Genomic DNA, 111,943 nt, shown 5'->3' with positions numbered 1-111,943 from the left:
GCGCATCCGGCCAAGCCTGTTGCCAAGGCCCATTTGCGCTTCGGCGCTCATGTCGTACAGCTCCTCGGGTATGGCGTTTGGTTCTGTGTGTGCGGATTCGGGCACGGGGACGATCGGTTGATGTGCGTGACGGCGCCCCCGCGCCCGGCCGTTTCAGCGCGACAAGTGCCTCAGTAGCACTCGTGCTTGCCCTTCTTGACCGACATGCCGAGGCCAGAGAGCTTGAAGGTGCCGGCCGTGGTCGCCCACGCGCGCTGCTTCACATCGGTGAAGCGGACCTTGTCGGCCTGCTGCGCGAACGAGTCCGGGACGTACTTGTCGCCCTTGGCCGGACCCGGGCCCTTCGTCGTACGGTCGATCGAGACACCGATGTCGACATTGGTGAAGGTCGCGTTGGCCTTCAGGTCGTCGGCGTCGATGTAGAGCTTCTTCGCCTCGACCCTCGGGCTGCCCTTGCCACCGGCCTTGAGGACCATCGACACATCGCCGAAGACCGGAACCGGGACGACAACGGACTGGCAGAGGTTGGTGATCTTCGCCGATTCCATGCCGACGACGGCGACCGGGTGGTTACCCGACTTGCCGCTGTCCATCCCGCCGTACTGGACGAATCCCGTACCGTCGAGCTGATCCGCGGTCACCTTGAACTGCTGACCGGACACACTGAACGATGCCGCGAGCGCACCCTGCGAGAGGGCCACGCCTATCGCGGCCGTCGCCGCGACGCTCGGCACCATGACCACGGCGAACCGCTTCCATCTGGTTCCGCCACGAGCCACGGACTCCATGACTTTCCTCCTTCTCGGACGTACATCTCCGGCCCTGACTGGTCCCGTTCGGGCGGCTCAGCCGGGCAGGGATGGGAGAAGTGCTACGTCCTCGGTAGGGAGAGCGCCCGCGTCAAGGGGCGCGCAGCGCGCCTCGATCACCGGCGATCACCCCCGAGCGACAACCACTGGTCGCGCCTGACGCATCACGCACAACCTTGCTTGGACAGGCCCTGCCGGAAATCCGGCGGAGACCCCCCTGTCCCAGACCGGCGACGGTGCCGCCGGCCTGCCCGGTGGGGACCCAGAATTCCCGTCTCCCGATTGGCTTTCGGGCTGCGGGCAATGGACCGAGCGTGGCCGATCGTGGTGCATTCTCGGCGTCCGCACAAGGGGGTTCGTTACTGGCTGGTAACGGCGGGATAACCGACCCGGCACCGCCCGGCATCGACCAACGACAGACGGTGGCCCCAACAGGGGCAAAATATCGGGTGATTGATGGAGAGAAGCGGACAGATCACCGCCCTACTCTTACTCCAAGTAACAGTGGCCGCGTTTGCCAAGATTCGGCAAAACGCGGCCACTGTGACACTGCCTCGGCAGAGTTTTCACTTGCGCACCACGGCCCGTCGCGCATCACCACAGGTCAGCGAACGGGCCGGGGCAATTCCGACAGTTCGCCGGGGTCGGGGCCCAAGGGCCCCCGCCCGGCGGTCAGTCGGCGGTCAGAAGAGCACGCGGGCGAGCGCCGTGCGCGCCGACGTCACCCGCGGGTCGTCGCCGCCGACGACCTCGAAGAGTTCGAGCAGCCGCAGCCGTGCGGCCTCCCGGTCCTCACCGGCGGTGCGCCGGACGGTCTCCACCAGACGTCCGAAGGCGTCCTCGACATGGCCGCCGACCAGGTCCAGGTCGGCCGCGGCGATCTGGGCGGCCGGGTCGCCGGGCTTCTCCGCGGCGTCCTTGCGGACCACGGCGGGGTCCAGGTCCTGCACCCGGCGCAGCAGTTCGGCCTGGGCGAGGCCGAGCTTGGCCTCGGTGTTGCCGGGGTCGTCGCTCAGCACGTTCTTGTACGCCTGGACGGCGCCGCCGAGGTCGCCCGCGTCCAGGGCCTGGACGGCCGCTTCGAGCAGGGCGTCGTAAGGGCCCGCCGGGGCGGCGGGGGCGGCCTGCGGCTCGTCGCCGGAGGCGTTGGGGTCGACGACCAGGCCGGTCAGGCCGAAGCGCTCCTCGCCGACCTGGATCAGCTGGTCCAGGGTCTGGCGGATCTGCGCCTCGGGGGCCGCGCCCTGGAAGAGCGGCAGGGCCTGGCCCGCCACCACCGCGAAGACCGCCGGGATGCCCTGCACCCCGAACTGCTGCATCAGCATCTGGTTCGCGTCGACGTCGATCTTCGCGAGGACGAACCGGCCGTTGTACTCCTGCGTCAGGCGCTCCAGGAGCGGGCTGAGCTGCTTGCACGGCTCGCACCACTCGGCCCAGAAGTCGATGACGACCGGCACCTCGGTGGAGCGCTGCAGGACGTCCCGCTCGAAACCCGCCTCGTCGACGTCGATGACGAGACTCGCGGGAGAGACACCGGCGCCCGCGCCGGGGCCGCCCTGCCGGGCCGCTTCGGCGCGCGCCTGCTCCGCCTTCGCCTTGGCCTCCTGGGCCGCCTTCACCGCGGCGAGGTCGACGACTCCGCTCATGGACATGTTCCGTGGCTGCATGAGTACATCCTCCCCCAAGCCGCGCGCGAACCGTGCCCGCCCGCCCGTCTCCCGCCGCCACCCTTCTACGGATGTCGCTTCGCTCCCTGGCCCGATCGCAGCTCTCCGCCGGATTGCGGTGCCGCGGGCCGAACCGATTCGCCTGTTCCTCCGGACCCCGAGGAGGACCGTGGGTCTCGCGGGGTCCCCACCCCGCGCTGTGGTTGCCGCCCGACGGGCGGTGAGAGTCGCTCGCAGCGGTCTGCCGCCGTACGCGGCTTTCGCTACGGCTCGTAGCGTAACTGCAGGACACGGGGCGCGGCAGCGGGCGTAACGTGATCTGCCTCACTCCGCGCTGGCCACGCTGGTCATACTGGCCGGTATGGTCGCGGGCATGCAGAGCCGCAACACACCGCCGACGCGTGCCGGGGGCCGACCCCGCAGCGCCGAGGCGGACACCGCCATCCTCGAAGCGACCAGGCAGGCGCTGGTCGACCTCGGCTGGACCAGGCTGACCCTGGGCGACGTGGCCACCCGGGCGGGCGTCGCCAAGACCACGCTCTACCGGCGCTGGGCGGGCAAGAGCGAGCTGGTCGTGGACGCGGTGGCCGAGCTGTTCGACGAGCTGGAGCTGCCCGACAGCGGCAGCCTGGCCACGGACATCGAGGGTGTGGTGCTGCAGTTCGCCGCGTTGCTCGGGCGGCCCGAGACCAAGACCGCGCTGATGGCGGTCGTCGCCGAGTCCACCACCGACGAGCCGCTGCGCGAGCGGATCCGCGGGTCCATCGTCGACCGCCAGAAGCGTCTCGTCCTCGCGGGCCGTGCCCGGGCCCAGGACCGCGGCGAGCTCCCCGTCGAACCGGACCCCGCCTCTGCGGCCCGTACCGCCGACCTCATCTTCGACGTGATCGCCGGTGCGGTGGTCCACCGTGCCCTCGTCAGCGCCGAACCGGTCGACGCGGAGTGGGCCCGCCGTTTCACGTGGCTGGTCCTTGGCGGTCTCTCGGCGGTCTCTGGCCGGGGGCCCGAACCAGGAACTCCGGTGCCCGCCCACGACGGGGCCCCGTAGGACGGGTGGGCCGTGGCGGTCGCCGCCGATCGCGCTGCGCGCTCGTCCTCAAACGCCGGACAGGCTTTCTCCCACCCGCCCGCCCAAACCTGCACCAGCTGTGCAGCAGCCCGGCACCTTCAGCCCCGAAACGGCTCACGCCACAGCGCCTCCCGAACCGCCCCGGCACCTTTCAGCCCACCCCGCAACACCTTCCCGGCCCGCCCTGCGGCACCTTCCGGCCCACCCCGGCTGAATTTCAGCCGGTCCGGCGTTTGAGGACGAGGCGCGAAGCGCCGATTCGGCGGAGGACCGTCCCACCCGCACGGGCCCCCCGGGCGGGCGCGGCTAGACCTGGTACGTGTGCGCCGAGAAGAGGGCGAGGTTGTCGGCGACCCAGGCCGAGGTGTGGGAGAGGCCCTCGCGGAGGGGGACCTGGGGCTGCCAGCCGGTGAGTTCGCGGGCGCGGGAGTTGTCGGACACGAGGCGTTCGACCTCGCTGCCCGCGGGGCGCAGGCGGGAGGGGTCGGTGACGACGACGGCGTCCCGGCCGCTCGCGGCGATGAGCTCCTGGGCCAGGTTCCCGATGGATATCTCCCGGCCGACGCCCAGGTTGACCACCTGGCCGACGGCGGCGTCGTGCTCCGCCACGGCGAGGAACCCGCGCGCGGTGTCGGTGACGTAGGTGAAGTCCCGGGTGGGCGTGAGCGAACCGAGCTTGATCTCGCGGGCCCCGGCGTGGAGTTGGGCGAGGATCGTGGGGATGACGGCGCGGGCGGACTGCCGCGGGCCGTAGGTGTTGAAGGGCCGCACGACGGCGACGGGCAGCTCGAAGGCGTGCCAGTGGGACAGCACGGTCATGTCGGCGCCGATCTTCGACGCGGAGTACGGCGACTGCGGCTGGAGGGGGTGGCTCTCGCCGATGGGGACGGTCAGCGCGGTCCCGTACACCTCGCTGGTGGAGGTGTGGACGAGCCGGCGCACGGAGTGCCGACGGCAGGCCTCGGCGATGTTCTCCGTACCGACGACGTTGGTCTGCACGTACGCGCCGGGAGAGTCGTAGGAGTACGGGATCCCGATGAGCGCGGCGAGGTGGAAGACGGTGTCGCAGCCGTCGACGGCGTCCATGACGCGCCCGGCGTCACGCACGTCACCGGCGACCAGCTCGACGCGCGGGTCCCCGGCGAGGTGCGCGAGGTGCCCCTTGTCGCCGTACGGCTTGTAGTGCACGAACGCGCGGACCTTCGCGCCGCGTTCGAGGAGCAGGTCGACGAGCGTGGAGCCGATGAAGCCCTCGGCGCCGGTGACGAGGACGGTGCGGTCACGCCAAGAAAAGGGGGCGGAGGGGGCGGAGGCGTTCGGGGCGAGGGCGTTCATGCGGCGTACTCCAGGTGATCGGTGCGGTGGGTGAGGTGCAGGACCCGCTCGGCGAGCAGGTCGGCGGCGCGGGCGTGCGGCCCGGGATCCGCGGCGCCGCTCATGGCGGCGAGCCGCGCGGGCTCGGCGAGCAGCGGTTCGAGGAGCCCGGCGAGCCGGTCGGCGGTGGTCTCGGCGTCGGGCAGGAGCAGCCCGGCGCCCGCGTCGGAGAGGACCCGCGCGTTGTGGGTCTGGTGGTCGCCGGGGGCGTGCGGGTAGGGCACGAGGACGGCGGGCACGCCGGTGGCGGCGAGCTCGGCGACGGTGGCGGAGCCCGCGCGGCAGACGACGAGGTCGGCGGCGGCGTAGGCGAGGTCCATCCGGTCGAGGTAGGGCACGGCGCTGGCGACCGCATCGCCGCCCTCCTGCGCGAGCCGCCGCCGCGTCTCGTCGAGCGCGGCCGGACCGGTCTTGATCAGCAGGGATACGTCACCGCGCCACCGCCAGCGCGCGGCGAGCCCGAGCGCCGCCTCGGTGAGCCGGGCGGCGCCGAGGCTGCCGCCGTTGAAGAGCACGAGGCGCGCCCCTTCGGGCACTCCGAAGGCGCGCCGGGCCTCGGCGCGCAGCGCGTCCCGGTCGAGGGCGGCGAGGGCGGCGGCGATGGGCATGCCGGTGGTGGTGGCGCGGTCGCCGCCGGGCAGATGGGCGCGGCTGCGGTCGAAGGCGACGGCGATGTGCGGGGTGAGGCGGGCGGCGAAGCGGTTGGCGCGCCCCGGCACGGCGTTGGACTCGTGGATGAGGCTGGGAAGCCCGGCCATGCGGGCGCCGACGATGACGGGGGCACTCGGGTAGCCGCCCATGCCGACGGCGACCTGCGCGCCCTGCTCGCGCAGGATGGCCCGGCACTGGGCGCCGGACTTCACCAGGGCGGCGGGCAGCAGATAGCGGCGGGCGCCGAGGGACGGGTCGAAGGGGATCATGTCGACGGTGTGCAGGCGGTACCCGGCCTCGGGGATGAGCCGGGTCTCCAGGCCGCGCTCGGTGCCCACGAAGGAGATCACCGCGTCCGGCACGGCGCGGCGCAGGGCGTCGGCGAGGGCGAGGCCCGGGTAGATGTGGCCGCCGGTGCCGCCCGCGCCGATCACGACGGACAGCGGCCTGTACGTGTGGGTCGCCGCGGCGCGGGCCGCGGCGGGAGTGACGGGAGTTCTCATGACGCCGGAGCTTCGCGACCCGTCCTAAGAGGGTTTTAAGAGCCGCATTTGGCACCTTTGGTCCATGAGCCGGTTCACGAGCCCCGTCACTCCCGCCCCGGGAGGCCCCGCATGACCCCCTTGGCCTCCGTGCCCTCCGGGCCGCCCACCAAGATCCTCGTCGTCGACGACGACCCGGAGGTGCGTGCCGCCGTCGAGGACGCGCTGACCGTCGAGGGCCACCACGTGCGCGGCGCCGCCGACGGGCACCGGGCCCTGACGGCGGTGGCCCGGTGGGAGCCGGACCTGCTCGTCCTCGACGTGCTGATGCCGGTGCTCGACGGGCTCGCCGTGTGCCGCAGGCTGCGCGCGGCGGGCGACCGGACGCCGGTGCTCGTCCTGACGGCCCTGGACTCGGTGAGCGACCGCGTGGACGGCCTGGACGCGGGGGCCGACGACTATCTGGTCAAGCCCTTCGCGCTGGACGAGCTGGTCGCCCGCGTCCGCGCGCTTCTCCGCCGCGCGGCCCCGGACCCGGCAGGGCCAGGCGGACACGACGACGACGCCCTCGCGTACGGCGATCTGTCTCTCGACGTACGCACCCGCACCGGGGTGCGAGACGGCCGCCGCATCGAGTTCAGCCGCACCGAGGCCACCTTGCTCGAACTGCTCCTGCGCAACGCGGGCCAGGTCCTGCCGCGCGAGCTGATCCACGAGGCCGTGTGGGGCCGCGACTTCGGCCCGGACTCCAACTCCCTCGCCGTGTACGTCGGTTATCTGCGCCGCAAGCTGGAGTCCGGCGGCGAGGCGCGGCTCGTGCACACCGTGCACGGCGTCGGCTACCGGCTGGGCTCGCCGTGACCGGCCGCCGCGCCGACCGCAGGCTGGGGGCGCGCTGGCGGCGGCGCCGTCCGCTGCGTACGAGGCTCGCGGTGGCCGCGTCCGCGGCGGTCGCGCTGGTCGCGGTCTGCGTCTGCGTCGCGTCCTTCTTCGTGATCCGCTACAAGCTGTACCAGCAGCTCGACCAGAACCTCGCCCAGACCGCGACCCTGGTCGCGCAGCAGCACGAGTACGACAAGGACTACGGCGTGCTCACCGGCGAGTGCCGCTTCCTCGGCGCGCCCGCCTGCACGCAGGTCGTCCCCGCGGACCCGGCCGACGACCCGAAGAAGCCGTACCTGCTGCCCGTGGCGCGCTCGACCCGGCAGGTCGCCGCCGGTGAACTGACGCCGTACTACACGAGTTTCACCCTGCCCGACGGCAAGCCGGGGCGGATGCTCACCACCCACTACGGCAAGGGCGCGGCCGTGCAGGTCGCCATGCGGGCCGACATCGCCGAGCGCGGGGTGCGGCAGACCGCCGCGATCCTCGCTGTGGTGGGCGGGGCGGGGGTGCTGCTGTCGGCGGTCGGCGGCTACTGGGTGTCGCGGACGGGCCTCGCGCCCGTCGCGCGCCTCACCGCCACGGCGGAGCGGATCGCGGCGACGCGGGACGCCCGGCACCGCATCGAGCTGCCACCAGGACCGCGCGGCGGACGCGGCGAGGACGAGGTGACGCGGCTCGCCACCGCCTTCAACACCATGCTCGGCGAGCTGGAGGACTCGGTCACGGCGCGCCGCCGCCTCGTCGCCGACGCCTCCCACGAGCTGCGTACGCCGCTGACGTCGCTGCGTACGAACGCGGAGCTCCTCGCCCGCGCCGATCGCCTGACGGCGGAGCAGCGGGACCGCGCTTCGGCCGCGCTCGGCCGTCAGTTGCGTGAAGTCACCGGCATGGTCAACGACTTGATCGAGCTGGCCCGCGACGAGGAGCCGCAGCCGCTCCTGGAGGAGGTACGGGTCGCTCCGCTGGTCGAGCACGTCGTGAACGCGGCGCGCGAGCACTGGCCCGCGATCGTCTTCACCTACGACGCCGCTCCCGGCGCGGCCGACCGCACCCTGCCCGGGGTGCCGTCCCGCCTCTCCCGCCTCGTCACCAACCTCCTGGACAACGCGGCGAAGTTCAGTCCGGCCGGGGCGAGCGTCGAAGTCTCCCTGACCACCACGGGCCTCGCCGTCCGCGACCACGGCCCCGGCATCGCCCCGGAGGACCTCCCCCACGTCTTCGACCGCTTCTACCGCGCCGAGAAGGCCCGCGCCCTGCCCGGCTCCGGCCTCGGCCTGGCCATGGCCCGCCAGATCGCACGGGCCCACGGCGCGGAACTGACGGCGGAACACGCGCCCGGCGGGGGCGCGTTGTTCCGTCTTACGTGGCCTGCCTAGAGCCCGGCCTTCACACCGTCGACGAAGTCGGCGAACGCGGAGGCGGGGACGGTGAGGACGGGGCCGTCGGGGTGCTTGGAGTCGCGGATGGGGACTATGCCGTGTGCGGCTACGAGGTTGACGGCGAGTTCTATGCACTGGCCGCCGTTACCGCTGTAGGAAGACGTGAACCAGAGGGGGGATTCGGTAGTCACGACGTGCCCTTTCGTAGCTCTTGGATCAAGGTCACGGATGCTGCCTGAGACAGCGCTTCGGCCTGTAGTTGATGGTAGGCCGCCAGGATGGGCAATACGAACGTGCTTTCGCGCTCCAGATGACCGCGGTGGGTGGACTCCGCGTACGACATGAGTGAGCGGTCGGGCATCGTGAGCACGGTGACGGGCAGGCTGAACGGTCTGCGCGCTCCCATCGAGAACGGCGCGACCTGCAGCACCGTGTTCGGCAGCTCAGCAAAGTCGAGCAGGCGCGTGAACTGGGCCTCCATGACAGCCGCCGTTCCCATGGGGCGGCGGATGCACCCTTCGTCGAGCACCGCGAAGATCAAAGGCGACGGCGACCGTACGAGAGTGGCCTGCCGTCGGACCAGCAGGTCGACCCGCTCCTCGGCCTGCTCCGAGGTGATCGCTTCCCGCCGCACGGCATCCGCTTCCAGCGCCGCCGCGTACTCAGGGGTCTGGAGCAGCCCAGGCACGACACCCACCTCGTACAACCGGACTTCCGCCGCCCGCCCCTCATGGGCGACGTACTCCGGGAACCCTTCGATCAGCGCCGTGTGCCGCGCAGCTCGGCTCTGCCGCTGGAACCTGTCACCCGTACCGAAAGCCCTGTCAACGCTTGCCGCAAACCGGAGAGTTGGGGAACGGCGGCCAGTTTCCACGGCCGACACATGCGTTCCGGAGCAACCGAGCCGCGCGGCGAGTTCGTCCTGCGTCCACCCCCGCTCATCGCGCAGCGCGCGAAGGCGCTGCCCAAACCGTGCGCCGGGCGATTCCTCCGGGTTCAATTCCTTGCGGTTCAACGACCCATCACCCAACTCTCCAAGCAACATGCGCAAGTTGAAGACAAGCCAACCCTAGGTCACGCTGAAGACCCTTGGTAGTGGAACCGCTACGGAGAGGTATGACCATGCGTGACGCTCCGCCCACGGGCACCCTCGTACGAGACGTGTCCCGCGACCTGATCGGCGAGTTCCGGGGAGAGTGGTGCGGGGTGTGGTCCCTGCGCCCGGCGACTGGCGGGCGGGAGTGGACCGTCGCGCCCGAGCACGTCGAACCGGCCACGCCCGCACAGCAGTTGTGCGCCGGGACGGCGAGGGCGAACGCGCGCAGCCGGGGTGAGCTGCTGTGATCGCATACCGACCCGGGGCGGTGGCCTACGACCGGGCGTACGGGATGCCGGGCACCGTGCGGCAGACGGACGGCGTGTTCGTCCGCCTGGACCGGCCGACGGGCATGACGTGGCGGGTCCACTACCGCCACCTGCGCCCGGCGACGGCCTGGGAGCGGCGCCAACTCCTCGCGCTGGCGCGGCTGCACGCGCAGCGCCTGCGGGGCATCGGCCGGGCGGGGCGGCGGCACGCGTAGGCGCGGCCGCCCCGCGGGGCGCGAGCGGGCTAGAAGCCCGGCGGCTCCACGTACACGCCCCACTCGTCCCGCAGCACCCCGCAGATCTCCCCGAGGGTGGCCTCCGCGCGGACCGCGTCCAGCATGGGGGCGATCATGTTGGAGCCGTCGCGGGCGGCGGCGAGCATCGCGTCGAGGGAGGCCCGGACCCGGGCGTCGTCGCGCCGGTCCTTGCGGTCGGCGAGGACGCGCACCTGCTCGCGCTCCACCTCATGGCTGACGCGGAGGATCTCCAGGTCACCGGTCACGGAGCCGTGGTGGGCGTTGACGCCGACGACCCGCTTGTCGCCCTTCTCCAGGGCCCGCTGGTACTGGAAGGCGGACTCGGCGATCTCGCCGGTGAACCAGCCGTCCTCGATGCCGCGCAGGATGCCGGAGGTGATGGGGCCGATGGGGTGCTGCCCGTCGGGGTGCGCCCGGCGCCCCCGCTCCTTGATCTGCTCGAAGATCTTCTCGGCGTCGGCCTCGATGCGGTCGGTGAGCTGCTCGACGTACCAGGAACCGCCGAGGGGGTCGGCCACATTGGCCACCCCAGTCTCCTCCATGAGGACCTGCTGGGTGCGCAGCGCGATCTCGGCGGCCTGCTCGCTGGGCAGGGCGAGGGTCTCGTCGAGGGCGTTGGTGTGGAGGGAGTTGGTACCGCCGAGGACGGCGGCGAGGGCCTCGACGGCCGTCCGCACGACGTTGTTGTACGGCTGCTGCGCGGTGAGCGAGACCCCGGCCGTCTGGGTGTGGAAGCGGAGCCACTGCGCCTTGTCCGTCTTGGCGCCGTACACCTCCTTCATCCACCGCGCCCAGATCCGGCGGGCGGCCCGGAACTTGGCGATCTCCTCGAAGAAGTCGACGTGGGCGTCGAAGAAGAAGGAGAGGCCGGGGGCGAAGACGTCGACGTCGAGGCCCCGGCTCAGGCCCAGCTCCACGTACCCGAAGCCGTCCGCGAGGGTGTACGCCAGCTCCTGCGCGGCCGTCGCCCCGGCCTCGCGGATGTGGTACCCGGAGACGGAGAGGGGCTTGTAGGCGGGGATGTCGCGGGCGCAGTGCTCCATCAGGTCGCCGATGAGGCGCAGGTGGGGCTCGGGCTCGAAGAGCCACTCCTTCTGCGCGATGTACTCCTTGAAGATGTCGGTCTGGAGCGTGCCGTTCAGGACGCCCGGGTCGACGCCCTGCCGCTCGGCGGCGACCAGGTACATGCAGAAGGCCGGGACGGCGGGGCCACTGATCGTCATCGACGTCGTGACGTCGCCGAGCGGGATGTCCTTGAACAGGACCTCCATGTCGGCGGCGGAGTCGATGGCGACGCCGCAGTGGCCGACCTCGCCGAGGGCGCGCGGGTCGTCGGAGTCGCGCCCCATGAGCGTCGGCATGTCGAAGGCGACGCTCAGACCGCCGCCGCCGGCGGCGAGGATCATCTTGTACCGCTCGTTCGTCTGCTCGGCGTTGCCGAAGCCCGCGAACTGGCGGATCGTCCACGTACGCCCGCGATACCCCGTGGGGTACAGGCCGCGCGTGAACGGATACTCGCCGGGCCATCCGATGCGCTCGAAGCCGTCATAGGTGTCCCCGGGCCGGGGCCCGTAGGCAGGCTCGACCGGGTCTCCGGAGAGCGTCGTGAAATCGGCGTCGCGCTTCTTCGCGGCGTCGTACCGGGCCTGCCAGCGACGGCGGCCCTCTGCGATGGCGTCAGCGTCCATGCCACCAATTTACTTGGACGTCCTAGTAAAAGTCGATGGCCAACCGCCACGGACCAGCCGTGGCGGGGGTGCGGCGCGGGTCCCTCAGGCCTTGGCGAGCGGGGTCGCGGCGTCCGTGAGCAGCGGCTCGACCTCGCGGACGACGTTGCGCTCGACGAAGAAGGCGGCCGTGGGAATGGTGCCGGACACAAGGACCCAGAGCAGCTTGCCGAACGGCCACTTCGCCTTGGAGCCGAGGTCGAAGGCGAAGACCAGGTAGATGATGAAGAGGACGCCGTGGATCTGGGAGACCGCGAGCGTCAGGCCCTCACCCTTGTCGAAGCCGTACTTGGCCACCATGCAGGCGCACAGGATCAACAACATGACGGCGGTGACGTAGGCCATTACCCGATAGCGGGTCAGCACGCTGCGTTTCATGGCTACGAGCGTAGCCCGCTCCCCCACGCGATCTTCAGCTGCCCCTTTTCCCCGACGACGAGGGCCGAAATCCAGCCCGTCCGGCGTTTGGGGACGAGGCCCGAAGGGCTGACAAAGGGGGGACAGGGGCGCAGCCCCATAGGGCTAAACGTCGAAGTCCTGCGCAGCAACCCGCAGGGGCCGCAACATCGCAAAAATGTCCCCGCACTCCTCCGCGTCGTAGACGCCGAGCCCGAAGTCCATCGCCATCAGCTCCCGCGTCGCCTCCTCGACGACCTCGCGCCCCTTCTCCGTGATGGACGCGAGCGTGCCGCGCCCGTCGTTCGGGTTCGGCCGCTTGTCCACGAGCCCGGACCGGACGAGCCGGTCCACCGTGTTCGTGACGGACGTCGGGTGCACCATCAGCCGCTCGCCGATCTTGGACATCGGCAGCTCGCCCGCCTTGGAGAAGGACAGCAGCACCAGGGCCTCGTAGCGCGCGAAGGTCAGTCCGTACGGCTTGACGACCGCGTCGACCTCGGCGAGCAGGATCTGGTGCGCGCGCATGATCGAGGTGATGGCGCCCATCGCGGGCACGGAACCCCAGCGCTGCTTCCAGAGTTCGTCGGCTCTGGCGATGGGATCGAAGGGGAGACTGAGCGGCTTCGGCACAGCGTCGACCTTAGCCGCCGGTCACATACCGGTCAGCCCCAGTCTCAGGATTCGGTAGCGCGTTCGCCTCCTGCCGTCCCGTCGACCGGACCTCGTGGACCAGGAGCAGACAGCACCCGGTGCCGAGCACGCCCGCGCCCGCGACCACCGTGCTGACGGCGAAGAACTCGGCGGCGAGCCCGGCGAGCGCCATGCCGACGCCCTGGAGGGTCATCAGGCCCGCCGTGTGCACGGTCATCGCCCGGCCGCGCAGCTCCGGTGGCACGGCGTCGACGAACCAGCGGTCGAGTCCGAGCGTGTACGCCGCTCCGGCTCCGGCGAGCACGAGGGCGGGCAGCGCCCAGGCGAGGCCGGGGGTGAAGGCGTACGCGAGCAGCGGGAGCAGCGTGGTCGCGGCCAGCGGCAGCACGATGCGGGAGCGGGCGGCGGGGCTGAGCGCGGACCCCGCGTACACCTCGCCCGCGATGGTGCCGACGGGCATCGCGCACATCAGCAGGCCGACCCCGGCGGTGCCGACACCGATCTGCTCGGCGTACGGGGCGGCGAGGGCCTCGGGGGCGACCACGAACATCGGGGGCGCCCAGAGCAGGAGCAGCAGCGCGCGGATCCGCCGGTGCCCGAGCACCTCACGGGCACCCGCGAGCGAGTACCGCAGGAGCGCGGCGTCCCCGCCCCCGCTCCCCCGGCCGCCCCCGCGCGCGGGCCGCCGCCTCGTGCCGGTGCGAAGGAGCAGCGCCGACGCGAGGAACGTCACCAGCGTGATGACGAGCGCCCCGCGCGGAGACACGACGGTGAGCAGCACGCCCCCGAGCCCGAAGCCGACGAGGACGGCGCTCTGCGAGACCATCCGCAGCAGCGAACGCCCGAGCACGAACAGGTCGCCGTCGCCGAGGACGTCGGTGAGCGTCGCCATCCGGGTGCCGTTGAACACCGGCGAGACGGCGGCGATCAGACAGCGCAGCGCGAGCAGTCCGGCGACCGGTGTCGCGGGCAGCGCCATCAGCGCGGCACACCCGGCGCACACCAGGTCGCAGCCGACGAGGACCCGGCGCGGCGGATACCGGTCGGCGACCCCGGCGAACAGCGTCCCGCCCACGAGGTACGGCAGCATCCCCAGCGCGAACGCCAGCGCGCTGAGCAGGGGCGACCCGGTGAGGTCGTACACGAGCACCGTCAGCGCGATCTCGCTGACGACCACCCCGAGCAGCGACAGCGCGTGCGCGACGAACACGACCCGGAACTCGGCGACGGCGAAGACCCGCCCGTACCCGTCTCTCGCCCGCCCCTCGTCCGGCCTCGCACCCGCGTCCGGGACCGGGCACCGCACGGCGGAGGACTCCTCGGCCCGCGCGTCCGCACCTCCGGGACCGGGCTCCGGGCCGACGGAGCCGAAGTCGTCCGCCGAGCCCGGCCCACCCCTGCACCGCCCCGGCGCCGCGCGCGCCACGCCCCTCTCCCCCGTGCCCGCGTCCACGCCCGTCGCCTCAGCCCCGCCTCCGTCGCTCATGCGCTCACCCTGGCGGGGCCCGGCGCCGGTCCCTAAAGTTTCGGCTCCAGCCGAATCTTCGGCGCCGACGGCACACGGGGTCCGACGTCGACGGCGCGAGCGGCACGAGGGGAGGAGGACGGGCCGTGCCCTTCGAGCTGCGGTTCGGGGAGGACGATCTGCTGCGGTGCCGGTTCGCCGTGTCGCCCCTGTGGGAGACGCAGGAGGCGGTGCGGACGCTGAAGCGGCGCGAGCGGCACGCGTACCACCCGGGGTGGCTGCGGCGGATCAAGGAGGCGGGGGCGGGGCTCGACCTGGAGGCCGTGTGGCTGCTGATGCCGTCGTGCGGGCACAGCCCGGACTTCCTCGGGCCGCCGCCGCTCGGCCCGGCGACGGGGTTCGACGAGGAGATCGCGGCGGTGCGGGCGGCCGACCCCGACGCGGCCAGGGACGACATGGCGGGGGCCCTCGCGGAGACGCCGGGGGCGACGGCGAGCCCGCTCGGGCGACGGCTCCTGGACGACCCGGCGCGGGCGGTGCGGGAGCTGGCGGACGCCCTGGAGGGCGCCTGGCACGCGCTGGTCGAGCCGTACTGGCCCCGCCTCCGCGCCCTGCTCGAAGCCGACGTGGCGTACCACTCCCGGCGCCTCGCGGAGGTCGGCCTCGGCGCCCTGCTTCCCGAGCTCGACCGCCGCCTCGCCTGGGACTCCGGGACGCTGACGGCGCAGTGGCGCGGGCGGCACGTGCGGGACCTGGACGGGCGCGGCCTGGTCCTGATGCCCAGCGTCTTCAGCTGGCCGGACGTGATCAGCGGCTACGACCCGCCCTGGCAGCCGACCCTGGTGTACCCGGCCCGGGGTCTCGCCGGACTGTGGAGCGCCCCGGCCGACCACGCCCCGGACGCCCTCGCCCGCCTCCTCGGCCGCAACCGCGCGGCCGTCCTCACCGCCCTCGCCGAACCCGCGGGCACCTCGGCCCTCGCCCACCGCCTGGCCCTGGCCCCCTCGTCGGTCTCGGCCCACCTGACGGCGCTGCGGGACGCGGGCCTGCTCACCTCGCGCCGGTACGGGCACCAGGTCCTGTACGAGCGGACCCCGCTCGGGATCGCGCTCGCGGCGGGCGGCTGACGGCCGCGGGCGGGGCGGCCGGGCGCGGGCGGCTGACTGCGGCGGCGCCGCGCGGTGTCGTACACGGGGACGATTGATCCCTTATGTCACGATTGCCGCACGACTCGCCTGCCCGTCACCGTCGACACCGTCGCTCAAGGGGTCTGGATGCACCGGCTGCTCCGTACGTTCACGGCACTCACGGCCGTCGCGGTCCTAGGGCTCGCGGCGGGGTGCTCCTCCGGGTCGGAACCGGGCGGGGAGAAGAAGGACGAGGGGACGCCCGCCGCCCGGCCCGAGGCGGCGCGCTCCGCGCAGCACCGCTTCTGGGTCGACCCGCAGAGCGAGGCGGCGCGGCAGGTCAGACAGTGGCAGCAGGAGGGCCGTACGCAGGACGCCGAGGCGCTGCGCCGGATCGCCGAGCAGCCGATGGCGGTGTGGCCGGCCGGGGACGACCCGGCGCCCGACATCGCGAAGGCCACCGCGGGCGCGGCGGACGAGGGCCGCACGGCGGTACTCGTGGCGTACAACATCCCGCACCGCGACTGCGGCCAGCACTCGGCGGGCGGCGCCCAGGACGCCGCGTACTACCGCCAGTGGCTCGGCGCGTTCGCCGACGCCATCGGGCGGAGCAAGGCACTCGTGGTCCTGGAGCCGGACGCCATCCCGCACATCGTGGACGGCTGCACGCCCGCCCAGTACCACGAGGAGCGCTACGAGCTCCTGTCGGAGGCGATCGAACGCCTCAAGCGGCAGCCGAACGTCAAGGTCTACCTGGACGCGGGCAACCCCGGCTGGATCAACGACGCGCGCAAGCTCACCCTGCCGCTCCAGCGGGCGGGCATCGACCGGGCCGACGGCTTCTCGCTGAACGTCTCCAACTTCCAGGGCGACACGACCGTCAAGGCGTACGGACGTCAGCTCGCCGCCACGGTCGGCGGCAAGCACTTCGTGATGGACAGCAGCCGCAACGGCAAGGGCCCGCTCGCCGGGGACCGCCAGGACGCCTGGTGCAACCCGCCCGGACGCGGCCTCGGCACCCCGCCCACCGACCGCACCGGCGACCCGCTCCTCGACGCCTACCTGTGGATCAAGCGGCCCGGCGACTCCGACGGCCCCTGCCGGGGCGGCCCCGCCGCCGGACAGTGGTGGCCGGACTACGCGCTCGGGCTCGTGCGCAACGCGAAGGCGTAGCCGATCTGATGATCGAGTGGACGGTCTGTGGAGGTCAACTCGCGTACCGGGAAAGGCCTTTGGCCACGCTGGCCAAAGGCACCGGCCACCTGGCAGCCTGAGGGCGCATGGGGCGTGAAGACTTCTCGCAGGCGGGCTACGGCGTACGGTTCGAGTGGGGCACGGCCGGAGCGAAACGCCTCGCGCCCGCCGTCTCCAGTCTGGTGATCGTCGACGTCCTGTCGTTCACGACGTCGGTGTCGGTCGCCGTCGAGTCCGGCTCCCGGGTCTTCCCCTATCCGTGGCGCGACGAGAGCGCGACGGCGTTCGCCCGCCAGATGGACGCCCGGCTCGCGGTGGGCCGCAGGGCCGTCACCGAGGCCAGCCCCTGGTCCCTGTCCCCCGCCGCCCTGCGCCGCGCCCCGCTCGCCCCGCGCCTGGTCCTCCCCTCGCCCAACGGCTCGGCCATCGCGGCGTCGGCGGGCGGCGCCGACATCGCCGCCGGATCGCTGCGCAACGCGACCGCCGTCGGCCGGTGGCTCGCCGACCGGGGCCACGGCACCCCCGAGCACCCCGTCGGCGTGATCGCCTCGGGCGAGCGCTGGCCCGACGGCACGCTGCGGCCCGCCCTGGAGGACCTGCTCGGCGCGGGGGCCGTGATCACCGCGCTGCGGGACCGCGGCGGCACGGCGCTCTCCCCGGAGGCCGCGTCGGCCGCTTCGGCGTTCGTGGCGGCGGTGGACGTGGGGGACGCGGTGGCGTCCTGCTCCTCGGGCCGGGAGCTGGCCGACGGCGGCTACGCGGAGGACGTGGCCATCGCGACGGAGCTGGACGCGTGCACGGTGGTGCCGGTGCTCACGCACGGGGCGTTCGTGGCGGCCAAGTGAAGGGGCGGGGCGGGACACCCGGTCCCACCCCGCCCTCACATCACGGGGGCCGCTACTTCACGTGCACCCACTTCGCCTCCGACGACGCCCCGGCCGCGTCCGTCACGAACAGCATGTACCAGCCGGGCGGCACGAGGGCCGCGTCCTCGCGGGGCACGTCCACCGTCACCGAGCCCGGCCCCTTGGTGAGCCCGAGCGCGATCGAGCGCTGCTCCACGTCCGTGGTGTGCGTGACGGCGCTCGGCCGCATGAGCCGGGCCGAGACCAGCTTCTCCGGGTGCGCGGTGCGGAACGTCGCGCGGCCGTCGGCGGGCAGCACGCCGGGGCCCTCGCCGAGCACGGGCCGGTTCTTGCCGGACTTGTGCAGGGACGGCGGCGTGAAGATCTCCATGCGCTGCTCGAAGTGGCCGAGCTTGGTGTTCTGCTCGTTGTCGAAGAGCGGGTCGGAGCCGAAGGTGGCGACGCGCCCGTCGGGCAGCAGCAGCGCCTCGGAGTGGTAGTTGCGGCCGACCTTCGGGTCGGCGGCGGCACGGAAGGCGCCCCGGCCCGCGTCGCCCTTCGGGTCGTAGAACTGGGCCTTGAGGATGTTGCTCGCGCTGCGGCCGCGGTAGTCGGACGAGCCGTTGGTGGTGAACACCGAGTCGTCCGGCATCAGGACGCTGTTCAGGTAGCGCGTGCCCTGGGGCAGTTCGGGCCCGGTCCTGAAGGCCGGGTTGTCCTGCTTCAGGTCGATGACGGCGGTGCGCTTGGTGGCCTTCTTGGACTCGCCGACCCCGCCGCCGCCGAGGATCATCACCTTCTGGTCCTGGGCGGGCGGGAGCAGCACCGACCCGGACGTCTCGGTCTGGTCGAGGTCGGTGAGTCCTGGCACCTTCTCGAACTTGTTGGTCTTCAGGTCCCACAGGCCGGGCGCGCGGCCCTTCTTGGCGGGCCCGTAACCGGCGTTGGAGGCGGGGTAGAAGAGCTTGCCGCCCTTGGTGAGGAACAGCGCCGGGTAGGTCGGGAAGTAGCGCTTGGGGCCGTCGGTCCACTTCTTCGTCTTCGGGTCGTAGATCTCGTTGTCGCCGGGGTCGATGACGCCGACGTCGTCGAGCCCGGACACGGCGAGCACCCGGCCGTCCTCCAGGCCGACCAGGGTGGGGTACCAGCGGGCCTTGTCCATCGGCTCCACGGCGATGTACTTCTCCGCGACCGGGTCGAACTCGTAGGCCGCCCTGATGCCCTGGAAGTCCTGCTTGTCCATGGTGAGCTTCTCGGCGATGCCGTACGTGTTGTCGGCCTCCTTGCCGGTCAGCCCCTCGATCTCGTACTGCGCGGACTTCTCCGTGACCGCGGGCGCGCCCTCGCGGACGGCCTCCACGAAGACCCGGGCCTCGCTCGCGACGACCTTCGTCTTCCAGGGCTGCATCGCGCCCGACTTGGAGTACGTGATCTCGAAGTCCCGCTCGGCCTTGGGGACCGTCACGTCGAACCGGCTGACGTACTCGACGCCGGACGGCGAGCGGAACTTGGTGCCCTTCTTCAGGACGACGGGCTTGTCCGGGTTCTCGTTCTTGACCCGCATGCCGCCGCCGGCCCGCTCCACCTCGCCGTCGAGGAGTTCGTAGCGCGCGGTGCCGCCCGCGACCAGGAGGCGGCCGTCGGGGAGCTGGGCGTGGCCCGAGCAGAAGAAGTCCTCGGGGGTGTCGATCTTCTTGAAGGTGTTCTTCTCCGGGTCCCACAGGACGGTGTCGAAGGACCCGGCGTCGAACTTCTCCTGCTCGTTCCCCGACCCGGCGACGATCAGGACCTTCCCGGTGTGCAGGAGGGCGGCGTGGATGGCGTTGGTGCGGAACTCCTTGGGAATGCCGACCTGCTGCCACGACCCGTACTTCTTCATGTAGCCGGGCCGGGAGATCTTGTACGCGTGGTACTTCTCCTCGGCGAAGGAGACGGCGGCGGGGGCGTTGAGGCCGATGAGCACGGCGCCCGCGCCCACGCCGAAGACGATCTTCTTGGTGCGCTTGGAGAACTCGGGGGGCCGAAAGGGCATGGCGTCAGTTACCTCCAGTCGTCGTGCCGGTGGCGAAGGCGGGCTCCGGCTCGCCGTCGGCGTCCGCACTGCTTTCCTGCCGCCGCCGGACCGCCGCGGCCTTGCGCGCCCGCTGCTCACGCACCGCGGTGACGGACCAGACCACGACCGGCGCCAGCGAGATGGCCAGGGCGAGCACCGCCCAGGTCCGCATCGCGACGTGCGTGTGGTCGAGCACGAACGACGCGACGAGCGAGCTGGCGAGCACCACCGCCCAGAACAGATGGATGCGGAAGGTGAGCAGCCGGTCGGGGGTGGCCCCGCCGCCCTTGGGGGTGACGACGAAGCGGCACGGGCGGCGCAGCGTGGCGGCGCCGAGGGACTTGGCGTAGATGGGCGCGGACAGCGCGGACATCGCCATCCCGGCCAGGCCGCCGGAGCCCTCGGGTTCGTGCGGCGAGACGTTGTGGCGCCGGTTCCACAGGTAGAGCCCGATCTGCAGGGCCGCGGCGTCGCTGTAGAGCATCAGCCACACGGAGGCGGCGACCTGGGTGCCGGAGGCCCCGAACCACAGGAAGAGCACGCAGCTGAGGATGCCGAGCAGCCAGTTGACGGCCGTCATCGGGTAGTAGACGAGCATCAGCGTGTACGAGAAGAGGCGGCCGGGAGGCATCGTGAACGGCGCCTTCCAGTACTGCTTGATCAGCGTCTCGTAGGTGCCGCGCGACCAGCGCATCTGCTGGGTGAAGAAGTCCGTCCAGGAGGCCGGGCCCTCGCCCACGGCGAGCACGTCCGGGGTGTAGACCGAGCGCCAGTGCCGTCCGGTGACCGGGTTCTTGTGCCGGTGCAGCTCGAAGCCGGTGGCCATGTCCTCGGTGATCGAGTCGTAGAGGCCGCCGACCTGGCGCAGGGCGGCGATGCGCACGACGTTGTTGGTGCCGACGAACATGGGCGCCCGGTAGCGGTTGCCGGCGCGCTGGATCAGGGCGTGGAAGAGGAACTGCTGGGACTCGGCGGCCTTGGTGACGGGTGAGACGTAGTTCCCGTACACCTGCGGGCCCACGACGAAGGCCACGTCCGGATCGCGGAAGAAGCCCATCATCCGCTCCAGGAAGTTCGGCAGCGGTACGTGGTCGGTGTCCACGGAGGCGAAGAAGTCGTAGTCGCCGCCGTGCATGGCCAGCCAGGCGTTGTAGTTGCCGTGCTTGGTGCGGGTCTTGTGGGGGCCCTTCTTGCGGTTCCACTCCGCGACGCCGAGGCGCGTGAAGTGGCGTACGCCCAGCTCCTCGCAGAGCGCCTTCGCCTGGTCGTCGTCGCCCTCGTCGAGCAGCCAGACGTCCAGGGGTCCGGTGTGGTGTATCCGGACGGCGCCCTCCAGGGTGGCGCGCACCATCGTGAGCGGTTCCTTGCCCGGCACGTACGTCGTGAGGAACGCGACGCGGGTGCCCTCCTCGGGCACGACCGGGACGGGGTCGCGGGCGACCATCGTGGCGTGTGCGATGGACACCACGTTGACCAGCATGAACACCTCGATCAGGCCGATCGCGACGAGCATCGTCACGTCCAGGCCGACCAGCCAGCGGTCGCCGCCCTCACGTTCCGTCCAGTGGGTGGGCCAGACGAGGTACACCAGCAGGGCGCCGGTCAGGAGGGGGGCCAGCGTCATCAGCAGGAGGGCGCGTATTCGGTGGGGCTCGCGCGCGAGGAGCGGCCGGTACTGCACCCGGTAACCGGCGTGGACGCCGCCGTTGCCGGCACCGCCCTCCGGCTCGGTGAGCGGTCCGGCGAGCCGGCTGTGGGTGTCGTAGTCGTAGCCCTCCGGCCGCACAGCGCCCTCCAGGTGATCGAACAAGCCGATACCCACACAAAAGTGGAGATTCCTCGGCGTGTCGAACCGGGCGCGTCCGTGCGAGCGGTTTTGCCTGCGGCTCGCTCGGGGACGGGGCTCGCCCCGGGGCCCCTTGCCCGCGCCCCGGCGGCCCGCCTGTGCCCCTTGCTGTCGTCCGGCGTCCGCCCGTCGGCTGTGGCCCGTAGCCCGCCCGCTCCGCGGCGGATCCCTCCCACCCGCCCACCCGTTTCCACCGGTCCGCAGGCCTCGGGCCGCCCGTGCCACCTGGTGCAGTCCGGCGTCCGCCCGCCGCCCGTGGCCCCCGCCGCTCCGCGGCGGACACCTCCCACCCGCCCACCCGTTTCCACCGGTCCGCAGGCCTCGGCCCGCCTGCGCCACTCACGGCCGTTCGGCGTCAGCAGGCCGGCTCCGACCTTCGGCCAAGCCCGTTCCTGACAGCCAGGCGCGCGGGGCCGCTTCCCAGCCCCCCGCTGTGGGCAGCTGGGCCGCCAGGGGCGATGGAGGTCCCCCCTGCTCGAGCGAAGCCGAGAGCTTGGGGGAGGGTGGGCACAGCCCCGGCCGACGGTGCCGTCGCGGTGTGGGCAACGCGTCCGGGCGCCGGTCAGGGGCGCGTCGCGCGGCGCAGGCGGTGGCGGAGGGCCCGCTGGGCCACCGGGCCCAGGTCGTCCAGGGCCGCGGCCAGGGCGGCCAGTTGTTCCAGGGCGTCCAGGGCACGCTCGGCCCCGGCGCGGTCGACGCCTTCGTACAGTTCGATGCCGACGAAGGACGCCGCGACGGCGCGGGCCAGGCCGACGGGGTCGGTGAAGTCGCCGAGGGGGGTCGAGCCGAGGACGCGCACGAGGACCTGCTCGACCTCGGTGACCCACAGGGAGAGGCCCGCGGCCGTCGCGGCGGCGAGCCGCGGCTGCGTCTGCGCCCCGGCGAGCAGCTGGGCGAGCACCGCCACATGCCCCGCCTCCCGCTCCTCCTCGTGCATCTCCCGCCCGAAGGCGAGGAGTTCGGTGAGGGAGGAGATCGCGGCGAGCCGCTCCCGGTAGCGGCCGACCCGCTGCTCCGTGGCGTACCGGCACGCCTCGGAGAGCAGTTCGTCGACGGACCCGAAGTGGTAGAAGACGAGCGCCTGGTTCACCCCGGCGGCCGCCGCCACGCTCCGCGCCGACGTCTTGGCGATCCCCTGCTCGGTGAGCGTCCGCACGGCCCCTTCGAGGAGCTTCTCCCGCGTCCCGGGCCCCGCCTGCGCGCGGCTCACGCGCGCACCTCCTCGCGCACGGGCCGCAGCCCGTCCCGCACCCCGCACTCCCGCACGTCCCGGTACACCGCCGCGAACGACCCCTCGTACCCGAACAGCGGCCCGAAGTACCGGTTCACGACCCGCACCCGGATCCGGAAGCGCCCGGACCGTTCGTCGTAGGACTCGCGCACCTCCGCGTCGCCCCCGATGACGTCGGGCACAGGCACGTCCACCGGGCCCTCGCGGAACCGGTGCGCCCCGGACCGGATGACGAGCGACCCGTCGGGCCGCGCGGAGAAGTGCAGGTCGCTCGCGAGGTGCTGATGGGTGCCCAGGTAGTCGAGCACCCGGTCGCCGCGGGGGCCGAGGACCATCTGGGCGTCGAAGCGCCGGGCCCTGCCGGGCAGTCGGAAGGTACGCACGAAGGTCACCGTCTCACGGCCGAAGGAGTCGGCGTACGGCACGTTCTCGATGGTGAAGGGGATGTTCCGGCCCGCGCGCGGGACGAGGATGTTGCGGGTCGCGCCGACCGCGAGGAACGGCTTCACGAAGCTGCCCCCGTGCCAGATCCGGTCCATCACGCCCTGCCCGATGCACGCCTCACCGCTGTCGAGCCCGACGGAGAAGCGCCGCTGGAGCGCCGGGTGCAGGCGCTCGAAGTCGGCGCCCATCACGGTGCGGAAGATCGACGTCATGCGGGCTGCTCCTCGGAGTCGGCCGGGCGGTCGGCGAGTGCGGTGAGGCGGTCAGCGGGTGCGGTGAGGCGGTCAGCGGGTGCGATGAGGCGGTCGGCGGGTGCGATGAGGTGGTCGGCGGGTGCGATGAGGCGGTCGAGCAGGCGTGGGGCGCGCACGGACGCGGGGGGCGTGCGCAGGCAGCGCCGCGCCGCCGGAGTCGTCGGCAACGGCGGCACGACGCACAGGAGGACGGCGGCGGCGAGCGCGGCCATGAGCGCGAACACCACGCCGACCGCCGGCCCGGCGAGGAGCCCGGCCGCCACGGCCACCGATGCGCGGACGACGACCTCGCAGAGGCCGTGCGCGAGCCCCCGCCGAGGGCTGATCCCGCGCTCGAGCCACAGCCGCAGCCGGTCGAAGGACCAGGCCGTCGCCCAGCCCATCAGCGGCCGCAGCGCGAAGCGGTCGGCGAGCGCCCCCGCCCGCCCCCACCGCGGCCGGTAGTCGTAGCCGGTGAGGAAGCGGACGCCGTCGTCCGTCGGTACGTAGCGCCAGTAGCCGCTGCCCTCGGCGAGCAGCGACAGCGGGTGCGGCGAGGCGAAGCGGAGCGCCGAGGTCCGGGTCCCGTCCGGGCGGCGCTTCTCGCCGGCGCTGACGCCGGTCCCGGTGATCGTGAGGAAGGGCAGGACCCGCGTCGCGTACCGGAAGCGCTGTGGCGCCCCGGGCTCGTCGGGCAGGTGGTCGATCTCCGTGAAGCGCAGGTCCCAGCGCTGGTGGGACGCGGGCTCCTGCGTGCGCTCCCACAGCGCGTCGAGGTCGGCGCGGATCAGCGCCTCGACGTACAGACTCGGCGGACTCCCGTAGCCCATCACAAACCCCCAGGCAGACCCCTGTTTGAGCGACTGCTCAAATCGTATGGGCGGCAATCTACAGCGAGTTTGAGCAGTCGCTCAAGTACGGGTCCGGCGGCTCGCCGGGGGGGGAGGCACCACTCCGCGCGGGCATGCGAAAAGCCCCCGCCGGGTCTCCCTGGCGGGGGCTTGAACGGCGGCCGGAGCGGCCGCGGCGATCACGCGGACAGGTGGCGCTCCACCGTCTCGACCTTGGAGGTCATCCCGTCCGTCACGCCCGGACGGATGTCGGCCTTGAGGACGACGGAGACGCGCGGCGCCCGTGCCTCGACGGCGGCGACGGCGCGCTTGACGACGTCCATCACCTCGTCCCACTCGCCCTCGATCGACGTGAACATCGCGTCGGTCCGGTTGGGCAGACCGGACTCGCGGACGACGCGGACGGCGTCGGCGACGTACTCGCCCACGTCCTCGCCGACGCCGAGCGGCGTCACGGAGAAGGCGACGATCATGCGTTCACGACCCCTTCGCGGCGGGCGCGCGAGGCCATGACCGCGGCCTCGGCCTCACGCTTCAGCTTGCGGTCGGCGAAGAAGCCGCCGGCGGGCAGCACGGAGAGGACGAAGTAGAGGATGCCCGTCTTGGCGTCCCACTTGGTGCGGTTCCAGGCGTCGAGCCAGAACAGGACGTACAGGATGAAGAGCAGGCCGTGGATCATGCCCATCGCCGGGACGGCGTTGAAGTCCGTGGTCCGCTTCAGCACCGAGCAGACGATGAGCAGCAGGAAGGACACGGCCTCGGGAATGGAGACCAGGCGGAGGCGGCGGAGTGCGGAGGCGGTCTTGATGTCCACGGGTCACCTTCGGGGCGGGGGCGGCGTCGATCTTGTGAACGGATGCACAAGCGCCCCCATTGTGGCATCAGGGACTCCTCGGGGAGTTTCCGGGGTCCGGTCAGGGTCGGTGACCCTGTCGCCGGGGACCGCGCTGCGGATACCTTCGCCTTCGTGGCTACGTTCCGATTGCAGGGCAGCAGAATGCTCGCCGTCGACATGACCGGCGACGCCGTCAAGGCAAAGAACGGCTCGATGGTCGCCTACGACGGCACGATGATCTTCAAGAAGCTGACGGGGGGCGGCGAGGGCATCCGCGGCATGGTCACGCGGCGCCTCACCAACGAGCAGATGACGGTGATGGAGGTGAAGGGGCACGGCACGTGCTGGTTCGCCGACCACGCGACGGAGATCAGCCTGGTCGGGCTCCAGGGCGAGAAGCTCTATGTGGAGTCGAGCAATCTCCTGTGCGCCGACGCGAGCCTGCGCACGGGCACGACGTTCACGGGCCTGCGCGGCGCGACGCAGGGCAACGGCGTCTTCACGACCACGGTCGAGGGCACGGGCCAGGCGGCCCTGATCTCGGACGGCCCGGCGGTGATCCTGCGCGTCACGAAGCAGTACCCCCTCCATGTGGACCCGGGGGCGTACGTGGCGCACCAGGGCAATCTCAAGCAGAGCTTCCAGTCGGGCGTGACCTTCCGCACGCTCATGGGAGAGGGCGGCGGCGAGGCCTTCCAGATCCGCTTCGAGGGCGAGGGCCTCGTCTACGTCCAGGCCAGTGAGCGCAACACGATCGCGGGAGACGTGTGACATGCCGTTCCGTGAGGTCAACGCGAAGATGGTCGAGGCGACCGTCCAGCCCGGCACCAAGATGTTCAGCCAGCGCGGCGCCATGCTCGCCTACAAGGGAGACGTCTCCTTCACGCCCAACGTGGGCGGCGGGCAGGGCGGCCTGATGTCCATGATCGGGCGCAGGCTCGCCGACGAGTCGGTCCCGCTGATGACGGTCGAGGGCAGCGGCACGGTCATGTTCGGGCACGGCGGCCACCATGTGCACGTGATCAGCCTGACCGGCGACACGATGTACGTGGAGGCGGACCGCCTGCTCGCCTTCGACGGCACCCTCCAGCAGGGCACGATGTTCCTCGGCTCGCAGGGCGGCGTCCTCGGCATGGTGCGCGGCCAGGTCTCGGGCCAGGGCCTTTTCACCACGACCCTGAAGGGCCACGGCGCGGTGGCCGTGATGGCGCACGGCGGCGTCGTGGAGCTGCCGATCACCCCCCAGCGCCCGGTCCACGTCGACCCCCAGTCGTACGTGGCGCACCACGGCGACGTGCGCAACAAGCTGTCCACGGCGCTCAGCTGGCGCGACATGGTGGGCCGCGGCTCGGGCGAGGGCTTCCAGCTGGAGCTCAGCGGCAATGGCGTGGTGTACGTCCAGGCATCGGAGGAGAAGCTGTGAGCACGCCCGTGATCTTCGACCCGATGACGCTGCCGAGCGACGACAACGTCAACGCGTACACCTTCTGCGTGGAGCTGACGGGCAGCCAGTGGTTCCTGCAGAAGGGCAAGATGATCGCCTACTACGGGCGCATCGACTTCAACGGCATCGGTCACGGCCGCCTGGACCGCCTCGTGCGGACGTCCTTCCACTCGCCGCTGCACGCGAGCGACTGGGTGGTGGCCGAGGGCGAGGGCAAGATGCTGCTCGCCGACCGCGCCTTCGACGTGAACTCGTACGACCTGGAGGACGGCAACCTCACCATCCGCGCGGGCAACCTCCTCGCTTTTCAGCCAACTCTCGCGCTGAAGCAGTCCATTGTCCCCGGTTTCCTGACCCTGATCGGCACCGGCAAGTTCGTGGCGGTGTCGAGCGGTCCCGTGGTGTTCATGGAGCCGCCGATCCGGGTGGATCCGCAGGCGCTCGTCGGCTGGGCGGACTGCCCCTCGCCCTGCCATCACTACGACCACCAGTACATGACCGGCGTGATCGGCGGCCTGCGGGCCCTCACCGGGATCGGCGGCACCTCCGGGGAGGAGCACCAGTTCGAGTTCGTGGGCGCGGGCACGGTGCTGCTGCAGTCCTCGGAGGCGCTGATGGCGGAGACGGCGACGGGCGCGGTGCCGCACCAGGACGGGGTGCCGGGCGGCGGGGGCGGCCAGGGCGCCCAGGGCTCATCGGGACAGCGGGGGCAACATGGCCAACGTGGACAGCAGTCGCAGGGACCGCGCCTTCCCGGACAACTAGGGGACCTCCAGCGTCGCTTCGGCCTGTGAGCGGTAGTCTGCGGAGTGTGACGGCGAACGCCTGTACCCCTCGAAATCCGAGGGGTGCGAGGCGTGTCACACCCCGACACTCGTTCACCATTCAACTTCTTAGGTAGAATCGATTCCATGGAGACCGAGACGGCCCCGCAGTGGCTGACCGACGAGGAACAGTGCGCCTGGCGCACCCACGTGGAGGTCAACAGGATGCTGACGTACCAGCTGGAGAAGGATCTCCAGCCGTTCAACCTCACCATGAACGACTACGACATCCTCGTACATCTCTCCGAGTCCGAAGACCACAGGATGCGTATGAGCGACCTCGCGGCCGCCACCCTGCAGTCCAAGAGCCGGCTCTCCCACCAGATCACCCGCATGGAGAACGCGGGCCTGGTCCGCCGGGAGAACTGCGAGTCCGACCGACGCGGCCTCTTCACCGTGCTCACCGACGAGGGCATGGACACCATGAAGCGCGTCGCACCGCACCATGTCGCCTCCGTGCGGCAGCACTTCGTCGACCTGATCTCACCCGAGGCGCTCGGCGACCTCCACAAGGCGCTGACGCCGATCGCGGAGCACCTGCGCGGACTGCGCGGCAAGCCATAACGCTGTCGCTGTGCCGTAGCGGGGCAGGGCGGGCGAACCCCGCCGCTCCAGCGCTCCCCTGGAAGAGCACTGTCACACTGCGGGCCGCCAGTGGCTGGTCGCGCAGTTCCCCCCGCCCCTTCGGGGCGCTCACGTACCGCGAGGCTCAGCGACAGGCAGACGCAGCACGAAGACCGCTCCCCCACCCGGGGCGCCGTCGACCGTGAGCGTCCCGCCATGGCGCGCGGCCACATCGCGGGCGATGGCGAGACCGAGACCCGCGCCTCCCTCATCACGGCTGCGCGCGTCGTCGAGCCGTACGAACCGCTCAAAGATCCGTTCCCGCTCCTGCGGCGGCACTCCGTCGCCGTCGTCCGCCACCTCGAGCACGGCCCAGTCCCCGTCGGCCCGTGCGGTGACCACGACCCGGGAACGGGTGTGCCGCTGCGCGTTGGTCACGAGGTTGCCGAGAACCCGCGCCAACTGACCGCGGGAACCGGCCACTTCGACACTCTTCAGCTCCGTCGTCACAGCCACCCGGTCCCCCGTGCGCTGCGACAGCTCCTCACGGGTCAGGGCCGCCAGATCCACCCGGCCCTGACCCGGCTTCTCACCGGCGTCCAGGCGGGCGAGCAGCAGCAGGTCGGCGGCCAGCTCCTGGAGGCGCACGGTGTCCTCGACGGCGCCGGGCACATCGAGGAGGTCCGGGTGCGCGGCGCCCACCTCCAGCTGGGTGCGCAGCGAGGCGATGGGGCTGCGCAGCTCGTGGGAGGCGTCGGCGACGAAACGGCGCTGGCGCTCCACCGAGGTCTGCAGGGCCGCCAGGGTCTCATTGGTGGTCCGGGCCAGGCGCGCGATCTCGTCGTGCGTGTCCGGCTCGGGCACCCGGCGCGCCAGGTCCTCGGACGCGGTGATCGCTGCCATCTCGGCGCGGATCGCGTCCACGGGCCTGAGCGCGCGGCGCGTGACCAGCCAGGTCACGCCCGCGATCACGGCGAGCAGGACCGGGAAGCCGATCAGCATCGCGGTCAACGCTGTCTTCACGGCGCTCTGTTCGGCGGCCAGGGGGGCACCGGCGTGAATGGTCAGCTCGCCCCGCGACTCGGTGTCCACGCGCACGGCGACGAAGCGGTAGTCCGCGGTCTCGCCGTCCACCCGCGCCGAGCCCTCGCTGACACGGGTCCTGTCGGAGATGGCGCCGGGGCCGTCCTCAGCGGCGTCCTCGGCGGCGTCCTCCGCGGCCTCCCTGCGGTCCTCGGCGGCTTCGCTCTCGCTGTCGGAGTCGTCGCCGTCGTCAGCGTCATCGGCGTCGTCGGAGTCGGTCTCCGTCGGCGTGGGCTTCGGCTTCTGCGAAGCCGTCGGCTTCGGGGACTTCGAGGTGCCGGGCTTCGGGGTCCGGGCGGCGGGATCGGGCCGTACGGCACTGACTCCCGTACCCGTCACACTCTCCAGGTCGTCGCTGGCCGCGACCAGGCGGCCCTTCTCGTCCACGACCTGGACGGGGTTGTCCTCGCCGTCGGGCAGCTCCAGCTTGTCGTAGGCGGTGCCCACCGCGAGCCGCACCGCCACCTTGCGGGCCGCCGACTCGGCCTGCGAGTCGGCCTGGTCGATGAGGCTCGCGCGCAGCGAAAGGAGCACGGCGGCGCCCGCGGCGACCAGGGCGAGCGCCACGACGAGGGTCGCGCCCACGGTCGCGCGGGCGCGCACGGAGCCGAAGAGCCGCCTCATCGGGGAGCCTCCAGTCGGTATCCGGCGCCGCGGACGGTCTTGATCAGCGGGGCGCCGAGCTTGCGGCGCAGCGTGCTCACGTACACCTCGACGATGTTGGGGTCGCCCTCGTACGCGAAGTCCCAGACGTGGTCCAGGATGTCGGCCTTGGACACCACCTGGCCCGCCTTGACCAGGAGCTGCTCCAGGACGGCGAACTCCTTCGCGGTGAGGGTGATCTCCGTGCCGGGCCCGTCCTCGCCCGCGCCGCGCACCACGCGCCGGGCGGCGGTGTCGATCCGCAGGTCGCCCAGGGTGTGGACGGGCGAGGGGGACGCGGCGCGGCGGCGCAGCAGGGCCTTCACGCGGGCGACGAGGACGACGTACGAGAACGGCTTGGTCAGGTAGTCGTCGGCGCCGGTGTCCAGGCCCTCGGCCTCGTCGTACTCGCCGTCCTTCGCGGTCAGCATCAGGATCGGTACGTCGTGTCCGGCGGCGCGCAGGGTCGAGCAGACGCGGTAGCCGTTCATGCCCGGGAGCATGATGTCCAGGATCAGCAGGTCGTACGAGCCCTCCGTGGCGCGGTGCAGACCGTCCACGCCGTCGTGGACGACGTCGACGGCGTAGCCCTCGGCCGTCAGGCCCTTGGCCAGGGAGAGGGCAAGTCGCTTCTCGTCTTCCACGATCAACAGGCGCATGCGTTCAGGATGCCTGAGCCAACCTGAAGAGTTCTTCAGGCTCCTTCAGGAGGGCTTCAGGAACGTTCAGGCACCTTGGTTCTCGTCGGAACGGACGGCCCCGCAACGGGGCCAACCACTCGGGAGGAACCCTCATGAAGCGCAACATCGTCATCGCCACCGTCGTCGCCGCCACGCTCGTCGGGGGCGGGACCGCGACGGCCTTCGCGCTGGGCGGCGACGACGAGTCGTCGGCGGCCGGCAAGTCCAGTGTTCAGCTGAAGCACGACGACAGCAGGGTGAACGAGGACCGGGACGACGCGGACGACGCCGCTGAGGACGCCGCCGACGCCGCGGACGACGCCCGGGACCGCCGGGACGACGCCCGGGACGACCGGGACGACGACCGCGACGACGCTCGTGACGACGACCGGGACGACGCGGACGACGCCCGTGAGGACGCCCGTGAGGCCCAGGGCGACAAGGCCGAGAACGCCGCCGAGGCGAAGGGCGCGAAGGTCGACGCCGCCGAGGCCGTCGCCGCCGCGCTGAAGGCGAAGCCCGGCACTGCCGTCTCCGTCGACCTCGACGACGAGAACGGCGGCCTGATCTGGGACGTCGACGTCCTCGGCAAGGACGGGCGCACCTGGCACAGCGTCCAGGTCGACCCGGGCACGGGCAAGGTCCTCGGCTCGCACGTCGAGCGGGACGACGACGGGGACGACGCCGCGGAGGCCTCGCGGATCGCGGCCGCCCTCAAGGGCTCCTCGGTCACCGCGGGCGAGGCCGCGAAGGCTGCCGCCGACAAGGGCAAGGTGACCTCCGTGGACGTCGACGACGACGGCGCCCGCGTGAACGTCTGGGACGTCGAGACCACCTCGGCCGACGGCACCGAGGCCCACTGGAACGTGGACCTCAAGACCGGCAAGGTCACCGCCGACCGCTACGACGACTGACCTCTCCCCGTCTGAGCCGCACCCCCACCCATGAGCCAGCCCCCGCCACTGCCCCCCGGTGGCGGGGGCTTCCCCTGCCCGCGACCGGGGCCCTTCGCGCACGACCGGGGGCCGCCTAGGCCGACGTCAACCCCTCCACCAGGGAATCCGCCGCCGCATAAGGATCCAGCTCGCCCGCCACGATCCGCTCCGCCAGCGCCCCGAGGCGTACGTCGCCGTGCAGGTCGGCGATGCGTTCCCGCAGTGCGGTGACGGCGATCGCCTCGACCTCGCCCGCCGCGCGGGTGGCGCGGCGGGAGGCGAGGACACCGCGCTCCTCCATCCACGCCCGGTGCTTCTCCAGGGCCTCGACGAGTTCGTCGGTGCCCTCGCCGCGGGCGGCGACCGTCTTGACGATGGGGGGACGCCAGTCCCCGGGGGAGCGGGACTCGCCGAGGCCGAGCATGTGGTTCAGCTCGCGCGCGGTCGCGTCCGCGCCGTCACGGTCGGCCTTGTTGACGACGTACACATCGCCGATCTCCAGGATTCCGGCCTTCGCCGCCTGGATGCCGTCGCCCATGCCGGGCGCGAGCAGGACCACCGACGTGTCGGCCTGCGCGGCGATCTCCACCTCGGACTGCCCGACGCCGACCGTCTCCACGAGGATCACGTCGCAGCCGGCCGCGTCGAGCACGCGGATGGCCTGGGGGGCGGCCCAGGCGAGCCCGCCGAGGTGGCCGCGGGTGGCCATGGAGCGGATGTAGACGCCGGGGTCGGACGCGTGCTCCGACATCCGGACGCGGTCGCCGAGCAGCGCGCCGCCGGAGAACGGCGACGACGGGTCGACGGCGAGCACCCCGACCCGCTTCCCGGCCCGCCGATACGCGCTGACCAGCGCCGACGTGGACGTCGACTTGCCGACACCGGGCGATCCGGTGAGCCCGACGACGTACGCGTGCCCGGCCAGCGGAGCCAGCGCCGCCATCACCTCGCGCAGCTGCGGCGACGCCCCCTCGACCAGCGAGATGAGCCGGGCCACGGCCCGCGGCCGGCCCTCGCGGGCCTGCGCGACGAGGGAGGGGACGTCCTGCATTGCGGCTCCGTTCCGTACGTTACGTGGACGAGTCGAGCGTCAGCGGAGGGGTGAGGGAGGGGCCGGGGCGAGCGGGAAGCGCGCCCCGGGCGACCGTCTCAGCTCTTGGCCACCTTCAGGATGAGCGCGTCACCCTGGCCACCGCCGCCGCACAGCGCGGCCGCGCCGACGCCGCCGCCGCGCCGCTTCAGCTCCAGGGCCAGGTGCAGCACGAGCCGGGCGCCGGACATCCCGATCGGGTGACCGAGGGCAATGGCCCCGCCGTTGACGTTCACCTTTTCCGTGGACACCCCGAGGTCCTTCATTGACTGGACCGCGACGGCGGCGAAGGCCTCGTTGATCTCGATGAGGTCGAGGTCGTCGACGGTCAGGCCCTCCTTCTTCAGGGCGTGCCGGATGGCGTTCGACGGCTGCGACTGGAGGGAGTTGTCGGGGCCCGCGACATTGCCGTGCGCGCCGATCTCCGCGATCCAGGCGAGGCCGAGCTCCTCGGCCTTGGCCTTGCTCATCACGACGACGGCGGCGGCGCCGTCGGAGATCTGCGAGGCGGTGCCCGCGGTGATGGTGCCGTCCTTGGCGAAGGCGGGGCGCAGCTTGCCGAGCGACTCGGCGGTGGTCTCGGCGCGGATGCCCTCGTCGCGGGAGACGAGCACCGGGTCGCCCTTGCGCTGCGGGACCTCGACGGGGGTGATCTCGGCGTCGAAGGTGCCGTTCTTCTGGGCGGCGGCGGCGCGCTGGTGGGAGAGGGCGCCGATCTCGTCCTGCTCGGGGCGGGCGATGCCGAGGCGGGTGTTGTGCTTCTCCGTGGACTCGCCCATGGCGATGTTCTCGAAGGGGTCGGTCAGGCCGTCGTGGGCCATCGCGTCGAGCATCTCGACGGCGCCGTACTTGTAGCCCTCGCGGGACTTGGGGAGCAGGTGCGGGGCGTTGGTCATGGACTCCTGGCCGCCCGCGACCACGATGTCGAACTCACCGGCGCGGATCAGCTGGTCGGCGAGGGCGATGGCGTCCAGGCCGGAGAGGCACACCTTGTTGACGGTGAGCGCGGGGACGTTCATGGGGATGCCCGCCTTGACGGCGGCCTGGCGCGCCGGGATCTGCCCCGCCCCGGCCTGAAGCACCTGCCCCATGATCACGTACTGCACCTGGTCGCCGCCGATGCCCGCCCGGTCGAGCGCCGCCTTGATCGCGAAGCCGCCGAGGTCCGCGCCGGAGAAGGACTTGAGCGAGCCGAGCAGACGCCCCATGGGCGTGCGCGCGCCCGCGACGATCACTGAGGTGGTTCCGGTCGTTCCAGACATGTGGCACGGCCCCTTCCAGCTGGGGAGCTGAGGAGAGTGAACGAGGGTTTACTCGAATGTACTGAGCGGTACGGCGCACGTCACCGGGCAGCCGGTGTGATCGCGCGCACGTTGCGTAATCACGGTCGGGGGCGCTGCACTTGAGGCATGCTGACGCGAATCGACCACATCGGGATCGCCTGCCGGAACCTCGACGAGACCGTCGAGTTCTATCGTGCTACGTACGGTTTCGAGGTGTTCCACACCGAGGTCAACGAAGAGCAGGGCGTGCGCGAGGCCATGCTGAAGATCAACGAGACCTCGGACGGCGGCGCCTCCTACCTCCAGCTCCTGGAGCCCACCCGGGAGGACTCCGCCGTCGGGAAGTGGCTGGCCAAGAACGGGGAGGGCGTGCACCACATCGCCTTCGGCACCGCCGACGTCGACGGTGACGCCGCGGCCATCAGGGACAAGGGCGTCCGGGTGCTCTACGACCAGCCGCGCATCGGCTCCATGGGGTCCCGGATCACCTTCCTGCACCCCAAGGACTGCCACGGAGTCCTCACCGAACTCGTCACTTCCGCACCCGCCGAACAGACGGAGCACTGACCCCCACATATCCGGGCCGGTAGGGTTGGGGGCGGCCGTCCGCATCTTGGGCGGTCGCTTGCCGGGGTCCGGGTTTCGGGGGACGAGCATCGGGGCAGCAGCCCGAGCTCCACTGTTGATCTGACACCATTCCCCGGGGGCCCCGTTCGGCGGATGGACGGGGCTCGTACGTCAGGGACATGAGACCAGGATGGGGTCTCCCCTGCTCGAGCGAAGCCGAGAGCTTGGGGAAGGATGGGACCGCGCAGTGCGGGGCTACGAGAGCCAGGACAGCCGACGACCGGCTGAGGCCGACCATCTCTCACGGTTCGAGGCCGAGATGGACCGGCTGAAGACCGAGCGGGAGAAGGCCGTCCAGCACGCCGAGGACCTCGGCTACCAGGTCGAGGTGTTGCGCGCCAAGCTGCACGAGGCGCGCCGCAACCTCGCGTCCCGGCCTGCCTACGACAGCGCCGACATCGGCTATCAGGCCGAGCAGCTGCTGCGGAACGCGCAGGTGCAGGCCGAACAGTTGCGCGCCGACGCCGAGCGCGAGCTGCGCGACGCCCGCGCCCAGACGCAGCGCATCCTCCAGGAGCACGCAGAGCAGCAGGCCCGGCTGCAGTCGGAGCTGCACTCGGAGGCCGTATCGCGGCGCCAGCAGCTCGACCAGGAGCTGAACGAGCGCCGCCAGACCGTCGAGTCGCACGTCAACGAGAACGTGGCGTGGGCGGAGCAGCTGCGCGCCCGCACCGAGCAGCAGGCCCGCCGCCTCCTCGACGAGTCGCGCGCCGAGGCCGACCAGGCCCTCGCCGCCGCCCGCGCCGAGGCCGAGCGCGTCGCCGAACAGGCCCGCCAGCGGCTCACCGCGGACGCCGAGAGCGCCCGCGCGGAGGCCGAGGCGCTCCTGCGCCGGGCCCGCACCGACGCCGAGCGCCTGCTGAACGCCGCCTCCACCCAGGCCCAGGAGGCCACCGAGCACGCCGAGGCGCTGCGCTCGTCCACCGCCACCGAGTCCGACCAGGCCCGCCGCAAGACCGCCGAGCTGAGCCGGAGCGCCGAGCAGCGCATGGCGGAGGCCGAGACGGCGCTGCGCGAGGCGCGCGCGGAGGCCGACAAGGTCGTCGCCGAGGCCAAGGAGGCGGCGGCCAAGCAGCTGGCGTCCGCCGAGGCCGCGGGCGAGCAGCGCACGCGTACGGCCAAGGAGCAGGTCGCCCGGCTCGTCGGCGAGGCCACCAAAGAGGCCGAGGCCGCCAAGGAGGCCGCCGAGCAGAAGGTCCAGGACGCCCGCGCCGAGGCCGAGAAGCTGATCGCGGACGCCGCGGAGAAGGCCCGTTCGATCACCGCCGAGGAGACGGCGTCGGAGATCGCGAAGGCCGCGCGGACCGCCGAGGAGGTCCTGGACAAGGCGTCCGAGGAGGCGAAGGCGACCACGCGCGCCGCCGCCGAGGAGGCCGAGCGGGTCCGCGCGGAGGCGGAGGCCGAGGCCGACCGGCTGCGCGGCGAGGCGCACGACATCGCCGAGCAGCTGAAGGGCGCGGCGAAGGACGACACCAAGGAGTACCGCGCCAAGACGGTCGAGCTGCAGGAGGAGGCGCGGCGGCTGCGCGGCGAGGCCGAGCAGCTGCGGGCCGACGCGGTCGCCGAGGGCGAGAAGATCCGCGGCGAGGCCCGGCGCGAGGCCGTCCAGCAGATCGAGGAGGCGGCGCGCTCCGCCGAGGAGCTGCTCGGCAAGGCCAAGGCCGACGCGGAGGAGGCCCGGCAGGCCGCGACCACCGAGGCCGAGCGGGTCCGCACGGAGGCCATCGAGCGTGCCACCTCCCTGCGCAAGCAGGCCGAGGAGACCCTGGAGCGCACCCGCGCGGAGGCCGAGCGGCACCGCACGGAGGCCGCCGAGCAGGCCGAGACGGTCAAGTCGGAGGCGCAGACCGCCGCGCAGTCGCTGCGCGAGGAGACCGAGCGCGCGGTCGCGGCCCGCAAGGCCGAGGCCGACACCGAGCTGACCCGGCTGCACACGGAGGCCGAGGAGCGCCTGGCCGCGGCGGAGCAGTCGCTGAGCGACGCCCGCTCCGAGTCCGAGCGGATCCGCCGCGAGGCCGCCGAGGAGACGGAGCGGCTGCGCACGGAGGCCGCCGAGCGGATCCGGGCGCTGCAGTCGCAGGCGGAGACGGAGGCCGAGCGGCTGCGCACGGAGGCCGCGGCGGACGCCTCGCAGGCGCGCGCCGAGGGCGAGTCGGTCGCGGTGCGGCTGCGTTCGGACGCGGCCGCCGAGGCGGAGCGCCTGAAGACCGAGGCGCAGGAGTCCGCGGACCGGGTGCGCGCGGAGGCCGCCGCGGCCGCCGAGCGGGTCGCCGCGGAGGCCGCCGAGGCCCTGTCGGCCGCGCAGGACGAGGCGGTCCGGCGCCGCCGCGAGGCCGAGGAGACCCTGGGCGCGGCGCGCACGGAGGCCGACCAGGAGCGGGAGCGGGCCCGCGAGCAGAGCGAGGAGCTGCTCGCGTCGGCGCGCAACCGTGTGGAGGAGGCCCAGGCCGAGGCGGTCCGTCTGGTCGAGGAGGCCGAGGCGCGGGCCACGGAGCTGGTGTCGGCGGCCGAGCAGAAGGCCCAGTCGGTCCGGGACTCGGTGTCGGGGCTGCAGGAGCAGGCCCAGGAGGAGATCGCGGGGCTGCGGTCGGCGGCCGAGCACGCCGCGGAGCGCACCCGCAGCGAGGCGCAGGAGGAGGCGGACCGGGTCCGCGCCGACGCGTACGCGGAGCGGGAGCGGGCCGGCGAGGACGCCAGTCGTACGCGCAGTGAGGCGGCGCAGGAGGCGGAGGCCGCCAAGGCCCTTGCCGAGCGCACGGTCGCGGAGGCGATCGCGGAGTCCGAGCAGATGCGGTCGGACGCGTCCGAGCACGCCCAGCGGGTGCGCACGGAGGCGTCGGACACCATCGCGACGGCCGAGCAGGACGCCGCCCGCACCCGTGCCGACGCCCGCGACGACGCCAACCGCATCCGCAACGACGCGGCGGCCCAGGCCGACACCCTGATCGGCGAGGCCCGCAGCGAGGCCGAGCGCCTGACGGCGGAGACGATCGCCGAGACCGACCGCCTGAAGGCCGACACGGCCGCCGAGGCCGAGCGGGTGCGGGCCGAGTCCGTGGCGAAGGCCGAGCAGCTGATCTCGGACGCCTCGGGCGACGCCGAGCGGCTGCGCGCGGAGGCCGCGGAGAACGTGGGCTCGGCGCAGCAGCAGGCCGAGCGGATCCGCAGTGACTCCGCACGCGTCAAGGAGGAGGCCGACGCCGAGGCCGAGCGGGTCACGGCGCGGGCACGCGAGGAGGCCGAGCGCACCCTCGACGAGGCGCGCAAGGAGGCCAACAAGCGGCGCACGGAGGCCGCGGAGCAGGTCGACACGCTCATCACGGAGGCCGCGGCCGAGGCGGAGAAGCTGACGGCGGACGCCCAGGAGAAGGCGCTCAAGTCGGCGACGGACGCGGAGGCGCAGGCCGACACGATGGTCGGCGCGGCCCGCAAGGAGGCCGAGCGTCTGGTCGGCGAGGCCACCGTCGAGGGCAACTCGCTGGTGGAGAAGGCGCGTACGGACGCCGATGAGCTGCTCGTCGGTGCCCGCAGGGACGCGACCGCGATAAGGGAGCGCTCCGAGGAGCACCGCGACCGCATCACGACGGAGATCGAGGAGCTGCACGAGCGCGCCCGGCGTGAGTCGGCGGAGGCGATGAAGACGGCGGGCGAGCGCTGCGACGCGCTGGTCAAGGCCGCCGAGGAGCAGCTGGCGGAGGCCGAGGCGAAGGCCAAGGAGCTGGTCGCGGACGCCAATTCGGAGGCCAGTTCGGTGCGTATCGCCGCCGTGAAGAAGGCCGAGGGCCTGCTCAAGGAGGCCGGGACGAAGAAGGCCGAGCTGGTGCGCGAGGCCGAGCGGATCCGCGACGAGGCGCGGACCGAGGCGGAGCGGGTGGTCGACGAGGGCAAGCGGGAGCTTGAGGTCCTCGTGCGGCGCCGCGCGGACATCAATGCGGAGATTTCCCGTGTCCAGGACGTGCTCGAGGCGTTGGAATCCTTTGAGGCCCCGCAGACCGGGGGCAAGGACGGTGGCGTCAAGGCGGGGGCCGCTGCGGGTGCGACTCGTTCGGGTGGCAAGCCGTCAGAAGGCTAGCCACGGAGCCTGTTCCGTGCTCGGCGAGGACCTTCGGCACTGTCGCTGGCAAGCAGTCTGCCGGTTAGCCACTCAAAAGGGGTGTCATTCTCCAGATCAAACGGGCATACGCTCGATGACACGCCGCAACGCCCCCTAGGATTCCCTCTATCACCTCACCCGGTCTCATTCGACAGGAACCCCATGAGCGACACTTCCCCCTACGGCTTCGAGCTTGTGCGGCGTGGGTACGACCGCGCTCAGGTGGACGAACGTATCTCCAAGCTCGTCTCCGACCGAGACTCCGCTCTCACCCGTATCACTGCTCTGGAAAAGCGCATCGAGGAACTCCACCTCGAGACGCAGAACGCCCAGGCTCAGGTGGCCGACGCCGAGCCGTCGTACGCCGGGCTCGGTGCTCGCGTCGAGAAGATCCTCCGCCTCGCCGAGGAGGAGGCGAAGGACCTGCGCGAGGAGGCGCGGCGCGCCGCCGAGCAGCACCGTGAGCTCGCCGAGTCCGCGGCCCAGCAGGTGCGCAACGACGCCGAGTCGTTCGCCGCCGAGCGCAAGTCCAAGGCCGAGGACGAGGGCGTCCGCATCGTCGAGAAGGCCAAGGGCGAGGCGAGCGCGCTGCGCGCCGAGGCGCAGAAGGACGCGCAGTCCAAGCGCGAGGAGGCGGACGCCCTCTTCGAGGAGACCCGCGCCAAGGCCGCCCAGGCCGCGGCCGACTTCGAGACGAACCTCGCCAAGCGGCGGGAGCAGTCCGAGCGCGACCTGGCCTCGCGTCAGGCCAAGGCCGAGAAGCGCCTCGCGGAGATCGAGCACCGCGCGGAGCAGCTGCGCCTGGAGGCGGAGAAGCTGCGCACGGACGCCGAGCGCCGCGCCCGCCAGACGGTGGAGACGGCACAGCGTCAGGCCGAGGACATCGTCGCGGACGCGAACGCCAAGGCGGACCGGATCCGCAGCGAGTCGGAGCGGGAGCTCGCCGCCCTCACCAACCGCCGCGACTCCATCAACGCCCAGCTGACGAACGTCCGCGAGATGCTCGCGACGCTCACCGGCGCGGCTGTCGCCGCCGCGGGCACGCCCGCGGAGGACGAGCCGATCTCGCGGGGGGTCCCGGCCCAGCAGAGCCGCTGACGCGGAGAGCGCCATCACGGGGTGAACGACGACGGAGCCCCCTGCCACGCCGAGTGGCAGGGGGCTCCGTCCCGTCTTAGCGTGTGCGCATGATCGAGCTCGAGGGTCTCACCAAGCGGTACGGCGAGAAGGTCGCCGTCAACAACCTCACCTTCACCGTCCACCCGGGCACCGTCACGGGCTTCCTCGGGCCGAACGGCGCGGGCAAGTCGACGACGATGCGGATGATGCTGGGGCTCGACAACCCGACCGCGGGCGACGTGCGCATCGACGGCAAGCACTACGCCCAGTTGAAGGACCCGCTGAAGTACATCGGCGCGCTCCTCGACGCCAAGGCCATGCACGGCGGCCGCAGCGCCTTCAACCACCTGCTGTGCCTCGCGCAGTCCAACGGCATCCCGCGCGCCCGGGTCCACGAGGTCCTGGACACCGTCGGCCTGACCGCGGTCGCCAGGAAGAAGGCCAAGGGCTTCTCGCTCGGCATGGGCCAGCGCCTTGGCATCGCGGGCGCGCTGCTCGGCGACCCCGAGATCCTGATGTTCGACGAGCCGGTGAACGGGCTCGACCCCGAGGGCATCCACTGGATCCGCAATCTGATGAAGTCCCTCGCCACCCAGGGCCGCACGGTCTTTGTGTCCTCGCACCTGATGAGCGAGATGGCGCTCACCGCCGAGCACCTCGTCGTCATCGGTCAGGGACGGCTGCTCGCCGACACCTCCATGTCGGAGTTCATCCGGCAGAACTCGCGCTCCTACGTCCGGCTGCGCTCCCCGCAGCGCGAGCGGCTCCTCGACGTGCTGCACGAGGCGGGCATCACCGCCGTCGAGGCGGGCAACGGCACCCTCGAAGTGGACGGCGCCGGCTCCGAGCAGCTGGGCGAGCTGGCCGCGCAGCACCAGCTCGTCCTGCATGAACTCAGCCCGCAGCAGGCCTCGTTGGAGGAAGCGTTCATGCAGCTCACGGCCGAGTCGGTGGAGTACCACGCGCACGCGGACCACCAGCCGCCCACCGCCGACCCCGGTTCGCCGCCGGCCGGCGGGACTCCCCCGGGCCAGAGCTGGGGCGCCACCTGGCAGCAGCCGGGGAAGGGGAACTGAGCCATGGCCGCGACGCAGGTACTCAGGTCGGAGTGGACCAAGATCCGCTCGGTGGCCTCGACCGTCTGGACGCTCGGCCTCGCCGTCGTCGTCACGATCGCCCTCGGCATGCTGATCAGCATCCTGTCGAAGAACGACTACGACAACCTCAGCCGCGAGGACAAGATCACCTTCGACCCGACGTACATCAGCTTCGCCGGGATGTCGCTCGGCCAGCTCGCGATGATCGTCTTCGGTGTCCTCGTGGTCTCCAACGAGTACAACACCGGCATGATCCGCACCTCGCTCGCGGCGGTCCCGCAGCGCGGCACGTTCCTGTTCAGCAAGGTCGCGGTCGCCGCGCTGCTCGCGTTCGTGGTCGGCATCGCCACCAGCTTCGTCGCGTTCTTCCTCGGCCAGGCGATGCTCGGCGAGTACAAGGCGCACCTCGGCGATCCGGGCGTGCTGCGGGCGGTCATCGGCGGCGGGCTCTACATGACGCTGATCGCGATGTTCTCGATGGGCGTCGCCGCGATGCTGCGCAGCCCGATGCTGTCCCTCGGCATCCTGATGCCGTTCTTCTTCCTGATCTCCAGCATCCTCGGCAACGTCTCGGCGACGAAGAAGATCGGACGCTTCCTGCCCGACCAGGCCGGCAGCAAGATCATGCAGGTCAAGTCGCCCTTCGACGACGACACCCCGTACGGCCCCTGGGGCGGCCTCGGCATCATGGTGGCGTGGACGGCCCTGGCCCTGCTCGGCGGCTACGTCCTGCTGAAGAAGCGCGACGCCTGACGCGCCCGCCTCAGCCTGCCCCCCGCCCGTCCCCCGGCGGCAGCAGGTCGTCGAACCGCGACCAGCCGCCCCACCGCCACACGTCCTTGTCCAGGTCCGGCTCAAGCGGTACGAAGCGGCCCAGCTCGAAGTCCCCGGCCTCCAGGTCGAACCAGCGCTCGTCCGCGACCTCCGTGCCCAGGCGCACCGTGCGCGCGCTCAGCCGGACGAGCAGCTTGACCCCGCTCGACCGCGACAGGTCCTTGCCCTGGATCTCGCGGAACGGCAGCCGCGGCACCGGGGCCTCGATCGGTATCCACACGGTGAAGGGCGCGCCGCGCTCCACGGCGAGCCAGTAGCGCTCGTCGGCGGGTTCGCCCTTCTCGTCCAGGACCTTCAGCCACTTCTTGTAGATGACGAGGCTGCCGTCGTGCGGTGAGGGCTCCAGGTAGCGCAGGTGCGCCCGGGCCCTGAGGTCGACGACGGACAGGTTGTCGAAGCGGTTGTAGAAGCGGATGGCGATCACCGCGTCCTGGCCGCTCGCACAGCGCAGCGCGTAGTCGGGAAAGTCCGTGGTCCTGGCCTGGGAGATGCTCGCGCGCCGCCGCCAGACGAAGGGCCGCAGCGCGAACATCTTGATCAGCACGATGCCGAGGAGGACCGCGGGGGCGAGTGCGCCGGTGATCGAGGCGACGGTCGCGAGCAGTTGCTGCGCGGTGTTGTCGCGCTGCGGTTCGAGGTTGTCGGTGCCGACGCAGGCGCGCAGGACCGTGAGCGCCAGGTCGAGGATCCGCTCCTGGCCGCCGAAGCGGTCCGCGAGGGACTCCTTCGAGTTCTCGGCGAGGGTCCACAGCGCCGCGACCAGGGCGGAGAGCGCCGCGAGCGCCGCCAGCGCCATCAGGAGCAGCGAGTGGACGGAGTGACCGGCGATCCACCAGCGAACGGATGTGCGGTACCGCGGATGCGGACCCCGCCCTGATCCAGTCGACCGCAGCACCACCGGCCTCAAGTCCCCTCGTTCTCCGACCAGTTGGAGAGACAACCTAGAATGGACTGGCATCTTTCCCGGCGAACGTCCCGAGCAATCGCACCGCGGGAGACGAGGGCAGGCATCGGTGCGGCCGGACCCTGCGTGGCAGGCTGCGTCTCCGCATCGCGCGACCACCCCGAAAGGCGTCACCGTGACGACAAAGGACCGAAGCCTCGCAGCGCTCGGCTTGGACGACGTGCCGGCGAGACAGCCCCTGACGTACCCCGGACGCCAGATCCCCGGCCCTTCCCTGCTCACCGGCGACGAGCTGCTCCAGCTCGACGTGCGCCCGCGGCGAATCGGCGACTGGCAGGTCAGGGAGCTGGGGGGACAGCCGCTCGACGCCGTCCTCACCGACCTCGGGCAGGCGAGTGCGGGCGACCGCCACCCGGTCATCGCGGTCGGCTCGAACGCCTCGCCCGGCCAGGTCGCGCACAAGCTCACCCGCCTCGGCATCCCGGCGGCGGTGCCGATGGCGCCGGTGCGGGTGGAGGGGATCGCCGTGGGCTGCTCGGGGCACATCAGCCCCGCCGGGTACGTGGCGGCCACTCCGTACGTGGAACGCGCGGCGGTGACGGAGCTCGTCCTGACGTGGCTGGATTCGGCGCAGCTCAAGGCGGTCGACGAGACCGAATTCCCGGACTACCGGCGGGCGGTCCTGCCGGGCGACCGGTTCGCGATGACACTGCCGTCGGGCGAGCGCCTCGGCGGCGCGTACATCTACTTCAGCGCGCACGGCGTCCTCACCGACCCCACCGGCGGCCTGCCGCGGCCGGGCGGCGGCGACCAGGCGACGCTCCTGCGGGCCCTGCTCACGGCATCCCCGCGCCTGGGGGAGCTGGTCGGGCCGGACCCCGAGACCTGGGTGGCCCGCGCCGGAGCCGAGCGTTCCGTGCGCGAGGAGGGCACCCGCGTCTTCGGGGAGGAGGGCTGGGTGCTCCCGCAGACGGACTTCCTGCCGTACGCCGACGAGTCCGCGGAGCTGCTCCGGTACGACGACCTGCCTTCGGCTTGACCGGAGTTTTACTCGCTCTTGGCTGGAACCGTCAGCCCACAGATATCCTCCTAACCCTTACGGGGGCGTGTGCCCCGACGTCCTGAACCATTCGATGGGTGCGGAGAATGATCGAGGCAGTCGGCCTGACGAAGCGCTACGGCGCCAAGACAGCCGTGTACAACCTTTCCTTCCAGGTGCGGCCCGGCACCGTGACCGGCTTCCTCGGCCCCAACGGGTCCGGCAAGTCGACGACGATGCGCATGATCCTCGGGCTCGACGCGCCCTCGCAGGGGCAGGTGACGATCGGCGGCTACCCGTACCGCAAGCTGCCGAACGCGCCCCGCCAGGTCGGCGCCCTGCTCGACGCCAAGGCGGTGCACGGCGGCCGGCACGCCCGCAACCACCTGCTGTGCCTCGCGCAGCTCTCCGGCATCCCGGCCCGGCGCGTGGACGAGGTGCTCGGGGTCGTCGGCCTCCAGGAGGTGGCCAGGAAGCGCTCCAAGGGCTTCTCGCTCGGCATGGGCCAGCGCCTCGGCATCGCCGCAGCGCTGCTCGGCGACCCGCAGGTGCTGCTCTTCGACGAGCCGGTCAACGGCCTCGACCCCGAGGGCATCCTCTGGGTGCGCAACCTGATGAAGTCGCTCGCCGCGGAGGGACGTACCGTCTTCGTCTCCTCGCACCTCATGAGCGAGATGGCGCTGACCGCCGAGCACCTGATCGTCATCGGCCGCGGCCAGCTGCTCGCGGACATGAGCGTCAGGGACTTCATCTCGACGAACTCCGCCGACTTCGCCCGGGTGCGCACCCCCGACACCGACCCGCAGCAGCGCGAGAAGCTCACCGCCGCGCTCACCGAGGCCGGCGGCCAGGTGCTGCCCGAGCAGGACGGCGCGCTGCGCGTCACCGGCCTGCCGCTGCCCCGCATCAGCGACCTCGCGCACGGCGCGGACGTCCGCCTGTGGGAGCTCTCGCCGCACCAGGCCTCGCTGGAAGAGGCGTACATGCGCATGACGCAGGGCGCCGTCGACTACCGCTCCACCGTCGACCAGCGCGCGGGCCTGCAGCAGCAGCTCCCGCCCGGCGCCATGGCGCAGCCGCAGCAGCCCCAGCTGCCGGTGCCCGGCCAGGGCCAGCCCGGCTGGTACGCCCCGCCGCCGCCCCAGCAGGGCGGCCAGCCCTTCGCGATGCCGCAGGGCGCGCCCGCCGCGCCGCCCGCCCCCGACGCGAACCCGTACGCCGCGGCCCCCCAGGCCCCGGCCGCGGCCCCCTCCGCCGCGCCCGACATGACCAAGAGCGCCACCGACAACGAGGAATCCCGATGACCACGCCTCCGACTCCGCAGCAGCCGCAGGCGCAGCCCCAGCAGCCGCAGGACCCGTCGGCCCACGCCGCCCCGGCCCAGCAGCCCCAGCCCCCCGTGCAGCAGCCCCAGCAGGCCTACGCGCACGCCGGGGCCCCGGTGCCGCACGGCGCCCCGGGCATGGCGGGCGCCCCCGCCGCACCCGCGCCCGCCGCCCCGGCCCCGCCGTCGGCCTGGCAGCAGGCGATGAGCAACGCCTACACCTCGCCGATCCCGATCAAGAAGACCAACCTCGGGCACGCCCTCGCCTCCGAGTGGACGAAGATCAAGTCGGTCCGCTCCACGGTGTGGACGCTGAGCATCTTCCTGATCCTCGTCATCGGCATCGGCCTGCTCGCCGTCGCGAACACGCAGGCCGACGACTACCGCGACGTGCCGTTCACGGTCCCGGCGTTCTTCGGCCTGATGCTCGGCCAGATCTGCCTGATCACCCTGGGCGTCCTGGTGACCTCGTCCGAGTACGGCACCGGCATGATCCGCACCACGTTCACCGCCTCGCCGCAGCGCCACCGCGTGCTCGCGGCGAAGGCGCTGATCTTCTTCATCATCGCCTTCGTGGCGTCCGCGGGCTCGATCCTGCTCGTGGGCCTGATGGCGTCGGGCGCGCACAGCGGCCCGGAGGCGGGCGACATCGCCTGGGGCGGCACGGTCGTCAAGGGCGCCCTGTACGTCTCGCTGCTCGGCGTGCTCGCGCTCGCCGTCGGCTCGATGCTGCGCCACTCCGCCGGTGCCATCACGACGATGCTCGGCGTGGTCCTCGTGCCCGCGATCCTGCCGGGCTTCCTCGGCATCTGGGACAGCACCCAGAAGCTCGGCGACAAGATGGCCGACTACAACGCCATCAACTCGCTCGCCAAGATCTTCCGGATCGACGGCCTCGACAGCACCAGCACGGGCACGTCCCAGCTGGTGCTGCTCGTCGTGATCACGGCCGCCGCCGTGATCGGCGCCTTCGCCCTCCTGGAGAAGCGCGACGTCTGACCGGACCGGGCCCGCCCCGCGGGAACGGCCCTAGTACCTCGGCGCGTTACGGGACCGCCGCACCCGCGTGGTGCGGCGGTCCTTCGCGTTCCAGCACGCCGTGTGCCAGTGCCTGCGCTCGTCCACGCCCGAGTGCTCGGGCCAGGCGACCACGTGCGCGAGCCCGGAGGGGATCTCCTGGTCGCAGCCCGGGCAGCGGTAGGTCTTGCCGGCCGCGCTGGCGCCCGCGACGTGGCGCACGCTCCACTCCTCACCCTGCCAGCTCTCGGCGCGCTGGAAGCCGCCGTAACGGCCGGAGGGCTCCGCGCCCTCGGCGGCCTGGCCCGGCCTGGGATCTCCGGCGCCCTTGGGGCGGTTACGACGCGGGGACACGGGACACCTCACGGAAGGGACAGTACTTGGCGTGGCTCGGCTGGACGGGCCGCCGACGGCGGGCGGGGGTATGTCCAGCCTACGCACCGTACCGAGGGGTACACGTCCACCACCAACCCCCACAGATCCCCCCTGCGCCGCGCAGAAAATCTGCCAATCTGCCCGCGAAGCCGTGCCTTTGGCACTTGTCACGCGTTGTTGCCGGTAGGGGAGTGCCTGCGTCGGTGCCAAGGAGGCAGGAAGTTCGATGCGCTTAGGAAGTTTTGTGCTGGCCGCCCAGTTCCCGGGCCAGGGCCACGGGGAAGCACTGCACCGCGCCGTGCGGTCCGTCGAAGTCGCCGAGGAAGCGGGCCTCGAATCGGCCTGGCTCGCCGAACACCACTTCGTGCCGTACGGCACCTGTCCTTCCGCGATCACGCTCGCGGCCCTGCTGCTCGGCCGCACCCGGCGCATCCGCGTCGGCACGGCCGTCAGCGTACTGCCCACCGTCCATCCCGTGGCCCTCGGCGAACAGGCCGCGCTGCTGCACCTCACCTCCGGCGGGCGCTTCTCGCTGGGTGTGGGACGCGGCGGCCCCTGGGTGGACCTGGAAGTCTTCGGCTCGGGCATCGAGGCGTACGAGAAGGGGTTCCCGGAATCCCTCGACCTGCTGCTCAGCTGGCTCAGCGGGGCGGGCCGGGTGGCGGGCCCCGGCGGCCGGTTCGCCTTCCGCGACGTCGCGGTCGTGCCGCGCCCGACGGAGTCCCTGTGCCCGGCCCCGGCCCCCTTCCCGGACCGGCCCGCGCCGCCGGAGCCGGACGGGACCGGGCCGTCCGCGGGCCCCGAGGTGGTCGTCGCCTGCACCTCGCCGTCCAGCGTCCGGCTCGCCGCGGCCCGCGGCCTGCCGATGCTCCTCGGCATGCACGTGGGCGACGAGGAGAAGGCCGAAATGGTGGCGTTGTGGAGCAGGCACGCGCGGGCCGCGGGGCGCACGCCGGACGAGGTGGCGCGGGCCGCGCACGTCTCGGCCGGGGTCGCCCAGATCGCGGACCGGCGCGTGGAGGCCAACGAGACGCTCACGAAGGCGATGCCGGGCTGGCTGAAGTACGGCCTCGACGCCCATGTCACGGTCGACGGCCGCGTTCGCGCCATGCGCGACCCCCTCGGGTACACGGAAATGCTGTGCGGCATCCACCCCGTGGGAACCCCACAGATGTGCGCGGACCGCCTCGCGGCGACCTCCGAACGCACCGGCATCACGCGCTTCGCCCTACTGGTGGAAGGCTCCGGCGACCTCGCGACAACAGAGGAGAACGTACGCCGCCTGGGCAAGGAAGTACTCCCACAACTGCCCTAGCGAAATCCGGAACACCCCGAGGGGAGCGCCCCGTAAGGGGCGCGGGGAACTGCGCGCCCAGCCCCCACAACTCCGCGCCCAAAAAAGAAGGGGCACCGCCCCCAAGGGGCACCCCACACAAGGCGCCCCCGCCAGAAGAAGGCTGCCGCCCCGGACTGAAACACCTCCCGCGTACGGAGCGGCAGCAACTGTCCTCAGCAGTCGCGAAGCTCCGGCGACTGATTCAACAACTGGCCGCGGATCGAAGTGAACTTGGCCAGCCTGTCGTCCGCGGAGCCGTCCAGCGGGAACACCGCCACACGGTGGCAGTTCTGGAATGCCAGGCGGACACCGAAGTGGCGCTGCAGGGCGCCGCGAATCGCGTCACTCGCGAGCGCGCGGAGCAACTGGCCGCGCGCCTGCTCGTCCGGCGGCGGCGTCTGGTTGTCGGCGAACTCGCCGCCGTCGACCTTCAGCTGGGCCACCAGGGAGCTGACCATCTCCCACGCATAAGGCAGGGAGGTCCGGACGCAGTCGACGAATGCTGCTTCGTCGACCTCGCCTCGCTCGGCCTGTTCCAACAGTGCCGGTGAGACGTCGAGCGACATGGGTTCTCCTCTCGCACCCCCAGGGAGCAGGGGCTTACGGACAGGGAAGGAGCTCGCATACGCAGCGTGCACGTGCGACGACCTCCTGCTTATACGGTAGGCAACGGCTCGGTGGACCACCAGGAGATTGGGCGCATAACCGGCCAGGATCGAACGGGTTCATCGCTGGACAAGTGGTGCGGCCCCCGGACCCGCGAAGTCGGGAGCGACCCGCGGAATTCGCCGCACCACCCCGCGTCGAGTAGCGTTGCCGACCATGCGTCTCGTCATCGCCCGCTGCTCCGTGGACTACGCGGGCCGGCTCACCGCCCACCTCCCGTCGGCTCCCCGCCTGATCCTCGTCAAGGCGGACGGAAGCGTCTCCATCCACGCTGACGACCGGGCCTACAAGCCCCTCAACTGGATGTCGCCCCCGTGCACCCTCAAGGAGGGCTCCGGCAACGACGCCGGTGTGTGGACGGTCATCAACAAGGCGGGCGAGAAGCTCATCATCACCATGGAGGAAGTCCTCCACGACTCCTCGCACGAACTGGGCGTCGACCCGGGTCTCATCAAGGACGGCGTGGAAGCACACCTTCAGGAGCTGCTCGCCGACAGGATCGAGACACTCGGAGAGGGATATACGCTGATCCGCCGCGAGTACATGACGGCGATCGGCCCGGTCGACATCCTCTGCCGCGACGCCGACGGGCAGACGGTCGCCGTCGAGATCAAGCGCCGCGGCGAGATCGACGGCGTCGAGCAACTGACGCGCTACCTGGAGCTGTTGAACCGCGACCCGCACCTGGCTCCGGTCCGGGGCGTCTTCGCCGCCCAGGAGATCAAGCCGCAGGCGCGCGTGCTCGCCACCGACCGCGGCATCGGCTGCGCCGTCCTCGACTACGACGCGCTGCGCGGCATCGAGGACGACAAGCTGCGCCTGTTCTGAACCGCCCGCCCCACCGGGGCGACCCGTGCGTGCGAAGGGGCCGGACTCCCTGGGGAGTCCGGCCCCTTCGCGCGTGCGCGTTCCCGGCCCCGGGGGGGGCGCGACCGACTCGCGGGCACGCCCCTGTCTGTCCGTACGCCTCCGTCGGCGCGTACGCCCCGTCAGATCACCGCCGCCGCACCGGCCCCGGACGTGCCGCCCGTCGTCGGGCCGGAGGAGGTGACCGGGCTCGACGACGTCGGGCCGCTCGCCGACGTGGAGGTGTCCGGCGAGGACGGCGGCGACGGGGTGGTCGGCGGCGGCGTGGTCGGCGGCGTGGTGGGCGGGGTCGTCGGCGGAGTCGTGGGCGGCTTCGTCGGCGGCTTCGTGGGCTTGGTCGGCTTGTCCGTCGGCTTCGTGGGCTTGTCCGTCGGCTTGGTCGGCTTGTCGCTGGGCTTGGTCGGTTTGTCGGTGGGCTTCGTCGGCTTGCCGCTCGGCTTGTCCGACGGGTCCTTCGGGTCGTCGCTCTTCGAGGGCTCGCCGCTCGCGCCGGGCTTCGGGTCGTCGGAGGTGCCCGGGACGCCGTCCTCGCCGGGGTCGGCCGGACCCTCGGAGGAGCCGTCGCCCGGCTTGTCCGCGCCGAGGCCGCCGCCGTCGTCGTCCGCGCTGGCCGACTGGTCGGTGCGCACACGGTCGGGCGGCCCGTCGTCCTTGTCGGAGGTCGCGCCGAGCGTCACCACGGTGCCGAGGACGGCGACGAGCAGCGCGCCCGCCCCGGCCGCGACCAGGTTGCGCCGGGTGCCGCGCACGATCGAGCGGCGCGTCGATCCGGAGCCCGCGCCGGGGCCCGCGGCCGACCCCGAGCCCGCCGGGACGGCCTGCCGGGTGACGACGGTGTCGGCCTCCGGAGGCGGCGGCGCGGGCAGCGCGAACGCCGCGGGGATGCCGCCGGGCGGTGACGCCGACTCCTCGTACCGGGCGTCGGGCACCTCCTCGCCCGCCGTCGCGTGGCCGTCCGGCAGCAGCCCGCCGGAGCGGTCGGCGACCAGGGCCAGCGCCCTGCGGCCCGCGATCATGCCGCGCTTGTCGGCGAGGGCGCCGCGCAGGCCGATGGAGGCCTCCAGCTCGGCGCGGGCCCGGTCGAGGCGTCCGGCGCAGAGCGCGAGAATGCCCAACTCGTGGTGGAAGTAGGCCTCTTCGGCGACCTCGCCGGAGGTGCGGGAGGCCTCCTGCCCGGACCTGAGCGCCCGCTCCCAGGCGCCCCAGTTCAGCCCTCCGGCGAAGGCGGGCGCCGCCGTGCGGGCGAGGAGCACCGCGGCGGACGGCTCGGTGCCGCCGTCGGCGCCGCTGTCGGCCCCGGCGGCGGGGCCGTTGACCAGGGCGGTGAGCGCGGCGAGGACCGCGTCGGCCTCGGCGGCGACCCGCTCGGGGGCCACCGACGGGTGCCCGGACCACCAGGCGTAGTGCCGGGCGGCGGACTGGGCGTTCGCGGCGGCGTCGTCGGCGTATCCGGCGCCCTCCAGCTGGGTGCGCACCCCGGCCGCGAGGCGGTAGTGGCCGCCGACCGGGGTGACGAGGGCGCAGTCGACCAGTTCGGCGAGCGCGGCGTCGGCGTGGGTGTCGCCGACGAGCGCGGGCAGGTGGGCCGGGTGCGGCAGTTCACCGCCGAGCGCGACGGCGAGCCGCAGCGCGGCGCGCGCGGACGCGCTGAGCCGGGAGGCGAGCAGCGCGGCGGGCGCGGCGCCGTCGGCGAGGGACGGCAGCGGCACGTCGTGTCCGGCCGCCTCGAAGGGCGCGTCGTAGCCGGGGTCCTGGCCGGGGCCGTACTCGTCGAAGGCGCCGGGGTCGGCGAGGAGCCGGTCGCGCTGGCGCAGCAGGGCTCCGGCCTGGACGAAGCGCAGCGGCAGGCCCTCGGACTCGAACCACAGGTCGCCGGCCCAGTTGGCCTCGTCGTCGGTGAGGACGCGGCCGACGACGCGCTCCAGGAGCTCCAGTCCGCCGCCGCGGCCGAGGCCGCCGAGGAAGACCTCTTCGAGGTGGGACTCGGGCGAGGGCGCGGCGACGTCGGGCGTCGCGGCGACGAGGAAGGCGCACTCGGGGGTGGCGTCCAGGAGCTCTTCGAGGGCGGCGCCGCCGAACTCCAGGTCGTCGAGGACGACGACGGCGCCGATGTCGCGGAGCAGTTCGCGCAGCATGGCCCGGTCGGGGCGGTGCAGGGGCGCGTCGTGGACGGCGGCGAACAGGTCGTACAGGAGGTCGCCGACGGTGCGGTGGTAGCCGCTGAGGCGGATCACGCCGTCGGGGGCGAGGTCCGCGCAGTCCTCGGCGACGGCGGCGAGCAGCGCCGTGCGGCCGGATCCGGCGGGGCCGGTGAGGCGCACGGAGCGGCCGCGGGCGAGCAGGCGCACCAGGCGCTCGCGCTCCTCCTGCCGTTCGAGCAGCGGCAGGCGGGGCAGGGCGGGGCCCGGCGGCACGGGGGGCTGGGCGGCGCGGCGGCGTTCGGCGCGCTCGACGGCGGAGTGCTTGGGCGGGTGTCCGGGCTGCTCCCCCGGCGGGCAGGGCTCTATCTCGCTGCCGTCGACGGGGTTCACGGTGAGCAGGAAGTCGCCGGACACCACTTGGACGGTGCGGGCGACGGCGGGCGGCCCGAAGTCGGCCGTGACGGACGGACCGGGCGGGCCCGCTGATACGTCCTGTGGCGTCTGGTGCTCGGCGGGCGCCGCGCCGTCGTCGTGGGTGCCCTCGCGGCCGCTGCCCGCGCCGTCGCGGTCGTCACCGTCGTGGCCGTACTCTTCCGGTCCCCGGTTCATCGGGTCCATGGTCTCAGCCCCCCAGATGCGTCGTGTGCGAAGCCCCCTCCGGCCTTGAGCACACCGCGCTGTCGCTTCTGGTCCGGTGCCCCCGTGCGGGTTCGTCTATCGGCAGGCGACCGAACCCTAAACCTTCTTCAGTATCGCCGTGGAAGGCGGGGTACCGCCCGGTCCGAGACGTCACAGTCTCGTGAGGATTGTGCGTGAGGGAGCGCTCCCGCCCCCCTCGCGCGGCTTATACGCGAGGGAGGGATTCGACCCCGATGCCGCCTTCGATGGCGAGGATGCGGTGGAGTCGGGTGGCGACGAGGAGGCGCTGCATCTGCGGGGGTACGCCGCGCAGCACCAGGCGGCGGCCGCAGCGGCCGGCGCGCCGGTGGGCGCCCATGATGACGCCGAGTCCCGTGGCGTCCCACGAGTCGAGTTCGGACAGGTCGAGCACCAGGTCGCCGGCGCCGTCGTCGACGGCCGAGTGCAGGACCGTACGGGCGTCCGCCGCGCTGCGTACGTCGAGGCGTCCCCCGACGACCAGCTGGGCCTGGTCGCCCCTGATGTGCATATGCGCTCCCCAAGAGTGCGGTGTCGTATGTGGCGCCTGTGCCGCGAGGCGTCTGTGTATGTCACAGCAACTGACTGCCGCTCGGGTACGGAAGTTGCCGTCTGTAAGCGAACCGATACCGAATTCACCCCGAGGGGTGATCCCAGGAGGCGTACAGGCGTCGGTATCCCCGTCAGTGCTTGTAGAAGCCCTGCCCGCTCTTGCGCCCGATGTCACCGGCGTCAACCATCCGGCGCATCAGCTCCGGCGGGGCGAACTTCTCGTCCTGGGACTCCGTGTAGATGTTGTCGGTGGCGTGCAGCAGGATGTCGACGCCGGTGAGGTCGGCCGTCGCGAGCGGGCCCATGGCGTGGCCGAAGCCCAGCTTGCAGGCGATGTCGATGTCCTCGGCGCTGGCGACGCCCGACTCGTAGAGCTTGGCGGCTTCGACGACGAGGGCGGAGATCAGACGGGTGGTCACGAAGCCCGCGACGTCGCGGTTGACGACGATGCAGGTCTTGCCGACGGACTCGGCGAACTCCCGCGTGGTGGCGAGGGTTTCGTCGCTCGTCTTGTGGCCGCGGACCAGTTCGCACAGCTGCATCATCGGCACCGGCGAGAAGAAGTGGGCGCCGACGACGCGCTCCGGACGGTCCGTCACCGCCGCGATCTTCGTGATCGGGATGGCGGAGGTGTTGGAGGCGAGCACGGTCTCGTCGCGCACGATCTTGTCGAGCGTCCGGAAGATCTCGTGCTTGACCTCGAGCTTCTCGAACACGGCCTCGACGACGACGTCCGCGTCGGCGGCGGCGTCCAGGTCGGTGGTGGTCGTGATGCGGCCGAGCGCGTCCTCGGCGTCGGCGGCGTCGAGCTTGCCCTTGCTGACGAACTTCTCGTACGAGGCCTTGATGCCGTCGGTGCCGCGGGTCAGCGCCTCGTCGGTGACGTCGCGCAGGACGACGTCCCAGCCCGCCTGTGCGGATACCTGGGCGATGCCGGACCCCATGAGTCCGGCCCCGATGACGGCGAGCTTCCGTGCCACGTTACGACTCCCCTTACCAACCGACGACTGAGCGCTTACACGCTGTTTACGTTTCGCTCTGGCCCGGACATTAGCGCTCACAGCCGCCCAGGGGACCGCTAAGAGACGCACGCCACGTCCCATTTGACGGACATCACACCGGGAGGGATCCCGGTGTGACCGTCAGGGCGTCATCTGGCCGCGCGGATGCCGTAGTTGAGGACCTGCTCGCCGAGCACGTCCTCCAGTTCGTCGAGCAGGTCGAGGGCCTCGCGGGAGACCTCCTCGGGCACCCGGAGCTTCATCATCTCGGCGCCGATCCAGGCGAAGACGGTGCCGTACGCCCAGCCGAGCTGGCCCGCGACGAGTTCGGGGAGGCGGCCGGGGACGGGGCCCGCCTCCTCGCGCAGGGTGGCCTCCAGGTCCTTGAGGCTCTCCTGCTGCAGGGCCCACAGGCGGGAGCGCAGGGCGGGCGACTCGGCGATGACCTTCATGAAGTCGGCGTACCCGGCGAAGAGCCCGACGGTCGGCGAGACGCCCTCGACCAGGACGCGCAGCTCGCGCAGGACGGCGGCGGCGGGGGACTCCCCCACCCGGCGCCCGCGCACCCACCGGGAGAGCCGGTCGACCATCTCGACGCCCCGGTCGAGGAACAGGTCCTCCTTGGCCGGGAAGTAGTTGTAGACGGTGTTGACCGAGACGTCGGCGGCGTCGGCGATCTCCGCGACGGTCACGGTGACGAATCCGTGCTCGACGAACAGGCCGGTCGCGATGTCCGAGATCCGCTGCTTGGTCTGCCGCTTCTTCCGCTCCCTGAGCCCCTCAGTCATGCCCCCATCGTAGCTTCGCTGGTCTTGATGAAAACTTGGGTTCCACAAAATTTTGGGTGCATTGCAAAATTTCATGGACTCTGTTTTTGTGGTCTCCATGGCAATCATCAGCACGGCCGGACTGGCCAAGACGTTCACGACGAAGGCGGGCCCCGTGGAGGCCGTGCGCGGCATCGACCTGACCGTCTCCCCCGGCGAGATCCTCGGCTTCCTCGGCCCGAACGGCGCGGGCAAGACGACCACGCTGCGCATGCTCACCACGCTCCTGCCGCCCACCGGCGGCGCCGCCACCGTCGCGGGCTTCGACCTGGCCCGCGATCCTGCGGCGGTGCGCGGCCGGATCGGGTACGTGGCCCAGTCGGGCGGCGTCGACCTGAACATCTCGGTGCGCGAGGAACTGGTCACCCAGGGGCGGCTCTACCGCCTCTCCAAGGCCGAAGCCGGCGCCCGCGCCGAGGAGTTGGCCCGCGACCTCGGCCTGTCCGACCTGCTCGACCGCAAGTGCGCCGCCCTCTCCGGCGGCCAGCGGCGGCGGCTCGACATCGCCATGGGCCTGATGCACCGGCCCGCGGTCCTCTTCCTCGACGAGCCGACGACGGGCCTCGACCCCGGCGCCCGCGCCGACCTGTGGGACCTGGTCCGCCGACTGCGCGCCGACCACGGCACGACCGTGTTCCTGACCACGCACTATCTGGACGAGGCGGACGCCCTGGCCGACCGGATCGTCGTCGTGGACCAGGGCGTCGTCGTCGCCGACGGCACCCCGAGCGCCCTCAAGCTCCAGCACGCGGGCTCGGCCGACGCCCCCCTCCAGGACGCCTTCCTCGCCATCACCGGCCGCGGCCCGGCCCCGGTCGACCGCACCCCGGTCGCCGTCTAGCCCCGGCGCCCCCGCACCCGGGCCGCTCCCGGCCCCGGCTCGCGCCCGACCTCAGCCCGCTCACGACGCCAGGACACCCCATGCCCTCTTTTCTCTCCGACACCGCCCTGGTCTTCGGGCGCTACGCCCGCCAGACCCTGCGCTCCAAGTTCCAGATGCTCTTCGGCGTCCTCACTCCCCTGCTCTACCTGCTCTTCTTCGGGCCGCTGCTCACCGATCTGCCGCTGGGCTCGCGCGGTGACTCCTGGCAGGTGCTCGTGCCGGGGCTGCTGCTCCAGCTCGGCCTCTTCGGGGCGACGTTCAGCGGCTTCGCGATCATCATCGAGAAGCAGTTCGGGGTGGTGGAGCGGATGCGGGTGACACCCGTGAGCAGGCTCGCGCTGCTGCTCGGGCGGGTGCTGCGGGATGCCGCGCTGTTCGTGTTCCAGGCGGTGCTGCTCGTCCTCGCGGCGCTGGCCATGGGCCTGCGGGCGCCGCTCGCGGGCGTCCTCATCGGCTTCGCCTTCGTGGGCGTCCTGACGCTCTCGCTCGCCTCGCTCTCGTACGCCCTGGCCCTGAAGGTCTCCAAGCCGCACGAGTTCGGGCCCGTGGTGAACGCCGTGAGCATGCCCTCCATGCTGCTCTCCGGCCTGATGCTGCCGATGGCGCTCGCGCCGGGCTGGCTGGACGTCCTGTCGCACTTCATGCCGTTCCGCTATCTCGTGGACGCGGTACGGGCGGCGTACGTCGGCGACTACGCGAGCCACGCACTGCTGTACGGAGTGGTGACGGCCGCGGCGTTCGCGGCGCTGTCCGTGATCGTGGGCACACGCGTGTTCCGGACGGCCGGGGCCTAACTACTCTGGCCGCATGGTCAATCTGACGCGCATCTACACCCGGACCGGCGACCAGGGCACCACCGCCCTCGGCGACATGAGCAGGACCGCCAAGACCGACCTCAGGATCTCCGCGTACGCGGACGCCAACGAGGCCAACGCCGCCATCGGCACCGCCATCGCCCTCGGCGGCCTGGCCCCGGAGGTCGTGGCGGTCCTCACCCGGGTCCAGAACGACCTCTTCGACGTGGGCGCCGACCTGTGCACCCCCGTCGTCGAGGACCCCAAGTACCCGCCGCTGCGCGTCGAACAGTCCTACGTCGACAAGCTGGAGGCGGACTGCGACCGCTTCAACGAGGACCTGGAGAAGCTCCGCAGCTTCATCCTGCCGGGCGGTACGCCGGGCGCGGCCCTGCTGCACCACGCGTGCACGGTGGTCCGGCGGGCCGAGCGGTCCACGTGGGCCGCGCTCGACACCCACGGCGAGAGCATGAACGCGCTCACCGCGACCTACCTCAACCGCCTCTCCGACCTCCTCTTCATTCTCGCCCGGACGGCGAACAAGGAGGTCGGAGACGTGCTGTGGGTGCCCGGCGGGGAGCGCTGACCCGCGCTGAAGGCAGGCTTCAGACCTTGGTGAGGTCGTGCGGCCGCTCGTCGCGCTCCTCCGGGCCCGGGGCCGGCTTCCGCTTGGGGAACAGCGTGTAGCTCAGCGCGATCAGGCCGTGGATACCGGCGGCGCGCCACGCCGTGTACATCCAGGAGTCCAGCGAGCCCGTGCGGCCCGGGTCGTCCACGTACCACTTGGCGAGCAGCAGCAGCCCGGACGCGACCGCCGCCGCGACCACCGTGCCCAGCCAGACCTTGCCCTCGTGCTGGGCGCGCGCCCAGCCGTAGCGCGGCGGGCGCGGCACCGGGGTGCCGTTGAAGCGGTGCGCGGCGTGGCCGTCGAGCCACTTCACGGTGCGGTGGCCGTGGCCGACGGTGTAGCCGATGTAGACGGCGGCCAGGCCGTGCTTCCAGCTCGGGTCGGCGCCGTTCTTCAGGTCGATGGCCGTGACGACGAGCAGGAGCAGTTCGAGCAGCGGCTCGCAGAGCAGGATCGCGAGGCCGAGGCGCGGCATCTTCAGCAGATAGCGGGCGCCGAGACCGGCGGCGAGGATCACCCAGAAGCCGACCTCGCAGATGATGATCAATGTGACGATCACGGCTCGTTCCTCCTGACACCGGCCCCGCGGGCCCTGGTCCTCGTGCTCACCTCTCCAGGCTCCCGCCGGTGACGGGGCCGATCGTCGTCGCGAGTGACGAATCGCGGCTGCATCCTTCGATGTACCGGGGCTTCACCCGGCATAGGGAGGCCAGGGCGCGCCGGGCCGTGTTGGATGGAGTCATGCCGCTGTCGCTCCCCCGCCGCCCGGACGTCGTCGACGTCCGCATCTGTGTGGTCAGCCTGGTCAGCGGTCTCGGCCTGTACGCGCTCGGCATCACCATGCAGAGCCGCGCGCTCGGCCCGCACTGGTCGCTCCTGCCGCTGTTCGTCATGTCCGGCCTGGTGCTCATGCGCCGCACGGCTCCGCAGTTCGCGCTCGCCGTGGGCACCCTCGCGCTCATCGCCGACCAGTTCACGACCGGGAATCTGGCGACGGTCGTGATGTTCACGGACATCGTGTACGCGGCCGTGGTGTACGGCACGCCCGCCCAGGCCCGCCGCATCCCGGTGACGACGGGCCTGATCACAGTCGCGGTGACCGTCGGCTTCCTGGCCTGGTTCCAGCAGGCGGACGCGATCCTCGTGGGCGCAGTGACCGCGCTCGTGTCGTTCGCACCCGCCACCACGGGCGTCCTGGTCCGCAACCACCGCGAGGCCGCCGACCTGGCCAGGCTGCGCGCCGAGCAGACCGCGCTGCTCGCCGAGAAGGACCGCGCGCAGGCCGTCACCGCCGAGCGCGCGCGGATGGCCCGCGAGCTGCACGACATGGTCGCCAACCACCTGTCGGCCATCGCCATCCACTCCACGGCCGCGCTGTCCCTGGACGACCCGCGCACCACCAAGGACGCGCTCACCGTCATCCGGGAGAACAGCGTGGAGGGCCTGGCCGAAATGCGCCGCCTCATCGGCATCCTGCGCGACTCCAGCGGCGACCTGGAACCGGCCGCCGCCCCCACCCTGGACGGCCTCGGCGCCCTCGCCGAGAACGCCCGCACCAACGGCCTGGACGTCCGCCTCGACGACGCCCGCACCCCGGACGACGCGCCCCTGCCCGCGCCGGTCGAGCTGGCCGCGTACCGCATCGTCCAGGAGTCCCTCACCAACGCCCTCAAGCACGCCGCGCCCGGCCAGGTCACCGTGGCCCTCGTCCGGGAGCGCGACGGGCTCCGCGTGCGGGTGACCAGCCCGTTCGGCGAGGTCAAGGGGCCGCGCGCGCCCGGCTCCGGCGCCGGTCTCGTCGGCATGGAGGAGCGGGCCGCACTGCTCGGCGGGACCTTCGAGTCCGGCCCCGAGGCGCATCCGGACGTGCCCGGCGCCAAGGTGTGGCGGGTCGAGGCCCGCCTGCCCATCGACCCCAAAGACCAAGGAGTCCCCGAATGATCCGCGTGCTCGTCGCCGAGGACCAGTCCGCCGTGCGGGCGGGCCTGGTCCTGATCCTCCGCAGCGCGCCCGACATGGAGGTGGTCGGCGAGGCCGCGGACGGCGAGCAGGCGGTGGCCCTGGCCCGGGAGCTGCGGCCCGACCTGGTCCTCATGGACGTGCAGATGCCCCGGCTCGACGGCGTCTCCGCGACCCGCCAGGTGGTGGCCGAACAGCTGGCGGACGTGCTCGTCCTGACCACGTTCGACCTCGACGAGTACGTCTTCGGGGCGTTGCGCGCGGGCGCGTCCGGCTTCCTCCTGAAGAACACGGAGGCCAGGGACCTCCTGGAGGCGGTGCGCACGGTGGCCCGCGGCGAGGGCCTGATCGCCCCCGCGGTCACCCGCCGCCTGATCGCCGAGTTCGCCACGCCGCGGCGCACCCCGCGCCAGGGCAGCACGGTGGATCCGGCGGTCCTCGACACCCTCACCCGCCGCGAACGCGAGGTCCTCTCCTGCCTCGGCGAGGGCCTCTCCAACGCGGAGATCGCCGGCCGCCTGGACATGGCGGAAGCGACGGTGAAGACCCATGTGAGCCGCCTCCTGGGCAAGTTGGAACTGCGCAGCAGGGTGCAGGCAGCGGTGCTGGCCCAGGAACTCGGGGTCTAGGAAATAGCCCGTCCGGCGTTTGAGGACGAGCCCGAAGGGCGATCAACGGCGCCCCACGCCGAGGCACTTCACTGCTCAGGGCCCAGGGGCCAGAACCCTTGACCGTTGGTCCAGACCTTTCTATTCTCGCGGCACTGCGGTGGGCACATGACAGGCACAGGACAGACACAGCGTGCTCACGGGCGTCGCAGGGATTCACCCCCACCCCCGGAACTCGACCGAGGAGCACCCCTTGCGCGTCAGACACAGGTCAAGACATCGGCTGACAGCCGGGCTCACCACCCTCCTGCTCCCCTTCGCCACCCTCGTCGCGCTCGGCGGCTCCGCCGAGGCGGCCCCGACCACGGCGCCGAAGACCGCGCAGGCCGCGCCGAAGGCGGCCGCCGGGGCCACCGCCACGTACGCCAAGACCCAGGACTGGGGCTCCGGCTTCGAGGGCAAGTGGACCATCAAGAACACCGGCACCACCGCCCTCAGCTCCTGGACCGTGGAGTGGGACTTCCCGGCCGGCACCAGGGTGACGTCGGCGTGGGACGCGACGGTCACCAACTCGGGCAACAAGTGGACCGCGAAGAACCTCGGCTGGAACGGCTCCCTGGCCCCCGGCGCGACCGTCTCCTTCGGCTTCAACGGCTCCGGATCCGGCTCCCCGTCCAACTGCACGCTGAACGGCGAGAGCTGCGACGGCGGCGGCCAGCCCGGTGACAACCCGCCCTCCGCCCCCGGCACCCCGACCGCATCCGGCATCACCGACACCTCGGTGAAGCTGGACTGGAAGGCCGCGACCGACGACAAGGGCGTCAAGAACTACGACGTGCTGCGCGACGGCGCGAAGGTCGCGACGGTGACCGGCACCTCGTACGCGGACTCCGGGCTCACCAAGGGCACCGACTACTCGTACAGCGTCCAGGCCCGCGACACCGCGGACCAGACCGGACCCGCCAGCGGCTCGGTGAAGGTGCGCACCACGGGCGGCGGCCCGGACCCCGACCCCGGGGACAAGGTGAAGCTCGGGTACTTCACCAACTGGGGCGTCTACCAGCGCAACTACCACGTGAAGAACATCGTGTCCTCCGGCTCCGCCGAGAAGATCACGCACATCAACTACGCGTTCGGCAACGTCCAGGGCGGCAAGTGCACCATCGGTGACGCCTACGCCGACTACGACAAGGCGTACACCGCCGACCAGTCCGTCGACGGCGTCGCCGACACCTGGGACCAGCCGCTGCGCGGCAACTTCAACCAGCTGCGCAAGCTGAAGGCCAAGTACCCGCACATCAAGGTCCTCTGGTCGTTCGGCGGCTGGACCTGGTCCGGCGGCTTCACCGACGCCATGAAGAACCCGGAGGCGTTCGCGGACTCCTGCTACAAGCTGGTCGAGGACCCGCGCTGGGCCGATGTGTTCGACGGCATCGACCTGGACTGGGAGTACCCGAACGCGTGCGGCCTCAGCTGTGACAGCAGCGGCCCGGCCGTGATGAAGACGATGATGCAGGCGTTCCGGACCAAGTTCGGCGCGAACAACCTCGTCACCGCCGCCATCACCGCCGACGCCTCCCCCGGCGGCAAGATCGACGCCGCTGACTACGGCGGCGCCGCGCAGTACACCGACTGGTACAACGTGATGACGTACGACTTCTTCGGCGCCTGGGACGCCAAGGGTCCGACGGCCCCGCACTCGCCGCTGACCGACTACCCGGGCATCCCGAAGGGCGGCTTCAACTCCGCGGCGGCGATCAACAAGCTGAAGGCCAAGGGCGTACCGGCCAAGAAGCTCCTGCTCGGCATCGGCTTCTACGGCCGGGGCTGGACCGGCGTCACCCAGAAGGAGCCAGGAGGCACGGCCACCGCGGCCGCGCCGGGCACCTACGAGGCGGGCATCGAGGACTACAAGATCCTCAAGAACTCCTGCCCGTCCAACGGCACGGTCGCGGGCACGGCCTACGCCCACTGCGGCAACAACTGGTGGTCGTACGACACCCCGGCGACGATCCGCGCCAAGATGGCCTGGGCGAAGGAGCAGGGCCTCGGCGGCGCCTTCTTCTGGGAGTTCAGCGGCGACACCGCGAACGGCGAACTGGTGACAGCGATCAATGACGGCCTGAAGTAACAGGCCCACACGACGAAGCCGGGTTGACGGGAACGCCCCCCGTCAGCCCGGCTTCTTCATGCGAGCGCCCCGAAGGGGCGCGGGGAACTGCGCGACCAGCCCCCACAAACCCGCAGACAGAGAACGCGAGACAACGCCGTCAGGCGACGTTCACCCGCTGGCCAGGAGGCGCAGCCTCCAGCCAGGCCAAGAACCCGGTCAGCGCATCCTCACTCATGGCCAGCTCAAGCCGCACCCCACGGTGCACACACCCCAGAACGACCGCGTCCGAAAGCAGCGCGAGCTCCTCCTCGCCGTCCGGGGCACGCCGGTCGACCACCTCGATCGCCGAGCGCTCCAGGATGCGGCGCGGCCGGGGGGCGTAGGAGAAGACGCGGAACCACTCGACCCGGTCGCCGTTGTAGCGGGCGACGCCGTAGCCCCAGCCCTTGCCGGAGACTCCGGCGGACTCCTCGGGCTCCGGGGCGTGCCAGCGCAGGCTGCAGTCGAAGGTGCCGCCGGAGCGCTGGATCAGCCGGCGGCGCAGTCCGAAGACGAAGAGCCCCAGCAACACCAGCGCGATCAACACAAGTCCGCACACGAGCAGAACGAGGATCATCGGCACCGACCTCCTCGCCTCAACACGACTTCTCGAAACGGACCAAACAACCGCACCCGGAACCGCACCCGCATCGCCTCAGCCGCGACCAGGTCCGGAAGGCTCCGGTCCTGGCCGCGGCTGAGTCACGTTACGCCGCGCGCCGGGGGTCAGCGCGCCGCCACCGCACGAAGTCGAACGTCGGCGCGCCGCTCGGCGGAGGCGTCGGCCTCCGACTTGGCACGCTCGAACGCCCGCTCCGCACGCTGGACGTCGATCTCGTCGGAGAGCTCGGCGATCTCGGCGAGCAGCGACAGCTTGTTGTCGGCGAACGAGATGAATCCGCCGTGCACCGCGGCGACGACCGTCCCGCCGTCGCTCGTACGAATGGTCACCGGGCCCGACTCCAGCACACCGAGCAGCGGCTGGTGACCGGGCATGACGCCGATGTCGCCGGACGTGGTGCGCGCGACGACCAGGGTGGCCTCGCCGGACCAGACACTGCGGTCCGCGGCGACCAGCTCGACATGCAGCTCAGCAGCCAAGGGTGGCTCCTCGGGTCACCACCCGGCGGTTCAGCCGGGTGTTGGGTCAAATTCTAGTGGGCGTAGGGAGAAGGGCGGACACGACCCCGTGTCGCGGGGTGTACCCGCCCCTCTCCCGATGAGCTGCTTGGCTCAGGAGACGCCGAGCTCCTTGGCGTTCTTCTTCAGGTCCTCGAGACCACCGCACATGAAGAACGCCTGCTCCGGGAAGTGGTCGTACTCGCCGTCGCAGATCGCGTTGAAGGCCGCGATCGACTCGTCGAGGGACACGTCCGAACCGTCCACGCCGGTGAACTGCTTGGCGGCGTGGGTGTTCTGGGAGAGGAAGCGCTCCACACGACGGGCACGGGACACGACGAGCTTGTCCTCTTCGCCGAGCTCGTCGATACCGAGGATCGCGATGATGTCCTGGAGGTCCTTGTACTTCTGCAGGATTCCCTTGACGCGCATGGCGGCGTCGTAGTGGTCCTGCGCGATGTAGCGCGGGTCCAGGATGCGGGACGTGGAGTCCAGTGGGTCCACGGCCGGGTAGATGCCCTTCTCGGAGATCGGACGGGAGAGCACCGTCGTCGCGTCGAGGTGGGCGAAGGTGGTGGCCGGGGCCGGGTCGGTCAGGTCGTCCGCGGGGACGTAGATCGCCTGCATCGAGGTGATCGAGTGACCACGGGTCGAGGTGATGCGCTCCTGGAGGAGGCCCATCTCGTCGGCCAGGTTCGGCTGGTAGCCCACCGCGGAGGGCATGCGGCCGAGCAGGGTCGAGACCTCGGAACCGGCCTGGGTGAAGCGGAAGATGTTGTCGATGAAGAACAGCACGTCCTGCTTCTGCACATCGCGGAAGTACTCCGCCATGGTCAGACCGGCCAGGGCCACGCGCAGACGCGTGCCCGGCGGCTCGTCCATCTGGCCGAAGACCAGCGCGGTCTTGTCCAGAACGCCGGCTTCCTCCATCTCGACCATGAGGTCGTTGCCCTCACGGGTGCGCTCGCCGACACCGGCGAAGACGGAGACACCGTCGTGCAGCTTGGCCACACGGACGATCATTTCCTGGATCAGCACGGTCTTGCCGACACCGGCACCACCGAACAGACCGATCTTTCCACCCTTGACGTACGGGGTGAGAAGGTCGACGACCTTCAGGCCGGTCTCGAACATCTCGGTCTTGGACTCGAGCTGGTCGAAGGCCGGGGCCTTGCGGTGGATCGTCCAGCGCTCGGCCTCGGCGACCGTGGACGCGTCGTCGTTCAGGACCTCACCGAGGGTGTTGAACACCCGGCCCTTGGTGACGTCGCCGACCGGGACGGAGATGCCCGCGCCCGTGTCGGTCACCGGGGCCTGGCGGACCAGGCCGTCGGTGGGCTGCATCGAGATCGCGCGGACCACGCCGTCGCCCAGGTGCTGGGCGACCTCGAGGGTCAGCGTCTTCTTCGCGCCCTCGGTCGACGGGTCGTCGACCTGGACGTGCAGGGCGTTGTAGATCTCCGGCATCGCGTCGACGGGGAACTCCACGTCGACGACCGGGCCGATGACCCGGGCGACGCGGCCCGTGGCAACGGCCGTCTCAACAGTGGTCGTCATTACTTGTCACTCCCCGCGGTCGCGTCGGACAGGGCTGCGGTGCCGCCGACGATCTCGCTGATTTCCTGGGTGATTTCGGCCTGGCGGGCCGCGTTGGCAAGCCGGGAGAGGTTGTTGATCAAGTCTCCGGCGTTATCGGTGGCCGACTTCATCGCGCGGCGCGTGGCGGCGTGCTTGGAGGCAGCCGACTGCAGCAGCGCGTTGTAGATGCGGCTCTCGACGTAGCGCGGCAGCAGGGCGTCGAGGACGTCCTCCGCCGACGGCTCGAAGTCGAACAGCGGCAGGATCTCGTCCTTCGCCGTCGACTCCTCGGCCACCTCGTCGAGGCTGAGGGGCAGCAGGCGGCCGTCGACCGCCGTCTGCGTCATCATCGACACGAACTCGGTGTAGACGATGTGGAGCTCGTCCACGCCGCCCTCCGCCGTCTCCGTCTCGATCGCCTCGATCAGCGGACCCGCGACCGCCTTGGCGTCCGCGTACTCGGGCTGGTCGGTGAAGCCGGTCCACTGCTTCGCGATCTTGCGCTCGCGGAAGTTGTAGTGGGCCACACCGCGGCGGCCGACGACGTAGACGTCGACCTCCTTGCCCGCGGCCTCAAGGCGCGCGGTCAGCTGCTCCGCGGCCTTGATGGCGTTGGAGTTGAAGGCGCCGGCGAGACCGCGGTCGCTCGTGAGGAGCAGCACCGCGGCACGCGTCGACGTCTCCGGCTCGGTCGTCAGCGGGTGCTTGGTGTTCGAACCGGTGCCCACCGCCGTGACCGCGCGCGTCAGCTCGGTCGCGTACGGCGTGGAGGCCGCCACCTTGCGCTGCGCCTTGACGACGCGCGAGGCGGCGATCATCTCCATCGCCTTGGTGATCTTCTTGGTCGCGGTGACGGATTTGATGCGACGCTTGTAGACCCGGAGCTGGGCTCCCATGAGTCAGGTCCCTTCCGTCGTCACTTGCCGGCAGCGGCAGGAACGTCCTCGCCGAGAAGCTTCCCGTCCGAGGTCTCGAACTGCTTCTTGAACTCCGCGACGGCGTCACCGATGGCCGTGATCGTGTCGTCCGACATCTTGGCGCCCTCCTTGATGGAGGTCATCAGGCCCTGCTCCTTGCGGTGCAGGTAGTCGAGCAGCTCACGCTCGAAGCGCCGGATGTCGTTGACCGGTACGTCGTCCATCTTGCCGGTGGTGCCGGCCCAGACGGAGATGACCTGGTCCTCGGTCGCCATCGGCTGGTACTGCGGCTGCTTGAGCAGCTCGACCATGCGCTGGCCACGCTCCAGCTGCGCCTTGGACGCGGCGTCCAGGTCGGAACCGAAGGCGGCGAACGCCTCCAGCTCACGGAACTGGGCGAGGTCCACACGCAGACGTCCTGAGACCTGACGGATCGCCTTGTGCTGCGCGGAACCACCGACTCGGGAGACGGAGATACCGACGTTCAGCGCGGGGCGCTGACCGGCGTTGAACAGGTCCGACTCCAGGAAGCACTGGCCGTCGGTGATGGAGATGACGTTGGTCGGGATGAACGCCGAGACGTCGTTCGCCTTGGTCTCGACGATCGGCAGACCGGTCATCGAGCCCTTGCCCATCTCGTCCGAGAGCTTCGCGCAGCGCTCGAGCAGACGGGAGTGCAGGTAGAAGACGTCACCCGGGTAGGCCTCGCGCCCCGGCGGGCGGCGGAGCAGCAGGGACACGGCGCGGTAGGCGTCGGCCTGCTTCGACAGGTCGTCGAAGACGATGAGGACGTGCTTGCCCTCGTACATCCAGTGCTGGCCGATGGCCGAGCCGGTGTACGGCGCCAGGTACTTGAAGCCGGCCGGGTCGGACGCCGGGGCGGCGACGATGGTCGTGTACTCCAGGGCGCCGGCCTCTTCCAGGGCACCGCGCACGGAGGCGATGGTGGAGCCCTTCTGACCGATGGCGACGTAGATGCAGCGGACCTGCTTGTTCACGTCACCGGAGCGCCAGTTGTCGCGCTGGTTGATGATCGTGTCGACGGCCAGGGCGGTCTTGCCGGTCTGGCGGTCACCGATGATCAGCTGACGCTGACCGCGGCCGATCGGGGTCATCGCGTCGACGGCCTTGTAGCCGGTCTCCATCGGCTCGTGCACCGACTTGCGCTGCATGACCGTGGGGGCCTGCAGTTCAAGGGCGCGGCGGCCGGACGTCTCGATCTCGCCGAGGCCGTCGATCGGGTTGCCGAGCGGGTCGACGACGCGGCCGAGGTAGCCCTCGCCCACCGCGACCGAAAGGACCTCGCCGGTGCGCTGCACCGACTGACCCTCCTCGATGCCGCTGAACTCACCGAGGATGATCGAACCGATCTCGCGCTCTTCCAGGTTCAGCGCGAGACCAAGGGTCCCGTCCTCGAACTTCAGCAGTTCGTTGGCCATGGCCGAGGGCAGGCCCTCGACCTTCGCGATGCCATCGCCGGCCAGGGTGACCGTACCGACCTCCTCGCGCGAGGCCGCGTCCGGCTTGTACGCCTGGACAAAGTTCTCCAGCGCGTCCCGGATCTCCTCCGGCCGGATCGTGAGCTCCGCCATCTGGGTTCCCTGCTCTCCTTGTTGGGCCCGAAGTTTCTTTGGGGGATCTGGGGGCTCCCCCCAGAAACTTTGCATCCTGTGCACGGCCCAACCAGGGCCGTCGATCTTGCTTGTTGAGTTACTGGCCCGCCATACGGCGGTGCGCGTCCTCGATGCGGTCCGCGATGGAGCCGTTGATGACCTCGTCGCCCACCTGCACCCGGATCCCGCCGAGGACCGTCGGGTCCACGTCGAGGTTCAGGTGCATCTGGCGCCCGTAGATCTTCGCGAGCGCCGCGCCGAGCCGCTGCTTCTGCTGGTCCGACAGCGGAACAGCGGAGGTGACGACGGCGACCATGCGCTGCCGGCGGTCCGCGGCCAGCTTGGAGAGGGACTCGAGGCCCTCTTCCAGGCTACGTCCACGGGGCGCGGTCACAAGACGCTCGACCAGACGCTCCGTGACGACGTCCGCCCGGCCGTCGAGCAGACCACGCACGAGGCCGCTCTTGGCGGTGGCGTTCGCGGCCCGATCGGTGAGCGCCGACCGCAGCTCGGTGCTGGAGGAGACGATCCGGCCGAACCGGAAGAGCTCGTCCTCGACGCTGTCCAGCGCGCCCGACTTCTGCGCGGCGGTCAGGTCGGCGAGGTCGGTCAGCTCCTCGAGGCCGTCCACCAGGTCGCGCGACTGCGACCAGCGGGAGCGCACCATGCCGGCCACCAGGTCGGCGGTCTCGCCGCCGACCTTGCCGCCGAGCAGGCGCCCGGCCAGCTCCGCCTTGGCCTCTCCGGACTGCGCGGGGTCGGTGAGGACCCGGCGCAGCGAGACCTCGCGGTCGAGCATCGCGGTGACCGCGGCCAGCTCGTCCGCGAGCTGCTTCGCGTCGACCGAGGTGTTGTCGGTCAGCGCGTCGAGACGCTCGCGCGCGGCGGCCAGGGCCTCGCGGCTGGCTCCGTGCGCTGACTGGGCCGTCATCGAGTTGCCTCTGCCTTCGCGTCGAGGTCGTCGAGGAAGCGGTCGATGGTGCGGCTCTGCCGGGCGTGCTCCTCGAGGGACTCGCCGACGAGCTTGCCGGCCAGTTCAGTGGCCAGCTGGCCCACGTCCTGGCGCAGCGCCTGCGCGGCGGCCTTGCGGTCGGCCGCGATCTGGCTGTGACCGGCGGCGACGATCTCCTCGCGCTGCCGCTGGCCCTCGGCCCGCATCTCGGCGATGAGCTGGGCGCCCTGCTCCTGCGCCTCCTGGCGCAGCCGCGCGGCCTCGTGGCGGGCCTCGGCGAGCTGAGCCTTGTACTGCTCGAGGACGCTCTGGGCCTCGGTCTGAGCGGCCTCGGCCTTCTCGATACCGCCTTCGATCGCCTCCCGGCGCTCGTCCAGAACCTTGTTGATGTTCGGGATGAGCTTCTTCCAGAAGAAGAAGAAAACGATGGCGAAGGCGATGGCGCCGACAAGCAGCTCGGGGCCCGGAGGAATGAGCGGGTTCTGCTCTTCCTCGGCCGCCAGCTGAACCAGGTTGGCGATCACATCAGTGCCTTTCGTCGAACGGGACTATTCGTCTGCGGCGATCAGGAGCCGTAGACGAACGGCATGACGATGCCGATGAGGGCGAGCGCCTCACAGAAGGCGAAACCGAGGATCTGGTTGGCACGGATGAGACCGGCAGCTTCGGGCTGACGGGCGAGCGCCTCGGTGCCCTTGCCGAAGACGATGCCGACACCGATGCCGGGGCCGATGGCCGCGAGGCCGTAGCCGATGGAGCCGAGGGCCTTGATGTCACCCTGGAGGGCGGCGAGCTCGAGAGTCGCGGACATGCCGTTACTTCCTTCTCTTTCTTGGACCGGTGGGGGTTGGCCACCGGGCGCTTAGGGGGTTGCGGGGAGGGTGCTCAGTGGTGCTCGGCGAGAGCGCCCTGGATGTAGGAGCAGGCGAGGAGCACGAAGACGTACGCCTGGACGGCCTGCACGAAGAGTTCGAAGCCGATCATCGCGATGGTCATCACGAAGGAGACACCGGCGGCCGGGATCAGCCAGCTGTTCAGCAGGTACCAGGAGGCGACGGTGAACATCACCAGCATCAGGTGACCGGCGAACATGTTGGCGAAGAGTCGCACCGCGTGCGTGAAGGGGCGCACGAGCAGGTTCGAGAAGAACTCGATGAAGGCGACGAGCCACTTGATCGGGCCCAGCGAGTTGTCGTAGCCGGTGATGTTCTTCCAGCCGCCGACGAAACCGTGGCGCTTGAACGTCAGGGGGACCCAGACGAAGTACACGATGCCCGCGAGGACGAACGGGTAGGCGATGACCGACGACACCGGGAACTGGGCCAGCGGGATCACCGACCAGATGTTCATGATCCAGATGAAGAAGAACAGCGAGACCATCAGGGGGACGTACTTCTCGCCGTCCTTCTTGCCCATGGTCTCGTACACGATCCCGCGGCGTACGAAGTCGTAGCCGGCCTCGCCGATCATCTGGACCTTGCCCGGGACCATCTTCGCCTTGCCGAACGCGGCGTAGAAGAAGGTCACCACGAGCGCGGTCGAGATCAGGGCGAGCAGCATCACCTTGTTGAACTCGAACCCGCCGACCGTGAAGATCGGCTTGAAGAGGAACGAGTGCAGGCCCGGAGCCGGGAAGCCACAGCCGTTGTCGGACATGATCCGACAGCTCCAGTTGAAGGCGAGCTCAGTTTGGTCAGCACTCACCGCGGGCTCCTTCGGCGTGACGCATAGGTACGGCAACCTCGTTGTCGTGTCGGCGCGGCGCGCAGCCGCGGGTCGGCACCGGACTGGTGATTCGGAAGTGTGAGCGGCGAACAGGCATCGAGCCTCGCGATGGTGCAGGCGTCAGCTCAGATGCCCGCGCCTGCAGTGCCGCAGTTGGCACCGGACGATAGCAGGATCTCGAACGAGCATTTATCCCGGCCCTACCACTCACGTCGTGGACCCCGACTTCTCCGCCTTTTCGCTCTTCTCGGAAGAGTTGGCGGAGGAAGGTTCGGGTTCCGGGTCGACGTAGAAGATCTTGGCCTTCATGTGCGCGCGGGCCTGTGACGCCATCCACACGACGGTCGAGACGGCGAGAGCGAGCGCGAAGACCTTCGGGTTGAACAAGGTGGTGTCCTTGAACAGACCCATGAAGATGAGAAGCAGCAGCAACTGGGCGACGTAGAGCATCATGCCCATCGCCTGGAACAACTGCGGAAGCGATTTTGCCGTCCGCTGGAGGACGTACACACCGAGTCCCATGAAGGCGACGACCACCGTGGTGCCGACGACAGCGCCGATTGCTCCCTTGCCGCCCGAGACCACGCCGCTGACGACGGCGATGATCGCGCCGACGGCAGCCGTGGGCACGGCGCACTGCAGGAGATTCCGGGTGTCTTGAGACGGCATGGCGGCAACTCCGCTTACAGATGGGGGCAGGGTGTCGTCATGGACGAGCGTAGACCCGGTCCGAGTGGGGTCCTCGGGCCAAGAGACCGTCGCACTACGGTCCTTCGGCTCTGTCGCCGGGTTTCGTGAACGGTATCACAAACTATTTGATGAGGTCTTTACCTGTCAGGTGTGCCCGCCGTCACACATGAGAAGTAATCCGCGCGTCTGTGCACGCGAGCGGGCGATCTGTCTGCTAATGGGACGCTTTGGCGGTCGCGTCAACGCGACGAACCGGCCTTGCGCCGGTCCAGGAAGCGCGGGCGGGTGCCGAGGGCGGTCGCGCCGTTGACGCCCGCGCCGACCGGCCGACGGGACGCCCCGTCGTCGCCGGTGGCCGCGTCGGCCCCACCGGACACCCCCGCGCCCTCCCCGGCCGTCTCCGCGGCCCCGGCGGCCCCACCGGCACCGGCGGCCACAGCGGCCCCCTGCGTCCCGTACGCGGCCTCGTCGGCGGCCGCACGCGCCGCCAGCTCCGCCCGCCTGCGCCGGTACCGCGGCGGCACGAAGCTCTCCGCCCAGCCGGGGGTGTGCGGGGTGAAGCGGGGCAGCAGGAGCAGGGCGAGGCCGACCGCGCTGAGGAAGACGATCAGGAGCAGGATCCACATGCTCGTGGAGTGCACCGAGTAGGCGACGGTGCCGAAGGCGATGAGGGCCGACCAGAAGTACATGATCAGGACGGCTCGGCTGTGCGAGTGACCGACCTCCAGGAGGCGGTGGTGCAGATGGCCGCGGTCGGCGGCGAACGGCGACTGGCCCTTCCAGGTGCGGCGCACGATGGCGAGCACCAGGTCCGCGAACGGGATCGCGATGATCGTCAGCGGCATGAGCAGCGGGATGAAGACCGGGAGCATCGCGTGCGTGGCGTCCCGGGTGCCGCCCAGGTTCAGCTTCATCGCGTCCGGGTCGACCTGCCCGGTGATGGAGATGGCGCCCGCGGCGAGGACGAGGCCGATGAGCATCGACCCCGAGTCGCCCATGAAGATCCTGGCCGGATGCATGTTGTGCGGCAGGAAGCCCAGGCACATGCCCATCAGGATGGCCGCGAAGAGCGTGGCGGGGGCGGCGGCCTCGATGCCGTACCCGTACCAGATGCGGTACGCGTACATGAAGAACGCCGCGGCCGCGATGCACACCATGCCCGCCGCCAGGCCGTCCAGGCCGTCCACGAAGTTCACCGCGTTGATCGTGATGACCACCAGGGCGACCGTGAGGAGCGTGCCCTGCCACTGGGTCAGGGAGACCGTCCCGGCGCCCGGGATGGGCAGCCAGAGGATCGTCAGGCCCTGCATGACCATGACGCCCGCGGCGATCATCTGGCCGCCGAGCTTGATCAGCGCGTCGATCTCGAACTTGTCGTCGAGGACCCCGATGAGCCAGATCAGCGCGGCGCCGGAGAGCAGCGCGCGCGGCTCGTTCGACTTCGTGAAGACCTCATTGAGGTTCGGCAGGTGGTCGGCGACCAGAAGCCCCGCGCACAGCCCGAAGAACATCGCGATTCCGCCGAGCCGGGGCGTCGGCTCCCGGTGCACGTCGCGCGCGCGGATCTCCGGCATGGCGCCGGCCACGATCGCGAACTTCCGCACCGGGCCGGTCAGCAGGTAGGTCACCGCGGCCGTGATGCAGAGCGTCAGCAGATATTCACGCACGGGCTTCCCCACAGGTATCGCTGGCCATCTCAGCACCACACCCTAGCTTCGCGCGCATAAGGTTGGGGACGTCTGGGTAGCGACGATCGTTGCACAAGTCCGCTACGCGGGTGCCGATCGCCCTCTGTCCGCACTCGGATACGGCGGAAATCGGCCTGCCATTTCCCGCACCGCGTCCCTGACTTTGGCCTCCTCACGGACCGCGCCCGCGAACAGCGCGGCGATTCTTGCCATTTCACCCTCGCCCATGCCCTGTGTGGTGACGGCCGCCGTCCCGAGCCGCAGCCCCCGGCCGTCGCCGTGCGGTAGCGCGCAGGTGTCCAGGACCAGGCCGGCCGCGGCGAGACGGCCGCGCGCCACCGCCGCCGTCACCCCCTGCGGAGCCGGGTCGGCCAGAATCAGGTGCGTGTCCGTGCCGCCGGTGCTGATGTCGAACCCCTCCCCCGCGAGCGCCTGCGCCAACACCTTTGCGTTCGCCACGACTTGATGCGCGTACGCCGTGAAGGCCGGTGTCGCCGCCTCGCCGAACGCGACCGCCTTGGCGGCGATCGTGTGCATCTGGGCGCCGCCCTGCGTGAACGGGAACACCGCCCGGTCCACCCGCTCCGCGAGCTCCCCCCGGCACAGGATCATGCCGCCGCGCGGGCCGCGCAGGACCTTGTGCGTCGTCGCGCACACCACGTCCGCGTACGGCACCGGGTTCGGCGCCGCGCCGCCCGCCACCAGGCCCACGGGGTGGGCCGCGTCGGCGATCAGATGGGCGCCCACGTCGTCCGCCACCGCGCGGAACGCCGCGTAGTCGATGTGCCGCGGGTAGGCGATCGAGCCGCACACGATGGCCTTCGGCCGGTGCCTGCGCGCCAGCGCCCGCACTTCCTCGTAGTCGATCAGCCCCGTCTCCGGGTCGAGCCCGTACCCCACGAAGTCGAACCAGCGCCCCGAGAAGTTCGCGGGCGAGCCGTGGGTCAGGTGGCCGCCGTACGGCAGGCCCATCGCCAGGACCGTGTCGCCCGGGCGCAGCAGGGCCGCGTAGGCCGCGAGGACGGCCGCGGAGCCCGAGTGCGGCTGTACGTTCGCGTGGTCGGCGCCGAACAGGGCCTTCGCGCGGTCCGTGGCGATGCGCTCCGCCACGTCCACCAGCTCGCAGCCGCCGTGGTGGCGGGCTCCCGGGTAGCCCTCCGCGTACTTGTTCGCCAGCGGTGAGCCCAGGGCCGTCAGGACGGCCTCCGACGTGAAGTTCTCCGCCGCGATCAGTTGCAGGCTGCTCGACTGGCGCTCCAGCTCGCCGAGCACCACGTCGGCCAGCTCCGGGTCCTGCCGCCGCAGCCCCGCATACGCCGCCGCAGCGGCGGCGGGTCCCGCGTCGGCCGTCGTCATCCTTCCAATGTAGGCCGGGGGTGGGGGTGCTGCGCGGCGGACGCTACCGCGGGGTCCCCAACCCCGCCCCTTCCCGATCCTGGGGCTCCGCCCCAGACCCCGCTCCTCAAACGCCGGAGGGGCTGAAAACTACCCGCACATTCCCAGCCCGCCCCGGGGATATTTCAGCCCGTCCGGCGCATGAGGACGAACCGCGAAGCGCCGATCCGGCGGGGGTCCGTCCCGCCCGCCCGGGACCTCCACCCGCACCTCTCCAGCCCGTCCGGCGCTTCAGGACGAACCGCGAAGCGCCGATTGGGCGGGGGTCCGTCCCGCCCGCCCGGGACCTCCACCCGCACCACTCCAGCCCGTCCAGCGCTTCAGGACCAACCGCGAAGCGCCGATCCGGCGGGGGTCCGCCCCACCCGCCCGGGACCTCCACCCGCACCACTCCAGCCCGTCCGGCGATTGAGGACGAGCCGCGGAGCGGCGATCAGGGGGGTCCAGGGGGCGCAGCCCCCGGTTTCGGAGAAGGGGCGGGACCGGGGCGCCCCCGCGAGGGCACTACGCCCGCGCCGCCGGCACCCCCGTCAGCGCCGTCACCACGGGCTCGAGGGCCTGCTGGATCTCGCCGCCGACGGAGCGGAAGAAGGGGAGGGGGGCGCCGTAGGGGTCGTAGACCTCGTCGGCCTCGGCGGAGGGGGCGAGGAGCCAGCCGCGGAGGGCGGCGGCGGCACGGACGAGGGCGCGGGCGCGCTCGACGATGCCGTCGGTGCCGTCGGGGTCGGGCAGCGTGGCGGGATCTATGGCCCGCACGAGCCGGGTGAACTCCTTCAGGGTGAAGGTGCGAAGCCCGGCGGAGTGCCCCATGGAGATGACCTGCGCCCGATGGTCCCGGGTGGCGGTGAGGACGAGGTCGGCCCGGATGACGTGGTCGTCGAGCAGCTCCCGCCCCACGAACCCGGACGCGTCCGCGCCGAAGTCCGCGAGGACGGCCTCGGCGTTGGTCTCCATGGGCGCCCCCTCGTGCCCCCAGGTCCCGGCGCTCTCGACGACGAGCCCCCCGGTGAGCGGGTCACCGAGCCGGTCGGTGAGGGCATGCCGGGTCAGCCGCTCGGTGATGGGCGAGCGGCAGACGTTGCCGGTGCTGACGTGGAGGATGCGGAAGCTGCCGGGTGTGCCCGCGGCTCCGAGGGAACCGAAGGACACCGAGTGCTCGGTGGGCTCGCCGCGCCCCGCTATGCCACGCCCCGGCTCAGGGGCCCTCAATTGGCCACCTCGAGGTCGGGTACGACCTTGCGCAGCTCGTCCGCGTCGAGCGCGCCGGCCCGAAGCAGGACGGGCACCTTGCCGGTCACGTCCACGATGGAGGAGGGCACGATGCCGGGCGTGGGCCCGCCGTCGAGGTAGACGGAGATGGAGTCGCCGAGCATCTCCTGGGCGGCGTCGCAGTCCTCCGGCGCCGGGTGCCCGGTGAGGTTGGCGGAGGACACGGCCATCGGGCCGACGTCGGTGAGCAGCTCGATGGCGACGGGGTGCAGGGGCATGCGGATGGCGACGGTGCCGCGGGTGTCGCCGAGGTCCCACTGCAGGGAGGGCTGCTGCCGGGCGACGAGGGTCAGGGCCCCCGGCCAGAAGGCGTCGACGAGCTCCCAGGCGGACTCGGAGAAGTCCGTGACGAGGCCGTGCAGGGTGTTCGGGGAGCCGATGAGGACGGGCGTCGGCATGGAGCGGCCGCGGCCCTTGGCGTCGAGGAGGTCGGCGACCGCCTCGGGGCTGAAGGCGTCGGCGCCGATGCCGTACACGGTGTCCGTGGGCAGCACGACCAGTTCGCCACGGCGGACGGCGGACGCGGCCTCGCGCAGACCGGTCGTACGGTCGGTCGCGTCGTTGGTGTCGTATCGCCGTGCCATCAGCTGGCCTCCTCGTACACGTACGTCTCGTCGGCGTACATCACGTGCATCGTCTTCTGCGTCGCCGCGGTGGTCACGGCATCGCCTTGCGGGCGGTCGCGAACCGCGGCCGGTTGTTCAGGTCGGGGTGGTCGGCGGCGTCCGCCCAGCCCCGCTCCTCCGTGAAGATCCACGGCACTTGGCCGCCCTGGGTGTCCGCGTGCTCCACCACGACGACCCCGCCGGGCCGCAGCAGCCGGTGCGCGGTGCGCTCGATGCCGCGGATCAGGTCGAGGCCGTCCTCGCCGGAGAACAGGGCGAGTTCGGGATCGTAGTCCCGGGCCTCCGGCGCAACGTACTCCCATTCCGTCAACGGGATGTACGGGGGGTTGGAGATGACCAGGTCGACCTGGCCGTCGAGATCGGGGAACGCGTCGCGCGCGTCGCCCTGACGGAGGTCGACCCTGGAGCCCTCGACGTTCTTGCGGGTCCACGGCAGCGCGTCCGAGGACAGCTCCACGGCGTGCACGCGCGAGCGCGGGACCTCCTGCGCCATGGCGAGGGCGATGGCCCCCGAGCCGGTGCACAGGTCGACGATCAGCGGCTCGACGACGTCCATCGCGCGGACGGCGTCTATGGCCCAGCCGACGACCGACTCGGTCTCGGGGCGGGGCACGAAGACGCCGGGCCCGACCTGGAGCTCCAGGTAGCGGAAGAAGGCGCGCCCGGTGATGTGCTGGAGCGGCTCGCGGGCCTCGCGGCGCGCGATGGTCTCCCAGTAGCGGGCGTCGAAGTCCGCGTCCTTGACGGAGTGCAGCTCGCCCCGCTTCACGCCGTGCACGAAGGCGGCGAGCTCCTCCGCGTCGTTGCGCGGCGAGGGCACGCCGGCGTCGGCCAGCCGCTGGGTGGCCTGGGCCACTTCCGCGAGCAGCAGGTTCACGCTGGTCCTCCGGGGGCGGTTCGTCGAAGGGTGGGCTTACGCGGCGGCGAGCTTCGCGGCGGAGTCCGCGTCGACGCAGGCCTGGATGACGGCGTCGAGATCGCCGTCGAGCACCTGGTCCAAGTTGTACGCCTTGAAGCCCACGCGGTGGTCGGAGATGCGGTTTTCCGGGAAGTTGTACGTACGGATCTTCTCGGAGCGGTCGACGGTGCGGACCTGGCTGCGACGGGCGTCCGCCGCTTCCTTCTCCGCCTCCTCCTGCGCCGCGGCGAGAAGCCTGGAGCGCAGGATACGCATCGCCTGCTCCTTGTTCTGCAGCTGGCTCTTCTCGTTCTGGCAGGAGGCGACGACACCGGTGGGGATGTGCGTGATGCGCACGGCGGAGTCGGTGGTGTTGACGGACTGCCCGCCGGGCCCGGAGGAGCGGTAGACGTCGATGCGGAGGTCGTTCGCGTGGATCTCCACGTCGACCTCCTCGGCCTCGGGCGTGACGAGCACACCGGCCGCGGAGGTGTGGATGCGGCCCTGCGACTCGGTCGAGGGCACGCGCTGCACGCGGTGCACCCCGCCCTCGTACTTCAGCCGCGCCCAGACGCCCTGGCCGGGCTCGGTGGCGCCCTGGCCGCCCTTGGTCTTCACGGCGACCTGGACGTCCTTGTAGCCGCCCAGCTCGGACTCGGTGGCGTCGATGATCTCGGTCTTCCAGCCGACGCGCTCGGCGTACCGCAGGTACATGCGCAGCAGGTCGCCGGCGAACAGCGCCGACTCGTCGCCGCCCGCGCCCGCCTTGACCTCCAGGATGACGTCCTTGTCGTCGCTGGGGTCGCGCGGCACGAGCAGCAGCCGCAGCTTCTCGGTGACCTCGTCGCGCTCCTTGTCCAGCTCCTTGACCTCGGCCGCGAAGTCCGGGTCGTCGGCGGCGAACTCGCGCGCGGTCTCGATGTCGTCACCGAGCTGCTTCCAGGTGCGGTACGTCGAGACGATCGGGGTCAGCTCGGCATAGCGCTTGTTCAGCTTGCGAGCGTTGGCCTGATCGGCGTGGACCGAAGGGTCGGCGAGCTTCTTCTCCAGGTCGGCGTGCTCGCCGACCAAATCCTCGACCGCCTCGAACATCGGGGGCTCCTGGTTTCTGCGTGAAGGGGCTGCGGGACGGCAAACGCCGGTCCCGGCCGCCCCCTGGTGAGGACGGCCGAAGACCGGCGCAGGTGGCTCGCTACTTCTTGGCGGAGCCGGCAGCCTTGCCGAAGCGGGCCTCGAAGCGGGCCACACGGCCACCGGTGTCGAGGATCTTCTGCTTGCCCGTGTAGAACGGGTGGCACTCGGAGCAGACCTCGGCGCGGATGCTGCCGCCGGAGATCGTGCTGCGGGTGGTGAACGACGCGCCACAGGTACAGCTGACCTGCGTCTCGACGTACTCGGGGTGGATGTCGCGCTTCAAGGTGTCTCCTAGTTTCGGGAGGGCACCGGGTCGCAGGCGCGGGATGCGGATGCGTGAACCGGGGCCGACGTACCAGTCTGCCAGGACTGGCCGCATCTGCCCAAACCGGGGTCGGTCCGGAAGTATTCCCGGACCGACCCCGGAGGGGTATGAGGGGGTGCCCCGTGGGGGTCAGTCGCTGGTGACGACCTTGCCGGCGCTGCCCTTGTCGCCCGCGGACTTGTCGGTGGCGGACTTGGGGATGGGCTTGTCCGCCTTGAGGGCGTCCCAGACCTGCCGGCCGGCCTCCTCCAGGGGGAGGACGCGGTTGCGGTCGGCCGGGTCGTACTGGATGGGCAGCGTGACCATCTTCATGTCGCCCGAGCCGATGCCCTTGAGGCCGTTGGCGAAGCCCGCGAGGTCCTTGACCGTGTCCAGCTCGGAGTCGGTGGTGATGGCGCTGGTGGCGGAGTCCGCGAGGTCGTAGAGCTTCTTCGGGTTGCCGAAGAGGTTGATGTCCTTGACCTGGTTCATCAGGGCCTTGATGAAGGCCTGCTGGAGCTGGATGCGGCCGAGGTCGCTGCCGTCGCCGACGCCGTGCCGGGTGCGGACCAGGCCGAGGGCCTGCTCGCCGTCCAGGGTGTGGGAGCCCGCCGGCAGGTCGAGGTGGCTGTCCTTGTCCTTGATCGGCTGCTTGGTGGTGATGTCCACGCCGCCGAGGGTGTCGATGAGCTTCTTGAAGCCCGTGAAGTCGACCTCGACGTAGTGGTCCATGCGGATGCCGGACATCTTCTCGACCGTCTTCACGGCGCAGGCCGGGCCGCCGACCTCGTACGCCGTGTTGAACATCTGGCGCTGACCGCCCGGGTCGACCTTGCCGTCGCCGTCCTTGACCGCGCACTCGGGCCGGGTGATGAGGGTGTCGCGGGGTATGGAGACCACGCTGGCCTTCTTGTGGCCCTTGTAGACGTGCACGATCATCGCGGTGTCGGAGCGGGCCGCGCCCTCGTCCTTGCCGTACTTGGCGTTCTTGCCGGAGCGCGAGTCGGAGCCGAGGACGAGGATGTCCTGGGAGCCGTTGTCGATGTTCTCGGGGCGGTCGGTGCCGAGCGCGGCGTTGATGTCGACGCCCTTGATGTTGCCGTTGAGCTTGAAGTACACGTAGCCGAGGCCGGTACCCCCGAGGACGACCACGGCCGCGGCGGACCACGCCGTGATGACGAGCGCCTTCTTGCGCTTGCTGCGCGGCTTGCGTCGCCGGCCGCCCTTGCCGCGGTGCTTCGGCTTCGCGTCGGCGGGGCTGCTCTCGTCGGTCATGCGCTCCTCAGTCCTCGTCGGTCGGGTACCCCCTGCTTTCAGGGCCAGGCATTGGCTTTTCGTCAATTGTCAGACGTGAAAACCGAAAGAAGGGTTGCATAGCACCCTGTGTGCGCCCTGGGGTCCAACCGTCACGCAGCGTGCCCCTCATCTAGTACTTTTGGCCCCCCACCTGCGGTTTCGTGAGCGGCAGCGCTACCGCCAGTGACCGTAAGAAACTCTTATCCGTGTGGGCAAGGTCTCTCGACGGGATCCGGCACACAGGCCGCACAGGCCGGCCCTCCTGTCACCGCATGCGGAAGGGGCCGGTCCCGTCGCATGACGGGACCGGCCCCTTCCGGTCAGTCCTTGACGCCTACGACTTCTCAGTCGTTGCCGTTGCCGGGGGCAGGCGTCGTCTTCTGGATCTGGAGCAGGAACTCGGCGTTCGACTTCGTCTGCTTCATCTTGTCCAGGAGCAGCTCGATCGCCTGCTGCTGGTCGAGCGCGTGCAGCACGCGGCGCAGCTTCCAGGTGATGGCGAGCTCGTCGCTGCCGAGCAGGATCTCTTCCTTACGGGTGCCGGACGCGTCGACGTCCACCGCCGGGAAGATGCGCTTGTCGGCGAGCTTGCGGTCGAGCTTGAGCTCGGCGTTGCCGGTGCCCTTGAACTCCTCGAAGATCACCTCGTCCATGCGCGAGCCGGTGTCCACGAGCGCCGTGGCGAGGATGGTCAGCGAGCCGCCGTCCTCGATGTTGCGCGCGGCACCGAAGAAGCGCTTGGGCGGGTAGAGGGCCGTCGAGTCGACACCACCGGACAGGATGCGGCCGGAGGCCGGGGCGGCGAGGTTGTACGCACGGCCCAGACGCGTGATCGAGTCGAGCAGCACGACCACGTCGTGACCCAGCTCGACGAGGCGCTTGGCGCGCTCGATGGCCAGCTCGGCGACCGTGGTGTGGTCCTCGGCCGGACGGTCGAAGGTCGAGGAGATGACCTCGCCCTTGACCGACCGCTGCATGTCGGTGACCTCTTCCGGACGCTCGTCGACCAGGACGACCATCAGGTGGCACTCGGGGTTGTTGTGCGTGATCGCGTTGGCGATCGCCTGCATGATCATGGTCTTGCCGGTCTTCGGCGGGGCCACGATCAGGCCGCGCTGACCCTTGCCGATGGGCGCGACGAGGTCGATGATGCGGGTCGTCAGGACGCCCGGGTCGGTCTCCAGGCGGAGCCGGTCCTGCGGGTAAAGAGGCGTCAGCTTGTTGAACTCCGGCCGCCCGCGCCCGGATTCGGGCGCCATGCCGTTCACCGAGTCGAGGCGGACGAGCGCGTTGAACTTCTCGCGGCGCTCGCCGTCCTTGGGCTGGCGCACCGCACCCGTGACGTGGTCGCCCTTGCGCAGGCCGTTCTTGCGGACCTGGGCCAGCGAGACGTACACGTCGTTCGGGCCGGGGAGGTAGCCCGACGTACGGATGAAGGCGTAGTTGTCGAGGATGTCCAGGATGCCCGCGACGGGGATCAGGACGTCGTCCTCGGACACCTGCGGCTCGCCCGCGAAGTCCTCGCGGCCGCGACGGCCACGGCGGTCGCGGTAACGGCCGCGGCGACCGCGACGGCCACCGCCGTCGTCGTCGAAACCGTCGTCCTGCGGGCCGTTGTCGCGGTCCTTGCGCTCCTGGCGGTCCTGCCGGTCCTGGCGGCCGCCCTGCTCCTTGCGGTTGCCGCCGCCCTGCTGGTCGTCGCCCTTGTTGCCGCGGCGGTCGCGGTCCCGGCCGCGGCCCTGGCGGTCGCGGCGGCCCTGGCGGCCCTCGCCGCCGTCGGACTCGCCCTTGTCGCCCTTGGCCTCGGACTGCTCCGTGCGGGCCTCGGCCTTCGGCTCCGCCTGGGCCTTGGCCTCGGCGGTCACGGTCTCGGGGCTACCGGCCTCGGCGGTGACACGACGACGGCCGCGGGCGCCGGAGGACTTGTCCTCGCTCGCGGGCTGGCCGGGGATGTCGATCTGCTGCTGGGCGGCCTTCGGCTGCTCGGCCGGGGCCGCGGCGGCCTCATCGGACTTGGCGGCCTTGGTCGCGGCGGCCTTCTCGGCGGCGTCGCCGGTGCGCGCCCTGGAGGTGGCGCGGCGCTTCGGCTTGGTCTCGGCGTCCCCAGCAGACGCTGCGGCCGGGGCGCTCTTCGCCGGGGCTCCGCCTGCGGCCTGCGCCTCCTTGATGACCTCGATCAGCTGGCTCTTGCGCATCCGCGCGGTGCCCTTGATTCCGAGGCCCGATGCGACCTGCTGCAGTTCGGCCAGCACCATGCCCTCGAGGCCGGTGCCGCGGCGCCGCCGTCCGGCCGAAGCACCGGTGGCAGGCGCCGCGGAGGCGTCCGTGGCGGGCGTGTCGGCAGTCACGCCCATCAGATCGGTGGTGTCGCTCACGAAGGGTCCTTCCCTGGAGCGGACGTCGGCCTGTCTGGCTCGGCGACCGGTTGTGCTGTCCGGCGGTCCCTGGTGTGCGGACCGTGCCGGGGCGGTTGTCCGCCAACGCGGCGGAAGAGTTCACAGATGTGGCGATTCCCGATGCCGGGCCACTGAGGTGCGGTGGTCACTCGGCTCGGTCACGCCGGTTCCGGAGCGTGCTCGGCACCGCTCAGTGCGGGGCACAGAGCAGTTTGGGAGGCTCCCGGAAGGATGGATGTCCCGGACGGGGACACAAAGCACCTCGCCATGGTGGGGTCGGGTGCAGACTTGAGGTTAACACTACCGGATCCAACAAACATTCCCCCTCTCCAAATCCGGACTCCGCGGGTTTGCCGCTGTCACCGTGTCAGGGCGCAAGCGGCAGCACGCTCGCTCCGGTGGCGTCGAGCGCCAGGCGGTTCGCCGCCCAGCCCTCCCCCGCCAGTCGTGCGACCTTGTCGGCCGCACTGTCCTCGGCCAGCGCGAGGACCGTGGGTCCCGCGCCGGAGATCACCGCGGGCACGCCGTCGGCGCGCAGGCGCTCCACCAGGGCGGCGCTCTCGGGCATGGCCGGGGCGCGGTACTCCTGGTGCAGGCGGTCCTCGGTGGCGGGCAGCAGCAGCTCGGGGCGCCTGGTCAGGGCCTCGACGAGCAGGGCGGCCCGGCCCGCGTTGGCGGCCGCGTCCACGTGCGGGACGGTGCGCGGAAGCAGTCCGCGGGCGGTTTCGGTGAGCACGGGCTTTCCGGGGACGAAAACCACCGGAACGATGGAATCGGCGGGATCCATCCTGATCGCGCGGGCCGCGGAGCCGTCCATCCAGGACAGCGTGAAGCCGCCGAGCAGGCAGGCGGCGACGTTGTCGGGGTGGCCCTCGATCTCGGTGGCGAGCTCCAGGAGCGCGGCGTCGTCGAGCTTGCTGTCGCCGCCTATGGTCACCGCGCGGGCGGCGACGATGCCGGCGCAGATGGCGGCGGAGGAGGAGCCGAGGCCGCGGCCGTGCGGGATGCGGTTGGCGCAGACGATCTCCAGGCCGCGCGGCTGTCCGCCGAGCAGGTCGAAGGCGGTCCGCAGGGACCGCACGAGCAGGTGCGACTCGTCGCGGGGCAGCGTCTCGCTGCCCTCTCCCGCGATGTCGACGCCCAGGCCGGAGTCGGCGACGCGGACCACCACGTCGTCGTAGAGCCCCAGCGCCAGGCCCAGGGCGTCGAAGCCCGGGCCGAGGTTTGCGCTGGTGGCAGGCACGCGCACCCTGACGGCGGCGGCGCGGAACGCGGGACCGGCCATCGCTCGTTGACTCTCCTTGAGCTCTGTTTTGTGGAGGACTTGCCGCCTGGACCAGCACACGTCCGGCATGGGACGGCAGCACCCGGGAGCCGTCTCTGCGGACGGCACCACGGCATATGCGGCGGCATATGCGGGGTGGGTTGGCTACAGCCTATCGAAGGAAGGTTCTGCGGCGACATAGGGCGCACAGGAGGCGCACGATGCGTGTCGCGAGCCCCCTGTGCACCCCCTGTGGGGAGTTGAGAGGTTTGGGCGTTACGCCAGGCCCAGGCGCTCCGCCGCGGCGGCCGCGTCGACCGGCACCGTGACCGGCTGCGGGGCGCCCGCGACGGCCCAGTCCGGGTCCTTGAGGCCGTTGCCCGTCACCGTACACACGATGCGCTGACCCTTGTCCACCTTGCCCTGCTCGGCCGCCTTCAGCAGACCGGCGACGGACGCGGCGGACGCGGGCTCGACGAAGACACCCTCCTGGGACGCCAACAGCTTGTAGGCGCGCAGGATCTCACGGTCCGTCACCTCGTCGATGAAGCCGCCCGACTCGTCGCGCGCGGCGAGCGCGTGCTGCCACGAGGCCGGGTTGCCGATGCGGATCGCGGTGGCGATCGTCGAGGGGTCCTTGACGACCTCGCCGCGCACGATCGGCGCGGAGCCGGAGGCCTGGAAGCCCCACATGCGCGGGGTGCGCGTCGACACCGAGTCGGCGGCGTACTCCCGATAGCCCTTCCAGTAGGCCGTGATGTTGCCCGCGTTGCCGACCGGCAGGACGTGGATGTCGGGCGCGTCGCCGAGGGCGTCGACGATCTCGAAGGACGCCGTCTTCTGGCCCTCGATGCGGAACGGGTTGACCGAATTGACCAGCGCCACCGGGTAGTTCTCGGAGAGCCCGCGCGCGAGGTTCAGGCAGTCGTCGAAGTTCCCGTCGACCTGGAGGATCTTCGAGCCGTAGACGAGCGCCTGGCCCATCTTGCCGAGGGCGATCTTGCCCTGCGGCACCAGGACGGCGCAGACCATGCCCGCGCGGACGGCGTAGGCGGCGGCCGAGGCCGACGTGTTGCCGGTGGAGGCGCAGATGACGGCCTGCGCGCCCTCCTCCTTGGCCTTGGTGATGGCCATGGTCATGCCGCGGTCCTTGAAGGACCCCGTGGGGTTGGCACCCTCGACCTTGAGGTGGACCTCGCAGCCCGTGCGCTCGGAGAGCACCGCTGCGGGCACGAGCGGCGTACCGCCCTCGCGGAGCGTCACGACCGGCGTGGTGGCGGAGACCGGGAGGCGGTCCCGGTACTCCTCGATGATTCCGCGCCACTGGTGGGTCATTGCTGCTTACTCCCCTTCAACCCGCATGATGCTGGCGACACCGCGCACGGTGTCGAGTCGGCGCAGCGCCTCGACGGTGCCGCTGAGGGCGGCGTCGGGCGCGCGGTGGGTGACGACGACGAGGGACGCCTCGCCGTCCTTGCCCGTCTGACGGACCGTATCGATCGATACGCCGTGCTCGGCGAAGACCGTCGCGACCTGGGCGAGAACGCCCGGCTTGTCGGCCACGTCGAGGCTGATGTGGTACCGCGTGACGACCTCGCCCATGGGGCTCACGGGCAGTTGCGTGTACGCGGAGTCGCCGGGTCCGGTGGCCTCGCCGAGCTTGTTGCGGCAGACCGCGACCAGGTCGCCGAGGACGGCGGACGCGGTGGGCGCGCCGCCCGCGCCGGGACCGTAGAACATCAGCTGGCCGGCGGCCTCGGCCTCCACGAAGACGGCGTTGTAGGCCTCGCGGACGCTCGCCAGCGGGTGGCTGAGCGGAATCATCGCGGGGTGCACGCGCGCGGTCACGGAGCCGCCGTCGGCGGCCCGCTCGCAGATGGCGAGGAGCTTGATGGTGCAGCCCATGCGCTTGGCGGAGGCGAAGTCGGCTGCGGTGACCTCGGCCATGCCCTCGCGGTAGACGTCGTCGAGCCGGACCCGGGTGTGGAAGGCGATGCCGGCGAGGATCGCGGCCTTGGCGGCGGCGTCGAAGCCCTCGACGTCGGCGGTCGGGTCGGCCTCGGCGTACCCGAGGGCGGTGGCCTCGTCCAGGGCCTCCTGATAGCCGGCGCCCGTCGAGTCCATCTTGTCGAGGATGAAGTTCGTGGTGCCGTTCACGATGCCGAGCACGCGGTTGACCTTGTCGCCGGCCAGCGACTCGCGCAGCGGCCTGATCAGCGGGATCGCGCCCGCGACCGCCGCCTCGTAGTACAGGTCGCGGCCGTGCTGCTCGGCCGCCGCGTGCAGGGCCGCGCCGTCCTGGGCGATCAGCGCCTTGTTCGCGGAGACCACGGAGGCGCCGTGCTCGAACGCGGTCGTGATGAGCGTCCGGGCGGGCTCGATGCCGCCGATGACCTCGACGACCACGTCGATGTCGCCTCGTTTGACCAGCGCCGTCGCGTCCGTCGTCACCAGCTCCGGGTCGATGCCCGCGCGCACCTTGGAGGGGCGGCGGACGGCCACCCCGGCCAGCTCGACCGGGGCGCCGATCCTCGCTGTGAGGTCGTCGGCGTGCGTCGTCATGATGCGCGCCACCTCTGAGCCGACAACCCCACAGCCCAGCAGCGCCACCTTCAGCGGACGCGTACGCATCATCCGACCTCGTTTCCTTCTCCAACTGCGGTGGGACCAGTCTCACCCACCGGTACGGTGTTTCTGACCATAGTCCGGATCGTGAGACACGTATTTCACGAACCGGGAGCTTCTCGGGGTGGTGTCACCCCACGTCGAGCGGGGTGGTGTGACCCCATGTCGAGCGGGGTGGTGTCACCCCACGTCGAGACGGAGCAGGTCCTCCTCCGTCTCGCGGCGCACGATGAGGCGCCCCGCGCCCTCGTGCACCGCCACGACCGGCGGTCGCAGCGCGTGGTTGTAGTTGCTCGCCATCGAGCGGCAGTACGCGCCCGTCGCGGGCACGGCGATCAGGTCGCCGGGCGCGAGGTCGGCGGGCAGGAACGCGTCCCGCACGACGATGTCGCCGCTCTCGCAGTGCTTGCCCACGACTCGTACCAGCATCGGCTCGGCGTCGGACGAGCGCGACACGAGCGCGACGCTGTACTCGGCGTCGTACAGCGCCGTACGGATGTTGTCCGACATGCCGCCGTCGACGGAGACGTACGTCCGCAGTCCGTCGAGCGGCTTGATGGTGCCGACCTCGTACAGCGTGAACGCCGTGGGGCCGACGATGGCGCGGCCCGGCTCGACGGAGATGCGGGGCGTGCGCAGCTTCGCCGCCGCGCACTCGCGCGTCACGATCTCGCGCAGCGCCGTGGCGATCTCGTGCGGCTCGCGGGGGTCGTCGTCCGAGGTGTACGCGATGCCGAGGCCGCCGCCGAGGTCGATCTCGGGCAGCTCGACGCCGTGCTCGTCGCGGATCTCGGCGAGCAGCGACACCACGCGGCGGGCGGCCACCTCGAAGCCCGCCGTGTCGAAGATCTGCGACCCGATGTGGCTGTGGATGCCGATGACGTCCAGGCCGTCCAGCTTCAGCGCGCGCCGCACGGCCTCCGCCGCCTGTCCCCCGGCGAGCGCCAGGCCGAACTTCTGGTCCTCGTGCGCGGTCGCGATGAACTCGTGCGTGTGCGCCTCGACGCCGACCGTCACCCGGATCTGCACCCGCTGGCGCTTGCCGAGCCGGTCCGCGATGTGCGCGACCCGCACGATCTCCTGGAACGAGTCGAGGACGATGCGGCCCACTCCCGCCGCGACCGCGCGCTCGATCTCGTCCACCGTCTTGTTGTTGCCGTGGAACGCGATCCGGTCGGCCGGCATCCCCGCGTCCAGCGCCGTCGTCAGCTCGCCGCCCGAGCACACGTCGAGGTTCAGGCCCTCCTCGTGCAGCCAGCGCACGACCGCCCGCGACAGGAACGCCTTGCCCGCGTAGAAGACGTCGGCGTCCGGGCCGAAGGCTTCGCGCCACGCCTGGCAGCGGGCGCGGAAGTCGGCCTCGTCGAGGAAGTACGCGGGCGTGCCGAACTCCTCGGCCAGCCGCTTCACTTCGATCCCGCCGACGGTGACCGTGCCGTCCTCGGCGCGGGTGACCGTGCGGGACCAGACCTTCGGGTCCAGGGCGTTCAGGTCGGTGGGCGGGGCTGTGTTCGCTGCGGAGCGCCCCTCGGGCAGGACGTCTCCGTGGCGGGGGCCTGCGGGGTGTGCGGAACGGCTCATGGCTCTTCTGGCTCTTCTCGTCTCACAAGTATTCGGGCGCGCTGATGCCGAGCAAGGACAGGCCGCCTGCGAGCACCGTCCCCGCGGCCTCGGCGAGCGCCAGGCGGGAGCGGTGGGCGGCCGAGGGTTTCTCGTCGCCGAGCGGCAGCACCGTGTGGGCCTGCGCGAGGAAGGCGTCGGCGGTCCGGACGAGGTGCCGGGTCAGGCGGTCCGGGGCGTGGCGGCGGGCTGCGGTCGCCAGGACGGTGGGGTGGTCGCCCAGGGCTCCCAGGAGGTCGTGCGCGGACGCGTCGGTCGCTCCGGGAGCCGCTGTGAAGCCTAGGTCGGCCGCGTTGCGCGTGAGCGCGCGGGTGCGTGCGTACGCGTACCGGATGCGGAACAGGGGGTTCGACTCGTGCTGGGCGAGGTGCTGCTCGGGGCCCGTGTGGGGGCGGTCGTGGGGGGCGGGGTGCAGGAGGGCCCAGCGGGCTGCGTCGGGGCCCAGGTCCAGGGGGTCGGGGGCGCCGGGCGTCGGAGGGACTGGGCGGAGGGTCGTCAGGGGTGTCGTAGGCCGTCCGTACGCGTCCACGCGCACCCCCGCGACCTCCACCCACCGCTCGTCCGGCGCCTCGTCGCTCGTCACGCGTACGAGGGCGCCCTGCGAGCGCAGAATCCTTCGTGCCGCGTCGGCCACGACGAGGGCGCGCAGGTCGTGGGGGGTGTGGAGCTGGACGATGGCGCCTGTGTCCGGGACCACGTGTCCGTAGTGCTCCCCCCGCTCGCGGATCTCCGCCACTAGGGCGGGGGTGCCGTGGGGGTCCAGGGTGATGCTCACGAAGCCCGGTCCTGTGGCCTCGGCGTGGGCGATGCCGGGCTCCGCGGTGAGGCGGGCGGAGAGCAGCTCGGCGACGCGGCGCGGGGGTGCGCCCGCCTCTCCTGCGATCCGCAGCGCCAGGTTCGTCGCGTAGTCCCCCGTGCCGCCCGGCCTCGGCCGCTCCACGTGGGCGTCGTCCGGGACGGTGGCGCTGAGCTCCCCGGCGTCCACGGCGCGGCGCATGGCGCGCAGGACGGTACGGGAGAGCTGTGCCGGGGTCACGGGACAAGGGTATGGGAGGTGGGGGGTGGGGTGCGCCGGGGTTTCTGGCGGGGGCGCCTCTGCCGCGGTCCTTCGCCCTCCGGCCGGTGGGTGGCCGTGGCCTCTTCGCCCTCGGTCCGGTGGGGGGTGCGGTCTCTTCGCCCTCTGTCCGGTGCGTGGGTGCGGGGCCGTGCCGGTATGTCCGTGCTCGCGTGTGTGGCGTCGCCTACGTCTTGTGTACGCCCCTCGTGGTGGGCCGAGCTGCGCGCGGACATACCGGCACGTCCCCTCCGGTTCGGATGGCGGGGATCGGTTCGGTGGGGGTTCCCCGTTCGGCTTTCGGTCAGGTGGGGCGAGTCCTGCCGTCCTGCCCTGTGGGCAGCTGGGCCGCCAGGGGCGGCACGGGTGGGCACAGCCCAGGCCAACGGTCACATTGATGTGAGGGGAGCGGCACGGCCCCAGGCCGACGGGGCTCTTGATGCGTGGGGTGGGGCACCCCCCAGATCGGCAGAGCGGCGCGTCGAGGCCCCGGTGGGCTAGGGGCAGCCCGGGACCGCCGAGGGGTCCGGGGTCCAGTCGCGGGGGCCCCGGCCCCGGTCGACCAGCTGTCGGACGATGCCGAGGAGCTCGGCCGGTTCGAACGGCTTCGCCAGGAACGCGTCGACCCCGACCTCGATCCCCGCCTCGACCTCGTACTGCGTACAAGCACTCACGACCACCAGCGGAAGCCCCCGCGTCCGAGGATCGGACCGCAACCGCGCCGCCGTCCGAAGCCCGTCGAGCCGCGGCATCACCACATCGAGCGTCACCACATCGGGCCGCACCTGATGGACGACATCCAGACACTCGGCACCATCGGCCGCGGTCACGACCTCGAAGCCCTCCAGCTCGAGATTGACCCTGATCAGTTGCCGGATGACCTTGTTGTCGTCAACAACAAGCACACGGCCGGACGCGCCTGGCACAACTCGAGAGTAGGTCGACAGCCGCCATCGCGTCCGGGTTTTGCCTACTTCTGCCACTTGCGGGGGAGCCGCAGCGGACCGCCGAGGTCCGGACCAGGGCGGACGCACCGGCCCCCGCCCACCGAGCACGACACCGTGTTGCCGAACACACGAACGCCCGCTGGCGACGCCCCACGCAGCACACGCACCACACGGGAATCCGCCAGGCCCGCCCGGCCGGGCGATACGCTCCGCAACGCCAGCGGGAGGCCGACCACAGGGAAAGGCCGTCATGTCAACCTTCGTTGTATTCGACCTGGAATTCACGACATGGCCGGAAGCACTCGAGCAGGACTGGTCGGCACCTGGCCAGTACCGCGAGATCGTCCAGATCGGCGCCCTGCGCCTGCGCCACGACTTCTCCGTCGTCGAGGAGTACGAGGCCCTGGTCCACCCGGTGATGAACCCGCGCCTGTCCCCGTACTTCACCGAACTCACCGGCATCGACCAGGAGTCGGTGGATCGGGACGGCCTCCCACCGGCCGAGGCCCTCGGCGACTTCCTGTCCTTCTGCCAGGGCCAGTCCGTGCTCTCCTACGGCAACGACATGGTCGTCCTCGGCGAGAACGTCGCCTGGGCCCGAGCCCGCGGCGAGCCCATCAAGAGCTCCTTCCTGACCGCCGGTTTCCTCAACGTCCGCCCCTGGCTGAACACCGTCGCCCCGGAGACGGCGACCTCCAACGTGGGCCGTCTGTGGCAGGTCTTCGGTCTCCCCGAGCCTGCGGCGGGGGGCAGGGAGCATTCGGCTCTCTTCGACTGCCATTCCTTCGCCGTGGCGTTGAAGCATCTGCATGCCCGTAGCGCCTCTCTGCCCGCGGCGTTCCTCTGACGTGCCGTCATATCGGCGGCTCGAGCTCGTCGATGACGTCCAGGAAGGGACGGAGCAGAGGTTTCCTGCTCGCCGTCGGCCACATCAGGCCGTAGTCGACCGTCGAGGCGTCGTGGAAGGGCACGAACACCATGCCCGGCCGGGTGTAGAACTGCTCGCCGCGCGCGGCGACGGTGCTGACACCGACACCGGAGGCGACGTGGAGCAGGACTTCCGACCAGTACTTCGTCGCGGGCCCCCGGGGGATCGGGCGACCCGCGGGGGTGCGGCGGGGGTAGTAACGGTCCATCCAGTAGCGGGGGATGTCGGCGTCGGCGAGCGTGACCAGCGCGGCGTCAGCGAGGTCTTCGAGCGAGACGGACTTCCTGCGCGCGAACGGATGACTCCCGGGAACCATCAGCGACCGCGGCTCCGCGAAGACCAGCCGCCCGGTGGTGATGTCCGGTTCGTCGATGGGGAATTCCGTCACCTGTACGTCGATGGTGCCTGCCCGCATGCCGCCGAGGGGGTCGCAGAGCTGGACCTCCAGGATCTCGACCTCGCAGCCTGGGTGCCGGGCCCGGAACAGCTCCGCGGCCCGCACCACGAGGTTTCCGCACCACGGCCCGGACCAGCCGACCCGCAGGACTCCCTCGATCCGCACGCCCCGACCGCTCGCGATCGCCTGCGCGAGCCCGAGACCGATCTGCTCGTACGCGGGCAGCAGGTCGTCCCGCAGCCGCGCGCCCACCTCGGTCAGCGTCACACTCCGGCTGTTGCGCACGAACAGCTGCGCGCCGACTCGGCGCTCCAGCTTCCTGATGGTCTGGCTGATGCGGCTCGTCGTCACATGGAGCCGTGCCGCGGTACGGCCGAAGTGCAGTTCCTCCGCCAGCGTCAGGAACGCCTCCAACTCAAGCCGTTCCAGCATGCCTTCCTCTCATCCTTCCTCTCGTCTTCGTACAGCCAAGTCGTCTTCGTGTAGCCAGGCTCAACGGAGCGTGGTCCTTTCCGGCCTTGCTGGCCGATTCGCTGTTCTCCGATGCTGAGTTGCACGGCGGCGCGATCGCCGTCCCTCACTCCAAGGAAGTGCTCTGCCATGCGCAAAATCGTCAACTCCACGTACGTGTCCCTCGACGGCGACATCGAGAAGCTCGACCAGTGGTCCTTCGACTACTGGAGCGACGACCTCGAGCGGTACGCGAACAAGCTGCTGTTCGCCGCGGACGCCCTGCTGATGGGGCGTGAGACCTATGTGAACTTCGAGCCGGCGTGGTCGAAGAGAGCCGGGGCCGACGCGTTCACCGACCGCATGAACAGCATCGACAAGTACGTCGTCTCCTCCACCCTCACGGGCGGCGACTGGGGCCCCACCACCGTCATCCCCCAGGACGGCGCCGTCGAGGCCATCGCCGCCCTCAAGGAGCAGCCGGGCGCCGACATCCTCATGTACGGCTTCGGCCCCGTGGCCAAGACCCTCCTCACGCACGGCCTCCTCGACGAGGTCCACTTCTGGGTCCACCCGGTGATCGCCGGCGGCGGAACCCTCGCCTCCGACAGCTTCCAGCACCGCCTGAAGCACCTCCGCACCGAAACCCTCGACACCGGCGTCGTGGTCCTCACCTACGCTCCGGCTCGCGGGGAAGCTCCCCAGCCCTGAAATCCACGAAACGAGACGGTCCGTATCGTCTCGCATCGATACTATGAGGCATGCGGCGCCTGACCGCAAGCGAGAAGCCGCCGACGCGGCGAGAGGGGCACGGTAGGACACAAAGAAGAGGGCGGGAGTCAGTAAGACTGACTCCCGCCCTCTTCTTTCGGCATCCGCCCTGGTCGCACCTGAACGTTCAGGTGTGGTCTGGCGAGTGCCCCCGGCAGGATTCGAACCTGCGCACACGGCTCCGGAGGCCGTTGCTCTATCCCCTGAGCTACGGGGGCGTGTCGGCCGCTGTGTGGCGGCGACGGGTAGAACCCTACCAGCTTCGTGGGGGTCGGCATGAACGGGTATTTGTGCAGCGTCCGGGGGGCTTGGTGCGGTACCTGGGGAGTTCCGCCCGGGGCCCTGCGGGGCGCCCCGGGCGGGGTGGGGAGGGGGTCAGGGCTTGCGGGCGACGCCTGCGTAGGCGTCGGCTGCGACCGTGGTGTCCGTGGTGGGGTCCGGGCGCCAGTGGGTGACCTGGGTCACGCCGGGGTCGGTGAGGGTGAGGCCGTCGAAGAAGCCGGTGATCTCCTCGACGCTGCGGACGTAGTAGGGGATCGCGCCGCTCTTGTTGTACGCGTCCGACGCCGCGATCATGCCCTCGCTCGTGGACGTCGAGTCGCTGATCACCAGGTAGCTGCCCGAGGGGAGTCCTGCCATCAGGCGGTTCACGAGGTCGCGCGCCTCGTCGTACGAGGAGACGTGGCCGAGGGTGTTCAGGATCATCAGGGCCACGGGCTGGGAGAGGTCCAGGGTCTCGCCCGCGGCCGCCAGGATCGCCTCGGGCTCGTACATGTTCGCGTCGATGTACGACGTGACGCCCTCCGGCGTGCTCGTCAGGAGCGCGCGGGCGTGGGCCAGGACCAGGGGGTCGTTGTCCACGTACACGATGCGGGAGTCGGGGGCGACGCGCTGGGCCACGTCGTGCGTGTTGTCCGCGGTCGGCAGGCCCGTGCCGACGTCCAGGAACTGGCGGATCCCCTGCTCGCCCGCCAGGTGGCGGACGGCACGGCCGAGGAAGTGGCGGCTGGTGCGGGCCACGTCCACCAGGCCCGGGAAGATCTCCTTGATCTGGTCGCCCAGTTCGCGGTCCTTCTCGTAGTTGTCCTTGCCGCCCACGAAGTAGTTCCAGAAGCGCGCCGAGTGCGGCTTGCTCGTGTCGATCCGCGCGCGTATCTCGGCGGACGAGTCGAGCCTGGGGTCGGAGCCTGACACGGGGACCTCCTGCGGTGCTTGGGCCGTTCGGCCGTGCGATCAACTCGCAACCTAGCAAGTGGGCACCAGGTCAGGGGGGTCGGGAGCGGGGGTACTCAGGCGGGTCCGAGTACCACTGCGGATGCCCGTCGACGGTTCGCGGCACGACTCTTGCGGGCATGACGAAACCTCTGCGCGACCTCAAGTGGGCAGTGATGCGGGGCCTGTTGAGCACCGTCGGACGGTCCTCGCGGGGCGTCCGGATCGGCTATCGGCACGGCTTCGACAGCGGCACCATGCTCGACTACGTGTACGTGAATCGTGCCCATGGCGTTCTTGGACTCGGGCGTCTCGTGGATCGCGTGTACCTGAACGCCGTCGGGTGGCGCGCCATCCGCTCCCGGCGTGAGCTGCTTCAGGACGTGCTGCGGGAGCAGGTCGCCGCGCGGCCCGACCGTGAAGTCCTCGTCCTCGACGTCGCCGCAGGGCCCGGGCGCTACCTCCAGGACCTGGCCGCCGCGCACGGGCCCCGGCGGGTGCGCGTCGTGTGCCGGGACCTCGCCGTGGCCGGGCTGCGGCAGGGCGAGCGGCTCGCTCAGGAGCGCGGGATCAGCAACATCTCGTACGAGACCGGGGACGCGCTCGACCCCAAGGAGCCGGACGCCGGTCCTCCGGACGTCATCGTGGTGTCCGGGCTCTACGAGCTGCTGCTCGACGACGACGTCATCCGCGCCTCCATCGAGCGCCTTCGCGCGCTGCTCGCGCCGGGCGGCACCCTCGTCTTCACCACCCAGACCCGCCATCCCCAGCTCGACTTCATCGCCAACGTCCTGCCCAACAGGGACGGGCAGTTGTGGGTGATGAAGTGCCGGGACGTCGTCGAGACCGAGGGGTGGGCGCGCGCCGCCGGGTTCGGTGCGGTGGCCAGTCGGCGGGAGGGGGTGGGGTTGTTCACGGTGACGGTCTGCGGGACGTCCGGGTGAGCTCGCCGCGGGCGTCTGTCACGCCGACGCCCGCTTCGTCGTCTTCTTCGGTGTCGTCGACTTCTTCGACGCGGTCTTCTTCGCCGTGGACTTGGCGGTGGACTTGGTGGCGGACTTCGTGGGGGCGTTCGCTGCCGTCTTCTTCGTCGTGCTCTTCTTCGGGGCCGCCGCCTTGGCCTTCGACGCGGTCTTGGCCGTCGACTTCTTGCCGCCCACCTGCTTGGGGGCCGCCGGGGACGACTTGCGGGCGGGGGTCGACTTCCGGGTGGAAGACGTCTTCCCGGCCGCCGACTTCGTCGTACGCGAGCGCAAAGACGTCACCTCGGCCTCCCGCTCCTGGTCCCCGTCCGCGCCGGACTTCTCGCCGCGGGCCGTCCGCGCCGCCCGCACGCTGTTCTCCAGCGCCGCCATCAGGTCGATGACCTTGCCGCCGCCCGGCTCGGCCGCCGGGGCCGGGGTGTAGGTCCCGCCGCCCTCGACCTTCGCGGCGATCATCTCCTCCACGGCCGTGCGGTAGTCGTCGTGCAGGGTGTCGAGGTCCACCTCGCCGAGGGTGTCCATCAGGGCGTCGGCCAGGTCCAGTTCGGCGTCGCGGACCTTGACCTCGGTGTCCGGTGCGACGGAGTCGGTGGCGCGGATCTCGTCCGGCCAGAGCAGGCCGTGCATCGCGATCACGTCCTCCACGACCCGCAGCATGCCGAGCCGTTCGCGGCCGCGCAGGGCGAACTTGGCGATGGCCACCTTCCGGCTGCGCTTCAGCGCCTCGCGCAGGAGGGTGTACGGCTTGGCGGCGGGGACTCCGTTGGCCGACAGGTAGTACGCCGTGTCCATCTGGAGGGGGTCGATCCGGTCGGCCGGGACGAAGGCGACGATCTCGATGGTCTTCGCGGTCGGGATCGGCAGGGCGGCCAGGTCGTCCTCCGTGATCGGGATGATCGAGCCGTCCGCGTCCTCGTACCCCTTGCCGATCTCCGCGCTCGTGACCTCGCGGTCCTCCAGCTCGCACACCTTGCGGTAGCGGATGCGGCCGCCGTCCTCCGTGTGGATCTGGCGGAAGGAGATCGAGTGGTTCTCCGTGGCGTTCACGAGCTTGATCGGGATGCTGACCAGGCCGAAGGAGATGGCGCCGTTCCATATGGACCGCATGTGGAGCACCTTTCGGCAGCTCGGGGAAGGGGAGACCTGGGGAGGGAGGGGCTTTCGTCCTGGTTTCGTGGGATTCTCATCGTATGACGCCCATCACCGAGGTGGAGGGGCGAAGGCTCGCGCTCAGCAATCTCGACAAGGTGCTCTACGCGGACAGCGGCTTCACCAAGGGCGAGGTGCTGCACTACTACGCCACCGCCGCGTGGGCCCTGCTCCCCCATCTGCGCGACCGGCCCGTGTCCTTCCTGCGCTTCCCGGACGGGCCCGACGGGCAGCGGTTCTTCGCCAAGAACGTGCCGCCGGGTACGCCCACCTGGGTGCGGACGGCCGAGGTACGGCGGTCGGACGGGGTCTCGCGGCAGATCGTCGTGCAGGACCTGGCGACGCTGATGTGGGCGGCGAACCTGGTCACGGAGTTCCACACGCCGCAGTGGCGGACGGACGCGCCCGGGCTCGCCGACCGGCTCGTGCTCGACCTCGACCCGGGGCCGCCCGCGAGCGTCGTGGAGGCCTGCGAGGCGGCGCTGTGGCTGCGGGAGCGGCTGGTGGCCGACGGGTTCCCGGTGTGCGTCAAGACGTCGGGCAGCAAGGGCCTGCACGTGCTCGCGCCGCTGCGGCCGACGCCCAGCGGGGACGTCACGGCGTACGCGAAGGGCCTTGCCGTGGCCGCCGAGCAGGCGCTGCCGCGGCTCGTGGTGCACCGGATGACACGCGCCCTGCGGCCGGGGAAGGTGTTCGTCGACTTCAGCCAGAACGCCGCGGCGAAGACCACGGCGACGCCCTACACCCTGCGCGCGCGGACCGAGCCGACCGTGTCCACGCCGGTGACCTGGGACGAGGTGGAGGCGTGCCGGGAGCGGCGGGATCCGGGGCTGCTGATGTTCCTGGCGACCGATGTCGGGGGGCGTCTGGAGCGGTACGGGGATCTGCTGGGGCCGCTGTTGGACCCGGAGCGGGGCGGGGTGCTGCCGCCGCCGGGGTGAGCCCCGGCCCGGCTCAGCCCACGGCCCAGCTCCCGCACCCCCGTCCGGCTCAGCCCGCCCGGCCCGGCGCCCAGCGCCCCCTCACACCCGGTTCCATGTCCGCCGGTCGCGGGCCAGCGCGTGCAGTGCCTCGACGTCCGCCGGCTTGAGGACCCCGCCCGTGCGGGCCAGCGCCGGCAGGTCCTCCTCGCGGAGCACCCGCACCTCCCGGGGCGGCGCCGCGACCTCCACGTCCACCGCCCCCACGGGCACGAGCACCGCCCGCACCTCCGCCGTCAGCGCGAACGACGCCCGCCCGGCGTCCGCCCGCAGTTCCCGCAGCAGCGGCCCCGCCTGGCCGCGCCCCACGGCCACCATCGGGTCGGCCACCCGCACGCGCTGCCTGCGGGCCGGTAACGCCCGGACGCAGAACAGCCCGCCGGGGCCGATCAGGAGGTGGTCCACGCGGCGGCCGCCGGGGAGGCCGACCGAGTGCAGGGTGTGCCAGCCGACCGCGTCCAGGCGGTCGAGGGCGTCGCCGACCGCGGTCTGCGCCGCGAGCGCCCGGTGCCGGGGGTCGGACCGGAGCCTGCGCGCGGGCGGCGGGTCGCGGTCCAGGTCGACGCGCAGGGCCTCGCCGGGCCGGTTCGGGGCGAGGTCGTCGTCGGGGTGGAGCGTGAGCCTGGCCAGCTCAGCGGGGGTGGGGACGGGCGGTGGCCCCACCGTGACGTTGCCCGTCAGGAACGGGCCGAGGGCGTCGAGGACGTCGGCCTCGCGGTCGGCGCTCAGCAGGTTCACGCGGGCGGTGTCCCTGTCGTACCAGGCCACGTTGCCGCCGTCCGGCCTGCATACGTAGAGCCGCTCCTGACCGTGCCTCCAGGCCGGTACGACACGCAGTCCGCTCATGCCCCATCACCCCATGACCATGGGAGCAGCCCGGGCACCGCTCCGGCAAGAAGCTGACAGGGCTCCGCGGAAGTCGGGGGCGATCCGCCCTGTGTTCGCCACCCCGGGCGGGTTCGTACGCCATGACCCCGCCCGTCCCGTAACGGCACCGCTCGCACAGCTATGGCCCCCTGTTACACAGTCGCCGAACCGCCGCAACGGCGGACACCTAGCGTCGTCCTTGTCACTGCCCGCAGCAGAGCGCAAGGAACGTACCGTGAGCAATCGTCGCCGAACCTCGGCCCTCCGCACCGCCGCCGTCGCCACGTTCGCCGGCGGCGCGCTGCTGCTCCCGGCCACGGCCGCCTTCGCCGCGTCGCCGTCCGGCACCGCCCCGCACTCCCCCGCCGCGGCCACCTCGGCCCGCCTCGACGACGGGGTGGCCGGCGTTCCCGAGGGCGGCGTCAAGGCGGGTGCCACCGGGGTGCGGGACGCCGGGGATCCCGCGTTCATCGTGGCGGGCGGGGCCATGGCGGCCGCGGGCGCGGCGGGGCTCGGCTTCGCGATGATGCGCCGCGGGCGCACGGACGCCTGACCGGCACACCCCCAAGGAGCCCCCGTGCACACCCCCAATCCCGGCGAGGCCGAGCAGGACGCCCACCCGAACACTTGGGACCACCCGAGCCCCGCGGATCACACGCGCCTCGCAGGCCACCCAGACCCTCTGGACCACACGCACCCCACGGACCGCCCCCGCCCGCCGCGCCGCGCCACTCCCGTCGGCCGCATCGCCGCCGCGGCAGCCCTCACCGCCGCCGTCGGCGTCGGCCTCATCGCCTGCGGGCAGGGCGGCGGCTCCGGCGACCCCGCCCCCGATGTGGCCGTCAAGAACGTCACGACCACGCGGGCCAAGCAGGCGCCGCCCCCGATGGCGGAGTCGAGGCCGACGGGTCTGCGGATCCCGGCGGCGGGCGTGGACGCCACGGGGATGCTCGACCTCGGCATCGGCGAGGACGGGGCGCTGCAGGTGCCGCCGGCCTCGAAGGCGGAGCTGCCCGGCTGGTGGACGGGGGGTGTCACCCCTGGCCAGAAGGGCGCTGCGGTCGTGGTCGCGCACTACGACACGGTGCACGGTCCTGCGCTCATGCGGAACGTCGCGAAGGTGCGGGCCGGTGACCGGATCATGGTGCCGCGGGCGGACGGCACCACGGCGACGTTCAAGGTGCGTGCGATCCAGCAGGTCGGCAAGGAAGACTTTCCAACCCATAAGGTGTACGGGGCGACCGACCGCCCGGAGCTGCGCCTGCTGACCTGCGGCGGCCCGATCAAGGACGGTCACCGGACCGACAACATCATTCTCTACGCCGACCTCGTGCGGTGAGGCCGCGTCCGGGCACCCCCGGCCCCGCGCCGAAGCCCCGCGCCCGGCCCCCGCGAGCAGGAGTGCCAGTTGAACCGCAGCCGCAGGCCGAGCCGCCCGAGGCCCGCACGCCGACGCGTGCTCGCCGCGGGCGCCCTCGCGCTGGCCGCGACCGGACTGGCGGCGGGCTGCGGCGACCCCGGCGACCTGCGGAGCGCGGGCGCCACGCCGACGGCCGTCGGCCCCACCCGGCTGTGGCCCGACCTGCCGCCCGCGTCGTCGCCGGTCGGTGACTACGGCGAGGCGGACACCGAGGAGGTCGAGGGCGTCAAGGTGCCCGGCGGCGATCTGCACAAGGTGAACCCCGTCGCCATCGTCCGGGCGGAGGTGGCCGCGAACCCGGACGTCTACAGCGGGCCCGACGGGCTCTACAAGGAAACCGTCGAGGCCCTCAAGGACTGCGGCAGCGAGCCCAAGGACTGCCCGGTCCTCAAGGCGTACTACCGCGACTTCACCGGCGACGGGAAGGACGACCTCGTCGTCGGCATCCGGATGCCCGAGGAGCAGCTCGCCGTCCGCGTCTACGCGATGGAGAAGGGGCACCTCACCCAGATCATGGGCACCTCCGACGCGGTGCTCGGCGTGGAGCTTGCCGGGCGTGACCTGGTGGTGCGCGCGGTCTCCGGCATCCCCGGCTACGAGTACCGCACGGCCTGGTCCTGGGACCGGCACCAGCGCGCGATGCTGCCCACCCGCGACGAGATCCTGCGCTCCTCCGACGCGCCCCGCCCCAAGGGCGCCCGCAGCCAGGTGCCCGCCCTCACCGAGGCCGACCCGGGCGCGGGCCCCGGCCCCGGTGAGACGCCGGGCCCGACGCCGACGGCGGGGCCGACCGCCGACGACCGTCCGGGTGAGGGTCCGTGAGCGCCGACTCCGGGGCCACGCCCCACAACGAGGCCCGCGCCACGCCCCGCGCCGCGACCCGCGCCCCCGGCCCCCGGCTGCCGCGCCCGCCCCGCCTTCCGTTCCGGCTGCCCGCCTGGACCGCGACGCTGACCTGGAAGGCCGCGGTGTTCATCGCCGTGATGTGCTGCGCGCTCGCGGCGCTGCTCGGCGTGCTCGTCCATGTCGCGGTGACCAACCAGACCGTCGGCCAGGCCCGCGACCGCGCCCTGACCCGGCTCGACGACGCCACCAAGCAGTACGAGGCGGGCGGGCGGCTCGGCCCCGGAGTGGGCATCGACCCGCCCGGCCTGCCGCGGCGGCTGCGCGACCTCGCGGTGAGCGGGGAGCGCGGCACGATGGTCGGCGACCACGACGATCGGCCCACCGTGTGGGCGGCGGGCCCCGCGGACGGCGGCCGGGCCATCGCCGTACAGGTCGACTACGCCCAGGGCGCCCGCACCATCGACGGGCTGGACCGGGCCATCGTCGGCTCGTCGGTGCTCGCCATCGGGGCGACGCTGCTCGTCGGGGCGTTCGCGGTGACGCGGGTGACCCGGCGCCTTCACCAGACGGCCCGGGTCGCGCGCCGCATCAGCGCGGGCGACCTGGACGCGCGCGTCAACGACCCCCGCACCCACGACGACGGCCGCCACCAGGACGAGGTGGCCACCGTCGCCGGCGCCCTGGACACGATGGCCTCGTCGCTGCAGGGCAAGCTCCTGAGCGAGCAGCGGTTCACCGCCGATGTCGCGCACGAGCTGCGCACCCCGCTCACCGGGCTGCACGCCGCCGCCGAGCTGCTGCCGCCGGGCCGCCCCACCGAGCTGGTCCGGGACCGGGTGGCGACGCTGCGCACGCTCACCGAGGACCTCCTGGAGATCTCCCGCCTCGACTCGCGCAACGAACGCGTCGACCTCGACGCGGTCCTCCTCGCTCCCCTGGCCGAACGCGTCGTGCGGGCTTCCGGGGCCGAGGTCGAGGTGCGCGTCGTGCGGGACATCGTGGCGGAGACCGACGGGCGGCGCCTGGAGCGGGTGCTCGGGAATCTGGTCGGGAACGCCCTCAAGCACGGGGCTCCGCCGGTGTCCTTGACCGTGGACGGGCCCGTGATCACCGTTCGGGATCACGGGCCCGGGTTTCCCGCCTACCTCATCGAGCACGGGCCTCAGCGGTTTCGTACGGAGGGGACCACCAAGGGGCACGGGCTCGGGCTCACCATCGCGCTGGGGCAGGCGGAAGTGCTTGGCGCACGGCTTGTGTTCTCCCATGCGGACGAGTCCGGCGGGGCGGTGGCCACGCTCACACTCCCGCATGTCGCCTCGGGCGGCGTGGGGGACGAGGGCTGACCCCGGCGACGGGCTTGAATTTCACCTTCTGTGACCGTTTGCGTGCCCCTTGTGTCGCTCATAGCGTGACATCGCGGCCTTTGCACCGGTCGCGATGTCACCCTTCCGCTCCCTGAGGAGGCCTCATGGCCCTTCGTACCCGCTCCTCCGTCGCCACCCGGCTCTCCATACTCGTGGCCGGCGGCGCCCTCGCCGCCGCGACCGTCCTCACCGCCGCGCCCGGCGCCGCCGCCGACGACGCGAACAACAATCCGCCGATCTACAAGGGGCGGGTCACCGCCAAGTCCGGGCTGCTCCTGCGGGACGCGCCGACGCGGGGCAGCAAGGTCATCCGGAGCGAGCCGTACGGCAAGGTCGTGCACATCTTCTGCAAGGCGCGCGGCGAGTACGTGCACCACAACGACCGCTGGTACCTGCTCACCGACGGCACCTGGGCCTGGGGTGCCGCGCACTACATCGCCAACATCGGGCCCGCGCCGCGCTGGTGCTGAGCAGGACACCGGCGACATAACCGGACATTAGGCCCACCGCTTGCTACGTTCCGGGCATGACCGGAACAGCGGCGGAGCCCGCCACCGTCGCCGCTGTCCGCGTCCCGCGGCGCCGCGGCACCGAGCTGGCGCTGATCGTCGTGGCCGTGCTGCTCTCGGTGTACGGCTACTGCGCCGTGGGGCTCGCCCACGACGGTTCGCTCCCGCCCGGCGCCGCCGGTTACGGCGCCGGGCTCGGGGTGCTCGCGCTGCTCGCCCACGGGGCGGTGCGGCGCCGGGCCCCGTACGCCGACCCGCTGCTGCTCCCGATCGCGGTGCTGCTCAACGGCCTCGGCCTGGTGCTCATCTACCGGCTCGACCTGGAGACGCCCGGCGACCGGGCCGCGCCCACGCAGCTCGTCTGGTCGACGATCGGCGTCGGCCTCTTCATCGCCGTCGTCCTGCTCCTGCGCGACCACCGCGTACTCAAGGGCTACGCCTATCTGTCCGTGGTCACCGCGCTGGTCCTGATGATCGTGCCGATCTTCTTCCCGGCGGTGAACGGCGCCCGCATCTGGATCCGGGTCGGCGGATTCTCCATCCAGCCCGGCGAGTTCGCGAAGATCCTGCTCGCGGTGTTCTTCGCCGGCTACCTCGCGGCCAACCGCACCGCCCTCGCGTACGCGGGCCGCCAGGTGTGGAGGTTCAAGCGCCTGCAACTGCCCACCGGGCGGGTGCTCGGGCCGATCGTGGCGATCTGGCTCCTCAGCGTCGGCGTGCTCGTCCTGGAGCGCGACCTCGGCACGTCGCTGCTCTTCTTCGGGCTCTTCGTGATCCTCCTGTACGTCGCCACCGGGCGCACCGGCTGGATCGCCGTCGGCCTGCTGCTCGCGGCGGTCGGGGCGTTCGCGGTGGGTTCGCTGGAACCGCACGTGCACGGCAGGGTCGAGGACTGGCTGCATCCGTTCGCGTCGATCGAGGCGGGCGAGGGGCCGAACCAGCTCGCCCAGTCGCTGTTCGCGTTCGCGGCCGGGGGCCTGCTCGGCACCGGTCTCGGGCTCGGGCACTCCATCCTCATCGGCTTCGCCGCGAAGTCGGACTTCATCCTGGCGACGGCCGGGGAGGAGCTGGGTCTGACCGGGCTCGCGGCGATCTTCCTCCTGTACGCCCTGCTCGTGGAGCGCGGCTTCCGGGCGGGGCTCGCGCTGCGTGACCCGTTCGGGCGGCTGCTCGCGATCGGGCTCGCGTCGATCGTGGCGCTCCAGGTGTTCGTGATCGCGGGCGGGGTGACGGGGCTGATCCCGCTGACCGGGATGGCCATGCCGTTCCTGGCGCAGGGCGGTTCGTCGGTCGTCACGAACTGGATCATCGTGGCGCTCCTGATCCGGGTCAGCGACTCGGCGCGCGCCCAGCCACTGCCGGTGTCCGGGGCCGAGTCCAAGGAGGTCAGGGCGTGACCCGCCACATCCGCCACGCCGCCGCGTTCTGCGCGCTGCTGCTCGTGGCCCTGCTCGTGAACGCGACCCGGGTGCAGGTCGTCGACTCCCGGGCGTACGACGGCAATCCCGCCAACCGCCGTACCGCCATCGCCCGGTACGACCAGCCGCGCGGCGACATCCTCGTGGACGGCGAGCCCGTGACGGGCGCCAAGGACACCGGCGAGCAGCTCCGCTACGAACGGACGTACCGCAGCGGCCCGTTGTACGCCCCGGTGACCGGCTTCGCCTCGCAGGTGTACGGCACCACGTTCCTTGAGCACGCCGAGGACGACGTGCTCTCCGGCACCGACCCCATGCTGGCCCCGCTCCCCCTGTGGAACGACATCACCCGCGCCCAGAACCCCGGCGGCGAGGTCGTCACCACCATCAGGGCGGCCGTGCAGCGGGCGGCGTACGCCGGGCTCGGCGGCAAGAAGGGTGCCGTGGCCGCCCTCGACCCGGCCACCGGCAAGGTGCTCGCCCTGGTGTCGACGCCGTCGTACGACCCGGAGCGCCTGGCGGGCACGGGCAGCGCCGTGACCGGTGCCTGGGCCGGGCTCAACGCCGACCCGGACAAGCCGATGCTCAACCGGGCGCTCAGCCGGACCTATCCGCCAGGGTCGACGTTCAAGGTGGTGACGGCGGCGGCCGCGCTCGACGCGGGCGAGGTCACCGACCTGGACGCGGACACCAAGTCCCCCGACCCCTACACCCTGCCGGGCACCACGACCCGCCTCGCCAACGAGGTCGAGGGGTGCGCGAACGCCAGCCTGCGGTACGCCTTCCAGTGGTCCTGCAACACCGTCTTCGCCAAGCTCGGCGTGGACACCGGCCAGGACGCCATGGCGGGCACGGCGAAGAAGTTCGGCTTCGACACGTCCGGCCTGCGGATCCCCTCCCCGGTCGCCACCAGCACCTTCGACACCGCCGTGGACGACGCGCAGCTCGCCCTGTCCGCCATCGGCCAGTACGACACGCGTGCCACGCCCCTGCAGATGGCGATGGTCTCGGCGGCCGTGGCGGGCGGCGGCTCGGTCAAGGCGCCCTACCTGGTGGACCGGACGACGACCGACGACGGCGACACGGTGGCGTCGACCGGCACCCGGACGCTCCGGCAGGCGATGAACCCGGGCACCGCCGTGCAGTTGCGCGAGCTGATGACGGACGTCGTCGAGAAGGGCACGGGACGGAACGCCGCGATCGAGGGCGTGACCGTCGGCGGCAAGACGGGCACGGCCCAGCACGGCATCGGCAACGCGGGCACCCCGTACGCCTGGTTCATCGCCTGGGCCCAGGAGCCGGGCGACGCGGAGCCCTCGGTGGCGGTCGCGGTGGTCGTCGAGGACGCGTCGGCGGACCGCTCGGACATCAGCGGGGGCGGGAGCGCGGCGCCGATCGCGAAGGCCGTGATGGAGGCGGCGTTGCGCTGAGGCCGCCCGGTCGGGGTGCCTAGTCGCCCAGCTGGGCCGTGGTGCTCGCGCCGTCGATCGCCTCGCGGAGGAAGTCCGCGTGCCCGGAGTGCTGCGCCGTCTCGCGCAGCAGGTGCAGCACGATCCGGCGCACGGACCACCGCGGTACGACGCCCGGCTCCCAGGGCGCCTCGGGCAGCGGCACGACGGTGTCGAGCCCCACGCGCTCCACGGCCTCGTCGGTGGCGCGCGCGGCGGCCTCGTACGCGGCCACCAGTCCCGCCAGGCCGGCGCCCGGCGGCATCTTGTACTGGTCCATGTCGAACATGCCGGGCGGGGTCTCGCCGGTGCCGCTGCTCAGGATGAGCGTCCAGTTGCGCTCGCCGTGCGTCAGGTGGTTCACGATGCCGCCGAGTGTCAGCTCGCTGACGGTGGAGCGGGTGGCGGCCTGCTCGTCGGTGAGTCCGCGCGCCGTGATGAGGAGGGTGCGGCGCTGCTCACGCAGGGCGTCGAGGAGTTCCTGGGTCTCGGTCATGCGCACACGCTAGAGCTCAACTAGGCCAGGGTGTGGCCTAGTCGGTGTCCGCGGCCGCGCCCGCCGCGACGGCGGCCTCGACCTCGGCGACCCGCTCCCCCTCCTCCGCGGCAAAGCGCTCAGCGTCCAGCTTCTCCGCGATCTCCTCGTCCTGCGCCATCAGCTGGTCGAGGTTGGAGTCGCCCATCTCGAACACGCCCATGTCGACGTACGCCTGCTGGAGCCGCTTGCCCCACAGGCCGATGTCCTTGACGCACGGCACGATGCGGCTGAACAGCAACTGCCGGAAGAGCTGCAGGTATTCGGAGCGCTCGCTGCACTCCTCGGCGTCCTTCAACGGGATGCCGAAGTTCTCCAGGACCTCGACGCCCCGCAGCCGGTCACGCATCAGGTAGCAGCCCTCGATGACGAACTCCTCGCGTTCGCGCAGTTCCGCGTCGGAGAGCTGCTGGTAGTAGTCGCGCAGCGCCATCCGCCCGAAGGCCACGTGCCGGGCCTCGTCCTGCATGACGTACGCGAGGATCTGCTTCGGCAGCGGCTTGTCGGTGGTGTCGCGGATCATGCCGAAGGCGGCCAGGGCGAGGCCTTCGATGAGGACCTGCATGCCGAGGTAGGGCATGTCCCAGCGGGAGTCGCGCAGCGTGTCGCCGAGCAGCGCCTGGAGGTCGTCGTTGATCGGGTAGAGCATGCCGATCTTCTCGTGCAGGAAGCGGCTGTAGATCTCGGCGTGCCGGGCCTCGTCCATGGTCTGGGTGGCGGAGTAGAACTTCGCGTCGAGGTCGGGGACGGACTCCACGATGCGGGCCGCGCACACCATCGCGCCCTGTTCGCCGTGCAGGAACTGGCTGAACTGCCAGGAGGCGTAGTGCTTGCGCAGCTCGCCGCGCTCGGCGGGGGACATCACGTCCCAGTACCGGGTGCCGTAGATCGACATGGCCTCGTCGGGGGTGCCGAGTGGGTCGAGCGGGTCGACCTCCAGGTCCCAGGCGATGCGCTTGGCGCCGTCCCACTGCTTGTCCTTGCCCTTTTGGTAGAGGTTGAGCAGGCGCTCACGCCCCTCGCCGTACTCCCAGCTGAAGCGGGCCGCGCCGGTGGCGGGCACCTGCCAGGTGAGGTCCTGCTGGCCTGAGGTGTACAGATCGCGTGTGGACACGGACGGCTCCTCGGGTCTCGGCGGCCCCCGCCGCGCAACCGCCGCACAGGGGTGGCTCCTTGAGCAGGCTCACACGGTGGTAGACGCGGGGTCAACAAGTCGTGCGCAAGGGATTGACGGCCTTGCTGACAAGCAGTCTCATAAGACGTGACCCCCGGTAACCCGCTTGCGAGAGCACACGAGGAGCAGGAGATCTCATGACGACCGTGACCGAGGACAGCGAACTCGCGGGTCTGCGGGACGCGCTCGGCCTGCTCAAGGACCGCGAACAGGTGGCGCAGCGACTCCTGGAGTCGTCCGCCAAGCACTCCTTCGACCCCGACAAGGAGCTGGACTGGGACGCGCCGGTCGAGGACGGCAAGTGGTTCTGGCCGCCGGAGCTCGTCTCGCTCTACGACACCCCGCTGTGGCGCCGGATGTCCGAGGAACAGCGCATGGACCTGGCCCGGCACGAGGCGGCCTCGCTCGCATCGCTCGGCATCTGGTTCGAGATCATCCTGATGCAGCTGCTCGTGCGGCACATCTACGACAAGTCCGTGACCAGCGCGCACGTGCGGTACGCCCTCACGGAGATCGCCGACGAGTGCCGCCACTCGATGATGTTCGCCCGCATGATCGAGAAGGGCGGGGCGCCCACGTACCCCGTCACCAAGCTCAACCACAATCTCGCCCGCGTCCTCAAGACCGTCTCCACGACGCCGGGTTCCTTCGCCTGCACCCTGCTCGGCGAGGAGATCCTGGACTGGATGCAGCGCCTGACGTTCCCCGACGAGCGCGTGCAGACCATCGTGCGCGGCGTGACCCGCATCCACGTCGTGGAGGAGGCCCGCCACGTCCGGTACGCCCGCGAGGAGCTGCGCCGCCAGATGGTGACCGCGCCGCGCTGGGAGCGCGAGCTGACCCGCGTCAGCAGCGGCGAGGCGGCCCGCGTCTTCTCCATCGCCTTCGTCAACCCGCAGGTGTACACGAACGTCGGCCTCGACCGCCGCGAGGCCGTCGCCCAGGTCAAGGCGAGCGGCCACCGGCGCGAGGTCATGCAGTCCGGTGCGAAGCGGCTGACCGACTTCCTGGACGACATCGGCGTGCTGCGCGGGGCGGGCAGGCGGCTGTGGAAGTCCTCCGGCCTGCTCGCGTGACCCGCGGGGCGCCCCCGCTCGCTCCCGGCGACCCGCGCGTCCGGGGCGTCCCCGCACCCGACTCTTCGTACGAAAACACGGTTACGCTGCGGGACATGACCCAAGCCGTCGGCCCCACCCGCGCGTACCGGCGCCTCAGCGTCGAGGAGCGCAAGAGCCAGCTCCTCGACGCCGCGCTCAACCTCTTCGCGCACCGCGCCCCCGAGGAGGTCTCGCTCGACGACGTCGCGGAGGCCGCCGGGGTGTCGCGGCCCCTGGTGTACCGCTACTTCCCCGGCGGCAAGCAGCAGTTGTACGAGGCGGCGCTGCGCACGGCCGCCGACGAGCTCGAACAGTGCTTCGCCGAGCCGCAGGACGGCCCGCTCACCCGGCGCCTCGGCCGCGCCCTCGACCGGTACCTCGCCTTCGTCGACGAGCACGACACCGGGTTCAGCGCGCTGCTCCAGGGCGGCAGCGTCATCGAGACCTCCCGCACCACCGCCATCGTCGACGGCGTCCGCCGCGCCGCCGCCGAGCACATCCTCAACCACATGGAGCTCCCCGAGCCGCCCGGCCCCCGGCTCCGGATGACCGTCCGCATGTGGATCACCGCCGTCGAGGCGGCCTCCCTCATCTGGCTCGACGAGGACAAGCAGCCGCCCCTGGACGAGCTGCGCGAGTGGCTGGTCGAGCAGTTCGTCGCCCACATCACGGCCACGGCGGGCCGCGACCCCCAGACCGCCGCGATGGTCCGCCGTGCCCTGGCCCTGGAGACGCCCGAGGGCCCCGTGGGCGAGCTGGTCCGCAGGGTCCTTCCGGTGGTGGCGGAGGCGGGTCACCTGCTGTAACCGGCCGCGCGGCCGGTTCACCGGGGGGAGACACTGGTCCCGTGAAGAGTGAAGAGACCCCCTTCGTGGGCGGCCCCCTGGACGGCCGCGTCCTGCCCGTCCTCCTCGGCCCGACCGGCCACCCCCCGAAGGTCTACCGCGTCCCCGTCCCCGACGACGCGGGCGGCGAGCCCACGATCCTCGTCTACCGCCGCGTGGCCGCCGGCACGGCCCGCCGCTTCGGCCTCCACCCGGGCTGGAAGTACGAGTACGACGCCGGGGGCACCGGGGGCGGGAGCGGCTTGCGGAACCTGCGGTGGCCTTGGTCGAAGCCGGATCCTGGGCGGACGCACGGGTAAGTCTCAGCCCCTCATGGGGTCCCCCCTGCTCCTTAAGAGCTTGGGGGAGTTTGAGGAGCGGGGTCGGGGGCGGAGCCCCAGGTTCGGGTAGGGGCGGGATTGGGGAGCCCCCGGCAAGGGCCACCCCAGGGCCGACCTCAGGTCCCGAACCCGCCGCGCGCAACCCGCCGCGCCGCGAACCCCTGGACGGGTGACCTCATTGCGCCAACCGATCGGCGCCGACGCGCGCCCCTCCTGGCCCCGTCCCATGCTCACGGTGCCGGGCGGACCCCCCGCCCCGCACCGGAAGGTGATGACATGTCAGGAAGGCTGCTGCGCTGGGCGTGCACCGGATCCGCCCTCTCCGCGCTCCTCACCGCCACCCCCCTGGCCCCCCACGCCGCACCCGCCCACGCGGCCCCCGTACCCGGCCCCGGCGAGCGCCCGGTCACCGAACTCCTGACGGACCTTCAGCGCCTGTACCGCAGGGCCGAGGAGTCCACGGAGACGTACAACGCGACCGAGGAGAAGCTCACCGACCAGCGCCGCCGCGTCACCGGCCTCAACCGCAGCCTCGCGCGGGCCCGCGCCTCCGCGCACGACGGCAGGGGCGCGGCAGGACGCCTCGCCCGCCAGCAGTACCAGCACGGCACCATCGAGATCTCCTCGTACGTACGCCTCCTCCTCGCCCGGAATCCGCAGGGCGCCCTGGACCAGCGGCACGTCCTGCGGCGCGCCGCCGCCGAGCGGGCCGCGACCGTCACCCGGCTCGTCGACGGCGAGAAGAAGGCCGACGGCCTCGCCCGCGCGGCGCGGCGCGCCCTCGCCGCCCAGGAGTCCCTCGCCCAGCGGCAGCGGACCGCGCGGGACGCCGTGCGGACCCGGCTCAAGGAGGTCGAGGAGCTGCTCGCCTCGCTCTCCGCCGAGGAGCTTGCCGCGCTGGCGCGGGCCGAGGAGGACGGGGCCGAGCGGGCGCAGCGTCGGCTCGTCGCGTCCGGGGCGCTCGGGGCGCCCGCCGAGGTCGGGCGGGCGCCGTCCGCCCGGGGGGAGCGGGCGCTGCGGTACGCGGTCGCGCAGATCGGGAAGCCGTACGAGTGGGGGGCGGAGGGGCCCGCCGCCTTCGACTGTTCCGGGCTCACCCAGCGGGCCTGGGGGGTCGCCGGGCGCGGGATTCCCCGGACCAGTCAGCAGCAGTGGGCGCGGCTGCCCCGGGTTCCGCTGCGGGACCTGCGGCCCGGCGACCTCGTCGTCTACTTCCCCCGTGCCACGCACGTGGCCCTCTACCTCGGCCGCGGCAAGGTCGTCCACGCGCCCCGCCCCGGGGCCCGCGTCAAGGTCTCGCCCCTCGCCGCGAACCCCGTCCTCGGCGCGGTCCGCCCCGACCCGCGCGCCACCCCGGTCTCCGACTACCGCCCGCCCCGGCTGCCCGCGGGGGCGACGAAGGGGGCGGACCGGGGGTGGGCGGGGTAGGCCTCGCGGGGGCGCCCCAGACCCGCCCCTTCACCGGCTGTGTCAATTTGCGGCTCCGCCGCGTGGGGGGCTGCGCCCCTGGACCCCGTAGGCGGTCGTCCCGTGGCGGGTGGGACAGTCCTCCCCCGAAATCGGCGCTCCGCGCCTCGTCCTCAAACGCCGGACGGGCTGAAATATCCCCGGGCGGGCCGGAAAGGTGCTGCGGGGTGGTCCGGCGAGGCGCTGCGGTGTGAGCCGTTTCGGGGCTGAGGGTGCCGGGCTGTTGCTCGGCAGCGTGCAGGTTTGGGCGGGTGGGTGGGAGAAAGCCCGTCCGGCGTTTGAGGACGAGGCGCGGAGCGCCGATCAGCGGGGGTCCAGGGGGCGGCAGCCCCCGGTTTCGGAGAAGGGGCGGGATCGGGGGCTACGCAGCCGCGACCCCCGCCACGTACCCCTCCGCCAGCTCCGCCTCATAGAAGTAGTTCTCGAAGTCCGACGGATCGTTGAAGCCGTTGGCGAAGCGGTCGGCGACCGGCTGGAGGGAGCCGGCGGCACCGAGGAGGTTGAGGACGTGCTCGGGCGGCACACCGAGCATGGCGTTGGTCCACTTGGTGACGTGCTGCGCGCTCGCCCAGTAGCGGTCGAACGCCCCCTGCATCCACGCCTCGTCGAACACCCCGTCCCCGTGGGACACGATCGACGAGAGGTAGGAAGCGGCGCACTTGGACGCGGAGTTGGACCCCTGCCCGGTGATCGGGTCGTTGGCGACGACGACGTCGGCGACGCCGAGGACGAGCCCGCCACCGGGCAGCCGCCCGACGGGCTTGCGCACGGTCGGGGCGTACCGCCCGGCCAACGTGCCGCCCGCGTCGGTGAGTTCGACCTTGGTGGCGCGGGCGTACTCCCAGGGCAGGAACTTCTCCAGGAGTTCGAGGGTGAGGGCGAGGTGCTCACCGGGGTCCTTGACGCCCTGGAAGACGTCGAGCGGACCGCCGGGAACGCCCTCCCAGAAGAGGATGTCGGCGCGGCCGGACGTGGTGAGCGTCGGCATGACGAAGAGCTCGCCTACGCCGGGCACGAGGTTGCAGCGCACGGCGTCGAACTCGGGGTGCTCGGGCCGCGGCCCGAGGCCGTGGACGTAGGCGACGGCGAGGGCCCGCTGCGGCGCGTCGTAGGGCGAGCGCGAGGCGTCCCGCTCGAACATGGACACCAGCTCGCCCTTGCCCGCGGACACGAGCACCAGGTCGTACGTACGGGAGAAGTAGTCCAGGTCGGAGACGGCCGCGCCGTGGATGACGAGCTGCCCGCCGCGCTGGGCGAACGTCTCCATCCAGCCGGCCATCTTCACGCGCTGGTCGACCGACTGCGCGTACCCGTCGAGCCTGCCGACCCAGTCGATGACGCGGGCGGCATCGGGACCGGCGACGGAGACGCCCACGCCCTCGATGTTCGGGGCCTGGGACTCCCAGAAGTTCAGGCCGAGTTCGCGCTCGTGCTGGAGGGCTGTGTGGAACATGCACTGCGTGGACATGACCCGGCCGGACCGGATCTCGTCCGCCGTGCGGTTGGACATGAGGGTGACCTCGTACCCCTGCGACTGGAGTCCGAGGGCGATCTGGAGACCGGACTGACCGGCTCCGACGATGAGTATCTTCCGCATGCTGAGAGGGATCCTTCTGTTCAGGGCTGCTCGGGGGTGCGGTCCAGGGCGTGCCCCACCAGGGCGAGCAGCGATTCGATCGCCGAGATCCGCTGCCGCGCGTCCATGATCAGGACGGGGATGTGCGCGGGCACCGTCAGCGCCTCTCGGACGTCTTCGGCCTCGTACCGCTCGGTGCCCTCGAAGTGGTTGACGGCCACGACGTACGGCAGCCCGCAGCTCTCGAAGTAGTCGAGGGCGGGGAAGCAGTCGGTGAGGCGGCGGGTGTCGGCGAGCACCACGGCGCCGATCGCGCCGCGCACCAGGTCGTCCCACATGAACCAGAAGCGCTGCTGGCCGGGTGTGCCGAAGAGGTAGAGCACCAGGTCGTCGTCCAGCGTGATGCGGCCGAAGTCCATGGCGACGGTGGTCGTGGTCTTCTCGGGGGTGGCGCTCAGGTCGTCGGTGTCCGCGCTGGCCTGCGTCATCAGCGCCTCCGTCTGGAGGGGCGTGATCTCGGAGACGGCGGTGACGAGCGTGGTCTTTCCCACGCCGAAGCCGCCCGCGACGACGATCTTCGTGGCGATCGGCGCGCGGGTGTGGTCGCTCTGCCAGGCCTGCACGCCCTCTTCGCGGGCGAGGAGTTCGGAGACGGCGGAGTCAGAGACGGCGGAGTCCACTCAGCACCCTTTCGAGCAGTGCGCGGTTCGGCTGCCCGGGGCCGTGGCCCGTTCCGTACACGCGGATCTTTCCCTGGTCGGCGAGGTCGCTGAGCAGCACGCGGACCACGCCGAGGGGCATCTTCAGGAGCGCGGAGATCTCGGCGACCGTACGCATCCGGCGGCAGATCTCCACGATGGCCCGCATCTCCGGCATGACGCGGGTGGACAGCGGGTCGCCCTTGCCCAGCTCCCGGCGCTCCTCGGGGGCCTCGATGGCGGGGTTCGCGGCCACGAACGTCTCGACGAGCAGGACGTGCCCGAAGCGGGTGCGGCCGCCGGTCAGCGAGTACGGGCGCACGCGCGCCGCCTTCCGGGCGCCGCCGCGCCGGGGCAGCTCGGGCACGACGCTCATCACGCGTTCTCCATCGACTGGCGCAGCTCGCTGCGGAGTTCGGGCGTGAGGACATGTCCGGCGCGGCCCACGAACAGCGCCATGTGGTACGCGACGACCGTCATGTCACAGTCGGGGGTCGCGTGCACGCCGAGCAGCGAGCCGTCGCTGATCGCCATCACGAAGAGGCTGCCCTCCGCCATGGCGACGACGGTCTGCTTGACCGAGCCGCCGTCCATGAGGCGGGCCGCGCCGAGGGTGAGGCTGCCGAGCCCGGACACGATGGTGGCGAGGTCGGCGCTCGAACCCCGCGGCCCGGTGGGTCTGGCGGCGGGGCGGCGCTCGGCGTTGCGCACGGGGTCGGAGGACAGCAGCAGGAGCCCGTCGGACGAGACGACGGCGACCGAGAGGATTCCGGGCACCTCCTCGACCAGGTTGGTCAGGAGCCAGTGGAGGTTCTTGGCCTCACTGCTGAGTCCGTAGGCGATGGGTTCGTCGGACGCCGACGCGGGGTCGGGGCCCGGGGCGGGTTTCACTGGCTCGGCGGAAGAACCGGGTGTGCGCATGGGCGCAGTCAACTGCTTGCCTCCTCGACTGGGTCCCCCGGAACATCTGCGGCACGGTGGCCTTCGGCACTCTCTTCTGTACGGGCTGCTGCCCTGTGGGCTTCGGTACGGGGTGCCCCGTGGGATTCCGTACGGGCCAGTTCCGCCGCCACGTCGCGGCGGCCGCTCTTGGCCCCCTGCTGGAACCCGCCGAGCCTGCGCCGCAGTTCCTCGGCGTCGACGGCGGGCCGCGGCTGCGGTGTGGCGCTCCCGGCGGTGGCGCTGATCCTCGGGGTCCGCTTGGGGAGGCCCTTGGCGGTGAGGACGGGGGCGTCGGCGTCCGGGGCGACGGCGGTGGCCCCGCCCGGCACGTCGGCGGCTTCCGCGCCCAGTAGGTCGGCGGCTTCCGCGTCCGGTACGACGACGGCTTCCGCGTCCCTCGGTGGCGCCTCGGTCTCCCGTGGGAACTCGGCTTCCGGAAGGCCCCCGCCCTCCGGGAGTTCCTCCGCCGCGAGCGGCGCGTCCCGCTCCGACGGCGACTGCGCGTCCGGCTTCGGGCGCGCCTCCTGCTCCGGCCGGACCTCGTCGTCCGGCC

109 protein-coding genes, 1 tRNA gene and 1 pseudogene (2 of these 111 running past the window's edge) are annotated in these 111,943 nt (G+C 71.6%); 44 read left to right on the top strand and 67 right to left on the bottom strand.

Annotated elements, in window-relative coordinates:
* The 3 genes from AB6L24_RS32440 to AB6L24_RS32430 form a co-directional block, all read right to left on the bottom strand.
* A protein-coding gene (locus tag AB6L24_RS32440) for a DUF6114 domain-containing protein (RefSeq protein WP_405661240.1) crosses the window boundary here: on the bottom strand, nt 1-51 show its start. The gene continues 528 nt to the left of window position 1, outside the view; the window shows 51 of its 579 coding nt (coding positions 1-51); it begins with the start codon at nt 49-51; its stop codon lies off the left edge, out of view.
* Between the two features lie 119 nt (nt 52-170).
* The gene (locus AB6L24_RS32435; protein WP_380847693.1) at nt 171-788 is read right to left on the bottom strand and encodes a DUF6230 family protein; all 618 of its coding nucleotides are present in this window, start codon (nt 786-788) and stop codon (nt 171-173) included.
* Nucleotides 789-1,492: 704 nt separating this feature from the next.
* The gene (locus AB6L24_RS32430) at nt 1,493-2,476 is read right to left on the bottom strand and encodes a tetratricopeptide repeat protein (RefSeq protein ID WP_087885880.1); all 984 of its coding nucleotides are present in this window, start codon (nt 2,474-2,476) and stop codon (nt 1,493-1,495) included.
* Between the two features lie 373 nt (nt 2,477-2,849).
* Here AB6L24_RS32430 and AB6L24_RS32425 point away from each other — a divergent pair, with 373 nt between their 5' ends.
* The gene (locus AB6L24_RS32425) at nt 2,850-3,524 is read left to right on the top strand and encodes a TetR/AcrR family transcriptional regulator (protein WP_405661237.1); all 675 of its coding nucleotides are present in this window, start codon (nt 2,850-2,852) and stop codon (nt 3,522-3,524) included.
* Between the two features lie 327 nt (nt 3,525-3,851).
* On the opposite strand, the gene AB6L24_RS32420 is transcribed toward AB6L24_RS32425, so the two are convergent.
* Both AB6L24_RS32420 and AB6L24_RS32415 read right to left on the bottom strand, forming a co-directional pair.
* Nucleotides 3,852-4,880: a GDP-mannose 4,6-dehydratase gene (locus AB6L24_RS32420; RefSeq protein ID WP_405661234.1), complete on the bottom strand. Its 1,029-nt coding sequence runs from the start codon at nt 4,878-4,880 to the stop codon at nt 3,852-3,854.
* Nucleotides 4,877-6,073, bottom strand: a complete 1,197-nt coding sequence (locus AB6L24_RS32415; protein ID WP_405661232.1) for a UDP-N-acetylglucosamine--N-acetylmuramyl-(pentapeptide) pyrophosphoryl-undecaprenol N-acetylglucosamine transferase — start codon at nt 6,071-6,073, stop codon at nt 4,877-4,879. The genes AB6L24_RS32420 and AB6L24_RS32415 overlap by 4 nt, the downstream gene beginning before the upstream one ends.
* Nucleotides 6,074-6,184: 111 nt before the next feature.
* Here AB6L24_RS32415 and AB6L24_RS32410 point away from each other — a divergent pair, with 111 nt between their 5' ends.
* On the top strand, nt 6,185-6,913 hold the full coding sequence (locus AB6L24_RS32410; protein WP_405661230.1) for a response regulator transcription factor: 729 nt from the start codon (nt 6,185-6,187) through the stop codon (nt 6,911-6,913).
* On the top strand, nt 6,910-8,313 hold the full coding sequence (locus tag AB6L24_RS32405; RefSeq protein WP_405661227.1) for a sensor histidine kinase: 1,404 nt from the start codon (nt 6,910-6,912) through the stop codon (nt 8,311-8,313). The genes AB6L24_RS32410 and AB6L24_RS32405 overlap by 4 nt, the downstream gene beginning before the upstream one ends.
* On the opposite strand, the gene AB6L24_RS32400 is transcribed toward AB6L24_RS32405, so the two are convergent.
* Entirely contained in the window at nt 8,310-8,507 is a 198-nt protein-coding gene (locus AB6L24_RS32400) for a DUF397 domain-containing protein (RefSeq protein WP_405661225.1), read from the bottom strand. The genes AB6L24_RS32405 and AB6L24_RS32400 overlap by 4 nt on opposite strands.
* Nucleotides 8,504-9,361 (bottom strand): Scr1 family TA system antitoxin-like transcriptional regulator, encoded by an 858-nt coding sequence (locus tag AB6L24_RS32395; RefSeq protein WP_405661222.1) that lies wholly within the window; start codon nt 9,359-9,361, stop codon nt 8,504-8,506. Before AB6L24_RS32395 ends, AB6L24_RS32400 begins: the two co-directional genes overlap by 4 nt.
* A 77-nt stretch (nt 9,362-9,438) precedes the next feature.
* Here AB6L24_RS32395 and AB6L24_RS32390 point away from each other — a divergent pair, with 77 nt between their 5' ends.
* Both AB6L24_RS32390 and AB6L24_RS32385 read left to right on the top strand, forming a co-directional pair.
* Complete coding sequence (locus AB6L24_RS32390; RefSeq protein WP_405661219.1) at nt 9,439-9,660, top strand: hypothetical protein; 222 nt, start codon at nt 9,439-9,441, stop codon at nt 9,658-9,660.
* Entirely contained in the window at nt 9,657-9,896 is a 240-nt protein-coding gene (locus AB6L24_RS32385; RefSeq protein ID WP_405661216.1) for a hypothetical protein, read from the top strand. Before AB6L24_RS32390 ends, AB6L24_RS32385 begins: the two co-directional genes overlap by 4 nt.
* A 29-nt stretch (nt 9,897-9,925) precedes the next feature.
* On the opposite strand, the gene AB6L24_RS32380 is transcribed toward AB6L24_RS32385, so the two are convergent.
* The 4 genes from AB6L24_RS32380 to AB6L24_RS32365 form a co-directional block, all read right to left on the bottom strand.
* Nucleotides 9,926-11,626 carry a methylmalonyl-CoA mutase gene (locus AB6L24_RS32380; protein ID WP_405661214.1) on the bottom strand — a complete coding sequence of 567 codons (1,701 nt, stop codon included), beginning with the start codon at nt 11,624-11,626 and terminating at the stop codon, nt 9,926-9,928.
* Between the two features lie 84 nt (nt 11,627-11,710).
* Nucleotides 11,711-12,043, bottom strand: a complete 333-nt coding sequence (locus tag AB6L24_RS32375) for a DUF3817 domain-containing protein (RefSeq protein ID WP_380847723.1) — start codon at nt 12,041-12,043, stop codon at nt 11,711-11,713.
* A gap of 144 nt (nt 12,044-12,187) precedes the next feature.
* The gene (locus AB6L24_RS32370) at nt 12,188-12,694 is read right to left on the bottom strand and encodes a MarR family winged helix-turn-helix transcriptional regulator (protein ID WP_405661212.1); all 507 of its coding nucleotides are present in this window, start codon (nt 12,692-12,694) and stop codon (nt 12,188-12,190) included.
* A gap of 10 nt (nt 12,695-12,704) precedes the next feature.
* Nucleotides 12,705-14,201, bottom strand: coding sequence for an MFS transporter (locus AB6L24_RS32365; RefSeq protein WP_405661210.1), 1,497 nt, complete (start codon nt 14,199-14,201; stop codon nt 12,705-12,707).
* A gap of 125 nt (nt 14,202-14,326) precedes the next feature.
* On the opposite strand from AB6L24_RS32365, the gene AB6L24_RS32360 reads away from it, so the two are divergent.
* The 3 genes from AB6L24_RS32360 (at nt 14,327) to AB6L24_RS32350 (ending at nt 17,346) form a co-directional block, all read left to right on the top strand.
* Entirely contained in the window at nt 14,327-15,307 is a 981-nt protein-coding gene (locus AB6L24_RS32360; protein ID WP_405661208.1) for a DUF5937 family protein, read from the top strand.
* A 147-nt stretch (nt 15,308-15,454) separates the two neighbouring features.
* Nucleotides 15,455-16,480, top strand: a complete 1,026-nt coding sequence (locus AB6L24_RS32355; RefSeq protein WP_405661205.1) for a glycoside hydrolase family 6 protein — start codon at nt 15,455-15,457, stop codon at nt 16,478-16,480.
* Between the two features lie 107 nt (nt 16,481-16,587).
* Entirely contained in the window at nt 16,588-17,346 is a 759-nt protein-coding gene (locus AB6L24_RS32350; RefSeq protein WP_405661203.1) for a 2-phosphosulfolactate phosphatase, read from the top strand.
* 52 nt (nt 17,347-17,398) lie between these two features.
* On the opposite strand, the gene AB6L24_RS32345 is transcribed toward AB6L24_RS32350, so the two are convergent.
* The 7 genes and pseudogenes from AB6L24_RS32345 to AB6L24_RS32315 form a co-directional block, all read right to left on the bottom strand.
* Complete coding sequence (locus tag AB6L24_RS32345; protein ID WP_405661201.1) at nt 17,399-19,378, bottom strand: galactose oxidase-like domain-containing protein; 1,980 nt, start codon at nt 19,376-19,378, stop codon at nt 17,399-17,401.
* A 4-nt stretch (nt 19,379-19,382) separates the two neighbouring features.
* Nucleotides 19,383-21,185, bottom strand: coding sequence for a glycosyltransferase family 2 protein (locus AB6L24_RS32340; protein ID WP_405663488.1), 1,803 nt, complete (start codon nt 21,183-21,185; stop codon nt 19,383-19,385).
* Between the two features lie 622 nt (nt 21,186-21,807).
* A complete protein-coding gene (locus AB6L24_RS32335; protein WP_405661199.1) occupies nt 21,808-22,455 on the bottom strand; it encodes a TetR/AcrR family transcriptional regulator in 648 nt (215 codons plus the stop codon).
* Nucleotides 22,452-23,132, bottom strand: a complete 681-nt coding sequence (locus AB6L24_RS32330; protein ID WP_405661197.1) for a DUF4166 domain-containing protein — start codon at nt 23,130-23,132, stop codon at nt 22,452-22,454. The genes AB6L24_RS32335 and AB6L24_RS32330 overlap by 4 nt, the downstream gene beginning before the upstream one ends.
* A gap of 119 nt (nt 23,133-23,251) precedes the next feature.
* Nucleotides 23,252-23,983 (bottom strand): annotated as a pseudogene (locus AB6L24_RS32325) (hypothetical protein); the annotation flags it as partial.
* Nucleotides 23,984-24,183: 200 nt separating this feature from the next.
* Nucleotides 24,184-24,477: an MTH1187 family thiamine-binding protein gene (locus AB6L24_RS32320; RefSeq protein ID WP_087885865.1), complete on the bottom strand. Its 294-nt coding sequence runs from the start codon at nt 24,475-24,477 to the stop codon at nt 24,184-24,186.
* Complete coding sequence (locus AB6L24_RS32315; protein WP_030361247.1) at nt 24,474-24,818, bottom strand: DUF3817 domain-containing protein; 345 nt, start codon at nt 24,816-24,818, stop codon at nt 24,474-24,476. Before AB6L24_RS32315 ends, AB6L24_RS32320 begins: the two co-directional genes overlap by 4 nt.
* Nucleotides 24,819-24,971: 153 nt before the next feature.
* Between AB6L24_RS32315 and AB6L24_RS32310 the strand changes: the two genes are divergently transcribed.
* The 4 genes from AB6L24_RS32310 to AB6L24_RS32295 all read left to right on the top strand — a co-directional run bounded on the left by AB6L24_RS32310 (nt 24,972) and on the right by AB6L24_RS32295 (nt 27,671).
* Nucleotides 24,972-25,610, top strand: a complete 639-nt coding sequence (locus AB6L24_RS32310) for an AIM24 family protein (protein ID WP_405661194.1) — start codon at nt 24,972-24,974, stop codon at nt 25,608-25,610.
* 1 nt (nt 25,611) lies between these two features.
* Nucleotides 25,612-26,262 carry an AIM24 family protein gene (locus tag AB6L24_RS32305; protein ID WP_405661192.1) on the top strand — a complete coding sequence of 217 codons (651 nt, stop codon included), beginning with the start codon at nt 25,612-25,614 and terminating at the stop codon, nt 26,260-26,262.
* On the top strand, nt 26,259-27,077 hold the full coding sequence (locus AB6L24_RS32300; protein ID WP_405661189.1) for an AIM24 family protein: 819 nt from the start codon (nt 26,259-26,261) through the stop codon (nt 27,075-27,077). Before AB6L24_RS32305 ends, AB6L24_RS32300 begins: the two co-directional genes overlap by 4 nt.
* Nucleotides 27,078-27,194: 117 nt before the next feature.
* The gene (locus AB6L24_RS32295) at nt 27,195-27,671 is read left to right on the top strand and encodes a MarR family winged helix-turn-helix transcriptional regulator (protein WP_030361243.1); all 477 of its coding nucleotides are present in this window, start codon (nt 27,195-27,197) and stop codon (nt 27,669-27,671) included.
* A gap of 129 nt (nt 27,672-27,800) precedes the next feature.
* Here AB6L24_RS32295 and AB6L24_RS32290 read toward each other — a convergent pair whose 3' ends face one another.
* Nucleotides 27,801-29,378: a sensor histidine kinase gene (locus AB6L24_RS32290; RefSeq protein ID WP_405661187.1), complete on the bottom strand. Its 1,578-nt coding sequence runs from the start codon at nt 29,376-29,378 to the stop codon at nt 27,801-27,803.
* Complete coding sequence (locus tag AB6L24_RS32285; RefSeq protein ID WP_405661185.1) at nt 29,375-30,055, bottom strand: response regulator transcription factor; 681 nt, start codon at nt 30,053-30,055, stop codon at nt 29,375-29,377. Before AB6L24_RS32285 ends, AB6L24_RS32290 begins: the two co-directional genes overlap by 4 nt.
* 134 nt (nt 30,056-30,189) lie before the next feature.
* Between AB6L24_RS32285 and AB6L24_RS32280 the strand changes: the two genes are divergently transcribed.
* Nucleotides 30,190-30,990 carry a PepSY domain-containing protein gene (locus AB6L24_RS32280; RefSeq protein ID WP_405661183.1) on the top strand — a complete coding sequence of 267 codons (801 nt, stop codon included), beginning with the start codon at nt 30,190-30,192 and terminating at the stop codon, nt 30,988-30,990.
* 115 nt (nt 30,991-31,105) lie between these two features.
* Here AB6L24_RS32280 and meaB read toward each other — a convergent pair whose 3' ends face one another.
* Both meaB and AB6L24_RS32270 read right to left on the bottom strand, forming a co-directional pair.
* The gene (meaB, locus tag AB6L24_RS32275) at nt 31,106-32,062 is read right to left on the bottom strand and encodes a methylmalonyl Co-A mutase-associated GTPase MeaB (protein ID WP_385712246.1); all 957 of its coding nucleotides are present in this window, start codon (nt 32,060-32,062) and stop codon (nt 31,106-31,108) included.
* A gap of 98 nt (nt 32,063-32,160) precedes the next feature.
* On the bottom strand, nt 32,161-33,363 hold the full coding sequence (locus AB6L24_RS32270) for an acetyl-CoA C-acetyltransferase (RefSeq protein WP_380847780.1): 1,203 nt from the start codon (nt 33,361-33,363) through the stop codon (nt 32,161-32,163).
* A 147-nt stretch (nt 33,364-33,510) separates the two neighbouring features.
* On the opposite strand from AB6L24_RS32270, the gene mce reads away from it, so the two are divergent.
* The 5 genes from mce (at nt 33,511) to AB6L24_RS32245 (ending at nt 41,073) form a co-directional block, all read left to right on the top strand.
* Entirely contained in the window at nt 33,511-33,951 is a 441-nt protein-coding gene (mce, locus tag AB6L24_RS32265) for a methylmalonyl-CoA epimerase (RefSeq protein WP_030361237.1), read from the top strand.
* A 247-nt stretch (nt 33,952-34,198) separates the two neighbouring features.
* Entirely contained in the window at nt 34,199-38,083 is a 3,885-nt protein-coding gene (scy, locus tag AB6L24_RS32260; RefSeq protein WP_405661179.1) for a polarized growth protein Scy, read from the top strand.
* Between the two features lie 183 nt (nt 38,084-38,266).
* Complete coding sequence (locus tag AB6L24_RS32255; protein ID WP_030361235.1) at nt 38,267-39,202, top strand: cellulose-binding protein; 936 nt, start codon at nt 38,267-38,269, stop codon at nt 39,200-39,202.
* Between the two features lie 89 nt (nt 39,203-39,291).
* Entirely contained in the window at nt 39,292-40,299 is a 1,008-nt protein-coding gene (locus tag AB6L24_RS32250; RefSeq protein WP_405661177.1) for an ABC transporter ATP-binding protein, read from the top strand.
* Nucleotides 40,300-40,302: 3 nt separating this feature from the next.
* The gene (locus AB6L24_RS32245; RefSeq protein ID WP_030361233.1) at nt 40,303-41,073 is read left to right on the top strand and encodes an ABC transporter permease subunit; all 771 of its coding nucleotides are present in this window, start codon (nt 40,303-40,305) and stop codon (nt 41,071-41,073) included.
* Nucleotides 41,074-41,083: 10 nt separating this feature from the next.
* Here the strand turns inward: AB6L24_RS32245 and AB6L24_RS32240 are convergent, their stop codons facing one another.
* Nucleotides 41,084-41,950 (bottom strand): hypothetical protein, encoded by an 867-nt coding sequence (locus AB6L24_RS32240; protein WP_405661175.1) that lies wholly within the window; start codon nt 41,948-41,950, stop codon nt 41,084-41,086.
* Nucleotides 41,951-42,233: 283 nt separating this feature from the next.
* On the opposite strand from AB6L24_RS32240, the gene AB6L24_RS32235 reads away from it, so the two are divergent.
* From AB6L24_RS32235 to AB6L24_RS32225, 3 genes are all read left to right on the top strand, one after another.
* Nucleotides 42,234-43,097, top strand: coding sequence for a hypothetical protein (locus AB6L24_RS32235; RefSeq protein ID WP_405661173.1), 864 nt, complete (start codon nt 42,234-42,236; stop codon nt 43,095-43,097).
* Nucleotides 43,098-43,204: 107 nt separating this feature from the next.
* Complete coding sequence (locus AB6L24_RS32230) at nt 43,205-44,401, top strand: ATP-binding cassette domain-containing protein (protein ID WP_405661171.1); 1,197 nt, start codon at nt 43,205-43,207, stop codon at nt 44,399-44,401.
* 158 nt (nt 44,402-44,559) lie between these two features.
* Complete coding sequence (locus AB6L24_RS32225; protein WP_405663486.1) at nt 44,560-45,420, top strand: ABC transporter permease; 861 nt, start codon at nt 44,560-44,562, stop codon at nt 45,418-45,420.
* A gap of 30 nt (nt 45,421-45,450) precedes the next feature.
* On the opposite strand, the gene AB6L24_RS32220 is transcribed toward AB6L24_RS32225, so the two are convergent.
* On the bottom strand, nt 45,451-45,792 hold the full coding sequence (locus AB6L24_RS32220) for an ATP/GTP-binding protein (RefSeq protein WP_405661169.1): 342 nt from the start codon (nt 45,790-45,792) through the stop codon (nt 45,451-45,453).
* A gap of 247 nt (nt 45,793-46,039) precedes the next feature.
* On the opposite strand from AB6L24_RS32220, the gene AB6L24_RS32215 reads away from it, so the two are divergent.
* Nucleotides 46,040-47,128, top strand: a complete 1,089-nt coding sequence (locus AB6L24_RS32215; RefSeq protein WP_405661166.1) for an LLM class flavin-dependent oxidoreductase — start codon at nt 46,040-46,042, stop codon at nt 47,126-47,128.
* A gap of 194 nt (nt 47,129-47,322) precedes the next feature.
* On the opposite strand, the gene AB6L24_RS32210 is transcribed toward AB6L24_RS32215, so the two are convergent.
* Nucleotides 47,323-47,715, bottom strand: a complete 393-nt coding sequence (locus tag AB6L24_RS32210) for an SCO5389 family protein (RefSeq protein ID WP_016643275.1) — start codon at nt 47,713-47,715, stop codon at nt 47,323-47,325.
* A 256-nt stretch (nt 47,716-47,971) separates the two neighbouring features.
* Here AB6L24_RS32210 and nucS point away from each other — a divergent pair, with 256 nt between their 5' ends.
* Nucleotides 47,972-48,643 carry an endonuclease NucS gene (gene nucS / locus AB6L24_RS32205; protein ID WP_405661163.1) on the top strand — a complete coding sequence of 224 codons (672 nt, stop codon included), beginning with the start codon at nt 47,972-47,974 and terminating at the stop codon, nt 48,641-48,643.
* Between the two features lie 161 nt (nt 48,644-48,804).
* Here nucS and AB6L24_RS32200 read toward each other — a convergent pair whose 3' ends face one another.
* The 4 genes from AB6L24_RS32200 to AB6L24_RS32185 all read right to left on the bottom strand — a co-directional run bounded on the left by AB6L24_RS32200 (nt 48,805) and on the right by AB6L24_RS32185 (nt 53,821).
* Nucleotides 48,805-51,441 (bottom strand): ATP-binding protein, encoded by a 2,637-nt coding sequence (locus AB6L24_RS32200; RefSeq protein WP_405661160.1) that lies wholly within the window; start codon nt 51,439-51,441, stop codon nt 48,805-48,807.
* A gap of 226 nt (nt 51,442-51,667) precedes the next feature.
* Nucleotides 51,668-51,991, bottom strand: coding sequence for an STAS domain-containing protein (locus AB6L24_RS32195; protein ID WP_030361223.1), 324 nt, complete (start codon nt 51,989-51,991; stop codon nt 51,668-51,670).
* Between the two features lie 172 nt (nt 51,992-52,163).
* Nucleotides 52,164-53,012 carry a 3-hydroxyacyl-CoA dehydrogenase family protein gene (locus tag AB6L24_RS32190; RefSeq protein ID WP_405661156.1) on the bottom strand — a complete coding sequence of 283 codons (849 nt, stop codon included), beginning with the start codon at nt 53,010-53,012 and terminating at the stop codon, nt 52,164-52,166.
* A 170-nt stretch (nt 53,013-53,182) separates the two neighbouring features.
* A complete protein-coding gene (locus AB6L24_RS32185; protein ID WP_405661154.1) occupies nt 53,183-53,821 on the bottom strand; it encodes a TetR/AcrR family transcriptional regulator in 639 nt (212 codons plus the stop codon).
* A gap of 97 nt (nt 53,822-53,918) precedes the next feature.
* Between AB6L24_RS32185 and AB6L24_RS32180 the strand changes: the two genes are divergently transcribed.
* The 3 genes from AB6L24_RS32180 (at nt 53,919) to AB6L24_RS32170 (ending at nt 56,123) form a co-directional block, all read left to right on the top strand.
* Nucleotides 53,919-54,701 carry an ABC transporter ATP-binding protein gene (locus AB6L24_RS32180; protein ID WP_405661152.1) on the top strand — a complete coding sequence of 261 codons (783 nt, stop codon included), beginning with the start codon at nt 53,919-53,921 and terminating at the stop codon, nt 54,699-54,701.
* 80 nt (nt 54,702-54,781) lie between these two features.
* The gene (locus AB6L24_RS32175; RefSeq protein ID WP_405661150.1) at nt 54,782-55,537 is read left to right on the top strand and encodes an ABC transporter permease; all 756 of its coding nucleotides are present in this window, start codon (nt 54,782-54,784) and stop codon (nt 55,535-55,537) included.
* Nucleotides 55,538-55,550: 13 nt separating this feature from the next.
* Nucleotides 55,551-56,123 carry a cob(I)yrinic acid a,c-diamide adenosyltransferase gene (locus AB6L24_RS32170; RefSeq protein ID WP_405661148.1) on the top strand — a complete coding sequence of 191 codons (573 nt, stop codon included), beginning with the start codon at nt 55,551-55,553 and terminating at the stop codon, nt 56,121-56,123.
* A gap of 19 nt (nt 56,124-56,142) precedes the next feature.
* On the opposite strand, the gene AB6L24_RS32165 is transcribed toward AB6L24_RS32170, so the two are convergent.
* Nucleotides 56,143-56,724, bottom strand: coding sequence for a hypothetical protein (locus AB6L24_RS32165; RefSeq protein WP_405661146.1), 582 nt, complete (start codon nt 56,722-56,724; stop codon nt 56,143-56,145).
* Between the two features lie 182 nt (nt 56,725-56,906).
* Here AB6L24_RS32165 and AB6L24_RS32160 point away from each other — a divergent pair, with 182 nt between their 5' ends.
* The 3 genes from AB6L24_RS32160 to AB6L24_RS32150 all read left to right on the top strand — a co-directional run bounded on the left by AB6L24_RS32160 (nt 56,907) and on the right by AB6L24_RS32150 (nt 60,863).
* Entirely contained in the window at nt 56,907-58,106 is a 1,200-nt protein-coding gene (locus AB6L24_RS32160) for a sensor histidine kinase (RefSeq protein ID WP_405661144.1), read from the top strand.
* Entirely contained in the window at nt 58,103-58,753 is a 651-nt protein-coding gene (locus tag AB6L24_RS32155; protein ID WP_405661142.1) for a response regulator, read from the top strand. The genes AB6L24_RS32160 and AB6L24_RS32155 overlap by 4 nt, the downstream gene beginning before the upstream one ends.
* Nucleotides 58,754-58,985: 232 nt before the next feature.
* Entirely contained in the window at nt 58,986-60,863 is a 1,878-nt protein-coding gene (locus AB6L24_RS32150) for a glycosyl hydrolase family 18 protein (protein WP_405661140.1), read from the top strand.
* A 139-nt stretch (nt 60,864-61,002) separates the two neighbouring features.
* Here AB6L24_RS32150 and AB6L24_RS32145 read toward each other — a convergent pair whose 3' ends face one another.
* The 25 genes from AB6L24_RS32145 to AB6L24_RS32025 form a co-directional block, all read right to left on the bottom strand.
* Nucleotides 61,003-61,461: a DUF2550 domain-containing protein gene (locus AB6L24_RS32145; protein WP_405661138.1), complete on the bottom strand. Its 459-nt coding sequence runs from the start codon at nt 61,459-61,461 to the stop codon at nt 61,003-61,005.
* A gap of 149 nt (nt 61,462-61,610) precedes the next feature.
* Nucleotides 61,611-61,985, bottom strand: a complete 375-nt coding sequence (locus AB6L24_RS32140; protein ID WP_030361212.1) for a F0F1 ATP synthase subunit epsilon — start codon at nt 61,983-61,985, stop codon at nt 61,611-61,613.
* Nucleotides 61,986-62,117: 132 nt separating this feature from the next.
* A complete protein-coding gene (gene atpD, locus AB6L24_RS32135; protein ID WP_380832089.1) occupies nt 62,118-63,560 on the bottom strand; it encodes a F0F1 ATP synthase subunit beta in 1,443 nt (480 codons plus the stop codon).
* A complete protein-coding gene (locus AB6L24_RS32130; protein WP_385712196.1) occupies nt 63,560-64,477 on the bottom strand; it encodes a F0F1 ATP synthase subunit gamma in 918 nt (305 codons plus the stop codon). Before AB6L24_RS32130 ends, atpD begins: the two co-directional genes overlap by 1 nt.
* A 20-nt stretch (nt 64,478-64,497) precedes the next feature.
* Nucleotides 64,498-66,090 (bottom strand): F0F1 ATP synthase subunit alpha, encoded by a 1,593-nt coding sequence (gene atpA, locus AB6L24_RS32125; protein WP_030361209.1) that lies wholly within the window; start codon nt 66,088-66,090, stop codon nt 64,498-64,500.
* 118 nt (nt 66,091-66,208) lie between these two features.
* A complete protein-coding gene (locus AB6L24_RS32120) occupies nt 66,209-67,042 on the bottom strand; it encodes a F0F1 ATP synthase subunit delta (protein ID WP_380847841.1) in 834 nt (277 codons plus the stop codon).
* Nucleotides 67,039-67,587 (bottom strand): F0F1 ATP synthase subunit B, encoded by a 549-nt coding sequence (locus AB6L24_RS32115; RefSeq protein ID WP_405661133.1) that lies wholly within the window; start codon nt 67,585-67,587, stop codon nt 67,039-67,041. The genes AB6L24_RS32120 and AB6L24_RS32115 overlap by 4 nt, the downstream gene beginning before the upstream one ends.
* A gap of 41 nt (nt 67,588-67,628) precedes the next feature.
* Nucleotides 67,629-67,874, bottom strand: coding sequence for an ATP synthase F0 subunit C (gene atpE / locus AB6L24_RS32110; protein WP_016643250.1), 246 nt, complete (start codon nt 67,872-67,874; stop codon nt 67,629-67,631).
* A gap of 74 nt (nt 67,875-67,948) precedes the next feature.
* The gene (gene atpB, locus AB6L24_RS32105; RefSeq protein WP_380848230.1) at nt 67,949-68,719 is read right to left on the bottom strand and encodes a F0F1 ATP synthase subunit A; all 771 of its coding nucleotides are present in this window, start codon (nt 68,717-68,719) and stop codon (nt 67,949-67,951) included.
* Nucleotides 68,720-68,995: 276 nt separating this feature from the next.
* Nucleotides 68,996-69,457: a hypothetical protein gene (locus tag AB6L24_RS32100; protein ID WP_405661130.1), complete on the bottom strand. Its 462-nt coding sequence runs from the start codon at nt 69,455-69,457 to the stop codon at nt 68,996-68,998.
* 260 nt (nt 69,458-69,717) lie between these two features.
* A complete protein-coding gene (locus AB6L24_RS32095) occupies nt 69,718-71,145 on the bottom strand; it encodes an MraY family glycosyltransferase (protein ID WP_405661128.1) in 1,428 nt (475 codons plus the stop codon).
* A gap of 102 nt (nt 71,146-71,247) precedes the next feature.
* Nucleotides 71,248-72,522 (bottom strand): serine hydroxymethyltransferase, encoded by a 1,275-nt coding sequence (glyA, locus tag AB6L24_RS32090; protein ID WP_405661126.1) that lies wholly within the window; start codon nt 72,520-72,522, stop codon nt 71,248-71,250.
* Between the two features lie 543 nt (nt 72,523-73,065).
* Entirely contained in the window at nt 73,066-73,770 is a 705-nt protein-coding gene (locus tag AB6L24_RS32085; RefSeq protein ID WP_385712186.1) for a protein-tyrosine-phosphatase, read from the bottom strand.
* Nucleotides 73,767-74,414: an L-threonylcarbamoyladenylate synthase gene (locus AB6L24_RS32080; protein ID WP_030361200.1), complete on the bottom strand. Its 648-nt coding sequence runs from the start codon at nt 74,412-74,414 to the stop codon at nt 73,767-73,769. Before AB6L24_RS32080 ends, AB6L24_RS32085 begins: the two co-directional genes overlap by 4 nt.
* A 73-nt stretch (nt 74,415-74,487) precedes the next feature.
* A complete protein-coding gene (prmC, locus tag AB6L24_RS32075; protein ID WP_030361199.1) occupies nt 74,488-75,333 on the bottom strand; it encodes a peptide chain release factor N(5)-glutamine methyltransferase in 846 nt (281 codons plus the stop codon).
* 36 nt (nt 75,334-75,369) lie between these two features.
* Entirely contained in the window at nt 75,370-76,446 is a 1,077-nt protein-coding gene (gene prfA, locus AB6L24_RS32070) for a peptide chain release factor 1 (protein WP_385712182.1), read from the bottom strand.
* Between the two features lie 100 nt (nt 76,447-76,546).
* Nucleotides 76,547-76,771 carry a 50S ribosomal protein L31 gene (gene rpmE, locus AB6L24_RS32065; RefSeq protein WP_058849579.1) on the bottom strand — a complete coding sequence of 75 codons (225 nt, stop codon included), beginning with the start codon at nt 76,769-76,771 and terminating at the stop codon, nt 76,547-76,549.
* Nucleotides 76,772-76,942: 171 nt separating this feature from the next.
* Nucleotides 76,943-78,067 carry an LCP family protein gene (locus AB6L24_RS32060; protein WP_380847856.1) on the bottom strand — a complete coding sequence of 375 codons (1,125 nt, stop codon included), beginning with the start codon at nt 78,065-78,067 and terminating at the stop codon, nt 76,943-76,945.
* Nucleotides 78,068-78,432: 365 nt separating this feature from the next.
* Complete coding sequence (gene rho, locus AB6L24_RS32055) at nt 78,433-80,463, bottom strand: transcription termination factor Rho (protein ID WP_405661121.1); 2,031 nt, start codon at nt 80,461-80,463, stop codon at nt 78,433-78,435.
* A gap of 388 nt (nt 80,464-80,851) precedes the next feature.
* Nucleotides 80,852-81,769, bottom strand: coding sequence for a homoserine kinase (gene thrB / locus AB6L24_RS32050; protein ID WP_030361194.1), 918 nt, complete (start codon nt 81,767-81,769; stop codon nt 80,852-80,854).
* A 255-nt stretch (nt 81,770-82,024) separates the two neighbouring features.
* A complete protein-coding gene (thrC, locus tag AB6L24_RS32045; protein WP_405661119.1) occupies nt 82,025-83,083 on the bottom strand; it encodes a threonine synthase in 1,059 nt (352 codons plus the stop codon).
* A 6-nt stretch (nt 83,084-83,089) separates the two neighbouring features.
* Entirely contained in the window at nt 83,090-84,379 is a 1,290-nt protein-coding gene (locus AB6L24_RS32040) for a homoserine dehydrogenase (RefSeq protein WP_405663484.1), read from the bottom strand.
* 174 nt (nt 84,380-84,553) lie between these two features.
* Nucleotides 84,554-85,954, bottom strand: a complete 1,401-nt coding sequence (gene lysA, locus AB6L24_RS32035) for a diaminopimelate decarboxylase (RefSeq protein WP_405661118.1) — start codon at nt 85,952-85,954, stop codon at nt 84,554-84,556.
* Between the two features lie 22 nt (nt 85,955-85,976).
* Nucleotides 85,977-87,029 (bottom strand): ArgS-related anticodon-binding protein NrtL, encoded by a 1,053-nt coding sequence (gene nrtL / locus AB6L24_RS32030; RefSeq protein WP_405661116.1) that lies wholly within the window; start codon nt 87,027-87,029, stop codon nt 85,977-85,979.
* Nucleotides 87,030-87,544: 515 nt separating this feature from the next.
* Entirely contained in the window at nt 87,545-88,081 is a 537-nt protein-coding gene (locus AB6L24_RS32025) for a response regulator (RefSeq protein ID WP_405663482.1), read from the bottom strand.
* 163 nt (nt 88,082-88,244) lie between these two features.
* Between AB6L24_RS32025 and AB6L24_RS32020 the strand changes: the two genes are divergently transcribed.
* Entirely contained in the window at nt 88,245-88,841 is a 597-nt protein-coding gene (locus AB6L24_RS32020) for an exonuclease domain-containing protein (RefSeq protein ID WP_405661114.1), read from the top strand.
* A 7-nt stretch (nt 88,842-88,848) separates the two neighbouring features.
* On the opposite strand, the gene AB6L24_RS32015 is transcribed toward AB6L24_RS32020, so the two are convergent.
* Nucleotides 88,849-89,751 (bottom strand): LysR family transcriptional regulator, encoded by a 903-nt coding sequence (locus tag AB6L24_RS32015; RefSeq protein ID WP_405661112.1) that lies wholly within the window; start codon nt 89,749-89,751, stop codon nt 88,849-88,851.
* Nucleotides 89,752-89,919: 168 nt separating this feature from the next.
* Between AB6L24_RS32015 and AB6L24_RS32010 the strand changes: the two genes are divergently transcribed.
* Nucleotides 89,920-90,480, top strand: a complete 561-nt coding sequence (locus AB6L24_RS32010; RefSeq protein WP_405661110.1) for a dihydrofolate reductase family protein — start codon at nt 89,920-89,922, stop codon at nt 90,478-90,480.
* 206 nt (nt 90,481-90,686) lie between these two features.
* Here AB6L24_RS32010 and AB6L24_RS32005 read toward each other — a convergent pair.
* Nucleotides 90,687-90,758: transfer RNA gene (locus AB6L24_RS32005), tRNA-Arg, on the bottom strand.
* A 157-nt stretch (nt 90,759-90,915) separates the two neighbouring features.
* Entirely contained in the window at nt 90,916-91,734 is an 819-nt protein-coding gene (locus AB6L24_RS32000) for an SAM-dependent methyltransferase (RefSeq protein ID WP_405661107.1), read from the bottom strand.
* Nucleotides 91,735-91,892: 158 nt separating this feature from the next.
* On the opposite strand from AB6L24_RS32000, the gene AB6L24_RS31995 reads away from it, so the two are divergent.
* Nucleotides 91,893-92,696 (top strand): class I SAM-dependent methyltransferase family protein, encoded by an 804-nt coding sequence (locus AB6L24_RS31995; protein ID WP_405661104.1) that lies wholly within the window; start codon nt 91,893-91,895, stop codon nt 92,694-92,696.
* Nucleotides 92,697-92,714: 18 nt separating this feature from the next.
* Here the strand turns inward: AB6L24_RS31995 and AB6L24_RS31990 are convergent, their stop codons facing one another.
* Nucleotides 92,715-93,842, bottom strand: coding sequence for a Ku protein (locus AB6L24_RS31990; RefSeq protein WP_405661101.1), 1,128 nt, complete (start codon nt 93,840-93,842; stop codon nt 92,715-92,717).
* A gap of 83 nt (nt 93,843-93,925) precedes the next feature.
* Here AB6L24_RS31990 and ligD point away from each other — a divergent pair, with 83 nt between their 5' ends.
* Nucleotides 93,926-94,825: a non-homologous end-joining DNA ligase gene (gene ligD / locus AB6L24_RS31985; RefSeq protein WP_405661098.1), complete on the top strand. Its 900-nt coding sequence runs from the start codon at nt 93,926-93,928 to the stop codon at nt 94,823-94,825.
* A gap of 81 nt (nt 94,826-94,906) precedes the next feature.
* Here ligD and AB6L24_RS31980 read toward each other — a convergent pair whose 3' ends face one another.
* Complete coding sequence (locus tag AB6L24_RS31980; protein WP_405661095.1) at nt 94,907-95,710, bottom strand: nuclease-related domain-containing protein; 804 nt, start codon at nt 95,708-95,710, stop codon at nt 94,907-94,909.
* A 256-nt stretch (nt 95,711-95,966) separates the two neighbouring features.
* On the opposite strand from AB6L24_RS31980, the gene AB6L24_RS31975 reads away from it, so the two are divergent.
* The 7 genes from AB6L24_RS31975 (at nt 95,967) to AB6L24_RS31945 (ending at nt 102,718) form a co-directional block, all read left to right on the top strand.
* Nucleotides 95,967-96,284, top strand: a complete 318-nt coding sequence (locus tag AB6L24_RS31975; RefSeq protein ID WP_405661093.1) for a hypothetical protein — start codon at nt 95,967-95,969, stop codon at nt 96,282-96,284.
* Between the two features lie 24 nt (nt 96,285-96,308).
* Entirely contained in the window at nt 96,309-97,070 is a 762-nt protein-coding gene (locus AB6L24_RS31970; protein WP_405661090.1) for a class F sortase, read from the top strand.
* A 69-nt stretch (nt 97,071-97,139) separates the two neighbouring features.
* Nucleotides 97,140-97,973, top strand: a complete 834-nt coding sequence (locus tag AB6L24_RS31965) for a hypothetical protein (RefSeq protein WP_405661087.1) — start codon at nt 97,140-97,142, stop codon at nt 97,971-97,973.
* 161 nt (nt 97,974-98,134) lie between these two features.
* The gene (locus AB6L24_RS31960; RefSeq protein WP_405663480.1) at nt 98,135-99,340 is read left to right on the top strand and encodes an ATP-binding protein; all 1,206 of its coding nucleotides are present in this window, start codon (nt 98,135-98,137) and stop codon (nt 99,338-99,340) included.
* 125 nt (nt 99,341-99,465) lie between these two features.
* A complete protein-coding gene (locus AB6L24_RS31955) occupies nt 99,466-99,831 on the top strand; it encodes an SH3 domain-containing protein (protein ID WP_405661084.1) in 366 nt (121 codons plus the stop codon).
* A 56-nt stretch (nt 99,832-99,887) separates the two neighbouring features.
* Nucleotides 99,888-101,267 carry an FtsW/RodA/SpoVE family cell cycle protein gene (locus AB6L24_RS31950; RefSeq protein ID WP_405661081.1) on the top strand — a complete coding sequence of 460 codons (1,380 nt, stop codon included), beginning with the start codon at nt 99,888-99,890 and terminating at the stop codon, nt 101,265-101,267.
* Entirely contained in the window at nt 101,264-102,718 is a 1,455-nt protein-coding gene (locus AB6L24_RS31945) for a penicillin-binding transpeptidase domain-containing protein (RefSeq protein ID WP_405661078.1), read from the top strand. Before AB6L24_RS31950 ends, AB6L24_RS31945 begins: the two co-directional genes overlap by 4 nt.
* Before the next feature lie 19 nt (nt 102,719-102,737).
* On the opposite strand, the gene AB6L24_RS31940 is transcribed toward AB6L24_RS31945, so the two are convergent.
* A complete protein-coding gene (locus tag AB6L24_RS31940) occupies nt 102,738-103,232 on the bottom strand; it encodes a DinB family protein (protein ID WP_405661075.1) in 495 nt (164 codons plus the stop codon).
* Nucleotides 103,233-103,269: 37 nt separating this feature from the next.
* Nucleotides 103,270-104,385 (bottom strand): ferritin-like domain-containing protein, encoded by a 1,116-nt coding sequence (locus AB6L24_RS31935; RefSeq protein ID WP_405661073.1) that lies wholly within the window; start codon nt 104,383-104,385, stop codon nt 103,270-103,272.
* A 197-nt stretch (nt 104,386-104,582) separates the two neighbouring features.
* On the opposite strand from AB6L24_RS31935, the gene AB6L24_RS31930 reads away from it, so the two are divergent.
* The 4 genes from AB6L24_RS31930 to AB6L24_RS31915 all read left to right on the top strand — a co-directional run bounded on the left by AB6L24_RS31930 (nt 104,583) and on the right by AB6L24_RS31915 (nt 108,135).
* Nucleotides 104,583-105,521, top strand: coding sequence for a diiron oxygenase (locus AB6L24_RS31930; RefSeq protein WP_380847919.1), 939 nt, complete (start codon nt 104,583-104,585; stop codon nt 105,519-105,521).
* 95 nt (nt 105,522-105,616) lie between these two features.
* On the top strand, nt 105,617-106,348 hold the full coding sequence (locus AB6L24_RS31925; protein ID WP_405661070.1) for a TetR/AcrR family transcriptional regulator: 732 nt from the start codon (nt 105,617-105,619) through the stop codon (nt 106,346-106,348).
* A gap of 41 nt (nt 106,349-106,389) precedes the next feature.
* Nucleotides 106,390-106,686, top strand: coding sequence for a hypothetical protein (locus tag AB6L24_RS31920; RefSeq protein ID WP_405661068.1), 297 nt, complete (start codon nt 106,390-106,392; stop codon nt 106,684-106,686).
* A 297-nt stretch (nt 106,687-106,983) separates the two neighbouring features.
* Nucleotides 106,984-108,135: an NlpC/P60 family protein gene (locus AB6L24_RS31915; protein WP_405661066.1), complete on the top strand. Its 1,152-nt coding sequence runs from the start codon at nt 106,984-106,986 to the stop codon at nt 108,133-108,135.
* A 400-nt stretch (nt 108,136-108,535) separates the two neighbouring features.
* Here AB6L24_RS31915 and AB6L24_RS31910 read toward each other — a convergent pair whose 3' ends face one another.
* The 5 genes from AB6L24_RS31910 to AB6L24_RS31890 form a co-directional block, all read right to left on the bottom strand.
* On the bottom strand, nt 108,536-109,771 hold the full coding sequence (locus AB6L24_RS31910) for a styrene monooxygenase/indole monooxygenase family protein (RefSeq protein WP_405661064.1): 1,236 nt from the start codon (nt 109,769-109,771) through the stop codon (nt 108,536-108,538).
* Between the two features lie 20 nt (nt 109,772-109,791).
* The gene (locus AB6L24_RS31905; protein WP_405661062.1) at nt 109,792-110,430 is read right to left on the bottom strand and encodes a GTP-binding protein; all 639 of its coding nucleotides are present in this window, start codon (nt 110,428-110,430) and stop codon (nt 109,792-109,794) included.
* On the bottom strand, nt 110,411-110,824 hold the full coding sequence (locus AB6L24_RS31900) for a DUF742 domain-containing protein (RefSeq protein WP_405661060.1): 414 nt from the start codon (nt 110,822-110,824) through the stop codon (nt 110,411-110,413). The genes AB6L24_RS31905 and AB6L24_RS31900 overlap by 20 nt, the downstream gene beginning before the upstream one ends.
* Complete coding sequence (locus tag AB6L24_RS31895) at nt 110,824-111,291, bottom strand: roadblock/LC7 domain-containing protein (protein WP_405663478.1); 468 nt, start codon at nt 111,289-111,291, stop codon at nt 110,824-110,826. The genes AB6L24_RS31900 and AB6L24_RS31895 overlap by 1 nt, the downstream gene beginning before the upstream one ends.
* 86 nt (nt 111,292-111,377) lie before the next feature.
* On the bottom strand, nt 111,378-111,943 hold the end of the coding sequence (locus tag AB6L24_RS31890) for a nitrate- and nitrite sensing domain-containing protein (RefSeq protein ID WP_405663476.1). 2,287 nt of this gene lie beyond the right edge of the window; 566 of the gene's 2,853 nt are visible here — the last part of the coding sequence; the start codon falls outside the window, past its right edge — the gene reads right to left on this strand; the stop codon is at nt 111,378-111,380.

It is taken from the genome of Streptomyces sp. RK9, assembly GCF_045070545.1.
GTDB classification, from domain to species: domain Bacteria; phylum Actinomycetota; class Actinomycetes; order Streptomycetales; family Streptomycetaceae; genus Streptomyces; species Streptomyces alboflavus.
This window is presented reverse-complemented; position numbering and strand designations above follow the sequence as displayed.

Coding starts and splice junctions, on each gene's coding strand:
- AB6L24_RS32390 (WP_405661219.1), top strand. CDS start 9,439: ATGCGTGACGCTCCGCCCACGGGCACCCTCGTACGAGACGTGTCCCGC.
- AB6L24_RS32415 (WP_405661232.1), bottom strand. CDS start 6,073: ATGAGAACTCCCGTCACTCCCGCCGCGGCCCGCGCCGCGGCGACCCAC.
- AB6L24_RS32230 (WP_405661171.1), top strand. CDS start 43,205: ATGATCGAGGCAGTCGGCCTGACGAAGCGCTACGGCGCCAAGACAGCC.
- AB6L24_RS32345 (WP_405661201.1), bottom strand. CDS start 19,378: ATGCCCTTTCGGCCCCCCGAGTTCTCCAAGCGCACCAAGAAGATCGTC.
- AB6L24_RS31925 (WP_405661070.1), top strand. CDS start 105,617: ATGACCCAAGCCGTCGGCCCCACCCGCGCGTACCGGCGCCTCAGCGTC.
- AB6L24_RS31980 (WP_405661095.1), bottom strand. CDS start 95,710: ATGAGCGGACTGCGTGTCGTACCGGCCTGGAGGCACGGTCAGGAGCGG.
- AB6L24_RS32280 (WP_405661183.1), top strand. CDS start 30,190: ATGAAGCGCAACATCGTCATCGCCACCGTCGTCGCCGCCACGCTCGTC.
- AB6L24_RS32270 (WP_380847780.1), bottom strand. CDS start 33,363: ATGTCTGGAACGACCGGAACCACCTCAGTGATCGTCGCGGGCGCGCGC.
- AB6L24_RS32290 (WP_405661187.1), bottom strand. CDS start 29,378: ATGAGGCGGCTCTTCGGCTCCGTGCGCGCCCGCGCGACCGTGGGCGCG.
- thrB (WP_030361194.1), bottom strand. CDS start 81,769: ATGGCCGGTCCCGCGTTCCGCGCCGCCGCCGTCAGGGTGCGCGTGCCT.
- AB6L24_RS32285 (WP_405661185.1), bottom strand. CDS start 30,055: ATGCGCCTGTTGATCGTGGAAGACGAGAAGCGACTTGCCCTCTCCCTG.
- AB6L24_RS32250 (WP_405661177.1), top strand. CDS start 39,292: ATGATCGAGCTCGAGGGTCTCACCAAGCGGTACGGCGAGAAGGTCGCC.
- AB6L24_RS32425 (WP_405661237.1), top strand. CDS start 2,850: ATGCAGAGCCGCAACACACCGCCGACGCGTGCCGGGGGCCGACCCCGC.
- atpD (WP_380832089.1), bottom strand. CDS start 63,560: ATGACGACCACTGTTGAGACGGCCGTTGCCACGGGCCGCGTCGCCCGG.
- AB6L24_RS32010 (WP_405661110.1), top strand. CDS start 89,920: ATGCGCAAAATCGTCAACTCCACGTACGTGTCCCTCGACGGCGACATC.
- AB6L24_RS31900 (WP_405661060.1), bottom strand. CDS start 110,824: ATGAGCGTCGTGCCCGAGCTGCCCCGGCGCGGCGGCGCCCGGAAGGCG.
- AB6L24_RS32355 (WP_405661205.1), top strand. CDS start 15,455: ATGCACCGGCTGCTCCGTACGTTCACGGCACTCACGGCCGTCGCGGTC.
- AB6L24_RS32180 (WP_405661152.1), top strand. CDS start 53,919: ATGGCAATCATCAGCACGGCCGGACTGGCCAAGACGTTCACGACGAAG.
- mce (WP_030361237.1), top strand. CDS start 33,511: ATGCTGACGCGAATCGACCACATCGGGATCGCCTGCCGGAACCTCGAC.
- AB6L24_RS32295 (WP_030361243.1), top strand. CDS start 27,195: ATGGAGACCGAGACGGCCCCGCAGTGGCTGACCGACGAGGAACAGTGC.
- atpB (WP_380848230.1), bottom strand. CDS start 68,719: ATGTCCGACAACGGCTGTGGCTTCCCGGCTCCGGGCCTGCACTCGTTC.
- AB6L24_RS32365 (WP_405661210.1), bottom strand. CDS start 14,201: ATGAGCGACGGAGGCGGGGCTGAGGCGACGGGCGTGGACGCGGGCACG.
- ligD (WP_405661098.1), top strand. CDS start 93,926: ATGACGCCCATCACCGAGGTGGAGGGGCGAAGGCTCGCGCTCAGCAAT.
- AB6L24_RS31950 (WP_405661081.1), top strand. CDS start 99,888: ATGACCGGAACAGCGGCGGAGCCCGCCACCGTCGCCGCTGTCCGCGTC.
- AB6L24_RS32195 (WP_030361223.1), bottom strand. CDS start 51,991: ATGCACATCAGGGGCGACCAGGCCCAGCTGGTCGTCGGGGGACGCCTC.
- AB6L24_RS32020 (WP_405661114.1), top strand. CDS start 88,245: ATGTCAACCTTCGTTGTATTCGACCTGGAATTCACGACATGGCCGGAA.
- AB6L24_RS32120 (WP_380847841.1), bottom strand. CDS start 67,042: ATGACGGCCCAGTCAGCGCACGGAGCCAGCCGCGAGGCCCTGGCCGCC.
- atpA (WP_030361209.1), bottom strand. CDS start 66,090: ATGGCGGAGCTCACGATCCGGCCGGAGGAGATCCGGGACGCGCTGGAG.
- AB6L24_RS32185 (WP_405661154.1), bottom strand. CDS start 53,821: ATGACTGAGGGGCTCAGGGAGCGGAAGAAGCGGCAGACCAAGCAGCGG.
- glyA (WP_405661126.1), bottom strand. CDS start 72,522: ATGACGACGGCCGACGCGGGACCCGCCGCCGCTGCGGCGGCGTATGCG.
- AB6L24_RS32435 (WP_380847693.1), bottom strand. CDS start 788: ATGGAGTCCGTGGCTCGTGGCGGAACCAGATGGAAGCGGTTCGCCGTG.
- AB6L24_RS32430 (WP_087885880.1), bottom strand. CDS start 2,476: ATGCAGCCACGGAACATGTCCATGAGCGGAGTCGTCGACCTCGCCGCG.
- nucS (WP_405661163.1), top strand. CDS start 47,972: ATGCGTCTCGTCATCGCCCGCTGCTCCGTGGACTACGCGGGCCGGCTC.
- AB6L24_RS31930 (WP_380847919.1), top strand. CDS start 104,583: ATGACGACCGTGACCGAGGACAGCGAACTCGCGGGTCTGCGGGACGCG.
- AB6L24_RS32130 (WP_385712196.1), bottom strand. CDS start 64,477: ATGGGAGCCCAGCTCCGGGTCTACAAGCGTCGCATCAAATCCGTCACC.
- AB6L24_RS32100 (WP_405661130.1), bottom strand. CDS start 69,457: ATGCCGTCTCAAGACACCCGGAATCTCCTGCAGTGCGCCGTGCCCACG.
- meaB (WP_385712246.1), bottom strand. CDS start 32,062: ATGCAGGACGTCCCCTCCCTCGTCGCGCAGGCCCGCGAGGGCCGGCCG.
- AB6L24_RS31990 (WP_405661101.1), bottom strand. CDS start 93,842: ATGCGGTCCATATGGAACGGCGCCATCTCCTTCGGCCTGGTCAGCATC.
- AB6L24_RS32320 (WP_087885865.1), bottom strand. CDS start 24,477: ATGATCGTCGCCTTCTCCGTGACGCCGCTCGGCGTCGGCGAGGACGTG.
- AB6L24_RS32420 (WP_405661234.1), bottom strand. CDS start 4,880: ATGAACGCCCTCGCCCCGAACGCCTCCGCCCCCTCCGCCCCCTTTTCT.
- AB6L24_RS32175 (WP_405661150.1), top strand. CDS start 54,782: ATGCCCTCTTTTCTCTCCGACACCGCCCTGGTCTTCGGGCGCTACGCC.
- AB6L24_RS32015 (WP_405661112.1), bottom strand. CDS start 89,751: ATGCTGGAACGGCTTGAGTTGGAGGCGTTCCTGACGCTGGCGGAGGAA.
- AB6L24_RS32350 (WP_405661203.1), top strand. CDS start 16,588: ATGGGGCGTGAAGACTTCTCGCAGGCGGGCTACGGCGTACGGTTCGAG.
- AB6L24_RS32080 (WP_030361200.1), bottom strand. CDS start 74,414: ATGGCACGGCGATACGACACCAACGACGCGACCGACCGTACGACCGGT.
- AB6L24_RS32410 (WP_405661230.1), top strand. CDS start 6,185: ATGACCCCCTTGGCCTCCGTGCCCTCCGGGCCGCCCACCAAGATCCTC.
- AB6L24_RS32145 (WP_405661138.1), bottom strand. CDS start 61,461: ATGATCCTCGTTCTGCTCGTGTGCGGACTTGTGTTGATCGCGCTGGTG.
- AB6L24_RS32395 (WP_405661222.1), bottom strand. CDS start 9,361: ATGTTGCTTGGAGAGTTGGGTGATGGGTCGTTGAACCGCAAGGAATTG.
- AB6L24_RS32170 (WP_405661148.1), top strand. CDS start 55,551: ATGGTCAATCTGACGCGCATCTACACCCGGACCGGCGACCAGGGCACC.
- AB6L24_RS32330 (WP_405661197.1), bottom strand. CDS start 23,132: ATGACGTCGATCTTCCGCACCGTGATGGGCGCCGACTTCGAGCGCCTG.
- AB6L24_RS32155 (WP_405661142.1), top strand. CDS start 58,103: ATGATCCGCGTGCTCGTCGCCGAGGACCAGTCCGCCGTGCGGGCGGGC.
- AB6L24_RS32060 (WP_380847856.1), bottom strand. CDS start 78,067: ATGACCGACGAGAGCAGCCCCGCCGACGCGAAGCCGAAGCACCGCGGC.
- AB6L24_RS32040 (WP_405663484.1), bottom strand. CDS start 84,379: ATGCGTACGCGTCCGCTGAAGGTGGCGCTGCTGGGCTGTGGGGTTGTC.
- AB6L24_RS31940 (WP_405661075.1), bottom strand. CDS start 103,232: ATGACCGAGACCCAGGAACTCCTCGACGCCCTGCGTGAGCAGCGCCGC.
- AB6L24_RS31910 (WP_405661064.1), bottom strand. CDS start 109,771: ATGCGGAAGATACTCATCGTCGGAGCCGGTCAGTCCGGTCTCCAGATC.
- atpE (WP_016643250.1), bottom strand. CDS start 67,874: ATGTCCGCGACTCTCGAGCTCGCCGCCCTCCAGGGTGACATCAAGGCC.
- prfA (WP_385712182.1), bottom strand. CDS start 76,446: ATGTTCGAGGCGGTCGAGGATTTGGTCGGCGAGCACGCCGACCTGGAG.
- AB6L24_RS31960 (WP_405663480.1), top strand. CDS start 98,135: ATGTGCTGCGCGCTCGCGGCGCTGCTCGGCGTGCTCGTCCATGTCGCG.
- AB6L24_RS32240 (WP_405661175.1), bottom strand. CDS start 41,950: ATGGCGCTGGCGGCGCTCGCGGCGCTCTCCGCCCTGGTCGCGGCGCTG.
- AB6L24_RS32215 (WP_405661166.1), top strand. CDS start 46,040: ATGCGCTTAGGAAGTTTTGTGCTGGCCGCCCAGTTCCCGGGCCAGGGC.
- AB6L24_RS32210 (WP_016643275.1), bottom strand. CDS start 47,715: ATGTCGCTCGACGTCTCACCGGCACTGTTGGAACAGGCCGAGCGAGGC.
- AB6L24_RS31915 (WP_405661066.1), top strand. CDS start 106,984: ATGTCAGGAAGGCTGCTGCGCTGGGCGTGCACCGGATCCGCCCTCTCC.
- AB6L24_RS32255 (WP_030361235.1), top strand. CDS start 38,267: ATGAGCGACACTTCCCCCTACGGCTTCGAGCTTGTGCGGCGTGGGTAC.
- AB6L24_RS32225 (WP_405663486.1), top strand. CDS start 44,560: ATGGCGGGCGCCCCCGCCGCACCCGCGCCCGCCGCCCCGGCCCCGCCG.
- AB6L24_RS31995 (WP_405661104.1), top strand. CDS start 91,893: ATGACGAAACCTCTGCGCGACCTCAAGTGGGCAGTGATGCGGGGCCTG.
- lysA (WP_405661118.1), bottom strand. CDS start 85,954: ATGAGCCGTTCCGCACACCCCGCAGGCCCCCGCCACGGAGACGTCCTG.
- AB6L24_RS32245 (WP_030361233.1), top strand. CDS start 40,303: ATGGCCGCGACGCAGGTACTCAGGTCGGAGTGGACCAAGATCCGCTCG.
- thrC (WP_405661119.1), bottom strand. CDS start 83,083: ATGACCCACCAGTGGCGCGGAATCATCGAGGAGTACCGGGACCGCCTC.
- AB6L24_RS32305 (WP_405661192.1), top strand. CDS start 25,612: ATGCCGTTCCGTGAGGTCAACGCGAAGATGGTCGAGGCGACCGTCCAG.
- AB6L24_RS32380 (WP_405661214.1), bottom strand. CDS start 11,626: ATGGACGCTGACGCCATCGCAGAGGGCCGCCGTCGCTGGCAGGCCCGG.
- AB6L24_RS32160 (WP_405661144.1), top strand. CDS start 56,907: ATGCCGCTGTCGCTCCCCCGCCGCCCGGACGTCGTCGACGTCCGCATC.
- AB6L24_RS32375 (WP_380847723.1), bottom strand. CDS start 12,043: ATGAAACGCAGCGTGCTGACCCGCTATCGGGTAATGGCCTACGTCACC.
- AB6L24_RS32200 (WP_405661160.1), bottom strand. CDS start 51,441: ATGGACCCGATGAACCGGGGACCGGAAGAGTACGGCCACGACGGTGAC.
- AB6L24_RS31955 (WP_405661084.1), top strand. CDS start 99,466: ATGGCCCTTCGTACCCGCTCCTCCGTCGCCACCCGGCTCTCCATACTC.